The following is a 112734-nucleotide window of genomic DNA, read 5'->3' on the forward strand; positions in this document are numbered from 1 at the left end:
GGGGAATGGGTAGGGGCCTGATAGACGCCGGCCTCGGCGGGTCGATCCGCCGCGCAACGAACCCTATCGATCCCACGGAGGATCGTAATTCCGCGATCGCGCCACTTTCCAATTACCTGCCTCGCCGGAACCGGACATGGCGGATACGCTTCGCCGACGAGGCTGCAACCGGTTGGTCAGGGTCGGTTCGAGGCCGGCTTTCCCGCCGGCATCGCGGCCAGGCACTCCTCCAGCAGCCGAAGTCGCGCTTTTTGCCAGCGCAGCGTATGCGCAACCTCGTGCAGGTTACATCTTGCGTTCGAATTGGCTGTCTCGATCAGCCCCCGCTCGAGCCGATCGATCTCGCTGCGCAACTGATGCGCCTCCGCCTCCCGCAGCCCTCTGATCCAACCTGCCCCACGCATGGTTCCGGCACCAAAGCCGGCCCGATGCTCGCAGACAAAGGCTAATGAGATCGGTTTGCGGAATCTGGCATTTTAAACATCGCTAATATTACATCTTCGAAATGATGGTCTGCGGCGGCGCACTCCGCCTTGGCGCCATGCTCAACGGGATTTCTGGCTGGCCGGCGGCGTAATGTTGGTCGGGCTTGAGAATGCGAATGCCGCACTGCTCGGCGACCCCGGTGGACATCGCAGGGATGTGGAGCAGCGCGAATCAGCATGCTGGTTTTAGCGCGCCATCGGGTTCCAAACTATCAGGGCGTCATCGGCCGCCCATGGGCAGGGCGTCCAGCCCTTCCGCTGCTCTGGCGTCGTCGCATGGCTCGTGAACTGGAGGTTCCGACCGTCACGGTAGGCAGCACAGATCCAGCAGGCCATCCGACCGTCGCCCCCTGCGAATTCTTTCGACAGTCGCATGTCATGTGGCACAAAGGTCCGTAAGACCCTCTTGCTAAGGTCCAAAATATAAGCTTATCCTAAAATTGCGAGGAATGTCAGCGGCACAGGGGCAAGGGGGTGGCTGCGATGTTTCGGGGGATTCGTGCGTTTTGGAAGGATCAACGCGGCGTCGCGCTGATCTTGTTATCCGTGATGCTGCCAGCAATCATCGGCTTTTCCTTGCTGGCGATTGACGCGAGCAGGGTCAACAACCTGCACAACGATCTGCAGAAAGGCACCGACGCGCTCGCCTTGGCGGCCGCTGCAGAGCTGAACGGTAGATCGGATGCATGGACGCGAGCGGAGAACGCTCTGACAAACCTCGTGGCCAACAGCACGCGTTTCTCCGATGGCGGAACGGTGCCGCTGACCACCGGAAACGGAAGCGTCACCGTAGACCCCACTTATGCCGCGTGCCGATCGAAAGGGCAGGTATCGTGGTGCTTCCTTGGGAGTATCCCGGCGAACGACTCCTCGCCGATTACATCGGCCAACTACGCGGCGTCGGCCGTCGTAACACGCTTCATCCAGGTTAAGGCGCAACCCGAAAGCTTCACCGCGCTCTTCCCCATATCGATCGTCTCGGGCAACTCAGCTAACAACAGTTTGACGGTCGGCGGCGTGTCTGTTGCTGGCTTCACCTCGGGCGTCTGCAACTACACGCCGGTCTTCATGTGCAATCCCTACGAGATGGTGAACGGCACCAATAGCGCGGGCGGCGCGACCCTCGAACAGGCCGTATCGGATCCGGCTGTCCATCGCCGCCTGATCGAACTGCGCATGGTGGGGAACAACGCCGCATACGGCCCGGGCAATTTCGGTTTCCTGGCGCCGCCCGATGGCGTTGGCAATGGCGCCCAGGCATTGGCGCAGACGATCGCGACATCAAGGCCGATCGGCTGCTATTCGGCACAAGGCGTCGACACAAAGACCGGCCAGAACAATGGCCCGGTGCAAGATGCCTTCAATGTTCGCTTCGGCATCAGCCCCAACGGCAATCACTTCAACAGCGCCGAGTATGGGCCGGCCACCAACGTCCGCATGGGCGCATCGACTAGCGGCAAAGGCAACCAGTGCCCCGCCTACAATAAGCTCACGTTCAACGCGACGGGCAACATGGGCCTGCCCAACGACGCAACCACGCCGTATATGGGCGGGCGCATGGGCGATGGAAACTGGAATCTGTCCGGCTACTGGAGCACCAATTTCCAAAGCATTACCTACCCATCTTCCTGGAATACGACAAAGCCGACCCGATACCAGGTCTACAAATACGAGATTGCAAACAACCTCGTTGGACACGCTTCCAATGGGGGCGAGGTCGGAACTCCGCCAAATGCCTGCCTTGCACCGGTTACGACCGTTGATCGACGGCTGCTCTACGGAGCAATCCTCAACTGCAACGCACTGCAGGCGGCAGGCAACAATCTCAATGGCAACAGCACCAACCTTCCTGTCGAAGCCTTTGCCAGCTTCTTCATCACCCAGCCTGTCTCGGGCGCCAACAACGGAGGGTCTGTCTTCGTCGAACTCGTCGACATTACCGGCCGCGGGGGATCAGGAACGCTGGACAATTTCCTGCGCGACGAAGCTCAGCTCTATCGCTAGGGGCGAACGCAGAACTGTTGGGAACCGGGATATCTCGGTTGCGGTGGTCGTCCCCGTCCACGCCAGCCTAATATTAGCAGTTTCTTGTATTATGGCGCCGACGGGAGCATAATTCCATCAGCGTACGAGGAGCTTTGAGGGAGAGTTCCATGCGACCGATCCTTCTGATCGTCGCCGCTGTCGCTGCGTTCTTCGTCTGGGACCGGCTTGCCAATGACGGGCGCTTGTTGGCCGGAATAGAATCTAGCTGGACGCAAGCGACTGACTTCGCGAGCGGCAACGGTATCCAGATCACGCTCCACGACTTTACCGAACGGTGATGAACTAGGTCACCGACAAAACCAACCTGAAGAGGAATTCATCATGGAGTCTTGCTATCTGCCAAGTGCCATATGCGGCCTGTCGGTTTTCGCCTATCTCGCGTTCTCGTTCGCCGTCCTGGCTCCCCTGGCCATCGCACGCTTGAGGCAGCTGAATAAGCACCGCCGCGATAGGAGTGAAGGTTCCATGGTAATTGGACTGCTACAGCCCGCCTGAGTGATCCTGCAACACGTTTCCGGGCTTCATCCCAGCAGCGCCATTGCCGCGATGGTCAAGGCGCCTTCACCCTCGGGACGATGGTCAACCGGGTGTAGCGCTTGCCGCCGATGTATTCGACCTTGCCGGACCGCGCGGTCGTGGTGATGAAAGGGATCGTGATCAATGAAGTCGTCCAAATCGACCTGGTTGAAATTCGCTTCCGGCTCGTTGCTCTCTTCGAGCGTGAAGCCGTAGAGCGACGCGTCGGCGTCGGCGCGACAGATGCAGGCGATGGTGTATGTCGAAGCCGTCCAAATCGATGATGGCGCCGACGATGTCTCGGTCGGGGCTCGGCAAAGGTGGAATAACCACTCGGATATCCATCGCGGGATCCTCTCTCTCAAGCACGCGGATAGATGACCCGCCCATGTTCGCTCACCCTCGTCCCGGTCGGGCTGCCCGCCAAGCCGTATCGATCCCTCACCGGGCGGACCAACGGCGGAAGATCAGCCCGTTGCTGAACTGGGCCGGCGAGAAGCGCTTGGCGCGCTGGTGGCCTCGACGTGGTTGCAATTAGCCGCCGGCTAGGGCATGCCTCGCCCATGGTCACGCTGTCGGTCTACGCCCATTTGTTCAAGAAGTCGGACGAAGGCGCAGCAGCGGCGATTGAAGCTGCGATGAGAACGGGCGTGGAACAGCAATGAAGGGCATTCGGTGCCAAAACGGTGCCAAATCCACCCAAAGGGCTAGACCGGAATCGCCTTAAGTGCTTGAAATTGCGGCGCGCGGACGTGGCGGAATTGGTAGACGCAAGGGACTTAAAATCCCTCGATCTCTGATCGTACGGGTTCGATTCCCGTCGTCCGCACCATGTTGAAATTGTTCATTTATTCGAATTATACCGTTACGGCAGGCTACCCCGGAAAATCTGGATGTGGGTAGCCGTACGGGTAGCCAAAGATATGAAGAACCCTTCCGGAGGGCGGCGCCGCAGAGCCAATTTGAGAGACCCGGCGTCCTCTCTACCTCAACATCAGCCCGAGATATTTGCTTTTCAGCGGACTGTGCTGAATACTGTTGCCAGGGGAAGGCAATGGGCACAAATCCAAAGTATAGCGAGGCAATGGCCGAACTTGCGGCCATGAGAGCACGGGGCGATGTCGACCAGAGCGAATTTGAGGCTGCGCGTGACAAGCTGCGGGATCGCTATGGGGTAGCAGATCAGCCTTCGCCCGATCGTCCGCGAGTTGCAGCTTCGAACAAGGCCGACGGTGGGAAGGCCCAAAAGCTAATTGCTTGGATCATCACGGGGTTGATAGCGTATGCGCTCCTGAAGGCTTGTTCGACGTCCGATCATCGTCAGGCCGTCGACGACGTGGCTGTGAAAAAGCCGGATAATGGCCTGCAGTGCTTTAGTGCCTGGGACGGATCGAGCCGTGAGCTTGTTCGTATGGTCACTGAGCGGCTTCGTGATCCAGACTCCTTCAAGCACGTCGAGACAAAGACCTCCGAGCCCAAGAACGGACGCCGGACCGTGCTCATGGAGTATCGAGCGAAGAATGGCTTTGGCGGCTACAATGTGGGCTACGCAACAGGCGAGATGAATATCTCCACCTGCGCAATCACGGACTTTAGTTTGGTGGGGCAATAGAAAAGGCCCGGAAGCCGCAGCGTCCTAGTCAATTGCGGAGCAAACTCACCTACTTCCAATGGATGTGCCGGTGCCCCCAAACCTCCAAATTGATCGAACGGGCCCTGTCCTCTTAGGCTGCCAAAAACAGCGCTCGTAGCTCAAGTCAGGACAGAGCGGGACCCTCCCGGGCAGATGAAGGTTCGAGCCCTGCCGAGTGCACCAAATCTTCTTTGGCAAGAAAAAGCCCGGCCACCTGAGCAGCCGGGCCAAATACCCCTGGGAAGTTTTCAGAACCCCTTCGCCTCCCAATAGCGCGTGCGACCGTCCGCCCTGCCGACATCGGCCTGTGATAACGGCCCGGTATAGCCCGGCACCGTGACCACCGGCCCTACGATGGTCAGGGACGGCTCTGGACGCCTGCAACGGCCGTTGCGGAGCATTTGCCTCGCCATGTCGACACCTTCGCCAGTGAAGCCGCCGCAGCCGTAATCCGGGCTGTCCTCGACGTCGACCATTGCCGCCGTGCCGGCTCCGGAATCGGGATTGCTCCAGCCCAGCCACGGCTCGTCGTCGTCCCGCCCGTCATGCGGCTCGTCGAGGATATCCCCGCCGTGCTCGTTCTCTTCCTCAACGTCCTCGCACCAATGCCCGCCCTTTGCCCAGCTAGGGGTCGCAGAGGCGTCGCGCTCGTCGCCGTTGGGTTCGGTGTCACTGTCGGGCTCTAGATCGTCCCGCGGGCCTTCCAGATCGTCGCATGAGCCCATCACACCGTCCGCAGACCAACCGAGCGAAGGTTCAAGGTCGGCGCCGTCCTCGATGTCTGGATCCGGCGACAAGTCGTCGAGCATATCGATAAGCGCGGCGATCGAGAGTGACAGCGCCTTCCGGCTGCTGCGGTCTATCTGGAGCGTCAAGAGGTCGGTTTCGGCTGAACGCTCAGGCTGAGCGATTTGCGCAGCGACGTAGGCCTCGCCCTTCTTGGTGAGTTGGAGGTCATCCATTGAGGTCGGCCTCCAGATTGTCGATTGCACGGGCACCAGCGGCGTGCAGGGCGTTGGAGGCCTTCAGGAGCCACAAGGCGAGGCTTGCGCGTCCTAGGCGCGTACGGAGGCTCGCTGCGGCCAGCAGAAGCGCAATGGCGGCGTAGGTCATGACAACCTCCGCTGCACAAGCAGGACGCGGCCAGAAAAGCGGCCGAGGATCAACTATCCGGTCAGCGGGCATAGCTCCGCCGGCTGCCGGAACATGGGTGTTCGGCATCGTGTTGCTCCAAGTTGTAAGAACGTTGCACTAATGGTATAAGACTACACGATAATAACAGTCAACATTTTTGATATAAGGTTGCATCAAATTGTCAGTTTCGCCTGCGCAGTGCCGGGCTGGTCGAGCGCTTATCGGCTGGTCTCAAGATCAGCTCGCCGCGGCGTCCAAAGTCGCGAAGGCCACCATTGCTAACTTCGAGGCTGGCAAGCGCGCTCCCTATGATCGAACGCTTGAAGACATGCGCCGAGCCCTGGAAGCAGCCGGTGTCGAATTCATTCCCGAGAACGGCGGCGGCGCCGGCGTGAGGCTGAGGAAGGTGTGAGCTGCCGCAGCTTCCGAAAGTAATAGCCACATATATCTGCCTGGATATTCCACTGTGCAAAGCTGGCCGGGTTTACCGAAAGTAGCGCTTCCTCTTGCAGAAATATTCGCTTTAAGAGATGTTTAACCCTAAGCCGTGGGAGGGCTGGGGGTATGAGAGTAAAGGGGTTGATGGCACTTTGTGCTACTGCCGCGCTGTGCGGCTGTCAGACAAGCAATCAAGCCGATTACGTACAGATTGGATATGGGCCGAGTTTCGACGTCGCCCATGCTCAATGCGAGATGCAAAAGGGCTCTGTAGACCAGGGCTATCTTGCTATCGGATCGCCGGGCTTTGTTGCGGGAACCGGAATAGGCAATGCCCTCGGCAACTTGGCTCGCGAAGATCAATACATGAAAAACTGCCTCATCCTAAACGGATGGAAACGGGCGCCGCATGGCCAGGGAGCCGCCGCTGCCGCTGCGGAAGCCGCCGGCAAATCGCCGACGCCATACGGGATCGCGCGTGCACCCGGGAGCTGGATCAACACGGGTATGTTGGACTGGTCTGACGCCAACAAAAAATGCGTGGCAGGTGACAAAGCAGCGTGCGCCACTCGCGCCAGTCTTGGTGCGAAGCTCAGAGCGTCTGGCATCAACCCGTCTTAGGGAACGGGATTATCTGACCTGTTAAGAAAGGGGGCGACGTCATGGGGTGGCGTTTTCGTAAGTCAATCCGGCTTGTGCCGGGTGTCCGGCTGAATGTTGGCAAGAGGGGTGTCAGCGTCACAGCCGGGCCGCGCGGATTCAAAACAACAGTCGGAACGTCGGGGCGCACGACAACGGTCGGCATCCCCGGCACGGGGATCTCGCATACGTCACGCAAGAGCAGAAGCCGCAAGGCCGAAGCGGCATCGCCGCAGGTCGCGGCGCTCGCCAGTGTCGAGACGGTGTCCGAAACGGCGCCGAGGTCGCCAGGAAGACGCTGGGTAGGATGGGCGATCTTGCTGTTCATCAGCTACTGCCTGTGGGCGCGGTATTCCGGATAGACGTGAGGGCGCCCGTGAAAATCGAAATTCACTTATGAGGCCGCGTAGGTGCCTTCATGTTCATCTGCGGGCCAATCGTCAGTGGACTCGGCTATTTTTGGCTGATGAATGAACTATCGCGCGGATACCCTCAGATCGGCGGCCCGCTCCTCGTCCAAGCGGCCGGCGCGATCGTGTTCCTGTTGGGTTGCGTCATGATGTTGGTCGGTCGGACATATCGACATATGGCCGCTCTGTGTGCTTATGCGTTGATGCTTTCCCCAGCCCACTCAGAGCCGGCCAAGACCCCTATAGCCCGCTGCACAAGCTTCCTGCGCGTGTTCGTGCTCCCCCGTCATTATGGAGCGCTGAAATACCGCCTCATCAAGTCGACACAGCATGGAGATCCGCCGAGTGTGACGATCGAGTTCGAGACGCGTAACAAACTGCGTGCTCCAGGGCGATCAATCGGCACCTGCGAGTTCGACCGAGATCGGCGTCATATCAGTTTCTATACCTTCGACGGACAGCGCAGCCAGATCATCTACGATTAGCGAGCCCGCCAGCGCGCGTTCCCTCTCGCCGCTGTCCTACACCGGCTCGGCGTCCTGCGCGCTGTGGCGCTTCCCTGTGGCCTGGATTTGGGCAAGCATTCGCGCCTGCGCAGCAATGCGGACCCGATCGAGCGCTTCCTGCTGCGCCCGCTCTCGCTCGAGCCGGTAGACCTCGGGCAAAGGTTCCCAGTCGGCCGGCTTCTGCCGCATGCACCATTTCTCACGACGAAAGCCCCAATGCTCGATCCCGACCATCGTGCTGCCGTCCCCACCAAATCTTGTCGATCTCGACCTCGCCTTGGCCATCCTTCCAGGGCGTCCAGCCGCGGCCCGGCCGTTCGATCAAGTCGTCGTCGCGCATGCGGCGGATGATGCATAAGCCGCGACTTATTCGCAAGGCCAAGGAACGCCCTTAGCCATCCTCCATTCGCAGGTCGAGTACTTTAGCTGCCGCTGATATGCCAACCTCAGGCCGACTCCCCTACCCCGGGAGTGGGCTAGGCCCGGCGGTTCAATCAAACGCTACCCCAACACAGCGGAACTGTCGGGCCGCTACCTACCTGGCGCTCGTAAGCTCTCCATCGCGCAATTGAGCATCCTCCGAAATAGTTACTTTAGCAGACGCTGATATGTTGATACCCCTACCTGCTGCCGGGGCTGACCCGGCTAGGCCCGGCAGTCACATGGCCGCACACCCAAACGGCGGCTGTCGGGCCGCCTATGGGCACGGCGTCCAGCCCTTCCGCCGCTCCGGCGTGACGGCATGATTCGTGAACTGCAGGTTCCGATCGTCGCGGCCGGCGCCGCGGCACTCATGGCAGTAGATGATTTTCAGCAAATCCCAATGCAGGCCAGGGGCTGGTCCGGCCCGAACCTCCTGACAGGGCGTCAGGCCTTTTATCATCAGAACAGATGGCGACCCCGATCACGCGTAATGAAATTCTTGGATTATGAAGAGCACAGCGCCGAAGTGGGTTGGCATTTATCGATGCCGGGCGTCCCGCCATTTATCTGTGTGATTGACGGATCAAAGGGCGATTACATTTCGCGCGACGAATACATTGCTTCGGGTTTTAAGCCTGACGTCGATGTTCTCCCATGGGAATCCGAATATAGGACCTCCAAGAAGCCTTAGTCTGCAGTTCAGCCTTCCTTGGAGAGACGATAAGAGCTGATAGGGGAGTGAGACTGCGCACCACCTCATCAGGGACTTCCGCTACGGAGACCCGTTAGCTCCGGCGCGCCTGTCCTGTTTGAGGCAAATTTGTAGACGGCTTTGGAGAAGTGGGCGGGCGGGAGAAAGGTTCAATCTAAGCGCGTGCCCGTCGCCGCCTCAGCATGACAAGGCCGTTAAGCGGTTGTTAACATAGAATTCGGACTGCGCGATAACACCATATTCTGCGGAGCTACTTTAGCTAGGTTGAATGTTGCGGCGGAACTCCCCAGGACCGCCGGGCCGGCGTCCTTTGCCCACTCTACCCCAATGAGGGACGCATGTGGGTCAGTCCCCCTCTTGGGTAGCCGCGCGGGTGTAGGAGGAGCTTCGGGTGGCAGGCCACCAACGCTGAAGCATCGAAGCCGAAGACAGGCTCAAGCCTTGATCGGGTTGAGCTTCAGGTGCTGGAGCAGGATGATCGTCTTGGCGTCGACGATGCGGCCGTCGGCGATGCCGGCCAGCGCCTCGTCCAGTGGTATTTCCAGAACCTCGATGTCCTCGCCCTCCTCCGGCGCGCCGCCGCCGTCGGAAATGCGGTCGGCCGGCGAATAGCGCGCGGTGAAGAACCACAGCCGCTCCGTCACGCTGCCCGGGCTCATGAACGGCGCGAACAGCCGCTCGACATCCTTCAGATGGTAGCCCAGCTCCTCTTCCGCTTCCTTGCGGATGGCGGTTTCGGGATCGTTTTCGTCGAGCAGGCCGGCGCAGGCCTCGATCAGCGGCTCGCGGTGACCCACGGCGTAAGCCGGGAAGCGGAACTGCCGCACCAGGAGCACGGTCGAGCGCCGAGGATCGAACGGCAGGATCACCGCGCCGTCGCCGCGATCGTAGGTCTGCCGGATCTGCGTCTCCCATTGCCCGTCGCGGCGGCGATAGTCGAGCACAGTCTTTTTCAGCACAGCCCAGTCGTCCGAAAGGACCTCTTCCGAACGGATGCGAACGCGATCTTCCATGACGACCTCCCGATTGGCCGCAAAGGGATAGAGCAATTTCAGGAAAAGTGTGAAGCGGTTTTCCGTCCGAAATTGCGTCAAAAAAATAGAGCGGCGAAAGATGACCCGCGCAATCCTGGAAACCGAGTGGTCCAGCGGCGGTTTCACCGGCTCGTGTCTGGCGCGACGCGCCGCGACTGCCTAGATAGCGGTATCTTCCCAGGAGAGCCCGCTTCATGACGTCATCGCTTTTCCAGCCGATCACCCTCGGCGACCTCACCTTCCCCAATCGCATTGCGGTCGCCCCCATGTGCCAGTATTCGGCCGAGGACGGCTCGGCCAGCGACTGGCATCTCTATCACTGGATGAACTTGGCCATGTCGGGCGCCGGTATGGTCACCGTCGAGATGACCGATGTCGAGCGGCGCGGGCGCATCACGCATGGCTGCCTCGGTCTCTATTCGGACGACAATGAGGCGGCCGCCAAGCGCACGCTCGACGCCGCCAGGCGCGTCGCCGCGCCCGGCACGAAGTTCGGCGTCCAGCTTGCCCATGCCGGCCGCAAGGCCTCCAACCGCAGACCCTGGGAAGGCGGCGGCCCGCTGCAGCCCGGTGAAGATCCCTGGCAGACGGTTTCTGCCTCGGCCATCGCCTACGACACGGGCTGGAATGTGCCGCACTCGTTGGAGGATGAGGAGATTCTTGAGCTCATCGCGCGTTTTGCGCAGTCGGCCGTGCGCGCCGAACGCGCCGGCTTCGACTTTGCCGAACTGCACGCCGCGCATGGCTATCTGATCTTCCAGTTCCTCTCGCCGCTCTCCAACCAGCGGACAGACCGCTGGGGCGGGTCGCTCGAAAACCGCATGCGCTTCGCGGTCGAAATCGCCAGGGCGGTCAAGAAGGCCGCTCCGTCCATGATGCTGGGCGCGCGCCTTTCGGTGAAGGAATGGGTCGACGGCGGTTTCGACATCCAGGACGCGATCGAGGTGGCCAAGGCGCTGAAGGCCGAGGGCATCGCCTATATCTGCTGCTCCAGCGGCGGCAATTCGCCCCTGCAGCAGGTGCCGCCCGGCCCCGGCTACCAGGTGCATCTGGCGGAAGCCGTGCGCAACGGCGCCGGCATTCCGACGCGCGCCGTGGGGCTGATCGACGATCCGAGCCAGGCCGAGGCGATCGTCGCCGGCGGTCGGGCCGACATGGTGGCGCTGGCGCGCGCCTTCCTCGCCGACCCGCGCTGGGGCTGGCGCGCGGCGGCTGCCTTCGGCGAGGAGATCCATCCCGCGCCCCAGCTGGCACGTTCGGTGACGACGATGCGGCATTGGATGAAGGCCGCCGGCTAGAGCAATTGCGGGGAAAAGTGCTAGGCGGTTAGGCTCGGCGACTTCGCCGTAGCCTTCCGTCCGGAATTGCGTCAAAACGAAACCGGAAATCAGCGGGACCTGAGACGTTTGGGCGCAGGATCCTCGCCACAACTGCAACCAATTTGGCCGCTTTACGTTGGCGGCCATGATAGACAGCAAACCTTTTGAGAAGCCGGTGGTGGTCGAGCTCGGCCATGTCGGCAAATATCGCCATATAAGTAGCACCCGCGAGGCGGCCGAGTGCCTGATGACCGTTTGGCCGCTCAATCGCGGCGAGCGGCATCGTGATGCTCTCGACACTTGCCTCAAAGCGCTGGAAGGGTATCGTTCACCAGCGGACGCACGTCGCGCCCTTATCGAGGCGGCCAGGGAATCGGAAGTGCTGGTTCCCGAAGACAGGCTGCTCGACGGAAAGCTGCACTGAGCACGCTTCTTAACCGGAGGATTTCATGGCGAAGCTGACTTACAAGATCGTCGAGCATGATGGCGGCTGGGCCTACAAGGTCGGCTCGACGTTTTCCGAGACTTTCCGTACCCACCAGGAGGCGCTGCGCGCCGCCGAAATCGCCTCGTCCGAGCAGCAGGTCGCCGGAACCACGGACGGCATCCAGTATGAGGATGCCGAAGGAAAGTGGCACGATGAGCTTGCCGACGGCCGCGACCGGCCGCAGACCGAAGTATCGGACTGATTTTTACCCGCGCCCGCGGCCGACGATGCCCGAGCCTTCATGCCGGCCGCTGGGGGGTGCCAGAGCAATTCCAGGAAAAGCGCGTAGCGGTTTTCCGTCCAAATTGCGTAAAAACAAAGAGTTGGGGCGGACCAGCGATTCCATCAAACGCTGAACCGCTCAAGGCTTACTTGCCGCAGTACTGGTCGTTGACGTTACCGCCGGCATTGGCGTCCGGTCCGGGCGTGCTCGACGCGCACGGTCCCACGGGGCCGGTATTGCCGAGCGTATTGAGGCCGGAAGCGTCGCCGCCCGCGATGCTGCCGGTGGTGGTGCGATCGATCGGCCGCTCGCTCGACGCTGAGTGGCCGTGCCACCACGACCAGTCGTCGGATGACTGCGCCATCGCCGCGCCACTCATGGCCAGCACGAGCGCTGAAGCTGCTATGATTTTCCTAAGCATTGGAGTCTCCATTCTTTAAATCGCCGAGGCCTGCCCGGCGACCCGCGTGAAACCCGGGGTTGCGGCAAAGGTTCCGCCAGGAAAATCACGAAAAACCAACGCATTCGACACGTTTGTGTGACGGCTCCGTGAGCTGGCGGAATGCCAAACACCCAGATCCCCGACAGCGGAAACTCAGTTCACGTTTGCGAAGGCGCGGGCAGCGATACGTCGGATGAAGGCGACGGCCCGTTCGGGGTCAACGAACTGCGGCATATGGCCGAGGCCTTCGACCCGCTCGAAGTCGAGCCCCTGGATCCTGTCCAGCATCGGCTCGCCATGGACGGCTTCGCCGATGACGCGGTCGGCGCTGCCGAACAGAATGCCTGCCGGCATCGCTATTTCGCCATATCGCTTTTCGATGCGATCAAGATCCTGCTCGACCGCCACGAAGTCGGTGGACGTGGCGAAATAATGGGACGGGCGCAAGCCGAGCCATCCCCCGCCGGCGACCATGTAGTCCGCGGGAACCGCTTGCGGCGCGAAGATGAACCTCAGCGTCGGCTGCGCGTAGCGCAGGCTGAGTGGTATCGCCGTCGTATAGGCCAGGATCCGGCGCAGCAGCGCTGATGGAACATAGAGCAGGTCGAACCGCTGACGTATCCTCGCTTCCAGATGCGTCAGCGGCGACAGCAGCGCGATACCGGAAATCGCCGTCGGATGCTCGGTCGCCAGCGCAAGCGCGACAGCGCCGCCCAGCGAATGGCCGACGACCAAAGGTCGTTCCAGGCGCAGTTCCTCGATGAAGCGCCGCACGATCTCGGCCTGCTCGGGCAATCGGCCGGTCGCGCCGCTCGCCCGAACCGAATAGCCCGAGCCCGGCCGGTCGAGCGCGATCAGCCGGTAGCCGGCGCCGAAGCGTCCGAACAGCGTGTGGCGGAAATGGTGGAGTTGGGCGCCCAACCCATGCAGGAAAACGATCGGCCTACCCTCGCCTTCTTCCACGAAATGGATGCGGTTGCCGTCGATCTCGACGAATTTTCCGCACGCCGGCACCAGCCTTTCAGCCCTCACCGCGATCCGCCATGTTGCGAGCATCAGGACGAGCAGGACAAGGCCGGCCGCGGCGAGCAAGCCCGCGAGCAGCCACAGGACAATCGATATCAGCATGGTTTCATCTGCTCCCGACCGACCGCACCATATCCGCAGCAGCCGCCGCCACAAGCGCGCATCCGGCTTTCGCATTGCGGCGGGCCTCAGGCCGCGTTATCTCAGGCGAGCTTTTGCGCCGGAGTCCGCCATGCCTGAAATCGTCACCGCCGCCATGCTCGTCATCGGCGACGAAATCCTCTCCGGCCGCACCAAGGACAAGAATATCGGCCATCTCGCCGACATCATGACGGCGATCGGCATCGACCTGAAGGAAGTGCGCATCGTCCCCGACGAGGAAGACGAGATCGTTGCGGCGGTGAATGCCGTGCGCGCCCGTTATACCTACGTCTTCACCACCGGCGGCATCGGCCCCACGCATGACGACATCACCGCCGACTCGATCGCCAAGGCTTTCGGCGTGCCCTGCGAGTATGACGCCAAGGCTTACGCCCTGCTCGAGGCGAGCTATGCCGGGCGCGGCATCGAATTCACCGAAGCGCGCAAGCGCATGGCGCGCATGCCGCGCGGCGCCGACCTTATCGACAATCCCGTCTCCGTCGCGCCGGGCTTCCGCATCGGCAATGTCCATGTCATGGCCGGCGTACCGTCGATCTTCCAGGCCATGCTCGACAATGTCGTGCCGATGCTCAAGGCCGGCACGAAAATGCTGTCGGCCACGGTGCATTGCCCCTTTGGCGAAGGCCTGATCGGCGGGCCGCTGGCCGAGATCCAGAAGGCGCATCCCGACACCATCATCGGCTCCTATCCCAAATATGGCGACGGCAAGTTCTGGACCGAGCTCGTCGTCCGCGCCCGCAGCGAGGAAGCGCTCGAGGCCGCGCGCAAGGATGTCGAGGCGATGGTGGCGGGCTTCGCCAAGGCGGGCTGACCGGCGTTAGGCGGGAACCAGTCAACCCGTTGAGGCGTTCCCTTTGCCGCGCACGCACGTAGCGCAAGCAATTGAGGGACCTGTCATGCGCTTCAAGACAATCGTCGCCATTTTGCAGAACGAGCAGGACGCCGAGCGCGTTCTCGATTGCGCCCTTCCGCTTGCCGAAAGGTTCGAGAGCCATCTCGTCGGCATCCATGCCGAGGCGTTGCCCGTTCCCTACACGTCGGCCACCGGCTTCCCGGACACCGAATTCCTGCAGGTCTCGGCCGAGATGAACAAGGAGCGCGCCGACAAGCTGCAGGCCTATTTCCTGAAGCGGGTCGAGGAATCCGGCCTGTCCTTCGAATGGCGAAGCCTGGAAAGCTTCTCCGGCGACAGCGCGCTGACCGGCATAACGAGCGTGCGCGCCGCCGATCTGATCATCGCCGCGCAGCGTGACACCGGTGGCGACCCGAGCGCCGACGTCGACACACTGGTCTATGATGCCGGCCGGCCGGTGCTGGTCGTGCCCCATGCCGGGCCTCTGATCACCACCTTCAGACGCGTGCTGCTCGCCTGGAATGGCAGCAAGGAGGCCGCTCGCGCAGCCTTCGATGCCCTGCCCTTCATCGCCGAGGCCGACAAGACGGACATTCTCGTCATCGATCCCCCGGAGACGCTGGATGAATCTCCGGAAGCGGCCGGCGCCGAGATTGCAGCGGCCTTGTCGCGTCACGGCGCCAATGTCAGCGTCTGCGTGCAGAAATCCGGCGGCACTTCGGTCGATGACATGATTCAGGCCAGGATCGCCGAATCCGGCGCCGACCTTCTGGTGCTCGGCGCCTACAGTCACTCCTGGCTGCGCCAGCTTCTGTTCGGCGGCGTTACCCGCACGATGCTGCGCACGACGAATGTGGCAGCTTTCCTATCGCGTTGAGCATCCCTCGAAAGCGGGAGCCAGATTCAGGGCGATACCTTTGCAAGTCTGACGGGCGTCGCTTGAATTCCGTTTGAGCGCGGTGCCTGAAGCCGTCACCGGCCCCTGCTCTTGCCAAGCCTGGCGCTTTCCGGCTAATTCCGGCTGCATTCCAGTGTTTCTGCGCGCCACGGCGCGCCTTGCGGAGTGCGCGAACCATGTCCCTTCCCGAAAAAGCCTTTCCCGTCTCATGGGACCAGTTCCACCGCGACGCCCGCGCGCTTTCCTGGCGGCTTTCCGGCGCCAGCAAGGGACAATGGAAGGCGATCGTCTGCATTACCCGCGGCGGCCTGGTGCCGGCGGCCATCATTGCGCGCGAGCTCGGCATCCGCGTCATCGAGACGGTGTGCGTGGCTTCCTATCATGACTACACCAGCCAGGGTCAGATGCAGGTCCTGAAGGAGATTTCGCCTTCGCTGCTTGCCGACGAGGGTGCCGGCGTGCTGATCATCGACGACCTGACCGACACCGGCAAGACGGCCGGTATCGTGCGCGCCATGATGCCGAAGGCGCATTTCGCGACCGTCTATGCCAAGCCGAAGGGCCGTCCGCTGGTCGATACATTCGTCACTGAGGTCAGCCAGGACACCTGGATCTACTTTCCGTGGGACATGGGCTTCACTTACCAGAAGCCGATCGCGGACGATCATGTCGGCTGAACGGCCGTCATATTTTCCAGAGAATCCGCCTCAAAGGAGCGGCGTGTAGTCGAACCAATGAGCGCGTCTACTTTGTGAGATTGACCTTTTCTGGTGGTATTTTCCCGCGGAGTGAAGTTTTTTACTTTTAAAGCCCATAATTCGCCGTAAGATTCGTAAGGTGGCAAACGATTCTGGAGGCTGAGGGCAGCTTTCTTCCGATGTTGACGAGGCCGACAACGCACAACCAGATGGCCGAAAGGGTCCGGCGGCTCTTCGGCAAGGCGCCCTGTCGCCTGCAGGTTGCCGCCCTGCCCTGGCGTGACGGCAAAGACGGCGTCGAGATCATGCTGATCACCAGCCGCGACACCGGGCGCTGGGTTCTGCCGAAGGGCTGGCCGGAGGCCAGGGAACCGCTTTGCAAGGCCGCCGCCCGTGAAGCAGGCGAAGAGGCCGGCTTGCGCGGCACCATCTCGCATCTTGAAGCCGGCCGCTATTTCTATGCCAAGGTCCTCGCCTCCGGCGAGGAAGTGCCCTGCGAAGTCCTGGTCTTTCCGCTGCATGTCGACCGCATCGCGGACCGCTGGAAAGAAAAGCGCGCACGCACGCGCAAATGGGTTGGCGCGACCGAAGCCGCCCAAATGGTCAACGAACCGGACCTTTGCCAGATCATTGCCGGTTTTTGCGCCGCACCGCACACCTTCGTCTGATCGTCAGACGCGACCGAAATCATCGGAACTCAGCCGGGTCCAGCGATCGCCCATCAATCCGCCGATAAAGATGTCGCCGGCGCGGACCGCTTCTGCGACCTGGGCGATGCGTGAGCGCACCATCGTGCCGCCGGCATAGCGGAAGAAGAGACGGTTGTAGCCGAAGAGTTGCGGCAGGAACCTGCTTTGTGTCTGGCCGGTTATGCCCACGCAGCCCATCTCCCGAGCAGCCGCGATAAGGCCGTCCAGCGTCGTGCCCCAGTGGGGTCCGGGCGCCTGGATCTGCAACAGGTTCGCGATGCCGCCAGCCTGCCCGTAGAAGGCATGACAACCGACCATCTTGCCTGCTTCGTCGTAAGTCCCGCCGAAATGAAGTGGCCCGTCGGCCTGCTTTTCGGCCGCCAGTGCGAGCAGCCGCGGCAATTCGCTATCCTTCCAGCTCGGTCGAAGAGCAAAATCGGACATCAGTGCCGGCAGCCGGTCCGCAAACTGCGCGGCATCGATCCGCTCATGGTGGATCCGTCGCGACGATGAAGGCTGGACCGGGGGCTCGAGCCGTCTTCCCGCGAGAGCATCGAACGCTCGCGCGCAGGGGCCGAGCGCCAGCCGAGCCAGCCCGGGCCATTTACGCTGCAGCAAGGCGGCGGCCATGGCGCCCGGCTGAAAAACACAGGTCCATTCCAGACAGTGCACCGGCAAGAGCTGATACTTCATCGGACGCGCGAAGGCCAAGGATGTCCGGTTGGCCGAATCGGTCAGATATAGATCGAACTCGCCCTGATGCAGGGTACGCAGCAATTGTGGCCCGGCCCAACCGTGATCGGTGCTGGAATCGGTCATGAAGGGACCGATGATGGCCGCATTCAATGCCGATCCATTGAGCTCATAGCGGGCCTTCAGAACGCCCATGAACCCGCCGAGGCCGCCCTGCGGGTTTATCTGGACAAGGGCCTTGTTCTCACCGCGGTCAAGATAAAGCTTTCTCATATAGTCCGCCGTCTGCGCGACGGCGTGATCGCGAAGGCGGCGACGGCGGAACTTCGTCAGGAAGAGCGCGGCGACGCGCTCGAGATCCTCGGCGGCAAGCGGCCGTACCGAGCCATGGTGAGTGTCCGGCACCGACGGCGCCGGCATCTTTCCCGAACCCGCATTTGCGGAGACCAAATCCATCATGAATGCCTATGCATGGTCCTCTGTCGGCGGGCAAAATCCTGCAATATCCAAAGAAATCTCCTTCCGATCAGCATGCCTGTAGAAATCTCCAGGAGACCTGCGCATGCCAGATCCGATTTGCTTTCTGAAGGTATACGCCAACAACTGTTTAAAACAATGTATCTCCTGCGGAGTTGCTGATGAAATGACTCAAACTTTAAGTATATGGAAATGAATTTAAACGCCGCGTTACATCACTCAAGCCGCATGACGAGAGTGCGGTTGCAGACCTTACGGATTGATTTGCACTGCCGAAGCGGAGCCGGACAACCGGCGGCCCGGCCGGAGCCGGGCCGTCCTTTTCTCAGGCGACGAGGCCTTTGGTCAATTCGAGCGCCTGCCGCTCGAACAGCCGCCGGTAGATGCCGCCATTGAGGCGGATCAGGTCGTCATGCGAACCCTCTTCGGCGATACGGCCTCGATCGAAGACCAGCAGGCGGTCGAGCGCCCGCACCGTCGAGAGCCGGTGCGCGATGACAAGGGTCGTGCGTCCCACCATCAGCCGCTCCATCGCCCTCTGGATCAACACTTCCGATTCCGAATCCAGGCTCGATGTCGCCTCGTCCAGGATCAGGATGCGCGCGTCGGCCAGGAAGGCGCGGGCGATCGCCACGCGCTGGCGCTCGCCGCCCGACAATTTCACGCCACGCTCACCGACCAGGGTTCCGTAGCCCTTGGGCAGGTTGGTGATGAAATCATGGGCGCTGGCCAGCCTGGCGGCATGCTCGATCTCGGCCTGGCTGGCGCCGGGCCTGGCATAGGCGATGTTCTCGGCCAGCGAGCGGTGGAACAGGATCGGCTCCTGCTGGACGATGGCGATCTGGCTGCGCAGCGACGCCTGCTCGACCTGCGAGATGTCCTGCCCGTCGATCAGGATCCGCCCGGCGTTCACGTCATAGAGCCGCTGGATCAGCTTGACGAAGGTCGTCTTGCCCGAGCCTGAATGCCCGACCAGTCCGATGCGCTCGCCAGCCGCGATGTCGACCGAGAAATCGTGGTAGAGCGGCAGAAGATGATTGCCGTAGTGGAACGTCACCTTGTCGAAGGCGATACGCCCATCGGTGATCCGGATCGGCCGAGCGCCGGGCCGGTCCTCGATGCCGAGCGGCTCGGACTGGAAGTCGACCAGTTCCTCCATGTCGTTGATCGAGCGCTGCAGGTTGCGGATATGCGTTCCGATGTCGCGCAGATAGCCCTGCAGCACGAAGAACGAGGTGAGCACGAAAGCGACGTCGCCGGCGCTCGCCTGGCCCCAGGCCCACAGCATGAGGGCAAGACCGATGACCGCCGCCCGTATAACCAGCAGCAGCACCCCTTGCGTGGTGCCGTTGGCGGTGCCGCGCATCCAGGTGCGACCTGTGCGCAGGCGCCATTTGGCGGTCACGCGCGCCAGCCGAGCCTCCTCGCGAGCTTCCGCGCCGAAACCTTTGACGACGGCGTTGCAGCTCACCGCGTCGGCCAGCGCGCCGCCCAGCCGCGTGTCCCAGCTGTTGGCGAGCCGAGCCGCGGGGGCGACATAACCAAGCGAGAGCATTGCCGTGACCGCGATGAACAGCACCGAGCCGGCCGCCACCACCACCCCCATCAGCGGCCAGAACCAGCCGAGCAGCAGCGTCGAGCCGACAAGCATGACGACCGACGGCAAAAGCGCGATCAGGATCGTGTCGTTGAGCAGGTCCAGCGCCCACATGCCGCGCGTGATCTTGCGCACCGTCGATCCGGCGAAACTGTTGGCGTGCCAGTCTGTCGAGAAGCGCTGCACGCGGTGGAAGGCATCGGCGGCAATGTCCGACATCATCTTCAGCGTCAGCTCGACGATCCACAGGAAGGCGGCGTTGCGCAGCACGACGCCGGCCAGCGCCAGCGCCATCAGGATCGAGAACGCCGCCATCGCCGCATTCCAGGCGACTTCGTCGGTTCCGGCGCCGCTTGCGACCGCATCGACCAGCCGGCCGGAATAGAAGGGTGTCAGCACGTCGGCCAGCGTCGAGAGCAGGAAGGCGCCCATGATGAGCGAAAGCCGCCACGGCTGGCGCCGCCAGTGGCTGAACGTGAAGCCGAGCACGCTGCGAAAGGCGCCGGCGCGCAGGTCGATCTTGAAACGAGCCATAATGTCATCCGGGCGCGAACGAGCCCGGTCCCGGTAAAATCAAATTGGAAAACCCGCATCCGCGCCCTGCGGCGCCCCAAAATGGCGGGAGGTTCAGTATGGTAGGCCGCCTGCCCTGAGGCGGCGACCGGCAGCGGCAAATGCCTGACCTGCGTCCGGCTCTCCGAAAAACCTTCGGAAAGCCCGGGCAGACCTAGGCTTCGCGGCCTCGCATAACGATGTCAAATCCTGCCATACGGTCCTCCCGGAAGGGAATCGCGGAGAGCCCGTTATAGGGAGGCATCGGCCGATCGCCAAGTCGGCCCGTCGCCAAAACTGCATCTGGTCCAAGCACTGAGACGAATTTGCAACAACGGCAGGTTGCGCAGATCAGGCCGCGCAGAAACGGCTGAACCGTTTCAGTGCGACGAGCTTCAAGCCGTCAGCTCGCCCGCTGGCGGTCCAGTCGCATGTAGCGTCCGTCTGTCGACGCCTTGAATCCGAACTTCTCGTAGAGGCTGTGGGCGTCGTCGGTCGAAAGGCTCCAATGCGTCACAGTGCCGACCTCGGGGTGATCGATCAGCGCCTGGACGAGCCGCTTGCCGATCCCCCGCCCGCGATGCTGAGGCCAGATGATGACATCGGCGATATAGGCAAAGACTGTGTAGTCGGTGATCGCACGGGCGAAGCCGACCTGCTCGCCATCGAGATAGGCGCCGGCGCAGAGCGAGTTGTCGAAGGCGCGGCGATGGGCCTCGTCGGTCCGCGACGCACCCCAATAGCTTTGCATGAGCTGATCGGACGTTGCCCGGAAATCGATCCGCGACAGGTCGAAACTGATTTCAATGTCTTGCATGCGAAGGTTAACCGCGATCCCGGAACCGGTTGGTGATCGGATAGCGGCGGTCGCGGCCGAAATTCTTGCGCGTGATCTTCACGCCGGGCGCCGCCTGCCGGCGCTTGTATTCGGCGATGTAGAGCAGGTGCTCGACGCGGGTCACTGTCGCCCGGTCGTGGCCGCGCGCGACGATGTCGTCGACGCTCATCTCGTTCTCGACCAGGCATTCCAGAATGTCGTCCAGCACCGGATAGGGCGGCAGCGAATCCTGGTCGGTCTGGTTCTCGCGCAGCTCCGCTGAGGGCGCCTTGTCGATGATGTTCTTCGGAATGACCTCGCCGGAAGGACCGAGCGCGCCCGGCGGCACATGGGAATTGCGCCAGCGCGACAGCGCGTAAACCTGCATCTTGTAGAGATCCTTGATCGGGTTGAAGCCGCCATTCATGTCGCCGTAAAGCGTGGCGTAGCCGACCGACATCTCGCTCTTGTTGCCGGTGGTGACCACCATCGAGCCGAACTTGTTCGAGATCGCCATCAGGATGGTGCCGCGCGCGCGGCTCTGCAGGTTTTCCTCGGTGATGCCTTCCTGGGTGCCCTCGAAGAGCTGCGTCAGCGCATGCTTGAAGCCTTCGACCGGCTCGGAGATCGGCACGATATCATAGCGACAGCCGAGCGCGCGCGCGCAGTCTTCAGCGTCCTTCAGCGAACCTTTCGACGTATAGCGATAGGGCATCATGACGGTGCGCAGCCGCTCCTCGCCCAGCGCATCGACGGCCAAAGCCGCGCAGATCGCCGAGTCGATACCGCCGGAGAGGCCGAGCACGACATTCTTGAAGCCGTTCTTGTTGACGTAGTCGCGCAGGCCGAGCATGCAGGCCCGGTAGTCTGCCTCTTCGCGGTCGGGAATCTTCGACATCGGGCCTTCCGCACAGACCCAAGTATCTCCCTTTCTTTTCCAGGTGGTGACGTCGACCGCGTCCTCGAACTGGCTCATCTGGAAGGCCAGCGTCTTGTCGGCGCCGATGGCGAACGACGCACCGTCGAAGATCAGCTCGTCCTGGCCGCCGAGCTGGTTGGCATAGATCATCGGCAAGCCGGTTTCGATGACCTGGCGGATGACGACCTGGTGGCGCACGTCGATCTTGGCGCGGTAATAGGGCGAGCCGTTCGGCACCAGCAGGATCTCGGCGCCGCTTTCTGCCAGCGTCTCGCAGACAGCGATATCGCCCCAGATGTCCTCGCAGATCGGGACGCCGATGCGCACGCCGCGGAAATTGACCGGCCCCTGCAATTCCGGTCCGGCTTGGAAGACGCGCTTCTCGTCGAACTCGCCGTAATTCGGCAGATCGAGCTTGTAGCGTTCGGCGATGATCTTGCCGCCGTCGGCGAAGACGATGGAATTATGCGTGCCGCTTTTGCGCTTCAGCGGCGTGCCGATGATGACACCGGGCCCGCCATCGGCCGTATCCTTGGCGAAATCCTCGGCCGCCTTCTCGCAAGCTTTCAGGAAGGAAGGCTTCAACACGAGGTCTTCCGGCGGATACCCGGCGAGGAAGAGCTCGGTATAAAGCACCAGATCGGCGCCCTGTCGCGCCGCGTCCGCCCTCGCCTCTCGCGCTTTTGCCAGGTTGCCGGCGACGTCGCCGACAGTCGGGTTGAGCTGGGCGACGGCGATGCGCAGGATATCGGGAGCGGTCTTGGTCATGCAACGGATGTAGCGTGGCAGAAATCGCCCCGCAATGGCCATTGCTTATGCCAATCCAAGGTGCGCACGAACGCGCTCGGGCCTAGTCGCTCATATATTCGCGCAGCGCCTCCGCCGAACGGTTCTCGCCGATCGACATCGCCAGGATGCGCGAGATGTGACGGCGCGGCAGGCCGGTTTCGGCCGACCAGTGGTTGATCTGCGCCTGGATCTTTTCGAGGTCCCGCTTCGAGGTTGGATTCTCGGCTATGTCGAGGCCGGCGTCACGCAGGGCCGCCGCCATATCGGCCGAGACGACGAACGTGTCCCATTCCAGCCAGCGCAGGAAATACTGACCCGTGTTGCCACCCAGCCGACTGCCATGCTTGGCGAGATAAGCGGTCAGGCCGACCTGATCGTCCGCCGGCCAGGCGGCGATGAATTTGCCGAAACTGCCATGCTCCTTCGAGACGCGACCGACGAAGGCGGCGTTGTCGCGCACCGACTTGATCTTCTGCGGGTTGCGCACGATGCGGCTGTCGGATGCCAGCTCGTGCCAGAAATCGTCGGGCTGGAACAAAAGCCGCTTCGGCTCGAAGCCGAGGAACGCCTCCTCGAAACCCGGCCATTTCTGCTCGATGACGCGCCACACGAAGCCGGCGGCAAAGATCCGTTCGGCCATGGTGGAGAGAATGCGGTCATCGGGGACTTTCGCCACCGCCTTGTTATCAGGCGCAGGACCAAGCAGCGGCGCCAGCACCGCCTCCCCGCCCTTGCGCTTTGCCGCCCGCGCGTGGATTTTCTGGAAATCGAGCATCTTTGTCCTCGCCTGTTCGCCGCAATCTAGCACTTCACCTCGGGCCCGGCAGCCTCTACGTCTATCGATGCCCTGCCTAAGGAGAGGACCAATGAACAAGATCGTCGAGGATATGGCGAACCGCCTGCTCAAGCGCAAGCCGGAAGGCCTCGGCCCGCTCGAAAGCCGCGTGCTGCAGTCGACGCTCGAGCGCACCACGATCGCGCGCGACACCAACAAGGCCTTCGCTTTCCACGAGACCTATGGCGATCGCGTCGCCGACACGATCGCCAGGATCGGCGGTTCCTGGTCCTTCATCCTCAGCTTCCTGGGCTTTCTGGTTCTTTGGACTGCCGGCAACGCCTGGCTGCTCACGCGCGACGCCTTCGACCCCTACCCTTTCATCTTCCTCAACCTCGTGCTGTCGATGCTCGCGGCGATCCAGGCGCCGGTGATCATGATGTCGCAGAACCGCCAGACCGAGCGCGACCGCATCGACGCGGCGCATGACTATGAAGTCAATCTGAAGGCCGAGATCGAGATCATGGCGCTGCATGAAAAGCTCGACGAACTGCGCCACAGCGAGATCATTAGCATGCGGGACGAGATCTTGCGCATGGCCGAACAAATCAGGCGCATCGACGAGAAACTGTCGGCGCGGCCCGCAACAGAATGAACGAAACCATCCACCATCTCATCGAGCAATACGGGCTGATCGCGGTCTTCTTGGGCTGCGTCGCCGAAGGCGAAAGCGCCGCCATCTTGGGCGGCTTCTTCGCCCATCAGCATGTTTTCGTGCTGTGGCAGACTTTCCTTGCCGCCTTTCTCGGGGCCTTCGGCGGCGACACGTTCTTCTTCACCCTCGGCCGCAGCTTCGCCGAGCATCGCTATGTGAGAAGGCTGCGCCAGCGTCCGGGCTTCAGCCGTGCCTATAGCCTGCTCAACACCCATCCCAACATTTTCGTGCTGACCAACCGCTACATCTACGGCATGCGGCTGGTCGGCGGTATCGCCGCCGGCCTGTCGACGGTGCCAATGCCCCGTTTCGTTGTCCTGAACGCTATCTCTTCCGCCGTCTGGGCGGCCCTGTTCAGCGGCATCGGCTATGTCTTCGGCCTCGGCGCGGAGGAGATGGTGGGTCAGGCGTTCGAGCGGCATGAGCGTCTGCTCATTGCCCTTGGCGTCGGCGTGGTGGTGGCGGTTGTCGCCTGGCTGGTCGGCCATCACTTCGCCAGGCGCGAACGCGCCAGGGAAGATCAGACCGGCTCCTGATCCGCGAGGATCAGATCGGCGCGCCGGTGAGGCGCTCGATCAAGGCGATCGCCCAGACGCCGCCGGCGATCACGATCGAAATGAGCACCGCCAGCGAGCCGCAATCCTTGGCGAGCTGGATTTCGATGTGGAATTCGCGCGAGATCGCGTCGCAGGCCGCCTCGATGCCGGTGTTGAGCACTTCGACCATGATCAGGAGCAGCACAGCGCCGATTAGCAGGGCATAACCGCGCCAGGAGACCGAGATAAACCAGCCGGCCGGCAGGGCAAGCGCAAGCAACAGCAGCTCCTGCTGAAATGCCTTTTCATGCGCGGCCAACTTGCGGAAGGCCCGCACCGAATTGATGAAAGCGTCGATCAGCCGCTGCATGCCCAGCCCCGTTTCGAGTCACCGTGAGGGGATATCGCAACGGCCGGATCAAGGGAATAAGGCAGCCGCCGCAAATTCACCCGTCGGCGACCTTTATCGACGGCGTGGATTTTTCGAACTGCGGCAGCCCGTCCTCGATCGAATAGTAGTCGCCTTTGTCGCCCACGAAGATGTGGCTTTCCGCCGTGAGGCCACTCGGCCTCTCAAAGGATCCGGCCATGATGGAAATCGTGTCCAGTTCATTGTGCTTCCAGAAGAGCAGCGAGCCGCAGGTTCGGCAGAAGCCGCGTTTCGCCACGTCGGAGGCGCCGTACCAGCTGAGCGCGTCGGCCCCTTCTATGACGATATCGGCATCCCTGGAGGCGGTAGCCGCGACGAAATGGCCGGTCTGCCGGCGACATTGCGAGCAATGGCAGTAGACGACGCCGCGCAACGGGCCACTCGTCCTGAAGCGCACCGCCCCGCACAGGCATGATCCGCTGTGGTTGTCGTCCATTCCGGCCTCCTTCGATCATTGGCCCGATCCATTGCCGGACAGAATTTCAGCTTTGAAATGGCTGGGCGCAGGCAAATGCGACACCGAAGAGATGTGTTTCAAAAGCTGCGCCACACACGGCGCTACATCCTGCGGTAGCAGAGACATCGAGGAAAGGCAGGCCATTAAGGAAACTTTAGCGCAACTGCATCTATGTTTCCTGCAAGCGAAGGTCGTGTTGGGGACGCGCCGTCGCATTTAGGGTTCCGATACAAATCCCCGCGTGCGCGACACCCGGTGGTGGCAGGTCTCCGGTCGCACTGAAGGGGAATGAACAGAACATGCAGCCGGCAGCCATTGCGACCGACAGGAATACCGACATCGCCAGCACCGTCGTGGCGACGATGCGGCAGCTTGGCGTGCTCGGCCTGCCGCGCAACTACGAAATTTTCTATGAGGCGCTGAGCGGCAGCAATCACGAACTCAGCCTTGCCGTCGTCTCGTTGAGCAACCGACCGACCCAGGAGGACCTCGACGGCATCGGGCGCACCTTCTTCCCCCAGCATCACGGTCCGGCAATTGTCGAGCATGCCCGCGAGATGGTCGCCAAGGAGCTCGAGGACATCGCCGCGCTGTTGCGCAGCGAGCGCTCGCATATCGAGAAATACGGCCGTCTCCTCGACGAGACCTCGAGCGGCCTGAGCAATCGCAGCCTGCTTTCGCAGGAACTTCTGCAGAAGATCGCCGGCGCGATGTCGGCCGCCACCAGCTCGACGATCGACCATGGCCGCCAGATCGCCAGCACGCTCAGCGAAAAGACGGCCGAGCTGGAAAGCGTCAAGTCGAAGCTCGAGGAATACAAGCGGCTTGCCGACACCGACCCGCTGACGCAGTTGCGGAACCGACGCGCCTTCGACAAGGAGATCACCCGGATCTACAACAGCAATCGCGGCATCCTGTTCAATGCCTTGATCCTTGCCGATATCGATCATTTCAAGGACATAAACGATCGTTACGGCCATCCGGTCGGCGACAGGATCCTGCAGATCATTGCCGAGATCTTCCAGTCCAGCGTCCGTTCCGACATGTTCGTCGCGCGCACCGGAGGCGAGGAGTTCGCGCTCATCGTTGAAGGCGCCAGCGAGGACGCCACATACGAGATCGCCGAGCGGATCCGCGCGCTGATCGAGCGGACCCCGTTCACCAGCAGCCAGACCGGCATGAACTACGGCACCGTTACCGTGTCGCTGGGCATCTGCATGGCTTCGGAAGCGGAAAACCCCGAGGACCTCTACACCAAGGCGGACCGGGCGCTTTACCGCTCCAAGGTCGGCGGCCGCAACCGTGTGACAAGGCATTCGTCCACGGCCGGCCGGGCCGGCAAGGGCTGGCTGCTTTACAAGAAAGACTGACAAGCACCCTTTCCAGAAGAATTTTTGTGGACTATATTTTCCACAGAAATGAAAGGGTGCGCTATGCAACGTCCAGTCGCGGCCGCGACGGCGGCCGAAAACGCCGTCATCACCAAGGCCACGCTGCGCGCGGCCGACCTGCTCGACATCACCGCCAGGACGCTCGCTTTGGTCATCGGCGTGTCGGAGGCAACGGTCTCGCGCATGCGCAAGCAGGAATTCCTGCTTGAACGCGGCACCAAGCCCTTCGAGCTGGCGGTGCTGTTCGTCCGCCTGTTCCGCTCGCTCGACGCCATTGTTGGCGGCGACGAGACTGTTGCGCGGGCGTGGCTGAGGAACCCCAACGTCACGCTCGACGGCACGCCGCTCGAGAAAATCCTGACCATTGCCGGACTTGTCGATGTCATTGCCTACCTGGACTCCCGGCGCGCTCTCGTCTGAGGCCGTCAGGCTCGAAGGCAAACACTGGCGCATGGTCGAAGCGCAGCATCGCGTTTCGACCCTCAAGCTGGTCGACACGCTCGACGAGCAGTCGCTGCTCGAGGATCTCGTCGAGGACACCAAGCCCCGTATCCCGCTGGAATGCCGCCACTTCCACTATCTGCTGGCGACGCCTTTCCGCTACGGTTCGGTCTATCCGTACGGCTCGCGCTTCCGTCGCGCCGGCAAGACCAAAGGCGTCTACTACGCGGCCGAGACGGTGCTGACGGCGGTAGCGGAAATGGCCTTCTACCGCTTGCTGTTCTTTGCCGAATCGCCGGCGACGCCATGGCCGAACGACGCGGCGGAATACACTGCCTTCGCCGCCGCGATCAAATGCGAGCGCGCGATCGACCTGACGCGGCTACCGCTCGATCGCGACGAGAAGGCCTGGACGCAACCCACTGATTACAACGCCTGCCAGGCGATCGCCGATATCGCGCGCGAAGCCGACATCCAGGCGATCCGCTATCGCTCGGTGCGCGACCCCAAGGGCGCCAACATCGCCTTGTTGACCTGCAAGGGCTTTGCCAAGGCCAGGCCGCTGGAGCCGCAGACCTGGCGCATCCGGATCGGCTCCTTCGGCCTGCAGGCGATCTGCGAATTCCCCGACAAGCGGCTGGAATTCTCACGCACGGCCTTTTCGGATCCGCGGCTGACCGGCATGCGTTGGGAACGCGGCCACTGAACGCGGAAAACTCTCTCGAGATCCAGGACGAGCCGGCCGATAGCTACGCCAGGATGTTGACCGCCCGCGCCGCCACCAGCGCGATCGTCAGCAGCGAGATCATCGCTTCGGCCATCATCAGGAGCTTTGCGCGCTGCGTAAGCGGCAGAGTGTCGGTCGGCGAGAACGCGGTGGCATTGGTGAAAGCCAGGAAGAAATAGTCCACAAAACCCGGAAGCCAACCTTGTGTCTCGCGGTCGGGCAGCGTCATTTGCGGAAACAGGAAGTCGGCCTGCGCGCGCTTGACCAGCCCGCAGGTCGGCGGCCCGCCCCTGTCGGTGCTCCAGAACCATAGCGCAAAGACGATCACATTGGTGACCCAGATGTTGAGCGCATCGATGAGCAGCGTCGTGCCGGCGCCGGCATGCCCTTCCAGCAGCGCCCGCACCAGGAAAACCAGCGATCCGCAATTCATGATGCTGATGACGCCGGTCATCACCAATGCCGTGCGGCGAATGTAGAGGCGCAATCGGCCGATCGCGTACCAATGCTCGTGGTCGACTGCCTTCTGCGTCCGCATCTGCGTCCAGGCCGTCGCCACCGACAAGGGCGCCAGCAGCGCCGCCTCGACGGTCGGGGCCACCCAGCGCGGACCGAAGGACAGGTTGTTGATGACCAAAAGCTGCAGGCAGATGATGACGAGAACCGCCGCGCGCGCCGACCAGAAGTCGAGCGCGCGATGATGGATGACGGCATGCCGGTGGCGCATGGAGGAACCTGTTTGGGCTAAGACCGCGGCGCCTTGGGAGGCGACCCGCTCAACCAACATTCGCCGGCCACGGTTCTGCCCGAAGCACCGGCGACGGGTTCCATCGCAATCTTGGTTTTACAATGTTGCGGCAGCATACATTTTCGTAAGCTTTTGCTATCGGACTATTCGGAAGTCCACCGGTGTGATTTTAGGCCCGCATGTCGAGAACCAGCGAATCCGTTCATCTTTGGCCGGCGGCAGCCACCGCGCAAGGCAATCCGCCTTCGATCTGGAACGGCCTCGTCCGGCACCCATGGCGATTGCTAGCACTTTTGTGCCTCACCCAGGTCGCTTGCTGGACCGTCATGCCGGCGCTCGTCAACGTTGGGCCGCCATATGATGTCGTCGAGGGATTCATGTGGGGCCGCGAATGGGTTCTGCTGACCTATAAGCATCCGCAGTTGCCCTGCTGGCTGCTCGAGATCAGCCATCTCCTGACCGGCTCGTTCCGCTGGCCGCAATATATGCTTTCGCAACTGCTGATCTCGACGACATTCGTCCTGGTCTATCTTCTGGCGCGCGACATCATGGGTTCGACCCGCGCTCTCGCCGCGGTGTTGCTGATGCCCGCGATCTATTTCTTTGGCTGGCCGACCCCGCAATTCAACCACGACTATGCGCAGATGCCCTTCTGGGCCGGCATCTCATGGCTATTGTGGCGCGCGACGCGCGACGGACGGCCTGGCTGGTGGCTCGCCCTCGGCATCGTCTCCGGCCTGGGACTCTACGCCAAGTTCTCGACGGCCTTGCTGCTGGCTTTCGGCGGCATCTGGCTCTTATACGATAGCCGTGCCCGGAGCCGGCTCGCCACCCCGTGGCCGTGGCTTGGCCTTGCGGTTTTCCTTGGCATCGCGGCGCCGCTGGCGGTCGAGCTTTTCCGATTCGATTTCCTGCCGCTGACCTACGCCGCGCACCGCAACGAGTGGGTTCTCGCCCACCGCGCCCGGCTTTACTATATCGGCGTTCAGCTTGCCGGGCTTTCCGCTGTTCCCGTCGTTCTTGCTCTTTCCGGCCTGCTGCGGCGGCGAGCAGGCCCCGCGCGGGAACCCTTGCAGCCCCACCCGGCTCCCGAGCGACGCGCGGTCATCTACCTGGCATGGATGGGCCTGGGGCCAGCGCTCCTCATCATGATCGCCTCGCTGTTCACAGGCACCGGCGAATCCTGGGGCGCGACGATGTACAATCTCGTGGGCGCCCTGGCGATCGCGCTCCTGGGCCACCGGCTGGGAGCGACGGAATTGCGCCGGCTGACGGTGCTGGCGCTGCTATGCGTGGTCGCCGTATCGAGCGCCTACGCCGTCACCCGCTGGACCGGCTGCAACGTCCGCGGTCGCCTGCAGCCGATGTGCTGGCCGGCGCAGTCGATTTCACGGACGGCCGAGGCTATATGGCATGAAGCGGTGCCCGGGCCGTTGGGCATCGTCGGCGGCGAAGACGGCGTGGCCAGGCTCGGCGGACTGGAAGCCGCGGACCAGCCTTCCATCTTCACGATGCTCGACAGGCGCCTCGCTCCGTGGATCACCGACCAGCGCCTGCGGGATCAGGGAATGCTGCTGGTATGGCCGAAAGGCTGGCCACTCAGTCCGCAGCAATTGGCCTGGATCGGCGGCTTGCCGGTCAAGACGGTGTCTTTCGACTGGTCGCTCAGGGCGCCGCCCCTGGAGATCAACTTTGCCGTCATTCCGCCCGGCAGGGCCAGTTTCCCGGGAGACCCGCCCGGGCCGCCCGACCCGGAATGATCGGCCAAGCTTGATCCATCCGCCTGAATTGAAAAGGCGCCGGTTTCGCCGGCGCCTCCAATGATCAAGCACCAAGCGCTGCTCAGGCGTTGGCGACCTGCTTGTGCTGGATCGGATGGCTCTTCTTGAGCAGGTCCGAGACCAGGAAGGCGAGCTCGATCGCCTGATCCGCGTTAAGGCGCGGATCGCAATGGGTATGATAGCGGTCCTGCAGGTCTTCGGCCGTGATGGCGCGGGCGCCCCCCGTGCATTCGGTGACGTTCTTGCCGGTCATCTCGACATGGATGCCACCCGGATGCGTGCCTTCGGCGCGGTGCACCTCGAAGAAGGTCTGCACCTCCTTGAGAATCCGGTCGAACGGCCGCGTCTTGTAGCCGGCCGCCTCGATGGTGTTGCCATGCATTGGATCGGACGACCACACGACGCTGCGGCCTTCCTTCTTTACTGCCCGCACCAGCTTCGGCAGGTGCTCGGCCACCTTGTCGGAGCCGAAGCGCGCAATCAGCGTCAGCCGGCCAGGCTCATTCTCGGGATTGAGCAGGTCGATCAGTTCCAGCAAACCATCCGGCGTCAGCGAAGGTCCGCATTTCAGGCCAAGCGGGTTCTTGATGCCGCGGCAATATTCGACATGGGCATGGTCGGGCTGGCGGGTGCGGTCGCCGATCCAGATCATGTGGCCCGAGGTCGCGTACCAATCGCCGGAGGTGGAATCGACACGGGTCAGCGCTTCCTCGTAGCCGAGCAGCAATGCCTCGTGACTGGTGTAGAAATCCGTCTCGCGCAGCGCGAAATTAGTTTCCGACGTGATGCCCACAGCGCGCATGAATTCCATCGTCTCGGTGATGCGGTTGGCAAGCGCACCGTATTTCTCGCCCTGGGGGCTGTCGGCAACGAAGCCCAGCATCCAGCGATGCACGTTCTCCAGGCTGGCATAGCCGCCCTGCGCGAAGGCGCGCAGAAGGTTGAGCGTCGCGGCCGACTGGCGGTAGGCCATCTCCTGCCGCGCGGGATCCGGAATGCGCGACCTGGCGTCGAACTCGATGCCGTTGATGATGTCGCCGCGATAGCTCGGCAGCGTCACGCCGGCCTTGGTCTCGTTGTCGGACGAGCGCGGCTTGGCGAACTGGCCGGCGACGCGGCCGACCTTCACCACCGGCTGCGCGCCGGCGAAGGTCAGCACCACCGACATCTGCAGGAAGACGCGGAAGAAGTCGCGGATATTGTCGGCGCCATGCTCCGCGAAGCTTTCCGCGCAATCACCGCCCTGGAGCAGGAAGGCCTCCCCGGCGGCGACCGCCGCCAGTTGCTTCTTCAGCTTGCGCGCCTCACCGGCAAAAACCAGCGGCGGGAAAGTAGCGAGCTGGGCTTCCGTCGCCTTGAGCACGGCAGGATCCGGATAGGCCGGGACCTGCTTGATCGGCTTTGTTCTCCACGAATTCGGCGACCATTTCGTCATCGCTGCACCCAAACGCCCTTTAGGAGCAAGTCCGGGAAAGTCTCAAATTTCCATCGGAATTGCGTCAAAACAAACCGGCGAACGTTCCTTGCCCGCCATTTCAGCCTCGATACGAGGTCGCGGCTCCTTACACGAAGCCGACTGCCTATTCTAGCCGGGTTTTTCAGTGGTGGCGAATGCTTCCGCCGCCTCGCTATGCTGTGTCCCTCAGCGCGAGCAGGAACAAGCCCAGTCCCAGCAAAAGACATGATGGGCTATAGAGCAGACTGTCATACTTGGCGAAACGCGTGTTTTTTACGCGCTTGAACAGCCCGAAATATCTCGACCAGCTCAGTGCCCGCAGGGTGAATATCGCCGACCACAGGATAATTGCTGTCTTCAATAGCCAGTGCGCCACCGGCAGTTGAATCAGGCCTGCGAAGCCAAGAACGAGCAGAAAGACCAGCGCCAGAACCAGACCGACCAGCAGGGCGCCGGCGGCCGTCTCCTTCACCGCCGGGCTGCCGTCCTCGCGTTGGGGCAGCGAAACGCCGGCGCCGAGGCGGCCGCCCAAACCCCAATAGACATGAAATCCGGCCCCAAGCAAAAGCACAGCCGAACAAGCAGCGACAACCGCCGTTTCCATGCCTATCTGCCGGCTTCGTTCAGTCGTCTCAACTGGCGGCCGAGACCGCCCGTCAAATCGAGCGCGAGCATGCGAAGCAGTGCAATGGCACTCCACAAAGGCCGTTCCGCGAAAGGCTTGTTGCTGTTGTGCTCAAGCAATGGATGGGTGAACAGAGCCGCAAGGTAGAAGACCGGGATGATGACCAGAAAAGCCCACCAGACCACTAGAAAAGATGCCGCGACCCCGACGATCGGCGCAAAGAACAGGCCGAGGTAATGGATAAAGCGGGTTGATGGTTTCGAATGACCGGCAAGGTAGCCGAGCCAGTATTCATCGAAGGTTTGCGGGTTCATGGATTTCCCCTGCAGCGACGATTTGCAGGACCAATTCAAACATCGCGTGAAAATACTGCAATAGACCCAATCGTCGCAGGTCTTGCAAATGCATCCGATCTTTGCAGGTAGGTTACTATTTCCTTGCAAGGGCCTCGACGGCTGCGACCGGCGCCCAACGCAGTACTTACGCGGCCTTGTCGACCAGCCGGGCCAGTTGCGTCATCACCACGGCCGATCCCGCCAGGCGCTTTTCGGCGTTCGGCCAGTCGCGCATGAAGACGACGCTGTGGTCGGCCCTGATCTTGGCCAGCGAGCCCTGCTCGCCGATGAACTTGACCAGCCCGACCGGATTGGGGAACTCGCGCTTGCGGAAGTGGATGACGATGCCCTTGGGGCCGGCGTCGAGCTTCTCGACATTGGCCTTGCGGCAGAGCGCCTTGATGAAGACGATCTTCAACAGATGCGTCACCTCTTCCGGCAGCGGCCCGAACCGGTCGACAAGCTCCGCGCCGAAGCCATCGATCTCCTCGGTGGTTTCGAGGTCGCCGAGGCGCCGGTAGAGCGCCATGCGGAGCTGCAGGTCGGGCACATAGCTCTCCGGGATCATGACGGCGGTGCCGACCGCGATCTGCGGCGACCAGCCGCCGTCCTGAACCTCGCCGGTGTCCTTCACCTCCGCCACCGCCTCCTCCAGCATCTGCTGGTAGAGCTCGAAACCGACCTCCTTGATATGGCCCGACTGCTCTTCGCCGAGCAGATTGCCGGCGCCGCGGATATCGAGGTCGTGGCTGGCGAGCTGGAAGCCGGCGCCCAGCGTGTCGAGCGACTGCAGCACCTTGAGCCGGCGCTCGGCGGTGTCGGTGAGCTTGCGGTTGGCCGGCAGCGTGAACAGCGCATAGGCGCGCACCTTCGAGCGGCCGACGCGGCCACGCAGCTGGTAAAGCTGGGCGAGGCCGAACATGTCGGCGCGATGGATGATCAGCGTGTTTGCCGTCGGGATATCGAGGCCGGATTCGACGATGGTGGTCGACAGGAGCACGTCGTACTGGCCGTCATAGAAGGCGTTCATGATGTCGTCGAGCTCGCCCGGCGGCATCTGGCCATGCGCTACCGCCACCTTCAGCTCCGGCACCGATTCCCTCAGGAAATCATGGATTTCGGCCAAATCGCTGATGCGCGGCACGACATAGAAGGAATGGCCGCCTCTATAGCGCTCGCGCAGCAGCGTCTCGCGGATGACCAGTGGATCGAAGGGCGAGATGAAGGTGCGCACCGCCATGCGGTCGACCGGCGGCGTGGCGATCAGCGACAGCTCGCGCACGCCGGTCAGCGCCAGCTGCAGCGTGCGCGGGATCGGCGTCGCCGACAGCGTCAATACGTGCACGTCGGACTTGAGATCCTTCAGCCGCTCCTTGTGCTTGACGCCGAAATGCTGCTCCTCGTCGATGATCAGCAGGCCGAGATTCTTGAACGAAATCGAGCTGCCGAGCAGCGCATGCGTGCCGACGACGATATCGACCGTACCCTCGGCAATGCCTTTCTTCGTTTCGGCCAGCTCCTTGGAACCGACCAGGCGTGACGCCTGCGCGATGCGGATCGGCAGGCCGGAAAAACGCTGCGAGAAGGTCTTGAAATGCTGGCGCGACAGAAGCGTCGTCGGCACCACGATCGCGACCTGAAAACCCTCCATCGCCGAGATGAAGGCGGCGCGCAGCGCCACTTCCGTCTTGCCGAAGCCGACGTCGCCGCAGACCAGCCGGTCCATCGGCTTGCCGGCGCTGAGATCGTCCATCACGGCATCGATCGCGGTCTGCTGATCGTCGGTCTCCTCATAGGGGAAGCGCGCGGCGAACTCGCCATAGAGCCCTTCGGTGGGGATCATGGTTGGCGCTGAGCGCATCTGCCGCTCGGCCGCGATGCGGATCAGCTGCCCGGCCATGTCGAGCAGGCGCCGCTTCAGCCGCGCCTTGCGCGCCTGCCAGGCGCCGCCGCCGAGCTTGTCGAGCGTCGCTTCGGCCGAATCCGAGCCGTAGCGCGACAGAAGCTCGATGTTTTCAACCGGCAGGAACAGGCGGTCGTCGCCCGCATAGTGGATTTCGAGACAGTCATGCGGCGCGCCGACCGCCTCGATGGTGCGCAGGCCGATGAAGCGGCCGATGCCGTGGTCGGTATGGACGACGATGTCGCCGGAAGACAGCGACGAAGCTTCGGCAATGAAATCGGAAGCCTTCTTCTTGCGCTTCGAACGCCGGATCAGCCTGTCGCCGAGAATGTCCTGCTCGGCGACGACCACCATGTCGTCGGTCTCGAAGCCGGACTCGAGCGGCAGCACGGCAAGGCCTGCCTGCCCGGGTTCGAGCTTTTCGACCTCGGCAAGCGTCGCGACCGTTTTCAGATTGCCGAGATGATGTTCAGCCAGGATCTGGCCGAGCCGGTCGAGCGAGCCCTCCGTCCAGCCGGCGACGATGACGCGGCGACGCGCGGCGCGCTCATCGGCAATGTGCTTCACCACCACGTCAAACACGTTGATGTTCGGGTCGGCGCGCTCCTCGGCAAAGCTGCGGCCGTGCCGCGAGCCGGCATGGAAGACCTTTTTGCCTCCGACATCCGGGGCATCGAAGACTGTAAAGTCGATGTCCTCGCGGGGCCCGAGCGAGGCTTTGAGGTTCTCCGGCGACAGATAAAGCAGGTCCGGCGCCACCGGCTTGTAGGGCACGGCGTCCTTCAGCGCGCTGTCGGCCTGCTTCCGCCGCGCCTCGTAATGGTCGAGGATCAGGGTGTGACGTTCGGCTAGCGCCTCATGCGCCAGATGGTCGAAGACGACAGGCGCATCCGGCAGATAGTCGAACACCGTCTCCAGCCGCTCATAGAAGAAGGGCAGCCAGTGCTCCATGCCGGCGAAGCGCCGGCCTTCGCTCACCGCCGCATAGAGCGCGTCGTCGCGCGAGGGCGCGCCGAAAGCCTCGATATAGGAACGGCGGAAGCGGCTGATCGTTTCGGGCGTCAGCGCCACCTCGCTCATCGCCTGCAGCGACATCGACTTGCGTTGCCCGGTGGTGCGCTGTGTCGCCACGTCGAAGACACGGATCGATTCCAGCGTGTCGCCGAAGAAGTCGAGCCTGAGCGCCTCGCTCCAGCCGGGCGCGAAGAGGTCGAGAATGCCGCCCCGCACCGCGAACTCGCCAAGCCCGCGCACGGTCGGCACGCGTTCGAAGCCGGAAGTCTCCAGCCGCGCGATCAGCGCGTTCATGTCGATCTGGTTGCCGGGCCTGGCATGGAAGGTCTGCGCTTCGATCAACTCCGCCGGCGGGATACGCTGCAACAGCGCATTGGCGGTGGTGAGGATCACGGCGCGATGCGGCTTCTTCGCCAGTGCGATCATGGCGGAAAGCGCGTCGAGCCGTCGCGCCGCGGCGTCCGCTCCTGGCGAAACGCGATCGTAAGGCAGGCAGTCCCAGGCCGGCAGTTCCAGCACCGGCAGGCCCGGCGCGGCAAAAGCAAGCGCTTCGATGATTGCCGGCAACCGCTGGCCGTCGCGCGCAACGAACAGCACCGGCTTGTCGGGCGCGATTTCCTGCGCCGTCTGGACCAGGGCGAAGGCTTCGTAGCCGTCGGCGACGCCGTCGACGATGAACTGGCCGGCGCGGCCCTTGGGCAGGCCGATGGAAGGAATGAGGCTCATGGATATGCGTTTTTCAAAATGTCATGGTCCGGCGCGACGCCATGATTTTCCGCAGCACCGCGCACTCGATATCGGGCGGAACCGGGCGCTCACCGGTGACCATCGGGAAAAATTCGGTGTCTGGAATTTCGAGAAGTCTCTCATATTGGTCGATTTCATCGCCGGTCAAGGCGCCGATCTCGGCGTCGGCGAAGGAACCGAGGATCAGGTCCATCTCGCGCATGCCGCGATGCCAGGAGCGGAACAGGAGCTTGCGGCGGCGGGCATCCAACCCCTCGCTTGATCGCTGTGTTCCGGTCATGGCACGCTATCCTTGTTCGAAGCGGCGCATATAGCGTGGATAGAGACCGGTGTCAGCCTTTGCGCTGCAGCCGTCGCGACATAAGCTGACACGATGCGTCCCACCATCCTTGACCCGTTGTTCGTTCCGATCACCTCGCTCGCCGGCGTCGGCCCGAAGGTCGGCTTGCTGATCGAGCGTGTCGTGCCGGCCGACCTTGGCGATCGCGCTGCGCGCGCCGCCGATCTTCTGTTCTTGCTGCCCAATACCGTGATCGACCGCCGCAATCGGCCCGGCATCGCGCTGTCGGCCGAGGGCCAGATCGTCACGCTGGAAGTGCGGGTCGATCGCCATCAGCCGCCGCCGCGCGGCAACAGGTCGGTGCCGTACCGCGTATACGCCCATGACGACACTGGCGAGGTTGCGCTGACCTTCTTCCATGCCCATGCCGCCTATCTCCAGAAGATGCTTCCCGAAGGCGAGCGTGTGGTGATCTCCGGCCGCATGGAGTGGTTCAACGGCCGCCCGACCATGGTCCATCCCGACCACATCGCGCCGATCGACGAGGCCGAGGGGCTGCCGCTGGTCGAGCCGGTCTATCCGCTCACCGCCGGCCTGTCGGCCAAGGTGCTGCGCCGCGCCATCGGCCAGGCGCTCGGACGCCTGCCGGAACTGCCGGAATGGCAGGATGACGCCTTCATGCGCCGCCACACCTTCCCATTCTTCGGCGATGCGCTTGCCCGCATCCACTATCCGAAGGACCCGATCGACGTTGCGGTCGAAGGCTCGGCCTGGCGTCGCCTCGCCTATGACGAGTTGCTGGCCGGCCAGGTTTCGTTGGCGCTGGTGCGGGCCAGAATTCGCCGCCTCTCGGGCCGGCCGCTCATCGGCGACGACCGCATCGTCGAAAAGCTGCGCGCGGCCCTGCCCTACAAGCTGACACCCAGCCAGGAATTCGCGCTCGGCGAGATCAACGCCGACCTTGCCGATCCCGAACGCATGCTGCGCCTGCTGCAGGGCGATGTCGGCTCCGGCAAGACGGTGGTGGCGCTGCTTGCCATGGCGCGCGCGGTCGAGGCCGGCGGCCAGGCGGCGCTGATGGCGCCGACCGAAATCCTGGCGCGCCAGCATCTGGCGACCATCGCGCCGCTGGCCGAGAAAGTCGGCTTGCGCCTCGCCATCCTCACCGGGCGCGAGAAGGGCCGCGAGCGCACTGAGACGCTTGCAGGTCTTGCCAGCGGCGCGATCGACATCGTCGTCGGCACGCATGCGCTGTTCCAGGAGACGGTGACATTCCACGACCTTGTGCTCGCCGTCATCGACGAGCAGCATCGCTTCGGCGTCCACCAGCGCCTCGCGATTACCGCCAAGGGCGACGCGCCCGACATGCTGGTGATGACGGCGACGCCGATCCCGCGCACGCTCGTGCTGACCGCCTTCGGCGACATGGACGTCTCGAAGCTCACCGAGAAGCCCGCCGGCCGCCAGCCGATACGCACCGTGACCCTGCCGATGGAGCGGCTGGACGAATTGGTGGGTCGCATGCGCGATGCGGTTGCGGAGGGGCAAAAAATCTACTGGATCTGCCCGCTGGTCGAGGAATCCGAGGAAATAAAACTGATGTCGGCGGAGGATCGCTTTGCTTCGCTGAAACCGCTGTTCGGCGACCGGATAGGCCTCGTGCACGGCCGTATGAAGGGCGCGGAGAAGGATGAAGCGATGCGCGCCTTCAAGGACGGCGAGACGCGCATCCTGATCGCCACCACCGTCATCGAAGTCGGTGTCGACGTGCCTGACGCCACCATCATGGTGATTGAGCATGCGGAGCGCTTCGGCCTTGCCCAGTTGCACCAGTTGCGCGGCCGCGTCGGGCGCGGCGACAAGCCGTCCTCCTGCGTGCTGCTTTACAAGGACCCGCTCGGCGAAACGGCCAAACGCCGGCTTTCGGTGATGCGCGAGACCGAGGACGGCTTCAAGATCGCCGAGGAAGACCTGAAACTGCGCGGCGAAGGCGAATTGCTCGGCACCCGTCAGTCCGGCACGCCCGGCTTCCAGGTCGCGCGGATCGAATTCCATGCCGACCTGCTGGAGGCAGCACGCGACGATGCGCGTCTGATCCTGTCGCGCGACCCGGAACTGCAGTCCGAACGCGGCGAGGCGTTGCGCTTGTTGCTCTACCTGTTCGGCCGCGACGAAGCAGTACGGCTGCTGCGCGCGGGCTGAGCGCCAAGCGGCGGATTGGCAAGGCCGCCCTCGACCGGCTCACCATTCAGCGTCACCAGCTTGGCCTTGACTTCAGGCGCCACCATGCCGGCCGAGACGATCAGCTTGGCGCCGTCCTCGATCGACATGTCGAGCAGCACGATCTCGGATTTGTGCACATACATCAGGAAACCGGTGGTCGGGTTCGGCGTGCAGGGCATGAACACAGCGATCAGCGGATCGCCTTCCTGGTCGAGCTTCTGGTTGATCTCGGTTTCCTTCTCGCTGGCGACGAAGACCAGCGACCAGACTCCCTTGCGCGGATATTCGACCAAGCCGACCTGGCGGAACATGTCGCCCTTGTTCGACAGCACGGTCTCGAAAATCTGCTTCAGCGAGCCATAGATGCCGCGCACCAGCGGCATGCGGCCAAGCAGCCGCTCGCCGAAATTGACGATGGCGCGGCCGACGATGTTGGCCGTCAGAAAGCCGATCAGCGTGATCAGCACCAGCGCCACGATCAGCCCGAAGCCCGGAACCGGGAACGGCAGATAGGTGTCGGGATTGTAGCGGGCCGGAATGTAGGGCTTCACCCAGGAATCGACCCAGCCGATCAGCGACCAGGCGATATAGGCGGTGATCGCCAGCGGCGCGCAGACGACGAAGCCGGTCAGGAAATAGTTCCTCAGCCGGGTCATGCCAGAAGTCTTCAGGGCGTCGGACATGGGTTCACCGCGGCGCATGTTGCGCTGCAAGATTAATGAACCGCGAGCCGCTTTGGAACTGCGAAGTTTTTAAAGAATGCCCTTGTTAAGAAGGCCGCATACCCCGCTGCTCCAGGGGCCATCGCATATGGCTCTGGGAGTTCGGATAGCCTGCAGGCCTCGACGCCGTCATCCTCGGGCTTGTCCCGAGGATCTACTGGCCTCTCCGAACTGATCGCGCTCTATCCGCGTGCGACGGCGGATCCTCGGGACAAGCCCGAGGATGACGGCGTCGTGTTGGCATTCGCAATAAGCCCATATGCTATTGCCCTGACCGTTACTCCACCGTCACAGACTTCGCCAAATTGCGCGGCTGGTCGACGTCGGTACCCATGAACACGGCGGTGAAATAGGCGAGCATCTGGATCGGCAGCGCGTAGATGATCGGCGAGATGATCTCCGGGACGTCGGGCAGGATGATCGTCTCCATCGTCTTGATGCCGGCCTGCGCGGCGCCTTTGGCGTCGGTGATCAGGATGATCTTGCCGCCGCGCGCCGCCACTTCCTGCATATTCGACACCGTCTTTTCGAAGATGCGGTCATGCGGGGCGATCACGATCACCGGCATGTTCTCATCGATCAGCGCGATCGGCCCGTGCTTCAGCTCGCCGCCGGCATAGCCCTCGGCGTGGATGTAGGAGATTTCCTTGAGCTTCAGCGCCCCTTCCATGGCCAGCGGGAAATTGGTGTCGCGGCCGAGATAGAGCACGTCCTTGTAGCGCGACAGCTCGCGCGAGATGCGTTCGATCTGCTCCTCGAGCTTCAGCACCTGGGTGGCGAAACGCGGCGCTTCGGAAAGCTCGCGCACCAGCCGCTTTTCCTCATCGGGCGAGATGGTGCCGCGCGCCACGCCCGCGCGCACCGCCAGCGCCGCCAGCACCGACAGCTGGCAGGTGAAAGCCTTGGTCGAGGCGACGCCGATTTCCGGGCCGGCAAGCGTCGGCAGCACGACGTCGGATTCGCGCGCCATGGTCGATTCGCGCACATTGACCACGGCGCCGATCTTCATGCCGGCCTGGCGGCAATAGCGCAACGAGGCGAGCGTGTCGGCGGTCTCACCCGACTGCGAGATGAAGAAGGCCGCGTCGTTGGCTGACAGCGGCATTTCGCGGTAGCGGAACTCCGAGGCGACATCGATATCGACGGGAAGCCGCGCATAGCGCTCGAACCAGTATTTCGAGATCAGTCCGGCAAGATAGGCGGTGCCGCAGGCCGAAAGCGCCAGCCGGCCGATCCTGGCGAAGTCGAACGGCAGGTCGAGCGGCTTCGACTTGCCGGAGACGAAGTCGACATAATGCGCCAGCGTGTGCGAGATCACCTCCGGCTGCTCATGGATTTCCTTTTCCATGAAATGCCGGCGATTGCCCTTGTCGACCATGAAGCTGGTCGACAGCGACTGCTGGCGCTTGCGATCGACCTTGTTGCCGTCGATGTCGTAGATCGCGACCCCGTTGCGGCGCACCACCGCCCAGTCGCCATCCTCGAGATAGGTGATCGAGTTGGTGAAGGGCGCCAGCGCGATCGCGTCCGAGCCCAAAAACATCTCGCCATCGCCATGGCCGACGGCCAGAGGCGGACCGTTGCGGGCGCCGACGATCAGATCCTCGTCGCCCTGGAACATGATCGCCAGCGCGAACGCGCCAGACAGCCGCTTAAGCGCCGCATGCGCGGCCTCCACCGGCTTCAGCCCCCTGGCAAGCTCGCGCGCCACCAAATGCGCCACGACCTCGGTGTCGGTCTGCGAAGCGAATTTGTAGCCGTCGCGGGTGAGTTCGTCGCGCAGCTCGGCGAAATTCTCGATGATGCCGTTGTGGACGATGGCGACGCCCTTGGAAAAATGCGGATGCGCATTGGTCTCGTTGGGCACGCCATGGGTGGCCCAGCGCGTGTGGCCGATGCCGATCGTGCCGTCGAGCGGCTCGTCCTTCAGTCGGCGTTCGAGATTGATGAGCTTGCCTTCGGCGCGGCGGCGGCCAAGCTCGCCCTTCTCGATGGTGGCGACGCCGGCCGAGTCGTACCCGCGATATTCGAGCCGCTTCAGCGCGTCGACGATGAGTGGCGCGACCTGTGAATGGCCGACGATTCCAACGATACCGCACATGCGATAACCCCCGATTCCCAGCGGAAAACCCGGCGTTATCTAGGGGTTGCCGGCCTGCCGCGAAAGTCACTTTGCGTTTCGTTCCGTGTCAGCGGGACGGTCTTTTGCTCCATGCACCATGCCAGACGGCGCTTGCAATCCAGTTACTGCGATTGTTCGCCTTTTCAGGCATTTGGTTCTCTTTTCAGCAAGATCTAGCTAAATGTCCGGCCATGAGCGAAGCCACCACGACACTCTGGCGTCCGGTTGGACCGAAGGAACTGGAACTGATCAAGGCTTCGGGCATGCGCGAATTTCCGCCGCGCCTGCCCGACCAGCCGATTTTCTATCCAGTGCTGACCGAAGCCTATGCGGTCCAGATCGCCCGCGACTGGAATGTTCCGGCGAGCGGCTCCGGCTTCGTCACCCGCTTTGAGGTCCTGAAGAGCTTTCTCAACGGCTACCGGGTCGAGCACGCTGGCAGCAAGGCGCATCTCGAATATTGGATACCCGCCGAGGACCTGCCTCAATTCAACAAGGCGATCGTCGGCAGGATCGAGGTGACAGCCAGTTTCGGCAAGGCTACCGAAGGCGCCGCCTGAAACGCTATTCCGCCGCAGCTTTCTTCCTCGCCGCCGCGGCCGAGGCGAAGCGCTCGCGCAATTCCTTGCCCTTGCCGGGGATCGTCTTCTGGCGGGCGCGGCCGAAGGCCAGCGCGTCGTCCGGCACGTTTTCGGTGATCACGCTGCCGGACGCAATGTAGCCGCCCTTGCCGATCGTGACCGGCGCCACCAGCGAGGAATTCGAGCCGACAAAGGCGCCCTCGCCGATATCGGTGAAGAATTTGGAGTAGCCGTCGTAATTACACGTGATGGTGCCGGCGCCGATATTCGCGCTCGCACCCACCCGCGCGTCGCCGATATAGGTCAGGTGGTTGACCTTGGCGCCCTCCTCGATCGTCGCCTGCTTGACCTCGCAGAAATTGCCGACCTTTGCCTTGTTGCGAAGGTCTGCGCCCGGCCGCAGCCGCGCGAACGGCCCGACATCGCAATTGGACGCAATCGAAGCGCCCTCGATATGGCTGAAAGCGTGGATCTTGACGCCCGAGGCTATTCTGACGCCCGGCCCGAACCAGACATTCGGCTCGACGATCGTGTCGGCGCCGATCTCGGTATCGTGCGAGAAATAGACGGTTTCGGGCGCGATCAGCGTCACGCCCGACAGCATCGCCTCGCGCCGCCGGCGCGCCTGCCAGATCGATTCCGCCTCGGCAAGCTCGGCCCGGTTGTTGATGCCGAGAGCATTTTCGAAGCTCGCTTCCGTAGCCACCACGTCGAGCCCCTCAGCGCCGGCGATCTCGACAATGTCGGTGAGGTAGTATTCGCCCTTGGCGTTCTTGTTGCCGACCTTGTCGAGCAGCCGCAACGCATGCTTGCCCGCCACAGCCATCATGCCTGCATTGCAGAAGCCGATCTTCTTCTCCTCGTCGGAGCAGTCTTTTTCCTCGCGGATGGCGATGAGATGGCCGCCCTTTTCGATCAGCCGGCCATAGCCGGTCGGGCTCGGCGGTCGAAAGCCGATGACGACGACGGCGGCACCCGCCGCCAGCTTCTGCCGCGCGGCGGCCAGCGCTCCGGCATCGATCAGAGGCGTATCACCGAACATGACGAGGATGTCGTCGTAACCCTTTGATATCGCTTCGCGAGCAGCCAGAACGGCATGCGCGGTGCCGAGCCGCTTCTCCTGCACGAAAGTCTCCGCCTTGGGCGCGAATTTCTGTGCTGCCTTGCGCATTTCCTCCGCGCCGTGGCCAATCACCAGCGCCAGGCCGGTGGCCCCAGCCGCCTCGGCGGCCTTCACGACATGCGCCACCATGGGCAGGCCGGCAATGGCATGCAGCACCTTGGGCATCGCGCTTTTCATGCGCGTGCCCTCGCCGGCTGCGAGGATAACGGACAGGCAGGATCTCTGGCTCATGGGTGGCAACCGTATGAAATGGTTTGAATCAATGCATGCTAGCAGCGGCGTGATGCTGCACCAATGCGGTTAAATTCCGGTGAGACGGCGGAGCGAAGTCTCCAAGCGCGGATGTCCGGTGAGGTTCCAGATACAAAAGCACCGCCGCGGTGGCGTCAGCCGGTTACATAGGTCAGGAAATATCCCCGGCCTGCTGGGAGTGCTGTGTCAGCATCGGCGGAGGCCGCGAGCGTGTCGTCGGTTCTCTGTTGGCGGGGGCGACTCGAACGCTCCACGCCTCGAAAGCGGGATAGCGAATTCTCGTGAAGGCAAGGGTAAGCTGCGTTTCCGTTCCATATCGGCGGAGACTGGGAGAGGTGGATACCATGCGCGCGGCGCGTCTGGAAGTTGGCAGGACATGGACGCGGGGCGGCCCGCGTGCAGGCGTATGGCCGAGCACGCAGCGCCACCTCGCAGCGATCCTGGCTTGCGACGTGGTCGGCTACTCGCGCCTGATGGAGCGCGACGAACGTGGCACGCTCGAGCGGCTCAAGACCTACCGCAAGGATCTCCTCGAACCGCTGGTCTCCGAGCACCACGGTCGGGTCGTCAAGCTCACCGGCGACGGCATGCTGTGTGAGTTCGCGAGCGTCGTTAACGCGGTGACCTCGGCGATGGCAATCCAGCAGGCCTTGGCGGAGCACGAGTCGGAGACGCCCGAGGAAGAGCGGATTCGCTTCCGCATCGGCGTCAATCTCGGGGACGTGGTCTGCGAGGAGGACGGTGACATCTACGGCGACGGGGTCAATATCGCCGCCCGCCTCGAAAGCGTCGCCGATCCAGGCACAGTGGTCGTCTCGGGTACCGCTTACGACCACCTTCAGGGCAAGCTCGACTGCGGCTTCACGCCGCTTGGCGACCTGCGCCTCAAGAACATCGAGCGGCCGGTGCGCGCTTACCGCGTCGAGGCCGACGCCAGTGCCGCACCGCCTCCCCTGCCCGAGAAACCTTCGATCGCGGTTCTGCCCTTCACCAACATGAGCGGTGACCCCGACCAGGAATACTTCGCCGACGGGCTGGTGGAGGACATCATCACGGGATTGAGCCGGGTGGACTCCTTCTTCGTGATCGCCCGCAACTCGTCCTTCACCTACAAGGGCCGCGCCGTAGACCTGCGCCAGGTCGGGCGCGAGCTGGGCGTCCGCTACGTGCTCGAAGGCAGCATCCGCAGAGCAGGTTCGCGGGTCCGCATCAGTGGGCAGTTGGTTGACGCGATCAGCGGGCACCATGTCTGGGCCGACCGCTTCGAGGGCGACATGTGTGACATCTTCGACCTGCAGGACAAGGTGACCGAGAGCGTCGTCGGCGCTGTCGAGCCAAGCATCCGGCTGGAGGAGATCAAGCAGGCGCGCATGAAGCCGACCGACTACATGAGCGCCTACGACCTCTACCTTCGCGCGCTGCCGCGCTTCTACAGCATGACCCGCGAAGGCTTTGCCGACGTGCGTCGGCTCACCAACGAGGCGCTCAGCATTGACCCTGGCTTCAACTTGGCGAAGGCACTCGGCGCCTATATCCGCAGCATCTCCGTGAGCCAGTGCTGGCACGAGCCCGACGATACCAGAGTCGCCACGCGCATGGCGCGCGAGGTATTGGCGGAAGCGCGCGACGACCCCACGAGCCTGCGCTTCGCCGCGCAGGTGATTGCCTACAGCGCGAAGGACTACGAGATGGCGCTGGCCACTATCGAACGATCCCTGCGGCTCAATCCCAATTCGGCGCAGGGCCATACGAGCTGCGGCTGGGTCAACGCACATTCCGGCCGCCCGCTCGTCGCAATCGAGCATTTTCACAGGGCAATGCGGCTGAGCCCGGTCGATCCCGAGAAGGGCATCGCGCTCTCGGGCATCGGCATGAGCTACCTGATGCTCGAGCGCTACGAGGAAGCGCTGGCATGGGGAGAACGCGCGCTGCACGAGATGCCGAATTACGGGTCCTCGCACCGGGTGGTGATCATGGCGCTGGTCAAACTCAACCGGCTGGAGGAGGCGCGGGCGGCGGCGCGGCGGCTGATGGAGGCGTTCCCGACCTTCACGCTCACCCTGCAGAGACAGATCAACCCATGGCAGGACAAGGTGTTCGGCGAGCGTTACGTCGAGGCCTTGGGCATCGCCGGCGTGCCGGAGTGATCGTCGCGCATAAAATGGCAGCCTACCCCAACCGCCCCAGCGCCGGGAAATTCTCGAGCAGCCAGTAGGAGACGCTCTGCACGCCGCCGGTGAGGAAAAACACGCCGGCAACGACCAGCAGCGCGCCGATCCCCTTCTCGACGCGGCCGAGATGGACGCGGAACTTGCCGAGGAAGCGCATGAAAGCGCCAGAGAACAGCGCCGCGATCAGGAACGGAATGCCGAGCCCGAGCGAATAGGCGGCGAGCAGCAGCGCGCCCTCACCCACCGTTTCGCGCCCGCCGGCCAAGGTCAGGATCGGCCCCAGCACCGGGCCGATGCAGGGCGTCCAGCCGAAAGCGAAGGCCAATCCCATGACATAGGCGGCGACCATGTTTGCGGGCTTGCCCTGCGACTGGAAACGCGCCTCGCGCGAAAGCAGCGGGATGCGCAATATGCCAAGGAAGTTCAGCCCCATGATGATGATCAGCGCGCCCGCCGCCATCGCCAGCGGTTCCTGCCACACGCGCAGCAGCCTACCGATGGTCGAGGCACCGGCGCCGAGCGCGACGAACACCGTGGAGAAGCCGAGCACGAAAGCAAGCGATGCATAAAGCAGCGCGCCGCGCGTGCCCTCGCGCGCCGTGATGCCGGCATTGCCGCGGAAATCGTCGACCGAGACACCGGCCATGTAGCAGAGATAGGGCGGCACCAGCGGCAGCACGCAAGGTGACAGGAACGAGATCGCTCCCGCCCCGACCGCGCTGACATAGCCGATGTCCAATGCCATCCAATGAGTCTCGATTGTGCTGGGGTCGATATAGCGATGCGGGCACGCCCCTGCCAATCACCATTGTGTGGTGCGTCGCCGCTTCGCCGCAGGAAGAAACATGCTTCCCAACACGTTGACCAAATGAGCGCGCGATCGCCGCGCGCTTGTTCTCAGGGAGATTCAGCATGAAAACGATCGCACTCGGGTTTGCCGCCCTTCTGCTCGGCACCGCCGCGTCCCAGGCCGCGGAAGCCTGGAAGGAAGCCGAGGTTGGCGGCACGAAGATCTACACCGACGCCAAGGGCATGACGCTCTATACTTTCGACAAGGACGAGAAGGGCAAGTCCAACTGCTATGACAAATGCGCCGCCAACTGGCCGCCGCTGAAAGCCAAGGCGAGCGCGAAGACCGAAGGCGAATGGTCTGTCGTCAAGCGCACCGACGGCACCCATATGTGGGCCTATGACGGCAAGCCGGTCTACACCTTCGTCAAGGACAAGAAGGCCGGCGACATGACCGGCGAAGGCGTTGCCGGAGCCTGGCACGTCGTCAAGGCAGATTGAGCTCGCCTCATCGAGCGATCCGGCTGCCGGGTTCCTTGATCCGGCAGCCAGTCATCTTTCCGCCGGTCACCACCGGTTCGGCGCGCCCACGCCTCCTTCGCCAAAAATGTGATCCTTGCCATACACTCTAAGAGTGTATCGTCGGCGGCCGCTTCCCAAATTGGCCGCTTCCCCTTGACCGATTGCAAAAGCACGGCCATGTGAGCGACGAAAAGAGTGGGATTTCGTCGTGCGTCGCGGAGTTCTTCCGCCACCTCACAGCTGATTAAAGAGACCTCATGGACGTCGTCGTCGTCGAATCGCCGGCCAAGGCGAAGACAATCAACAAATATCTGGGCAAGAACTATAAGGTTCTGGCCTCGTTCGGCCATGTCCGCGATCTGCCGGCCAAGGACGGCTCGGTGCGCCCTGACGAGGACTTCGCCATGTCCTGGTCGGTCGACACGGCGTCCGGCAAGCGCCTCGCCGACATCGCCAAGGCGGTCAAGGACGCTGACGGCCTGATCCTCGCCACCGACCCGGATCGTGAGGGCGAGGCGATTTCATGGCATGTGCTGGAAGTCCTGAAGCAGAAGCGCGCGCTGAAGGACAAGCCGGTCAGCCGCGTCGTCTTCAACGCCATCACCAAGGCCTCGGTGCTCGACGCGATGGCCAACCCGCGCCAGATCGACGCGCCGCTGGTCGACGCCTATCTCGCCCGCCGCGCGCTCGACTATCTCGTCGGCTTCACGCTGTCGCCCGTGCTGTGGCGCAAGCTGCCGGGTGCCCGTTCCGCCGGCCGCGTCCAGTCGGTGGCGCTGCGCCTCGTCTGCGACCGCGAATCCGAGATCGAGCGCTTCATCCGCGAGGAATACTGGCAGATCGCGGCCATCCTCAACACGCCGCGTAACGACAGTTTCGAAGCGCGGCTGACCGCCTTTGCCGGCAAGAAGCTGCAAAAACTCGATATCGCCAACAAGGCGCAGGCTGACGACATCAAGGCGATGCTGGAAGGCGCGACCTTCAAGGCATTGTCGGTCGAGGCCAAGCCGACAAAGCGCAATCCCGGCCCGCCCTTCACCACCTCGACGCTGCAGCAGGCTGCCTCCTCCGGGCTCGGCTTCTCGGCGACGCGCACCATGCAGGTAGCGCAAAAGCTCTATGAAGGCATGGATGTCGGCGGCGAGACCGCCGGCCTCATCACCTATATGCGAACCGACGGCGTGCAGATGGCGCCGGAGGCGATCGAGGCCGCCCGTAACGCCATCGTCAGCGAATTCGGCGCGAAATACCTGCCGGAAAAGCCGCGTTTCTACACCACCAAGGCCAAGAACGCCCAGGAAGCGCACGAGGCGATTCGCCCGACCGATTTCCGGCGCACGCCGGCTTCCGTCCGGCAATATCTCGACGCCGACCAGGCCCGTCTCTACGAGCTGATCTGGAAGCGCGCCATCGCCAGCCAGATGCAGCCGGCCGAGATCGAGCGCACCACGGTCGAGATCGAGGCGGTCAACGGCGCCCGTACCGCGGAGCTGCGCGCGATCGGTTCGGTCGTCCGCTTCGATGGCTTCATCGCCGCCTATACCGACCAGAAGGACGAGGACGCGGAGGACGAGGAGAGCCGCCGCCTGCCCGAGATCCGCTCCGGCGAGCAGCTCGCCCGCCAGGCGATCAACGCCACCCAGCACACGACCGAGCCGCCGCCGCGCTATTCCGAAGCGTCGCTGATCAAGAAGCTGGAAGAGCTCGGCATCGGCCGGCCGTCGACCTACACCGCGATCCTGAAGACGCTCGAGGATCGCGACTATGTCACCATCGACCGGCGCAAGCTGGTGCCGCAGGCCAAGGGCCGGCTGCTCTCGGCCTTCCTCGAGAGTTTCTTCGAGCGTTACGTCGAATATGACTTCACCGCATCGCTCGAGGAGAAGCTCGACGAGATTTCCGACGGCAAGCTCGCCTGGAAGGACGTTCTGCGCGATTTCTGGAAGGATTTCTCCGGCGCCGTCGACGACATCAAGGAGCTGCGTGTCACCGACGTGCTCGATGCGCTCAACGAAGAGCTCGCGCCGCTTGTCTTCCCGGAGCGCGAGGACGGCTCCAACCCGCGCATCTGCCCGAAATGCGGCACCGGAAACCTGTCACTGAAACTTGGAAAGTTCGGCGCCTTCGTCGGCTGCTCGAACTATCCGGAGTGCTCCTACACCCGCCAGCTCGGCGACGCCGCCAACCCCAATGGCGAGAACGGCAATGGCGAGGACGGCGTCAAGCTGCTCGGCAAGGACCCCTACACCGCTGAGGAAATCACGCTGAGGAGCGGCCGTTTCGGCCCCTATATCCAGCGCGGCGAAGGCAAGGAAGCCAAGCGCTCCAGCCTGCCCAAGGGCTGGACGCCCGAGTCGATCGACCATGAGAAGGCGCTGGCGCTTCTGTCGCTGCCGCGCGATGTCGGAAAACATCCTGAAACCGGCAAGATGATCTCTGCCGGCCTCGGGCGCTACGGCCCGTTCGTGCTGCACGACGGCACCTACGCCAATCTGGAGAGCATCGACGACGTGTTCTCGATCGGCTTGAACCGCGCCGTCTCGGTGATCGCCGAGAAGCAGCAGAAGGGCAGGGGCGGCCGCAACGGCGCCACGCCGGCGGCGCTGAAGGAGCTTGGCGACCATCCCGACGGCGGCGGTAAGATCGTCGTGCGCGACGGCCGCTACGGGCCCTATGTCAATTACGGCAAGGTCAATGCGACGCTGCCCAAGGGCAAGGACCCGCAATCGGTGACGATGGAAGAGGCGCTCGCCCTGATCGCCGAAAAGGAAGCCAAGGGCGGGGGCGGCAAGAAGCCCTTCCGCAGGGCGGCGAAGAAGGGGTAGCAGGACGTGGCGCGCAGGATCTCCGGAAGAAGCCACGGCGATCCGCGCCACGCCGACACCAGAGCCAAGGTCAAGGACGACTATCGGCCCTCGCGCGACGAGATCCTGCGCTACATCGCCGAAAATCCCGACCGTTCCGGCAAGCGCGAAATCGCCAAGGCCTTTGCCCTGCGCGGCGAGGATCGCGTCTGGCTGAAAGACATGCTGCGCGACCTGCAGGATGAGGGTCTGCTCAACAAGGAGCGCAAGCGCCTCACCCGCGCCGGCGCCGTGCCGCACGTCGCCGTGCTCGACATTTTCGGCCGCGATGACGACGGCGTGCTCCTGGCCAATCCGAGCGAATATACCGGCGCCGGTTCGCCGCCTGTCATTGCCATCCGCATTTCGCGCGGTGCCAGCGGCCCCGCGCCCGGCATTGGCGACCGCGTGCTTGCAAAGACCTTCCCGACCGACGATCCGTCAGGCCCTGCCTATACCGGCCGGGTGATGAAGATCTTCGAGAAGCGCAGCGACGCGGTGCTCGGCGTCTTCCGCGTGCTGAAGGACGGCACGTTCCGCATCGAGCCTGTCGAACGGCGTCAGCCGGAACTGATCGTCGACAAGGAATTCCAGAACGGCGCCCGCAACGGCGACCTTGTCGAGGTCGAGCCGGCGCGCGCTTCGCGCTTCGGCCTGCCGCGCGCCAAGGTGCTGGCGGTGCTGGGGTCGCTCACCAGCGAGAAGGCGGTCTCGATGATCGCCATCCACGCCCATGACATTCCCCATGTCTTTCCGGCGGACGTGACTGCCGAGGCCGAGGCGGTGAAGCCGGCCACGCTTGCTCACCGCGAGGACTGGCGCGACCTGCCGCTGGTGACCATCGACCCCGCCGACGCCAAGGACCATGACGACGCTGTCTTCGCCGCGCCCGATACGGACGAGAAGAATCCCGGCGGCGTCGTCGTCACCGTGGCGATCGCCGATGTCGCCGCCTATATCCGCTACGGCACGCCGCTCGATCGCGAAGCGTTGAAGCGTGGCAATTCCGTCTATTTCCCGGACCGCGTCGTGCCGATGCTGCCCGAACGCATCTCGAACGATCTGTGCTCGCTGCGCGAAGGCGAGGACCGGCCGGCGATCGCCGTGCGCATGACTTTCTCCTCGGAAGGCCGCAAGCTCAAGCATTCCTTCCACCGCGTCATGATGAAATCGGCGGCCAAGCTCGCCTATCCGCAGGCGCAGGCGGCGATCGATGGCGTCCCCGACGACAAGACGCGGCCGATCCTCGACAGCGTCCTGAAGCCGCTTTGGGATGCTTACTCGGTGCTGAAGCGCGGCCGCGACGCCCGGCAGCCGCTTGAACTCGACCTGCCGGAACGCAAGATCCTGCTGAAGCCCGACGGCACCGTCGACCGGGTCGTGGTGCCGGAGCGTCTCGATGCGCATAAGCTCATCGAGGAGTTCATGATCCAGGCCAATGTCGCGGCCGCCGAGACATTGGAGGGCAAGAAAGAGCCCCTCGTCTACCGCATCCATGACGCGCCGTCGCTTGCCAAGCAGGAATCGCTGCGCGACTTCCTGCAGACGCTCAGCCTGTCCCTGGCGCGCGGCGCGCAGATGCGGCCCAGCCAGTTCAACGGCATTCTGGAACGGGTGCGCGGCGCCGACAACGAGGCGCTGGTCAATGAAGTCGTGCTGCGCTCGCAGAGCCAGGCCGAGTACTCGCCGAAGAACATCGGCCATTTCGGGCTCAACCTCCGGCGCTATGCGCATTTCACCTCGCCGATCCGCCGCTATGCCGATCTGATCGTGCACCGGGGGCTGATCTCGGCGCTTGGTCTGGGGCAAGGCGGCCTGACGCAGCAGGAGGCGGACCGGCTGGAAGAAGTCGCCGCGCTGATCTCCGCCACGGAACGCCGCGCCATGGCCGCCGAGCGCGACACAGTCGACCGGCTGATCGCCGCCTATCTCGCCGAGCGCGTCAACGACACATTCGACGCCCGCATTTCCGGCGTCACCAAGGCGGGGCTCTTTGTCCAATTGCCGCAGTATGGCGCCGACGGCTTTATTCCGGTGTCAACTCTGGGCGGCGACTACTATATCTACGACGAAACCGCCCGATCGCTCTTCGGAGAACGCACCGGCAAAGGCTACCAGCTTGCCGACCGCGTCGAGGTCCGGTTGGTCGAGGTCGCGCCGATGGCCGGCGCGATGCGCTTCGAGATGCTGACCGACCCGAAGCCCCTGCCCGGCTCGAGGCGGTCGTTCCACAAGGCCAAGGGTCGCGCCCGAGCGTCGCAATCGCGCGTCGGACCGCGCGGCAGGAGACGGTAATGCCAGGCAACTTCCAGGTGGAAGAACAGGTTTTCGGTGGCGAGCATCATTCGGGCCGCGTCGCCCGCCCGCTGTGGACAGCTATCAAGCGCGGCTTGCTCGGTCGCTGCCCGCATTGCGGCAAGGGAAAGTTGTTCCGCGCGTTCGTGAAATCCGTGGACAAATGCGAGGTCTGCGGCGAGGAACTGCATCACCATCGCGCGGACGACCTGCCTGCCTATCTGGTCATTGTCATCGTCGGCCACATCGTGGTTGGCTCCTTCATGGCAGTGGAGGCGACCACCACGCTGTCGAACTTACAGCACGCGCTGATCTGGGTGCCGCTGACCATCATTCTGGCCGTCGCGCTGCTGCAGCCGGTCAAGGGCGCTGTCATCGGCCTGCAATGGGCGCTTTATATGCACGGCTTCGGCGACGAGAAGGACGAATTCGAGAGCCATTCGTAAGCCAGGTCGCACCGCTGTCCGCCCTGGTTCAAAAGCCGCGACGCGCAAGCCACTTTCACATCAGGCAAGTTTCCGCTAGGTCGGGCGCATGGAAGGAATGACCAAGGCGGATGTCGACAAGCTCGATAAAGGCCTGGCCGTGCGCAGCGGCCGGGCGCTGCGTCCGCGTGATGCCGCGACCCTCATTCTGCTCGATCGCCGGGGCAAGGATGTCCTGGTGCTGATGGGCAGGCGCCATGCCCGGCACGCCTTCATGCCCGGAAAATTTGTCTTCCCGGGCGGTCGCACCGATCCCGCGGACAGCCGCATTGCCGTCGCCGCCCCTTTGCGCGGCGAAGAAGAGAAAAAGCTGGCCGCGGGCCCGGGGCGCGCCAGCGCGGCGCGGGCGCGCGCAATCGCCCTGTCGGCGATTCGCGAGACCTATGAGGAAGCCGGCCTGCTGATCGGCCGCAAGGGCGCCTTCTCGACCGCGAAGCGCGACTGGCAGGGTTTCGCCGAGCATGGCGTGATCCCGTCGCTGGACGTGCTCCGCTTCATCGCCCGCGCCATCACCCCGCCCAATCGCGTGCGCCGTTTCGATACGCGTTTCTTCAGCGCCTGGCGCCACGACGTTGCCGTGGAATTGCCCGGCGGCGGCCCGACCAACGAGCTGGAGGAACTCGTCTGGCTGCCGCTTGCCGACGCCCGCAAGGCCGACATCCCCGACATAACCGGCATGATCCTGGAAGAACTCGAAAGGCGGCTTGCCGATGATCCCTTGCTGCGGCCGGGGGGCGCCGTGCCGTTCTTCCGGCTCGTCCGCAACCGCTTTGTCCGCGAAGTCCTTTAGAAGCAGAGCATTTTGATCCCATGACGGTCGATACCCAAGAACAGGGCGACGAACGCGTACACTGGTTGCCGATGATCGCGGCGATCTCCTCGATCAGCGTCGTCGGCATCGCCATCGGCCTCGGCATGCCGCTGCTCAGTGTCATCCTGGAGACACGCGGCCACTCGGCCTCGATGATAGGCCTCAACACGGCCGTTGCCGGTCTTGCCTCGATCGCCGGCGCGCCTTTAGCCACCCCGCTTGCCATGCGGCTCGGCGTCGCCTGGACCATGCTGTTGATGATTGCCATAGGCGCGCTTGCCTTTGTCGGCTTCCATTTCGCGCCCGATTTCTGGATGTGGTTCCCGCTCCGCGTCGCCCTGCATATCTCGCTGACGGTGCTGTTCATCCTGTCGGAATTCTGGATCAGCACCTCCGCCCCGCCCAGCCGCCGCGGCCTTGTGCTCGGCATCTACGCCACCGTGCTGTCGCTCGGCTTCGCCGCCGGACCGTGGCTGTTCGCGCATCTCGGCAGTTCGGGCTTCCTGCCGTTCGGCGTCACCATAGCGCTGGTCACGCTTGCCGCGATTCCGGTGTTGGCGGCCCGCAACGAGAGCCCGACCATCGTCGCCGACAGCGAAACCAGCCATTTCCTGCGCTATGTCTGGCTGGTGCCGACCGCGACCTTCGCCGTGCTTGTCTTCGGCGCGGTCGAGACCGGCGGCTTCTCGCTCTTCCCCGTCTATGGCAGCCGCATCGGCTATTCGGAGGCCGACGCAGCACTGCTTTTGACCATGATCGGGCTCGGCAACGTGCTTCTGCAGATCCCGATCGGCATGATCAGCGACCGTGTCTCGGACCGCCGCCATCTGCTTCTGGGCTGCGCCACCGTCGGCTTGATCGGCACCGTATTCATGCCCTTCTTCGCGCAGAACTGGCATCTTATGGCCGCCCTTCTGTTTGTCTGGGGCGGCGGCGTCGCGGCCATGTACACGATCGGCCTTGCCCATCTCGGCTCCCAGCTTTCCGGCCATGAGCTGGCATCCGCCAATGCGGCCTTCGTGCTGTGCTATGGCGTCGGCATGGTGATCGGCCCGCAGGCGATCGGCATCGGCATGGACGCCTTCGGCCCCTCGGGCTTCGGCTGGTCGCTGGCCGTCTTCTTCGCCGCCTACATGCTTCTGGTCCTGGTCAGGCTGGTGCGCAAGATTCTCTAATGCATGTCGCCCAGAAGTGTGCAGCGGTTCTGGGGCAACGACATGCATGAAAATAAAGGCCTAAAGCGCGTCGCCTGAATCCGTTTCAGCGCGACGCGCTTTAGGCAAATGTCGCCGAAGCGCCGGGCATCCTGACATCACCGTGTCAGCAGCACCCCTGCTATACCCTGCCTCCAACGCCAGGCAGGAGAATTGCGATGATCGACAGCGGCTTTGAAACCAAATCCCTCAGGATGGAATTGCTTCTGCTCGTCACATTCCAGGCGCCGGCAGCCGATGTCGAGCGCATCATGGAGGCGGTGGTGGCGATCACGCCGCTGCGCATGGGCAAATATGACAGCAACGCCTATCAGTCGGCGCAGGGCATCGAGCGCTATCGGCCGCTCGACGGCGGCGCCGCCGGCGCCGAGACGGAATTGCGCCGGCGGCCCGGCACCGTCGAAGTGTCGTTCGAGATCGCCGACGACCAGCCGCTCGCCGCCCGAGTCGTCGAGGCGATATTTCAGGCCCATTCCTACCAGGAGCCCGTCATCCGCATCCAGCCGCTGCTCGCCAGTCGCTCCAAGGGCCTTGACGACCGCGCCAATCCCAACCGCTGGAACACCACGGGCGACTGGAAAAAGAAGGGACAGTTGGTCGAGCAGAACGCCTGAAGCAGTGAACCCCAACGATGCCGAAATGAGCCAAGGACGGCGCCCGGGCTTGACTTTCCGGGCGCGTTCTTTATGTGTCGCGCCAAGTTTCCCGCGTCCGGGTGTTTTCCCCGTGCTCCAGCGGCCAAAACTCCACGAACATTAACGGACGAACATCATGGCCAAAGCCGCAAACATCAAGATCAAGCTTCTGTCGACCGCCGACACCGGGTTCTTCTACGTGACCAGCAAGAACAGCCGTACCAAGACGGACAAGCTCTCGTTCCGCAAGTACGATCCGGTCGCCAAGAAGCACGTCGAGTTCAAGGAAACCAAGATCAAGTAATCTGGTTACCCCGAGAAATCGAACGCCGCCCTCCGGGCGGCGTTTTTGTTTTGGAGCAATTTTCAGGAAGCACGGTTTTCCGACGGGAACAAAGACCGCGACGCAGAGCCCCGTGCGGCTGTCAGCGCAAGGTCAGTCGGCACTTTGTAGGAAAAGGGGGCCGGTCGGCGTTTGGCAGCGGTACGAGGAGGCCACTATGTGCCAGCGCCGGCCGGCCGACCCCACGGACCCAGGAGATGCGGCGGACCTGAGCATCATGGGGTATTTTTCGGATCGGGCCGGCTTGTCTACCCTCGTGCCGGCCTCGTCATCTGTCTATGGGCCGCAGATTTGCGCAAGACCTTATAAAAATCAACCATTTCTTAACCACCGCTCGCGAATCGCTCGGGTTAAGGTAAATTCGTAACCCTGTGGGGACAGTCGCTAATCGGCGCCCTTTGCAGGCACGCCGCCGAAGCGCGAACATGCGCAAAATCTAAATCTAGAGCATAAACAGCGGGTCTGGAAGATCGCGAAGGCGCCTTAGGCCGCCTTGGCGACCACCCGGTTCCGGCCGCCGCTTTTGGCTTCGTAAAGCGCGAGGTCGGCGCGCTTCATCAACGCGGCGACGCTGTCGGTCCCCTTAAGCAGCGAGGACACGCCGACGCTGACCGTCACCTCGATCGTCTTGCCGTCGCTCCCGATGGCAAAAGGCGCCTGCGCGATCTCGGCGCGGATGCGCTCGGCCACCTTCTCGGCGACCGCGCCGTCGGTGTCAGGCATCACCACGACGAACTCCTCGCCGCCGAAGCGGCAGGCCAAATCGATGCCGCGCACATTCTTGCGCAGCCGCCTGGCGAATTCGCGCAGCACATCGTCGCCGCCGTCGTGGCCGTACGTGTCGTTGATCGACTTGAAGCGGTCGAGGTCGGTGATCATCACCGACAACGGCCGCCGCCGCGCTGCGGCGCGATCGAACAGCGTCTGCAGGTGGCTGTCGAGATAGCGCCGGTTGTGAAGCCCGGTCAGTCCGTCGATCACCGCCATTTCGATCGTCTGGGCGACGCTGGCGCGCAATTGGTCGTTGTAGCGCTTGCGCCGCACCTGCGTGCGCAGCCGTGCCGTCAGCTCATGCGGGTCGATCGGCCGGATCAGGTAGTCGTTGATGCCGAGCTCCAGACCGCGGAGGATGCGGCCCTCCTCGCCCTCGTCGGCGAGCAGCATGATCGGCAGGAAGCGGGTGCGGTCGAGAGAACGCAGCTGTGAGCAGAGCCTCAGCGCATCGAAGCCGGAGAAGGCTGTCGAGATCAGCACGCATTCATACGGCGTCTCGGCCGCCTGGAAAAACCCCGCGTTGGGATCGGTCGCGATATCGAGATCGGCGCTGTGGCGCAGCATCTTCTGGATGCGTTCGACCGAGGATCTGCGCTCGTCGATGAGAAGCACCTTCGGCTTGACGTCCTCAGTCGCGAAATCGCGGCTCAGAAGTTCCTCGATGCCGATATTGCGCGTGGTCGAGGCGCGCAGCCTGAGCTCGTCGGTCAGCGACTTCAGCCTGACGAGGCTCTTCACGCGCGTCATCAGCTGCAGGTCGTTGACCGGCTTGGTCAGGAAATCGTCCGCGCCGGCCTCGAGGCCGCGCACCCGATCTGAGACCTGGTCGAGCGCGGTGATCATGACCACCGGGATATGCGAGGTCGCCGGATCGCCCTTCAGGCGCTTGCAGACTTCGAACCCGTCCATGCCCGGCATCATCACGTCGAGCAGCACGACGTCGACCTTGCCGTTTTCGCAGGTCTCGATCGCATCCGGCCCGTTATTGGCCGTCAGCACCTCGAAATACTCGGCAAGCAGCCGAACCTCCAGCAGCCGCACATTGGCGGGGATATCGTCGACGACGAGGATCCGCGCGGTCATCTCAAAGGGCTCCGGTTCTGCTGGTCACGGGCATCAGGCATCGCCCAGATAGGATTTGATCGTCTCGATGAAGCGCGGCACCGAGATCGGCTTGGAGATATAGGCTTCGCAGCCGCCCTGGCGGATGCGCTCCTCATCGCCCTTCATGGCGAAGGCGGTGACGGCGATGACGGGGATCGAATGCAATTCGTCGTCTTCCTTCAGCCATTTTGTCACTTCCAGGCCGGAGACTTCGGGCAGCTGGATGTCCATCAGGATGAGGTCAGGCCGGTGCTGGCGCGCCAGATCCAGCGCCTCCAGCCCATTGCGCGTGCGGACCGTCTCGTAACCGCTGGCTTCGATGAGGTCCCGAAAGAGCTTCATATTGAGCTCATTGTCCTCGACGATCATGACCTTCTTAGCCATCAATTTCCCGTCCCGACCGCCCTCGAAGTCGAAGACCGTCGTAATGCGTCCCCTTCGGACCGCACCCAACCCTTGTCCACCCTAGCCCAATATAATTGACGAAACGGAAACCGGAGGTTGGAAAGCTGCATCAATTCCACCTTCGGACGCTGTACAGGAAAGAGCGAAGGCTTGCCGCAAGCGACGCTTGCCGTTACTGCGGTAGGAGACTCAAAAATCCACCATTCCAAAGGTAATTATGGCGAACGCAGCGTCAATGCGCGAGGAAGCGGAAACCATTGCCGTCAAGGCGCTGGGCTTCGTCGCCGCCGATCCGGAACTTCTGCCCCGCTTCCTGGCGATCACCGGCATCGAGGCCAACTCGATCCGCGAGGCCGCCGCGGAGCCCGGCTTCCTTGCCGGTGTCCTGCAATTCATCCTCGCTCATGAGCCGACGCTGCTGCGCTTCGCCGAGGAGACCGGCACGCCGCCAGCCGCTGTGGGCAAGGCATTGCGCGCGCTTCCGCTCGGCAACGACGATCACGAGCGTTCGACATGAGCGACGATCCCGAGACGGCGCGGCAGATCGAGGAGCTTGCCGCCGACGAACGGCCGCTGCTGGTGCTTGACGTCGACGACGTCGTGCTCGAATTCGTCCGACCGTTTCCGCATTTCCTCAAAACACGCGGCTTCGGACTGACGCTCTCGTCCTTCCGATTGACCGGCAACATCGCCGAAACGACGACCGGCCGGCTGATCGAGCAGCCCGAAGTGACGGCGCTGCTGGGCGATTTCTTCGACACCCAGGCGGATTGGCAAAGCATCACCGAGGGTGCGGCGGACGCCCTGATGATGCTTGGACAAGGTGCCGAGATCGTCTTGTTGACCGCGATGCCGCACAGGCATCGCGCCGTGCGACGCGCGCACCTCGATGCGCTGGGGCTCGACTACCCGCTGCTGACGACGGAGATGGCCAAGGGGCCGGCCATCGCGAAACTGCGCGGCGTTAAAGGCCGGCCGGTCGCATTCGTCGACGACCAGCCCTCCAACCTGCTTTCGGCCCGCAATTCCGTGGCCGACGCCCACCTCTTCCATCTGATGGCCGACAACTCGCTACGCGCCTTCCTGCCGCCAACGCCGGAAGACATCGTCTCGGTCGAGGATTGGCGCGAGGCCGCGCCCAAGATCGCGGCCGCGCTCGGGCTTTAGGGCACCTGTCCCGAAAAAGAACCAGTTTCGGGACAAAAACATGTTTGAAATCTGAGGCCTAATGCTCAGGGCTGCAGCTTCGCGCCTGCCCCGCCATTGTCGCCGCCGTCCGAATCGCCGCCTCCGGTGGAATCGTCCGTTCCGTTCGCGCCGTCATCGCCGCTCGAATTGTCGTCCTGTCCCGCGCTGTTGTCCTGGACCTCGTCCGGCCCCTTCAGCATGGCGCCATTGACGGCGACGGACCCATCGGCCTTGGTGTTGATCACCCACTCCAGGCGGCCGTCCGGCAGCGTCTTGCCGAAGCCCTTGACGGCCAACGCAAACGGGAAGGCCTGCGCCATCTGCTCGTCGCTCTTGGCGCCTTCCTTCAGGGCATCGACGATCTTGTCATAGCCGGCGACGTCGATGGTCACGGTCGCATCAGGCTTCTCGCCGGGAAATGTCATCTCGCCTTCCAGCGCGACCTCGATGTCGCCGTTCCTCACCGTGCTGTGCCCGATGACGACCTTGGGATTCTTGGCCTTGAAATCGGCGACCAAAGCCTTGCCGAATTCATCCGAAAGCGGTGGTTCCTTATTGAGATCAAAGGCTTCGATCGCCTTTTTCGCCATCGTATCGAGATCGATATTGGCGCCGCCGAAATTCAGGTCGATCTCCGTTGGCAGCAGCGGCACCGTCCATTCGGGCAGGGTCTGATGCGGGATCGTCAGCCCGGTTGCCTTGATCGTGTAATCGACCTTGCCGTTCTGGGAAACGCCGTCCATGCCGAATGCGGTGCTGAATTGCTTCGCCCCGAATTCGCCGACAGGGCTTTCCACGATGAAATCCTTGAAGCCGTAATTGCCGTCGACCCTTTGCCAAATCGGCAGCGCGGCCAGCATCAGCGATTTGAGCTCTGCCTGGTTCGCCTTGAGCTTGGCTTCGTCATCATTCGCCACGGCAAAGGCAAGCAGGTCGAGCAGCGGCTTCGTCCGCACGCCCTTGCCGGTTGCGTCGACGGAAAGTTCCGGCGTTTTCAAGGTGAGCGGAAAATTCATCCCGTTGTCGGGATCGTTGACCTTGATAGTCTCGACGAAGTCCGAGACTTTTTGCGTCGCCGTGAAGTCGACGCCGCCATTGGCGGATTTGGTCGCGACAACGGTGGCGGTGCCGGCCCCGGTCGAGGCCTCGGCCTGCTGCTTGGCGTCCCGGGACGTCATGGTCATTCCGGCCAAGGAACTGGTTGCATTGGTGAAGGCCGCAAGGGCCGGATCGTAGACGCTGGTCAGCTTGCCGTCCTTGATCGTGAATTCCATGCTCTGACGGCCTTCCGGCCCATCGAACTCAAACGACGCGCCCTGCGAGAAATTCGACGAGACGTCCCATGACCCGTCGCTGCGCGGCTTCACCATCAGCGCGTAGGGCGCCATGTCGAATTTCAGGAGCTTCTGCTCCGGCACCGCATTGACGAGCGCTTTGATGTCGAGCGCGATCTTGTAGGCGTCACCCTCCACCGAAACCTTGAGCACGCCCTTGTCGAACGCCTGCTTGCCGAAATAGCGCGCCAGATCGTCGGAAAGCTGCTTGGCGCCCTGGCTGTCGACAGTCTGGGCAAAGGCTGGCGCGCTGAGCGCGAGGGCAAAGGCGAGTGGCAAGATACGCTTCACGTCGGTTCTCCGTGCTGTCGGAAGACGAAACAATGGCTTCTGGTAGGCAAGAAGCGTTACAGCCGCAAGACGCGGACTGTAGGCCAAAAGCGCATCCGGCTAAAGCACCAGGCGCATCAGCGGCCGGCCGGGCTTGCGCTCCACGAGCCTTTCGAAGCCGGCCTTCTCGAACACCCGCGACGAGCCGACGAAAAGCCCGATCGAGCGCGAATCGCGCGACAGGTCGATCGGGCAGGCTTCGAGCAGCCTCGCGCCATTCTCGCGGGCGAAGGCGATGCCGCCTTCGACGAGGCGGTGCGTGATGCCGCGACCCCTCGCCTTGACGCGGATGAAGAAGCAGGAGATCGCCCAGACATCCGGGTCGCCGGCATCGGCCGGATCAATCGGGGCCGAGCCCCTGCCCTGATTGTTCCACTCGGGCACGTCGGCGCGCGGGCCGACCTGCATCCAGCCGACGGCCTTGCCGTCCTCGAACGCCAGGAGTCCCGGCGGCGGACCTGCCTCTATACGCGCCTTGATCAGATCCTTGTTGCGCTCTTTGTCGCTGGCGCGGCGCTCCGCCGGCGCCAGCCGGAAATGCGTGCACCAGCAGCCGTAACAGGCGCCCTGCTTGCCGAAGAGGTCCTCGAAATCGGCCCACCGCTCGGGGGTCAGCGGTGCTATGGTCGTGCTCATGCGTTCTCCCCAGGCCAAGCTTGTTGCCAGCCTTGCGCTGTCGTACCATTGCATTTGTTCTCTTTATGTTCGCAGCGATGGCGGCTCCTGTCAACAATCCCGAACACGGTTTTTGCCGTGACTGCCTGGCGTTCCAGCGCTCGGAGACGCGCCGTTGCGATCGCTGCGGCAGCCCGCGTCTTGTCCGGCACACGGAACTCTACCGGCTCAAGATCGCCCATATCGATTGCGACGCCTTCTACGCGGCGATCGAAAAGCGCGACAACCCTGCCCTGAAGGACAAGCCGGTCATCGTCGGCGGCGGCCGGCGCGGCGTCGTCTCCACCGCCTGCTACATCGCCCGCATCCAGGGCGTTCGCTCGGCCATGCCGATGTTCAAGGCGCTGGAACTCTGCCCGGAAGCGGTGGTGATCCCGCCCAACATGGAAAAATATGTCGGCGTCGGCCGCCAGGTGCGGGCGCTGATGCTGGCGCTGACGCCGCAGGTCGAGCCGCTGTCGATCGACGAGGCGTTTCTCGACCTCGCCGGCACCGAGCGGCTCCACGGGATGCCGCCGGCGCTGGTGCTGGCGCGCTTCGCGCAGACGGTGGAAAAGGAACTCGGCATCACCGTCTCGGCCGGCCTTTCCTACTGCAAGTTCCTGGCCAAGATCGCCTCGGATTTCCGCAAGCCGCGCGGCTTTTCGGTGATCGGCGAAGCGGAGGCCACGAGCTTCCTCGCCGCGCAGCCGGTGACGATGATCTGGGGCGTGGGCAAGGCGCTGGCCGCGACACTGGAGCGCGACGGCATCCGCATGATCGCGCAGTTGCAGCGCATGGAGCGCGGCGACCTGATGCGCCGCTATGGCGTCATGGGCGACCGGCTGTACAGACTTTCACGCGGCGAGGACGACCGCCCGGTCGACCCGGACGGCGATGCCAAGAGCGTCTCGGCCGAGACCACTTTCGACACCGATATCGGAGCCCTGGCGGATCTGGTGCCGGTTCTGCGCGGCCTCTCGGAAAAGGTCTCGGCGCGGCTGAAGAAATCCGGCATTGCGGGGCGCACCGTGGTGCTGAAGCTGAAGACCCAGGATTTCAAGACCCGCACCCGCAACCGCCAGCTCGGCGATCCGACCCGGCTGGCCGACCGCATTTTCCAGACCGGCCTCGACCTGTTGCGCCGCGAGGCCGACGGCACGAAGTTCCGCCTGCTCGGCATCGGCGTCAGCGACCTCTCCGACGACGACAAGGCCGATCCGCCCGATCTGGTCGACCTGCAGTCGCGCAAGCGCGCGCTGGCCGAAGGCGCGATGGACACGTTGCGCGACAAGTTCGGCAGGAAAGCCGTCGAGACCGGCTATACATTCGGCAAGGGCCGCGCCGCCAATCCGCCCGAGCCACTCGAGGATTGAGGGGTCAGAGCAATTCCAGGAAAAGTGTAAGCGGTTTTCCGTCCGGAATTGCGTCAAAGCAAGGTCAGTTGCGCTTCAGGTCGATCCGGCTGGTCACCACCATCTTGCCGGTGGCCGGATCCATGTCGGTCACCGTCATGCGCATATTGTCCGGCCCGATCTTTTCGACCGTCAGCTCGGCGTCGCGGTCGCCATTGACGATTTTCGCCCAGTGGATGTCGAGGTCGATCGCATCGCCCTTGCGGCTTCCGTTGAGCCCGGCGGGTCCGCTGCGCGAGCCGATATAGGTGCCTGTGTAGCTCTCCCCATCGACCTTCAGATCGGCGCGGATTTCCCGCGACATGATCAATAGCGCGCGGCAGGTGCCGTCGAGCGACAACGAGTTCGCCGTCGCGTCCGAGGTGAAGGTGCAGTTGATGTTCATCACCGGCGTGTTTGTCCTGATCCTGACCGTTCCCTTGCCGGAGAACTTTCCCTGCAGCGAGCGCAGGAAGCCCGCCTCATCGGCATGTGCGCCCGTCGAGCACAAAAGACAGGCGGCGGCCAGCAAGGCAGCGGTCGATTTCATCAAGATGTTCCCCTCTCGCGATCACTAGTAGAATTCCAGGAAAAGTATGAAACTGTTCGGCCGGCTCCTGCCGACGGAAGGTGTGGGGCTTAACGGATGCCCGGGCGTCAGGTTCCGCCGTGGCGATGACTGTTTTTTGACACGAATCCCCTGGCCCAGTCGAATGGCGCCGCTAACGGTTGCAGCCCAGAACCGGGCTTGCGAGATAGAGTCCCGAATGGCACCCGCTCCCTCGATCCCCAAAGCCGCATTCTGGATGGCGCTGTCAATCGCCTCCTTCCTGGCGATGACCGTCGCCGGCCGCGCCACGACCAGCGACCTCAACGTCTTCCAGGTGCTGGAACTGCGCTCGGTGATCGGTTTCTTCATCCTGCTGCCGCTGGTGATGACAAGCGGCGGCTTCCCGGCGATGCTCACGAAACGCCCGTTCACGCATATCGCCCGCAATGTCATCCACTATACCGGCCAGGCGGCGTGGCTCTATGCGCTGACGCTGATCCCAATCGCCGTGCTGATTTCGATTGAATTCACCACTCCGATCTGGACCGCGGTTTTCGCGGTCGGTTTTCTTGGCGAACGGCTCTCCAGGCCCAGGCTGACGGCTATCGTGCTCGGCCTGATCGGGGTGATCGTCATCGTGCGTCCAGGCTTCAGCTCGGTCAATCCTGGGCAGATCATCGTGCTGGGCGCCGCGGTCTGCTTTGGCACCTCGGTGGTCATGGTAAAGTCGCTGACGAGGACCGACAGCGTCGTGCGCATTATCTTCTGGATGCTGATCATCCAGTCGGTGCTCGGCCTGCTGCCCGCGCTTTACGAATGGCGCAACCCGCCGCTTGCGCTTTGGCCATGGATCGTGGTGATCGCTTTCACAGGCATGTCGTCACACTTCTGCATGGCGCGCGCACTGGCCTACGCGGACGCCACCCTCATCTCGCCGATGGATTTCCTGCGTGTGCCGCTGTCGGCACTGGTCGGCTGGCTGCTCTATCACGAGCAGATCGACATCTTCACCGCCGGCGGCGCGGCGCTGATTCTGGCCAGCAATTTGCTCAATTTGCAGAAGAAGACGCCGCAAGTGGCGGAGGCCGAGGCGGCAACGCCCTGAGCTAAACCAGCTCCACTTCCACCACGCCGGGCACTGCCCGCATCGCCGACGCAACCTGCGGCGAGATGCGGTAGCGATTGGGCAGCTCGATCTCCACCTCGCCCAGTCCTGCCTCCTTGATCAGCACGAAGCTCACCTGCCCTTCGCCCTTGACCGAAAGCTGGTTGGCGAGCGTGCCGAGGGGTGCTGCGTCGCGTACGAAGATGCGCAGCGCCTTCTGTATGCGGCTGGCCTCGTCTTCCAGCGACTGCACGGTCTGGATGCGCAGGTTGATGCCTTCCGGCCGGTCCTCCGCCGAAACGGTGATCACCACGGAGCGGCCGGGCTCCAGCATGTCGCGATACTGCGCCAGCCCCTCGGAGAACAGCACCGCCTCGTACTGGCCGGTCGTGTCGGAGAACTGCACCACGCCCATCTTGTTGCCGGTGCGGGTCTTGCGCTCCTGCTTGGTGGTGACGGTGCCGGCAAGCCGCCCGGCGGCCGCGCCGCGTTTGACCGCGGCCGAGAATTCCGCCCAGTTCTGTACCCGCATCTTCTGAAGTGCTGCCTTGTACTCGTCCAGCGGATGCGCCGAGAGATAGAAGCCGACCACCTGGAACTCACGGTGCAGCCGGTCGGCGGCAAGCCACGGATCGGTCGGCGGCAGGTTGAGCGCCTGCGACTGGCTGCCGAGCGACGCACCAAAGATGTCGGCCTGGCCGGAGATGGCGTTCTGCTGCGCCAGCGAGGCCAGTCCCATCATCCGCTCGACGCCGGCCATCATCTGGGCGCGGTCGTGGCCGAAGCAATCCAGCGCGCCGGCCATGATCAGGCTTTCGAAGACGCGCTTGCCGACGATCTTCGGATCGACGCGCTCGCAGAAATCGGCAAGATTCTTGAACGGCTTCTCGCCGCGCATCTCGACGATATGCTCGACCGCCGCGTCGCCGACGCCTTTCAGCGCCGCCAGCGAATAGAAGATCTTGTTCTCCCCGACCTCGAAGGGGCGGAAGCTCGACATCACCGACGGCGGCACCACCTCGATGCCGAGACGCATGGCGTCCTGGCGGAAGTCGGCCAGCTTGTCGGTGTTGCTCATGTCGAGCGTCATCGACGCCGCCAGGAACTCGACCGGGTAATGCGCCTTGAGATAGGCGGTCTGATAGGAGACGACAGCGTAGGCGGCCGCGTGCGACTTGTTGAAGCCGTAGTCGGCGAACTTCGCCAGGAGATCGAAGATGAAGTCGGCCTGTGGCTTGGAGACGCCGCGCTCGACCGCGCCGGAGACGAAGCGCTCGCGCTGCTTGTCCATTTCGGCGCGGATCTTCTTGCCCATGGCGCGGCGCAGAAGGTCGGCTTCGCCGAGCGAATAGCCGGACAGCTCCTGCGCGATCTGCATCACCTGTTCCTGATAGACGATGACGCCTTGCGTCTCCTTCACCAGATGGTCGATCTTGGGATGGATCGAGGCCATCTCCTCCTCGCCATGCTTTCTGGCGTTGTAGGTCGGGATGTTCTCCATCGGGCCCGGGCGGTAGAGCGCCACCAGCGCGATGATGTCCTCGATACAGTCCGGCCGCATCCCGATCAGCGCCTTGCGCATGCCGGCACTTTCAACCTGGAACACGCCGACCACCTCGCCGCGCGACAGCATGGCATAGGTGTCCTTGTCGTCCAGCGGGATCGTCGCGAGATCGATGTCGACGCCGCGCCGGCGGATGAGTTTCACCGCCGTTTCCAGCACTGTCAGCGTCTTCAGGCCGAGGAAGTCGAACTTCACCAGACCCGCCTGCTCGACATATTTCATGTTGAACTGGGTGACCGGCATGTCCGAGCGCGGATCGCGGTACATCGGCACCAGCTCGGACAGCGGCCGGTCGCCGATGACGATGCCGGCGGCATGCGTCGAGGCGTGGCGGTAGAGGCCTTCGAGCTTCTGCGCCGTATCGAGCAGCGTCTGCACGATCGGCTCCTTCTCCGCCTCCTCGGCGAAGCGCGGCTCGTTGGCGATGGCGTCCGCCAGCTTGACCGGATTGGCCGGATTCTGCGGCACCATCTTTGAGAGCTTGTCGACCTGGCCGTAAGGCATCTGCAGCACGCGGCCGACGTCGCGCAGCACCGCGCGCGCCTGCAGCGTACCGAAGGTGATGATCTGGCCAACCTGGTCGCGGCCGTATTTCTGCTGGACGTAGCGGATGACCTCTTCGCGGCGGTCCTGGCAGAAGTCGATGTCGAAGTCCGGCATCGAAACGCGGTCCGGATTGAGGAAGCGCTCGAACAGCAGCGAGAAGCGCAGCGGGTCGATGTCGGTGATGGTGGTCGAATAGGCGACCAGCGAACCCGCGCCCGAACCGCGCCCCGGCCCGACCGGGATGCCTTGCGATTTGGCCCATTTGATGAAGTCGGCAACGATCAGGAAGTAGCCGGGGAACTTCATCTTTTCGATGATGCCGAGCTCGAATTCGAGCCGCTCGCGATATTGCTCGACCGTGTAGCTGGGCGTCGGCCCGTGCGCGGCAAGCCGAGCCTCCAACCCCTCGCGCGCCTGGCGCGCAAGCTCGGCGGCCTCGGCTTTCTCGGCGGCGTCCTTGTCGGCTGCGTCGGCGCCGGTGAAGCGCGGCAGGATCGGGCTGCGGTTCTTCGGATAGTAGGAGCAGCGCATGGCGATCTCGACAGTGTTGTCGATCGCTTCCGGCAGATCGGAGAAGAGCCGCGCCATCTCGGCCTGGCTGCGCAGGAAATTGTCCGGCGAAAGCCGCCGGCGATTGTCCGCGGCGACCACCGATCCCTCGGCGATGGCGATCAGCGCGTCATGCGCCTCATAGTCTTCGCGCTTGGAGAAGAACGCCTCGTTGGTGGCGACTAGCGGCAGGTCGTGCGTGTAGGCCAGGTCGACCGTCGACTTCTCGACCATGCGGTCGTAGCCGGCGACCCGCTCCAGCTCGACATAAAGCCTGTCGCCGAACAGGCCCTTGAGGAACAGCAGCCGCTGTTCGGCGAGGTCGCGCCGGTCCGCTTTCAGCGCGCTGCCGATCGGACCGCGCGGGCCGCCGGTCAGACAGATCAGCCCGTCGCACCAGCCTTCCAGTGTGGCGCTGGTCAGGTGCACCGGCTCGCCGGGCGGCGTCTCCAGATAAACCTTGCTGATCAGCCGCACGAGATTGGCATAGCCAGCGTCGCTGGCGGCGATTAGCACGACCGGCGACATCTCCGGCCCATGGCGGCGGCGGTCGCGCTGGGCCTCGACCGCTTCGCCGGAAAAGGCGAGATCGATCTGGCAGCCGATGATCGGCTGGATACCGTCCTTGACCGCCTTCTGCGCGAATTCGAGCGCGCCGAAGAGGTTGTTGGTGTCGGTGACCGCTATCGCCGGCGCCTCGTCTTTGACCGCATGGCCGACGATCGCGCCGAGCTGAAGCGCGCCTTCGAGCAGCGAATAGGCCGAATGCACGCGCAGATGGATGAAGGTCCGCGCCGGCGTTTCCGGCCGCGCGGCCTTCACGGCTGCTTCGCGCTGCAACGGGTCGCGTGGAAGTCGTTCATCCGCCATGTTTTTTCGCGCTGTCCCAGAGACTCAAGATCTATGCAGATGTATTGTCCCGAACGGAGCCATGCCAGTCCAGCACAAATGACCCACAGGGCACAGGCTTACGGTTGGCTACCGCCTCTTCTCAGGCGAACTCCATGATCACGGCATCGACCGCCAGGCTGTCGCCGGGCTTGGCGTTGAGCTTGGCTATCGTGAGGTCGCGCTCGGCGCGCAGCACGTTTTCCATCTTCATGGCCTCGACCACGGCCAGCGTCTCGCCGGCCTTGACCTCTTGGCCCTCGGCGACCGCGATCGAGACGACGAGGCCTGGCATTGGGCACAGCAGCATCTTCGAGGTGTCCGGCGGCAGTTTTTCCGGCATCAGCCTTTCGAGTTCCGCGGTGCGCGGCAGCATGGCGCGCGCCATCACCGACATGCCTTTCCAGGCGATGCTCAAGCCGTTGAGCATCGGACGGATCTGTGCAACGACCTTGTCGCCGCCGACCGTACCCTGCCAGAGCGCGTCGCCCGGCCGCCAGTCGGAGGCCACGGTCAGCGGCTTGCCGCCGTCGATCGACAGATCGACCTCCATGGGAATGGAGACCATGCCGTCGACGATCTCGACCGGAAGATAGTCCGCGCCGATCTTCACCACCCAGTCGCGCTTGAGATGGCCGGAATGCGGCGCCAGCCGGCCGCTCAGACGGTCGAGCCGGTCGCGGCGCAAAAGTTCGATCGCGGTTGCGACGGCGGCGAATACCGCCCTCTCCTCGCCATCCGGCGCGGCCGGTGAAAAACCGTCCGGATATTCCTCGGCGATGAAGCCGGTCGACAGCCGTCCCTCGCGCCAGCGCGGATGCTGCATCAGCGCCGAAAGGAAAGGGATGTTGTGCTCGATACCGTCGACGACAAAACTGTCGAGCGCCTCTGACATGGCGTCGATCGCCTCCAGCCTTGTCGGCGCCCAGGTGCAGAGCTTCGCCACCATCGGGTCATAGAACATCGATATTTCCGAGCCTTCGGTGACGCCGGTATCGTTGCGGATGACTACGTCGCCGAACGTGCCCTCTTCCGGCGGCCTGTAGCGGGTCAGCCGCCCGATCGACGGCAGGAAGTTGCGGAAAGGATCCTCGGCATAGAGGCGGCTTTCCACCGCCCAGCCGTTGAGCTTCACGTCGCTCTGCTTGATGGCGAGCTTCTCGCCGGCGGCGACGCGGATCATCTGCTCGACCAGGTCGATGCCGGTGACCAGTTCGGTCACCGGGTGCTCGACCTGCAATCGCGTATTCATTTCAAGGAAATAGAAGTTCTTGTCCTTGTCGACGATGAACTCGACGGTGCCGGCGCTCTGGTAGTCGACGGCTCTCGCCAGCGCCACCGCCTGCTCGCCCATCGCCTTTCTGGTCTTGGCATCCAGGAATGGCGACGGCGCCTCCTCGACCACCTTCTGGTTGCGGCGCTGGATCGAGCATTCGCGCTCGCCGAGATAGAGCGCTGTGCCATGCGCGTCGGCCAGCACCTGGATCTCGATATGGCGCGGATCGACGACGAATTTCTCGATGAAGACACGGTCGTCGCCGAAGGAGCTTTTCGCCTCCGAACGCGCCCGGTCGAAACCGTCGCGCACCTCCGCCTTGCTCCAGGCGATGCGCATGCCCTTGCCGCCGCCGCCGGCCGAAGCCTTGATCATCACCGGATAGCCGATCTCGCCGGCGATCCGCTCGGCATGGTCGGCGTCTTCGATGACGCCGAGCCAACCCGGCACGGTCGAGACCTTGGCTTCGCTGGCGAACTTCTTCGATTCGATCTTGTCGCCCATCGCCTTGATAGCCTTGGGCTTCGGCCCGATGAAGACGATGCCTTGCTTCTCCAGCGCCTCGCAAAATGAGGCGCGCTCCGACAGGAAGCCGTAGCCCGGATGCACGGCCTCAGCACCGGTCTCCTTGCAGGCGGCGATGATCTTCTCCGGCAGCAAATAGCTCTGTGCCGCCGGCGAAGGCCCGATATGCACCGCTTCGTCGGCCATTTCGACATGCACGGCATCGCGATCGGCATCCGAATAGACCGCGACGGTGGCAATGCCCATCTTGCGCGCCGTCATGATGACGCGACAGGCGATCTCGCCGCGATTGGCGATCAGAATCTTCTTGAACATTCGGATGTCGTTCCTCCGGCGAAGCGGACCAGTTCTATGGACAATTCCAACGCGCCTCAAGTGCCAGCCGCTTAGCCCCTGCGGCTGGCACCAACTGCAGAAACAGCGCCGAAAAACGTCGCAAGAGACGTTGGCCGCCAGCGCGGAACTCGCTAAAGTTACGCCAACACCAAAGGGATGGCAGGCTGGCATTCGCCACGGGCAGCTTGCCGTTAGCTAAAACTTACAAATCGCTTGGGAGGAATGCCTCATGAAAACGCGTGCCGCCGTTGCCGTCGCCGCCGGAAAGCCGCTGGAGATCATGGAGGTGGACCTCGAAGGGCCGCGCGAGGGCGAGGTTCTGGTTGAGGTCAAGGCGACCGGCATCTGCCATACGGACGAATTCACGCTGTCGGGCGCCGATCCGGAAGGCATCTTTCCGGCGATCCTCGGCCATGAGGGCGCCGGCATCGTGGTCGATGTCGGCAAGGGCGTCACCTCGGTCAGGAAGGGCGACCATGTCATCCCGCTCTACACGCCCGAATGCCGCCAGTGCCCGTCCTGCCTGTCGCGCAAGACCAATCTGTGCACCGCCATCCGCGCCACGCAAGGGCAAGGCCTGATGCCGGACGGCACCTCGCGCTTCTCGGTCGGGGGCGAAAAACTCTTCCATTACATGGGCTGCTCGACCTTCTCCAACTTCACCGTGCTCCCGGAGATCGCGGTCGCCAAGGTCAATCCGGACGCGCCCTTCGATAAGATCTGCTACATCGGCTGCGGCGTCACTACCGGCATCGGCGCGGTCATCAACACCGCCAAGGTCGAGCAAGGCGCGACCGCTGTCGTCTTCGGCCTCGGCGGCATCGGCTTGAATGTCATCCAGGGGCTTCGCCTAGCCGGCGCCGACATGATCATCGGCGTCGACGTCAACAATGACAAGAAGGCCTGGGGCGAAAAGTTCGGCATGACGCATTTCGTCAATCCCAAGGAGATCGACGGCGATATCGTGCCCTACCTGGTCAACCTGACCAAGCGCGGCGCCGACCAGATCGGCGGCGCCGACTACACTTTCGACTGCACCGGCAACACCAAGGTGATGCGCCAGGCGCTGGAAGCCTCGCATCGCGGCTGGGGTAAGTCGGTCATTATCGGCGTTGCTGGCGCCGGCCAGGAGATCTCGACGCGCCCCTTCCAACTGGTCACCGGCCGCACCTGGATGGGCACCGCCTTCGGTGGCGCCCGCGGCCGCACCGATGTGCCGCGGATCGTCGACTGGTACATGGAAAAGAAGATTGAGATCGATCCGATGATCACCCACACGCTGAAGCTCGAGGACATCAACAAGGGTTTTGACCTCATGCATGAGGGTAAGTCGATCCGGAGCGTCGTGGTTTACTAGATGAAGGAGGTCCAAATTCGTGTTCGCATACGGTTCATCGACTGGGAAAAGTCGACGGTCCATCGAATACAGAATTTTGGCGAGGACCTGTGGCGCAGCTTTAGGGACAACAATCGCATTCAAATCGACTTGGGAGAAATCGATCGGGCAGTTGATGAAATCACTTTTGTCGTGCGCGACACTTTTTTGAAAAAGAGCCTGCCGGAGGTGCACCGCGTATTGCGGGCGCACCTTATGGAGACTGAAGCGATCGTCGACACCAAACCGGTGTGATAAAAAGGGAGGAAGTAGGAATGGCGGAAAAACTGCATCACTCGATCGACAACGGCCTGCCCAAGGAAAGCGCGAGCTTTGCCGGCGGCACGCTGGTCTGCCTCTGCACCAGCAAGCCGGTGAAGGTGAAGGTCAAGGGCCAGATCGCCCACAACCACGCCTGCGGCTGCACCAAGTGCTGGAAGCCGGAAGGCGCGGTGTTCTCGGTCGTGGCCGTTGCGGCCAGCGGCGACGTCACCGTCACCGAGAACGGCGACAAGCTGAAAGTGGTCGATCCGGCCGCGCTGATCCAGCGCCATGCCTGCACCGGCTGCGGCGTCCACATGCATGGCCCGGTCGAGCGCGACCATCCTTTCAAGGGCCTGTCCTTCATCCATCCGGAGCGCTTCGAGGAGGACGGCTGGTCGCCGCCGGGCTTCGCCGCCTTCGTCTCCTCGATCATCGAATCCGGCGTCGATCCGAACCGCATGGCCGGCATTCGCGGCCAGCTGAAGTCGATCGGGCTCGAGCCCTATGACTGTCTCAACCCCGGCCTGATGGACTATATGGCCACCTGGACGGCGAAGAAGTCCGGCGCGCTGCCGGCCTGACAAATCCTGCGATTTCTGCCATGGGGCTGGCCGACACGCCGGCCCCATATTTGTTTGGAGCAACGATGCCCGCACCCGTTGTCTACGTCGACGCCGACGCCTGCCCGGTGAAAGCCGAGGTCGAGAAGGTCGCAGAGCGCCATGGCGTCGTCGTTACCTATGTCTCCAACGGCGGGCTGCGGCCGTCGCGCGATCCGATGATCCGTAACGTCGTCGTCTCCAAGGGCGCCGATGCCGCCGACGACTGGATCGTCGAGAATGCAAGGGAGAACGACGTCGTGGTGACGGCCGATATCCCGCTTGCCGCGCGCACGGTGGCGCTCGGTGCGCATGTGCTGGGACCCACCGGCCGCCCCTTCACGCCGGAGACCATCGGCATGGCGGTGGCGATGCGCGATTTGAAGCAGCATCTGCGCGAGACAGGCGAAAGCCGCGGCTTCAATGCGTCGTTCACGCCGAAGGACAGGTCGCAGTTTCTCGGCGAGCTCGACCGCATCTTGCGACGCGCGCTCAAATCCGTCACACCGGACTGATCCGAACGCCTTTCAAGAGGCCGGCATGGGTGAGGACGTCAAGACGCCGATGCATCGGCATATGCAGTTCGCTTTGGCCTTTGCCATCGGGGTCGTCGCACTGCTGCTAGCCCTTCTGTTGCGCGCGCCGCTCCCCTATTCCATTGGCGCCAATGTCTTCTTTGCAAGCTATATCGTCCTGGTCCTGACGCTGATGCCACGGCTTACCGGCCGCTATCTCAGCAAGAACGCCCGTGCCACCGACATGCCCGTGCTGCTTATCTTCGCCGTCACGCTCTTCGTCGTCGTTGCGGCGATCGTCTCGCTGTTTCTTTTGATCAATCAGAAAAACGCAGCGCACCCTTGGCAGCTTGCCTTCGCCATGCTGTCGATCCCGCTCGGCTGGTTCACCATCCACGCCATGGCCTCGCTGCACTACGCCCATGTTTACTGGAAAGACGGCGACGAGATCGACCTAAAAACCCAGAGAAAAATGCCCGCCGGCGGGCTCGATTTTCCCGGAGGCAAGCGCCCGGAAGGCTGGGATTTCCTCTATTTCGCGACCGTCATCGGCATGACGGCGCAGACAGCCGACACTGCCATCACCACGTCGCAAATGCGCATGGTCGTGCTCGTCCATTCAATCCTGACCTTTTTCTTCAACACGGTGATCGTTGCAGCGGCGGTCAATCTCGCGGTCACCCTTGGCTCTCCTGTAATAAATCCGTGATCGCATGAAACATTGCCTTGTGCGGCGACGTATTGAGGGGAAGACAATGACCTGAGAAGCCGCTTCCCCATGGCGGCCGGAGGCAAGATGGACACTGTTGCCAACAACCGATCCGCCGCCGAGGCGGACGGCAAGGACACGACCCTTATCTATCGCCAGTCGCGCTGGACGCGGCTAACCCATTGGATCTGGGCTTTCTCGCTGTTCTTCATGCTGCTTTCCGGCCTGCAGATCTTCAACGCGCGGCCGCAGCTCTATATCGGCAAGCAATCCGGCTTCGAATTCAACAACACGATCCTCCAGATCGGCGCCGAGAACACCGCCAACGGTCCGCGCGGTTTTACCGAAATCTTCGGCCATCGCTTCGACACCACCGGCGTGCTCGGCTGGTCGGGTCTGCCGGGACAAGAGACGCCCCGCGCCTTTCCGGCTTGGGCGACGATCCCCTCTTATTACGACCTCGGCACCGCCCGCGTCGTGCATTTCTTCTTCGCCTGGATCCTGACCACCACGCTGCTCGTCTGGCTGATCGCCAGCCTGGTCAACGGCCATATCCGCCGTGACCTCGCCCCTCGCGTGTCGGACCTGCGCAAGCTGCCGCGCGACATCGTCGATCATGCGAAGCTGAAGTTCCATCACACGCGCGAATACAACACGCTGCAGAAAATGGCCTATGGCGGCGTGCTCTTCGTGCTCTTGCCGCTGATGATCGTCACCGGACTGGCCATGTCGCCGAGCATGGATTCGGTGCTGCCCTGGCTCAATGAAATCCTCGGCGGCCGGCAGACTGCGCGCACCATCCATTTCACCGTAATGGTGCTGCTCGTCCTCTTCTTCATCGTCCACATCCTGATGATCCTCGCCGCCGGTCCGATCAACGAGCTGCGCTCGATCATCACCGGCTGGTACCGCACCGACCCGCCTGCGAAGCACGACCAGTCGACCGAGAGGAGCGCCTGACATGGCAAAATTCCAGATCAGCCGCCGAAAATTCCTGACCGCCAGCAGCCTTGGCCTGTCCAGCATCGCGCTGTCGGGTTGCGATGCCTTCGACAGCGGTCTGGGCATCGGCGGCGGACTGCGCAGCTTCCTCGAAAACGCCAATGGCCTGACCTGGCGCGCGCAGCGCCTGCTTGCCGGCCGAGACGCGCTGGCGCCGGAATTCACCGAGGCCGACATCCGCCAGCCGCAGCGGCCGAACGGCGTCACGGCGCCTGACGACGACACCTACAAGGGCCTGCTCGCCAACAATTTTGCCGACTGGCGCCTGGAGGTAACCGGCCTTGTCGAGAAGCCGCTGTCACTGACCCGCGAGCAGCTCCAGAACATGCCGAGCCGTACCCAGATCACCCGCCACGACTGTGTGGAAGGCTGGAGCTGCATCGCCAAATGGACTGGCACGCCGCTGTCGCTGGTGCTCGACCAGGCGATGGTCAAGCCGCAGGCGCGCTACGTCATGTTCCACTGCCTCGACACGATCGAGCAGAGCCTGTCCGGCGACATCAAATATTACGGCACCATCGATCTGATCGATGCCCGCCATCCGCAGACCATTTTGGCCTACGGTCTCAACGGCAAGCCGCTGCCGGTCGAGAACGGCGCGCCTCTCAGAGTACGCGTTGAGCGCCAGCTCGGCTACAAGATGCCGAAATACATCTACAAGATCGAACTGGTCGACAGTTTCGCCAATGTCGGCGGCGGCCGCGGCGGCTACTGGGAGGACAATGGCTACGACTGGTATGGCGGGATTTGATGGCCCCTCGCCTGCGGGCCGAGCACGATCTGCCGTCCGCCGAGCTTGATGCCGTCGAGGAGCGTCTGAATGACGACAATCGGAGGCTGACCGGTCGTGACGACGACCGTGCCCTCATCTTTGCCTTGCGGGATGAGCAAGGGCGCGGCGTCGGGATCGCCGCCGGTTATTCCTGGGCCGGCATTGCCGAGCTCACGCTGATGTGGGTCGACGAAACCTATCGCGGCCTTGGCCATGGCAGGAAGCTGCTCGATGCCTTCATCGCCGAGGCTGCCGCGCGTGGCTCCCTGCGGATATGGGTTTCGACCCACGACTTCCAGGCACCTGGCTTGTACGAAAAGGCCGGCTTCGAGCGCATGGCCGAACTGACCGGGTGGCCGGAAGGCCATTCCAACATCATCCTTTGCAAGACAATTCAGAGGGCGCCTAAGCGACCTTATCCAGCAGCGTCTTCAGCGTCGGATGGATTTCCGGCGAAGCGTGCCTGATCAGCGCCAGCAGCGCGCGCTCGTTGTCGCGCAGCGGCCGCCGACCGCCACCGATGCGCTCGGCCAGCCATTGGGCTTCGTCGGCGTCGATGGTCTCGGCGCGGCGGGCTAGCGCCTCGCTAGCCCGGTTCCTGGCTTCCCATTCGGCCTCGATGTTGTCAGGGGAATCATAGGCTTCGAGGATTGCGGAAAACCCGCCCGAGACCATGCTGCTGAAGAATCCGCCGAGCGTCGGCGCCGCCTCGTCGAGGAAATTTTCATGGCGTAGCGCCATCTCGCGCGTCGGCGGCTCGTAGCCGGCCGAGCACATGACATAGTTGGCGATCGCCTTGACGAAGAGTTCGTTCCAGGACGGATCATTGTCGGCGGCCGCCGTTCGGTCGTTGATCCTGAACAGCACCTCTGCCTCGGCCTTGGTGATGGCGATATTGCCGTCGCCGCCAAAGGCATGGAGGATGCGGCGCAGGAGATCGACCTCGGCCTTGGCGATCAAGCCCGGAACCAGCTCGCCGCCGAGCATCAACGGCCCCTTGCCGTCGATCACCGCATGCGCGACCTGCTCCAGCGCATAGGCCGAGAGCTGGCCGGGCGAGGATTTCGCTTCCTCCAGCACATGCACCAGCAGCTCGAGCTCCGTGCGGCTGTCGACCATGCCGTCACGCGAGACGGTGCGGACCAGCCAGTCGGCATTCTGCTCCGAGATATAGCCTTCCGGCTTTTCCTGGTGGACGATGTAGTCGGTCACCGCCTCGACGAAGAACGGTGCCCATTCGCCGCATTTGTCGCGCGCCGTCTGGTCGAGCGCGAACAGCGCCTCCGCCTCGCCGCGACTCACCACGCCGTCGGCGAATACCTCGCGCCGCAGCATTGCCACGTCCTCGGCCGTAATCTTGTTTTTCGAGGTCAGCCCCGCCACCGGAGCGCTCATGATCAATTCGCCCATCTGCCGTCCCTGCCCATCGCCTTTGCCGGCGTTATCCCGTCAGGTTTATCAGCGTTGTCTTGAGAAACCGGCAAATGGCGTGGTTAGCGAAGCCTTGCCGGCGTTGCGCGCTTTAGGTGCGTTGAGATTCAGGTCAGGCCGAGTCGAAAATGATGGATTCCGAGAACCGGAGCGGAGCGTACTTAAGTACGTGAGCACCGGAAGCGCAGGAAGCCAGCATCTGCAGGCCGGCCTCACCTGAATATCAACGCACCTTAGATGTCGCAGGGAGGTGACAACGTGTCGCCGACGGGCTATGGATGACGAGTCGGGGGCTCGGTTTGTGAGTCCCACCTGTTTGCGGGAGAGAGCAGCGAGAGCTGTCGCCGAAGGGGAAATCGCCCGAAATCTCTCAGGCAAAAGAACCGTGGACGGGAAAGACAACTCTGGAAAGTCGGGGCCTGGCCCCGCGCCGAAGGTGTAAGCGCTGCCGACAGAGTTACGGGGCGCGAGTCTCTCAGGCTTCAGACAGAGGGGCACGGACTAGGCCGCCAATGGCGGTCGATTGCGTGCGACTCTGGAGAAGACATGACAGGCGAAGACACCAGGCACCTACCCCTCGAGGATTTGCATCAGGCCGCGGGCGCGCGCTTCGGCGCTTTCGCCGGCTGGTCGATGCCGCTCACCTATCCGCCGGGCGTGATGAAGGAGCACCTGCACACGCGCGAGCACGCCGGGCTGTTCGACATCTCGCATATGAAGCTGTTCGAGGTCGGCGGTCCAGGCGCCGCGGCGCTGTTGGACCGGGCCTGCCCGCTCGATGCCGGCGCGCTGGAGATCTCGCAGTCCAAATACACCTTCTTCCTCAACGAGGCAGCGGGCATTATCGACGACCTGATCGTCACGCGCCTGGGCGAAAACCGGTTCATGGTCGTGGCCAATGCCGGCAACGCCATCGAGGACGAGAAGCATCTGCGCGCTCTGGCAACGGATTTCGACGCCAAAGTCGAGCCGCTCGACCGCGTCTTCCTGGCGATCCAGGGACCCGAGGCGTGGGCCGCCCTGTCCCGCGCGGGCATCGAGACCGGCTCGCTGCTCTTCATGCATGGCATCGAGCCGCGCCAGAACTGGTTCATGAGCCGTTCCGGCTATACCGGCGAGGACGGTTTCGAGATCGGCCTGCCGGAAAAGGAGGCGCGCGATCTCATCGCCAAACTCCTGGAGGACGAGCGCGTGCAATGGATCGGCCTCGCCGCCCGCGACAGCCTGCGGCTCGAGGCCGGACTTTGCCTGCATGGCCAGGACCTGACGCCGGAAGTCGACCCGGCGAGCGCGGGCCTGATGTGGGCGATCCCCAAGGAAGTCCGCGCCGGCCATTTCATCGGCGCCGATGCGCTGCGCTCGATCATCGAACGAGGGCCGTCGCAGAAGCGCGCTGGCCTGAAGCCCGACGGGCGCCAGCCGGTGCGCGCCGGCGCGGCGCTGGTCGATGCCGGCGGCAACCCGGCCGGCCATGTCACCTCCGGCGGCTTCGGCCCCTCCACCGGCCACCCGGTCGCCATGGGTTATGTCGACACCGCGCTGGCCAAGCCCGGCACAAAACTCTTCGCCGATGTCCGCGGGACGAAAATCCCGGTCGACGTCACGTCCCTGCCCTTCACCCCACACCGCTATCGCAAAGGATGATCTCCAGATGGCAAAGACCTATTTCACTGAAGACCATGAATGGCTCCGCGTCGAAGGCGGCGTCGCCACTGTCGGCATCACCGACTATGCCCAGGAACAGCTCGGCGATCTCGTTTTCGTCGAGCTGCCGGAAATCGGCCGCAAGCTCGCCAAGGGCGATACCGCCGTCGTCGTCGAATCCGTCAAGGCAGCGTCGGACGTCTACGCGCCGGTCGACGGCGAGATCACCGAGGCCAACGGCTCACTGTCGGCCGACCCTTCGCTGGTCAATTCGGCGGCGACTGGCGACGGTTGGCTCTGGAAGATGAAGCTCTCCAACGAAAGCCAGCTCGACGGCCTCATGGATGAAGCCGCCTACAAAGCCCATATCGGCTGATATCAGGACATAAAGACATGACCGCAGCGCTTACTCCCTTCTCGGCCCGCCATATCGGCCCGGGCGTCAACGATGTCAGAGCCATGCTTGCCGTGCTCGGCGTTCCGTCCGTCGAAACGCTCATCAGCCAGGCCGTGCCGAGATCGATCCGCCTCGATCGACCGCTCGACCTGCCTGCTCCGGCGAGTGAAGCCGAAGCGCTGGCCGAACTGTCCGCGATCATGGCGAAGAACACGGTGCTGAAGAGCTTCATCGGCGCCGGCTATCATGGCGTCTTCGTGCCGCCCGTTATCCAGCGCAACCTGTTCGAGAATCCGGCCTGGTACACGGCCTACACGCCCTACCAGGCCGAGATCAGCCAGGGCCGGCTGGAAATGCTGTTCAACTTCCAGACTTTGGTGACGGAACTGACAGGCCTGCCGGTGGCGTCCGCCTCGCTGCTCGATGAGGCCACCGCCGTCGCCGAAGCCGTCGGCATTGCGCTGCGCCACCATCGCGACAAGCGCAGCAAGGTGGCGCTCGCAGGCACGCCGCATCCGCAGACGCTGGATGTCGTTCGCACCAGAGCCGAGCCGCTCGGCATCGAGGTCGACGGCGAGACGATCGACGACAACACCGCCGCGCTGCTCGTCTCCTGGCCGGATACGTTCGGCGTCTATGGCGACCACAAAGCGGCGATCGAAAAGGCCCGCGCTACCGGCGCGCTGGTGGTCTTCATCGCCGATCCGCTGGCGCTCGCCCTGACGGATGCGCCGGCGAAGCTTGGCGCCGATATCGCCGTCGGTCCGATGCAGCGCTTCGGCGTGCCGATGGGCTTCGGCGGTCCGCATGCCGCCTATTGCGCCGTTTCCGACAAGCTGACCCGTCTGATGCCCGGCCGTCTCGTCGGCCAGTCGACCGATACCAAGGGCCGCCCCGGCTACCGGCTGGCGCTGCAGACACGTGAGCAGCACATCCGCCGCGACAAGGCCACCTCCAACATCTGCACCGCGCAGGCGCTGCTGGCCAATATGGCCACGGCCTATGCGATCTGGCACGGCCCTGCCGGCCTCCGGGCGATTGCCGGTCGTATCCACAGCCTTGCCGACCGCCTCGCCTCAGGTCTCAAAGCCGCCGGCGTATCGGTGCTCGGCGCAAGCCGCTTCGACACGGTGACGGCCGAAATGAAGGGCAGGGCCGGCGCGATCGCCGCCGCCGCGGAGAAGACAGGCCGGCTGCTGCGCGTCATCGATGCGGACAAGATCAGCATCGCCTTCGACGAGACCTCGACGGAAGCTGATCTCGAGACGATCGCCGGCCTCTTCGGCGCCAAGCCAGGCGCTGAGGGCAGCTCGATGCCCGGCAAGCCGCGCGGCAAGGAGTTCCTGACGCAGCCGGTCTTCCACGAGAACCGCTCCGAAACCGAGATGATGCGCTTCCTGCGCCGGCTGGCCGACAAGGACCTGGCGCTCGACCGGGCGATGATCCCGCTCGGCTCCTGCACCATGAAGCTCAACGCCGCCGCCGAGATGATGCCGGTGAGTTGGCCGAGTGTCGCCAACCTGCATCCCTTCGCCCCTGCCGGCCATTCGGCCGGCTATCGTAAGATGGCCGGCGACCTGGAGTCCTGGCTGTCGGAAATCACCGGCTTCGATGCCGTCAGCCTGCAGCCCAATGCCGGCAGCCAAGGCGAATATGCCGGCCTGCTCGCCATCCGCGCCTATCACCGCGCGCGCGGCGAAGGCCATCGCACGATCTGCCTGATCCCGTCTTCCGCGCACGGCACCAATCCGGCGAGCGCCGCCATGGCCGGCATGAGTGTCGTCGTCGTGCGCTGCCTGGACGACGGCAACATTGACATGGACGACCTGCGCGCCAAGGCGAACGAGCATTCCAAGAACCTCGCGGCGCTGATGTTCACTTATCCTTCGACGCATGGCGTCTACGAGGAGGGTGCGCGCCATCTTTGCGCGCTGATCCACGAGCATGGCGGCCAAGTCTATTTCGACGGCGCCAACCTCAACGCCCTGGTGGGCCTTGCGCGGCCCGGCGATATCGGTGCCGACGTCTGCCACATGAACCTGCACAAGACCTTCTGCATCCCGCATGGCGGTGGCGGTCCCGGCGTCGGCCCGATCGGTGTCAGGGCGCATCTGAAACCCTATCTGCCGGGCCACGTCACAGAGGGTTCGGCGCATGCCGTGGCGGCGGCACCTTTCGGCAGCGCTTCTATCCTGCCGATCACCTGGATGTATATCCGCATGATGGGCGGTTCCGGCCTGAAGCAGGCGACCGAGACGGCGATCGTTTCGGCCAACTACGTGGCAACGCGGCTCGCGCCGCATTTCCCGCTCCTCTACAAAGGCCGGAGCGATCGCATCGCGCATGAGTGCATCCTCGACACCCGCGTGCTCAAGGAGAGCGCCGGCATCAGCGTCAACGACATCGCCAAGCGCCTGATCGACTACGGTTTCCACGCGCCGACCATGTCGTTCCCGGTCGCCGGCACGCTGATGGTCGAGCCGACCGAGTCCGAGCCCAAGCGCGAGCTCGACCGCTTCTGCGAGGCGATGATTGCGATCGCCGGCGAGGCGGCAAAAGTGGCAAAAGGCGAATGGCCGCCCAACGATAATCCGCTGGTCAACGCTCCGCACACCGCGGCGGAAGCGCTCGCAGCTGAGTGGAAGCATCCCTACTCGCGGCTCGATGCGGCCTATCCAGCGGGCGACGCCGACCTGGCGGCGAAATACTGGCCGCCGGTCTCGCGCATCGACAATGTCGCCGGCGACCGCAACCTGGTCTGCTCCTGCCCGCCGTTGTCGGAATATCTCGGCGCCGCGGAGTAGTCGTTCAGGCGGTTTTCTGGGCCGGCCCGCTATCGGGCTGACCCTCCTGGCGTTGGGCGATAACGCGGTTCCGCCCGGCGCGTTTGGCGGCATAGAGCGCGGCGTCCGCTTCGGCCAGCATCTCGTCCAGGGTCCGGCCGCTAGCTGCGCCAAATCCCATGCCGCCGCTTACGCTGCTGCGCAGCGGGCCGCGGTGTGTCGCGACTACCTCGGTGCCGAAGGCGACGCCGATGCGGCTTGCCATGTCATGCGCCTTTTCAGGCGTGATCCGCGACATGACGAGCGCGAATTCCTCGCCGCCGAGCCGGAAGGCGTCGACCCCTGTCCTGCCGTATTTCTTGATCACCGCCGCGAAGCGGCAAAGGACCTGGTCGCCGACGGGATGGCCGAAGACGTCATTGGTCGTCTTGAAATGATCGAGATCGAACATGGCGATCGCCATGAACGGACCGAAGCTGCGATCACCGTAGAGTTCGTTGAGCGCCCTGCGGTTCATCAGCCCGGTCAACGGATCGGTCATGGTCTCGGCCTTGAGCTCGATCTGCGCCTGCAGATGATGCAGCGAAAGCGTCAGCGCGCCGAGGCCGGTCATGCAGGCAACCGCGACGACGGTGTTCAACCGCTCTGCCCAATTGTCGGGCGCAGCACCGAGAACCCATTGCCCTTGCACCAGCAACACCAGGCCGCACAGCGCGAAGGACAAGCCGCAGGCTCCGCTCAGGAACGAGACGACGAGCAGGATCCTGCGGTCGTGATCGCCCTTCATCCAGAACATCGTTCCGATCGCCGCGAGCAGCGCCGTGACGGCCGAATAGGTGATGAGGAAGCCGATGCCATCGAATCCGAGATAGGTGAAGACGGCGCAGGCGGCCATGGCTGCCAGTGTCGGCAGAACAACGCTGCCATGGTTGCCGACGCCCAGATATTGCATCGCCGACATGCAGATGATGAGGAAACCCAGGCTGAGTAGCACCAGCACTGCCTGGCAGAGCCAGGGGTTGGGTTCCTTGGTGTATTGCCAGAACAGAACGACATGCGCGACAAGCACAAGGATGCCGCACGCCACCGTCAGCACGAAGCGCGCCCGCGGAGCGGTGAGCCAGATCGCAAGCATGGTGATGCTGAGGCACGTGCCCGACAACGCCGCCGCGAGCAGGAGCGAACTAAAATCCAACATTGTTGAGCCGCCGCCTCTTGGGAGTGGTCAGTGACGCTGCATTCTAGGTTAACGGCGGCCCGCTGATACCGTTTTCAGCTAACCTTTCGACCCAACCTTCCGACAAGGTTTACAAAGCATCCACTACTGCATCCAGCAGACGCGAAGACTAGAAATTGTTGGTTTATATTGAAACAGTTCTTTTTCACGAGCGCGAGGCGATCCACGCGAAAAAACGATAATCGCCCGACGTTGTACATCTGGTAAGCCGGTTGATAGGCGTGCGTCCGCCAGCCGGAAATTCAACCCTGTCGCTTTGATTTCGCCAATCGACAAACGAAAATTGTACCGGCTGGAACTTGTCCCGTTTCGCTGAAACGGCGTTCGGCCGGCGGCCGAGGAATTCGGGCGGAACGATTCAACCCAAGCCCGATAGGCTCTAGCTCTTGTTCAGAAGTGCCAGATTGGCGTCGACCACGGTCGGATCAGCCATGTGGGCCTTGGCCTCGAGCAGCAGCGCGCGCGCCTTCTTCTTGTTGCCGCGCAGGAGCTGCGAATAACCCATATTGTTGACGATCTGCGGCTTGCGGCCGGCAACCTTCAGCAACTGCGCATAGGCGCGGTCGGCGAAGTCGAAACGGCCGAGCTCGTCATAGGAAGCGGCAAGCCCCATCCAGGCTTCGGCATTGTCTGATCTGAGCTCGACCGCCTTGCGGAAATGCTGTTCGGCAAGGCCGAAATTCGCCTCGCGGAACTGTGCCTTGCCTTCGACAAGGTCGTTGGCGCTGACATCCTTGGCCACCGGCTGGATCGCCGTGGTCTTGGTCGTGTCGACGTTGTTGTTCGTCGTGCAGCCCGTGATCATCAAAATGGCTGCCAACGCCGCTGCTGCCTTGGGAAGTCTCTGACGCATGCCCCTGCCCCATCGCCCGATTTGCCGGGTCGTTCTTCAGGAAAAGACGATACAGCAGAGCGATTAAGCTTCGGTGCCGAAATGCAGCTAAATTTTGGTTGTCCGCCAAGGATGTATTAACCAGCGCCCCTTGAGGTGCTGCTGGATTCAGGTCAGGCCGAGTTGAAAACGGTGACTTCCGAGAACCGGAGCGGAGCGTACTTAAAGTACGTGAGCACCGGAAGCGCAGGAAGCCGCCGTTTGCAGACCGGCCTCACCTGAATCCTCAGTGGTGGGTGGTCAGCTTCACAATGATCGGAATAATGGCGATCATCAGCACCACCGGCAGGATGCAGACCGTCACCGGCACCGACATCTTGGCCGGCAAGGCATGCGCCTTCTCCTCCGCCAGCGACATGCGCTTGTGCCGCATTTCGTCGGAGAAGACGCGCAGCGAGCCCGACAGGCTGGTGCCGAGTTCCTTGGATTGCTGCAGCAGCGTCGCGAAGGAGCGCACCTCGTCGAGGCTGAGACGGTCGGCGAGCGCCTTGAGCGCGTCGTCGAGGCTGCGCCCGGCCCGCAGTTCCAGCGACACCAGGATCAGGTTCTGGCTGAGCGACGGATAGGTCCTGGAAAGCTCCCTTGAGACCCGCTCGATGCCGGCCTCCATGCTCATGCCGGCATCGGAGCAGACGATCATCAGATCCATGAAATCGGGAAAGCCGTTGCGGTATTCGCGCATCTTCTCCCGAACCTTCTGCGTCAGCACCAGGCCCGGCAGGAAGTAACCGCCGGCGCCCGACAGGATGATGAACGTCCAGCGGCTGGTCATGGTCGACTCGGCGCTTGCCGCCCAATGGTTGATCAGGAACGCGCCCAACGCGGCGCCGATCAGGGTGGCGAAGCGGATCAGGAAGAACATGCCGACGGCGCGGGGCTCCATATAGCCGGCCTGGATAAGCTTCATGCGCAGTCGCGCGACATTTTCCGGGTCGCTCTTGGCATAGAACTCCTGCGCCCGTTTCACCGCCTTCTCGCGCACGGCGCTGGTGCTCTTCTTGGGCGCGGCTTCCGCCTGCTCGACCTGCTGCACCACCTCGACCTTCAGCCGGCGCTTGACCTCGCCGCGATCGCCCTTGGCGAGCACAAGCGGCCAGGCGACGGCGCCGCCGCCCAGCACCAGCAGCAGCACGGCAACCGGCATCAGCGATGTCGGCGCGAGCGAAGCGAGGAAGCGGATGACGTCTTCCATTTCAGAACCTGAAATTCGACATCTTGAACATGATGGCGTTGCCGAGCAGCAGCCACAGGATGGTTCCGCTCAGCATGTACCAGGTCTTCGGCTCGTCCCAGACGTCCTGGTAGAACTGCGGCATCAGCACCATGATGGCGGTGAACAGAAGCACCGGCACCGCGGTCAGGATGTAGGCAGACATGCGCCCTTCGGTCGAAATGGCGCGCACCTTGCGGCGCAGCTTGCCGCGTTCGCGGATCGTCGCGGACAGACCGTCGAGGATCTCGCGCAGATTGCCGCCCGAACTGCTCTGGATCGACACCGCCGTGACGAACAGCGGCAGGTCCTCATGCCCCACCCGGTCGAACAGATTGTTCAGCGCCGATACCAGATCCGAGCCATAAGTCACCTCGTCGGCGACAACGCCGAATTCGGTGCCGATCGGGTCGGCCATTTCGCGCGCCACCATGGCGACCGCCACCGGCACCGGATGGCCGGCCTTCAAGCCGCGCGTGATCAGTTCCAGCGCCTCGGGCAACTGTATCCCGAACCGCTTGTGCCGGCGCTTGCGCATGAAGCGCATCGCCATCACCGGCAGCACCGGCAGCAGTATGAGAAACAGGATCAGGCCGAACAGAAGCGGCAAGCCCTTCCAGATCGTGAGAAGCGCCAGCGCGAAAGCGACCCCCGATGTGATCATCAGGAACTTCGGCAACGGCGTGGTCATGCCGGACTGCGTGCGCAGGGCGCGGAAACGGTCGAGGGAGAAGACGGAGCTGTGGCCATCGATCCCGCGCTCCTTGCGCAGTTGGATCAGCACCTGCTCCTGGCTGATCTTGTTCTCGGCGAGCTTCATGCGGCGGTTGATCGCCATGCGCTTGTCGCTGCGCCCGGCATAGAGCAGGTAAAGACCCTCGGCGATCATGATGCCAGTAAGCGCCGCCGCAGCGTACACGACGTAGATCGGGCTGAATCCCTCGAACACCGGCCTAGTCCTGCGGCCGGCCGGGTTCGAAATACTTGCCCGGGAATTCGATGCCCATGTTGCGCAGGTCCTCGAGGAAGCGAGGGCGGATGCCGGTCGCCTCGAAGTGGCCGAGGATCTTGCCGTCCGCCTCCATGCCGGTGCGCACGAAGCGGAATATTTCCTGCATCTGGATGACATCGCCTTCCATGCCGGTCACCTCGGCGACGCTGGTCACCTTGCGCTTGCCGTCGGAAAGGCGCGTCAGTTGGACGATGATTTCGATGGCGCTTGCTATCTGGCTGCGGATCGACTGCACCGTCATCGGCATGCCGGTCATGCCGAGCATCTGTTCCAGACGCGAGATCGCGTCGCGCGGCGTGTTGGCATGGATGGTCGCCATCGAGCCTTCATGGCCAGTGTTCATCGCCTGCAGCATGTCGAAGGCTTCCTCGCCGCGGCACTCGCCGAGGATGACGCGGTCGGGCCGCATGCGCAGCGCGTTCTTGACCAGGTCGCGCTGCTTCAATTCGCCATGGCCCTCGATGTTGGCCGGGCGCGTCTCCATGCGCGCCACATGCGGCTGCTGCAGTTGCAGCTCGGCCGCGTCCTCGATGGTGATCAGGCGCTCGTCTTCCGGGATAAAGGCCGACAGCGCATTGAGCATTGTCGTCTTGCCGGTGCCGGTGCCGCCGGAGATGATCGTGGTCTTGCGGGCGTGCACCGCCGCCGCCAGCACCTCGGCCATGTTCTGGGTGATGGCGCCGAACTCGACCAGCTTGTGCAGGCCGAGCTTGTTCTTGGAGAATTTGCGGATCGACACCAACGGCCCGTCGACGCCGACCGGACGGATCGCCGCGTTGAAGCGTGACCCGTCGAGCATGCGGGCGTCCACCATCGGCTGCGATTCATCGACGCGTCGGCCGACAGCCGCGACGATTTTATTAATGATTCGAAGCAGATGCGCTTCATCCTTGAACGGGATGTGGACCTGCTGCAGCTTGCCGCGCTTTTCGACGAAGCAGTTCTCGTGGCCGTTGATCAGGATGTCGTTGATCTCGGGGTCCTTGAGCAACGGCTCGAGCGGGCCGAGGCCGACCATCTCGTCGACAATGTCGTCGACCAGCGCATCGAGCTCGGCGATGTTGATCGCCATCCGCTCCTCGCGCGTCTTTTCCGAGACGAATTCATGCACCTGCCTGCGCATTTCATCCTTGGGCAGCCGCTCCAGCGCCACGAGGTTGATCTCCTCGAGCAGCATGCGGTGGATGCGCACGCGCGCGTCGAGCACCTTGTTGGCGCTTTTTGCGGGCGCCGCTTCCGGCTTCGGCGGCACCGGCTTGCGGGTCGTCGGGATGATCACCGCATTGTGCACCAGAGGAGCGGGCTCCGGTGCCCGCTGCGGGCGAAGGTCACGGTTCTGCAAGTTGGAAAAGCGACTGTTCATCCCGCCTTCCTCCTCAGCATGCCCTTGCCGAGGCCGAACAGCGATTTCGACTTGACCGTGGTCTGGACGGCCTCCTCCGGCAGGATGATCTTCTTCAGGTCGTTGACGACATTGGCGTTGGGGTCGATGGCGTGCAACGGCACGCCGCGGTCGACGGCCTCGCGCACCAGCCGGTAGTTGTTGGAGATGCCCCCGACGAAATGTTCGCCGAGTATCTCCTGGACATCGGCCTGCTTGATGCCGCTGTCGAACATCTTCTGCTCGAAGCGATTGACGATGACGTTGGGCTTCACTTCCTTGCCCGCGGTCTCATAGACGGCCTGGATGAGGCGCTGCGTATGGCGCAGGCACGGCACCGTCATCTCGGCGACGATATAGAGCTTGTTGGAACCCAAGAGCACGGTCTCGGTCCACGGGAACCAGGTGCGCGGCATATCGATGACGACATTGTCGAAATAAGCCGCGACGAGGTCGAGCATGCGCACCACCACATCGGTCTTGAACGAGCGCATGTCCGAGGGACGCGTCGGCGCCGCGAGCACGCATAGCCCGCTTGCATGCTTCGACAGCATCACATCGAGCAGTTGCCGGTCGAGGCGCTCCGGCTGGTTCTCGATTTCGGTGATGTCGAAGCGCGGTTCGAGGTCGAGATATTCGGCGCAGGCGCCCTGCTGAAAGTTGAGGTCGACGACACATGTCGAAGCGCCGCGCGTCACCGAATGATGCAGCTGGAAGGCCGTCTGCAGGGCGAGCGTGGTGGTGCCGACGCCGCCGGCGGCCGGCATGAAGGTATAGATGTGCGATTCGGTGTTCTCTTCCCGCCCCGGCCCCTGCAACGCCCGGATGACCGAACGCACCAGGTCTGCCGTCGTGATCGGCTTGACCAGGAAGTCGGCGACCTTGAGCTGCACCAGGATGCGCACCGCCGCCGCGTTGAATTCCTGGGTGACGACGACCACGGGGACGCTGCCTTCCAGCCGGCGCATGACGCGCTGCAGCGACTCGATCTCCTCGAGCTTGGCCGCGTCCATATCGACGATGACGGTGCCGAAATCGATCTCGAGGGCCTCGCCGCGGAGCTCGTTGATGCTCTTTTCCACCGTCAGGAGCTCGATCACCTCGGAGGTCGCAAACGCCGTCCGCGTGTCCTGCACAAACGCCCTGTCGGTGGAAACGAGCAGGATCTTCTTGGTCTTGGTAGCAGATGCCATCGTACGGCCGATCAATTCGATGTCGTTGATGATGTTATCGGCCCGGACGCGGCGCCGGCCTTCGCGCCGACGGCGCCAGTCTCGGAACCCGGACGTTGAGCCGGCACGAGAAGCCTTGTGTTCTGGACGCCGTACTTCCACGGATCGAACATCTGCATGGCGGTATTGGATGCCTGCGCGTTGCCGACTCCCGTCGTCACCCCTTCGGTGCGCACAAAGTCGTCGCTGGTGCAGCCGGCGACGACAGCGCCGGCCAGGAGCAGAACGATGCAAGAGAGGCTGCGCATGGCCTTAGTCCTTCGGCAGGTCGAGGAAGTGGCCGGAGGTGGCCGATGCGGAACGGGCGGCGGCGCCGTCGGCGAACGCCAGCGGACGCTTTGGCGCCGAGGCGTCCACTTCCTCGGTGTTGTTGAGGAAATAGTCGGCGGCGCTTGCAGGCCGGGTGCCGTCGGTCGGCTCGACCATCTTCTTCGAGGGGTCGACCGGCTTGACCAGGTAAGGCGTAACGATGATCACCAGATCGGTCTCGCGCCGCTGATAGGATTTCGAGGAGAACAGCGGACCGAGCACCGGCAGCTTGCCGATTCCCGGCACCCGCGACGTCGTGATGTCGTTCTGCGACTGCAGGAGGCCGGCGATCATGAAGCTCTGGCCGTTCTTGAGGTCGACCGACGTTCTGGCGCGGCGCACGATGAAGGCCGGAATGGAAATGCCGCTGCTGACCTGGATGGAAGCAGACGGATCGATCGAGGACACTTCCGGAGCGATGTCGAGGCTCACCAGCCCGTCCTTCAGCACCGTCGGTGTGAAATCCAGGCCGACGCCGTACTTCTTGTAGGTAACGCTGATCTTGCCGTTTTCTTCCGAGACCGGGATCGGGAACTCGCCGCCGGCAAGGAAGCTCGCCGTCTGGCCCGAACGCGCAATCAGGTTCGGCTCGGCCAGCCGCCGGGCAAGGCCTCGCTCTTCCAACGCCTTGATGGCGATGTCGATCGAGACGCCGTTGGAGAGCAGCCGGCCGATGATCTCGCCGGTGCCAGCCGATGGCACCGTGCCCGGATCGAGGATGACGTCGCGGCCGCCCATGCCGAAGGCAAAGTTGGCGCCGTATTTGGCGCCCAGATCCTGGCCGGCCTGGCGGTTGATCTCGACGAAGCGGACATTGAGCTGCACCTGCTGCGAGGACGAGATGTTGACCGAGTTGATGACTTCCTCATTGCCGGAAAAGCGCGAGGCGATCTTGCTGGCCTTGTCGGCGGCGACCGCATCCTCGGCCTCGCCCGACAACACGACGCGGCCGTTTGCCGAACCGACCTTGATCTTGGCGTCGGGCACGCTGGCGCGGATGGTGCTGGCCAGTTGGTCGGTGTCCAGCGTCACCTCGATGTCGATGGTGCCGACAAGCTGCTTGTTCTGATCGAACAGGGCGATACCGGTGGTGCCGAGATTGTTGCCCAGCACATAGAAGGACTTGTCGGTCAGCGGATTGACGTTGGCGATCTCCGGATCGCCGATGACGATTTGGTAGAAGGCCGCGCTCGTCATGATCGTCTTCGGCTTGCCCTTGGCGACCTTGATCGAGGCGTTCTTGTTCGCCGAGACATAGACGACGTCATTGTCCGCCCTTGCCGGCGCGGCGAAGCCAACCACAGCCAGCGACACCGCCAGCGCGATCGCGCCAGAAAGGCGCCATCCGCTGGCCGTCCGAAATGCATTAAACCCGAACATGTTGTCCCCGTCCCCGCCGGTCCCCACCGGCTATTCCTGCAGTTCCTGCGGCGCTTCCCGTGAAGGAACCTTGTATTCTTCGACCTTCTCGCCGCGCGTCACGATCACTGTCTTGAATTTCGGCTCGTCGGATTCCTTCGTCGCGGCGCTGAAGAGCGAAGCGGCGCTCGCCTGCACCTTTTCGGCGGCCGAACCGCCGAAGGACGAGATGGTCGTAAGCCCGCCATTGCCGGCAGTTGCGTCGGCGGCGGACCGCAGCGATAACGACAGCGTGCCGACGGTGCGGGCCAGCGCCACCTTCTGCGCTCCCTCGTTGGTCACCTCGATGGTCACGGAGTTGGCGACCTGCGGCTCGGTCTTGCGCTCGTCGGCGCCCTGGCCGACCGAAAGCACCTTGGCGTCGGAGACGACGACCTCGGACGTGACCGTCGAGCCGGCAGCGCCCTGCGCGTTCTTGGACACTTCCTGGATGTCTCCCGCATCGCGCGTCAGCACGACGTCGACCCGGTCTCCCGGCGTGATGAAGCCGCCGACACCGGCGATTTCGTCGGTGCGGATGGTGACGGCCCGCATCCCGGGCGACAGCATGTTGGAAAGCGTGGCGCGACCGTTCGGTCCCGACAGCTTGGTGAGCAGCACCGGTTCGTTGACCTCGATCGGCGACAGCACGACCCGGCTGCCGTCGGCAAGCAGCTTGTCGATCGTCGGGAAAGCGCCTTGCGGCAGGGAATCCTGCGGCCACGGGATCTCGGCGAGCTGCGGCCGTCCGAGTTCCATGCCGTAACGCAGCGGCGCCTGAGCCACCACGATGGTCTTGAATTCGACCTTGGGCTGTTGCGGAGCTTCGACCGTGACGACCTTGACTTCGGGCTGAGCCTTTGCCTGGCTCTTGACCCAGAAATCCGCCGCAAAGATCGAGATCGCGCCGAAGACGGCTGCGATACCGATCATGGTTATGACCCTGCCCCTCACAACGAAACCCCTGACGCCCGTGGTCTTTTGTTGGTTGGGCCTCACGCTAGGCGTTAATGTTAAAGAATAAGGAACAGCGGGCCGCGCGGGCCGCCCTATTTCGGCCGGCTTGGTTATCGAATGGTTTTGGAATAAGAGACAGTTTTATCCCTGAACGGAACAGGAACTCGTTCGCCCGCCAAAAGCGTGGCAGTATCGAGACGTGATTCGCATTACCGGACGCTAGACCTCGCATGGACGACAGCAACGATCTCTTCGGCAAGATGGAAAAGCCCGCACAGCCGGTGCGCGCGACCTCGCGCCCCGCCGATCCGCTCGTGCAGGCCGCGAAGCGCTCGACCGCAGCGCGCGACGGCAGCGAGAGCTATAGCGCCGCCGATATCGAGGTGCTGGAAGGGCTCGAGCCGGTGCGACGCCGTCCGGGCATGTATATCGGCGGCACCGACGACAAGGCGATGCACCACCTGTTCGCCGAGGTCATCGACAATTCGATGGACGAAGCCGTGGCCGGTCACGCCACCTTCATCGATGTCGAGCTTTCCGCCGACGGCTTCCTGACCGTCACCGACAATGGCCGCGGCATTCCGATCGACCCGCACCCGAAATTCAAGAAGCCGGCGCTCGAAGTCATCATGACTACGCTGCATTCGGGCGGCAAGTTCGACTCCAAGGTCTATGAGACCTCCGGCGGCCTGCACGGCGTCGGTGTTTCGGTCGTCAACGCGCTGTCCGACCACCTCGAGGTCGAGGTCGCGCGCGGCCGCCAGCTCTACCGCCAGCGTTTTTCCCGCGGCGTCCCGGTCAGCGGCCTCGAGCACCTGGGCGAGGTTCATAACCGCCGCGGCACGAGGACCCGCTTCCACCCCGACGAGCAGATTTTCGGCAAGGGCGCTGCCTTCGAGCCGGCGCGGCTTTATCGCATGGCGCGCTCGAAGGCCTATCTGTTCGGCGGCGTCGAGATCCGCTGGACCTGCGATCCGTCGCTGATCAAGGAGAAGGACCAGACGCCGGCCAAGGCCGAGTTTCATTTCCCCGGCGGCCTGAAGGACTATCTCAAGGCAACGCTGGGCGACGAGTTCCAGGTCACGCGCGAGGTTTTTGCCGGCAAGAGCGACAAGCAGGGTGGCCACGGTTCGCTGGAATGGGCCGTCACCTGGTTCGGCGGCGACGGGTTCCTCAACTCCTACTGCAACACCATCCCGACCCCCGAAGGCGGCACGCATGAGGCCGGTTTCCGCAACGTGCTGGCGCGCGGACTGCGCGCCTATGCCGACCTGATCGGCAATAAGCGCGCCTCGATCATCACCACCGAGGATGTGATGATCTCGGCCGCCGGCATGCTGTCGGTGTTCATCCGCGAGCCGGAATTCGTCGGCCAGACCAAGGACAGGCTGGCGACCATCGAGGCGATGCGCATCGTTGAAAACGCCATCCGCGACCCGTTCGACCATTGGCTCGCCGACAATCCGCAGGAAGCCTCTAAGCTTCTCGAATGGGTCATCGCGCGCGCCGACGAGCGCGTGCGCCGACGCCAGGAAAAAGAAGTCTCGCGCAAGACCGCCGTGCGCAAGCTGCGCCTTCCGGGCAAGCTCGCCGATTGCACGCAGAATGCGGCCGCTGGCGCCGAGATCTTCATCGTCGAGGGCGACTCGGCCGGCGGCTCGGCCAAGCAGGCGCGCGACCGCGCCAGCCAGGCGGTGCTGCCGTTGCGCGGCAAGATCCTCAACGTCGCCAGCGCCGGCAACGACAAGCTGGCCGGCAACCAGCAGATCTCCGACCTCATCCAGGCGCTCGGCTGCGGCACGCGCTCGAAGTATCGCGACGAGGACCTGCGCTACGACCGCGTGATCATCATGACCGACGCCGATGTCGACGGCGCGCACATCGCCTCGCTGTTGATCACCTTCTTCTATCAGGAGATGCCAAACCTGATCCGCGGCGGCCATCTCTACATGGCCGTGCCGCCGCTCTACTCGATCCGGCAGGGCGGCAAGGTCGACTACGCCCGCGACGACGCGCATAAGGACGAGTTGCTGCGCACCGAATTCACCGGACGCGGCAAGGTCGAGATCGGCCGCTTCAAGGGCTTGGGCGAGATGATGGCCTCGCAGCTCAAGGAGACCACGATGGATCCGAAGAAGCGCACGCTTCTGCGGGTCGATGTGATCGAAGCCGAGCAGGCCACCAAGGATGCAGTCGACGCGCTGATGGGCACCAAGCCCGAGGCCCGCTTCCGCTTCATCCAGGAGCACGCCGAATTCGCCGAGACGGACGTGCTGGATATCTGATCGCCGACTGGTCCATAAAGGCTCCGGTACGGAGACGAATGTGACCTGGACGCGGCTGAAAGGGCTTGTCGAGACATCGTTAAGCGGTCTGACGCAGCCGACCCGTTCCGACTGGATTTTTGCCTTGCGCACGGTTTCGGCCGGGCTGATTGCGCTGCTTGTTACCTACGCGTTGCAGCTCGACCATCCGCAATGGGCGATGATGACGGTGTTCATCGTAGCGCAGCCGGTGGCCGGAATGGTGCTGGCAAAGGGTTTTTACCGGCTGATCGGCACGCTGGCGGGCGGCCTTGCCGCGGTCGGCATCACCTCGCTGTTCGGCGCCAACCCTTGGCTGCTGGTCACTGTCCTGGCGCTCTGGATCGGCGTATGCACGCTCGTTTCGTCGCTGCTGCGCAACCCGGAAGCCTATGGCGCCGCCCTTGCCGGTTATACGGCCATGATCATCAGCCTGCCGGCGCTTGGACAGCCGCATGTCGTCGTCGACCTGGCGATCGCCCGGTGCGCCGAGATCGTGATTGGGATCGTCTGCGCCGGCGTCACGAGCCGGTTGATCCTGCCCAAGCTCGCGGCCGACGCCATCATCTCGCGGTTGAGGCGCAGCATCCTCGACCTCGCGGAATATGCGTCCGGAGCTTTTTCCGGCGGCGATCCGGCAAGCCTTGCCGCGCTCCAGCGCAAGCTGATCACCGACGCCCAGACGCTCGCTGAAATGCGCACCTATGCGCGGCTGGAAGCGCCGAGTTTCGCCCCCCGCGCCCACCCGGTGCGGCGCACCATCGGTCAGCTTCTATGGGCGCTGTCGGCGGCGCGTGCGCTGCACAGCCACCGCGCGCCAAAGAATGCGGCGCTCATCCCCATGCGACGCGACTTGAAAGCCTTTGTCGGCGAGCTGGCTGCGACACCCGGCGCGCTCGACGACACGGGCCCCTGGGTGGCGCGGCTCGACGCGATCGCGAGCAAGGCCAGAGAGGTGCCGGCGCTGCCCAACGATGCCGGTACAATCGATGGCGCCGAGGACAAGGTGGGCACCATCACTCGCCTCACCATCGCCGGCGATTTTGCCGAAGCGCTGAAGCAGGTGTTGGACGGCCTCGACGCGCTTCGCTCGCCTGTCTCCCGGAAATCGAATGAGCGAAGCCAGCCGGCGCTGGTCGTCCACCGCGACTATCAGGCCGCATGGCGCAACGCCGTGCGCGCCGCGCTCGCGACGCTGCTCGTCGCAGTCTTCTGGCTGACGACCAAATGGTCGGAAGCAGCCGGCACCGTTATCCTCGTCGCCGTCGTCTCCAGCCTGTTCGCGGCGCGCCCCAACCCCGTGCAGTCGGCCTGGGGTTTCTTCACCGGCACCCTGATCGCGTTGCCGTTTGCCTTTCTGGTCGGCCAGGTCGCGCTGCCGGCGCTGCCCGGCTTCGGCTGGTTCACGCTCTTCGTGGTGCCGATCCTGGTGCCTGCGGCGCTCGGCATGGCCAATCCACGCCATGTCGGCGTCGCCACCGCTTTCGCCATCAACTTCCTCGCCTTCCTCAGCCCGCATCAGCAGATGATCTATGATCCCGGGCCGTTCTTCGCGGGCTCGGCCTCGATCCTGGTCGGCATCCTGATTGCCATCGGCGTCTTCATCGTCGTGCTGCCCGCCGATCCTTGGGTCACCGTGGAGCGTATCTCGCAGGCGATGCGCGAGGATCTGGCACGGCTTTGCCTGCATGAGCGGATACCTCGGCGTTCGGCCTTCGAAAGCCTCGCCTATGACCGGATCAACCAACTGATGCCGCAGGTGCAGCGAACGGGCCGCAGGGGCGACCCCATTCTTGGCGGCAGCATCGCCGCCGTCACCGTCGGGCTGGAGGTGCTGCGGCTGCGCCATGCGCAACTGAATTCCGCAGTGCCGCGCGAGACAGTCGAATCTATCGGCAATTTTCTGCGCGGCCTGGCGCGTGAATTGTTGTTCCGGCGGCCGGGCGAGCCGCAGACCGCGACCATCGCGGTGGCAAGGCAATATGCGGCCAGCATCGGCGAACGCAGCGATCGGCTCGAAATGCTGCGGATCGCCGCCTCGCTGCGCATCATTGCCGCGGCAATGGAAGACTATCCGGATTTCTTTGCCAAGGGCCGCGCTTGAACAATTCGGGGGGTGTCGCGTTTCAGGTCGGACCGGTTTGGAAATGGTTCCTTGTTGGATTGGTCGACACTTTTAGGTTGGACACATGGCGCTCAAACGGATGGACAACGTCGGAATCGTCGTCGAAGACCTGAACGGGGCGATTGATTTCTTTCGCGAGCTCGGCCTTGAACTCGAAGGACGGGCCTCGATCGAAGGAGAATGGGCCGGACGCGTCACCGGACTGGGCGACCAGCATGTCGAGATTGCCATGATGCGCATGCCGGACGGCCACGGCCGGCTCGAGCTGTCCCGCTTCCTCAGGCCACCGGTCGTGGCGGATCACCGCAAGTCCCCGGTGAACGCCCTGGGCTACCTCCGTGTCATGTTCGCCGTGGACGACATCGACGACACGCTGGAGAGGCTCCGCAAGCGCGGCGCTGAGCTCGTCGGCGAAGTGGTCCGGTATAGGGACGTCTATCGGCTCTGCTACATCCGCGGGCCCGAAGGGGTTCTCATCGGACTTGCCGAGGAACTCAGCTGAGACCTGATATGTGTCCTAGGCGGCGGCAATCGCCAGCGCGTGTCCGCGCGCGTTTTCGCGCAGGGCGTCGAGATGGATCGACTTCACCAGCCCGGCAAGATCGCCCTCGGCTGATTGGCCGCCGAGTTCCTTCAGCATCAGCCAGCTGACTTCCTGCACGCCGGCGACACGCCGGCCATTGGCCACCTCGCGCCAGATCTTGAGCGCGCGCAGGATGATGGCATGCGTGGCCGGCGCAAGCCCGGCGCTGCGGAACAGCGCCTGCAGCGCCACGTCGTGCCCGCCGGCCAGAAGCGCCGTTACCCTCTGCTCGGACTGTCGGGCCAGCGCCACCAGCGTCGAACCGAAGAAGTCGACCTTGCCATGGGCAATGGTGCGGATGATGAAGCTGGCGGTGAGGTCGCCGCGCAGCCTTAGATGCTCGATCAGGGCGGCGTGCTCTTCCATGCGCGTTCCCTCGATCAGCGTCACCGAGGCCTTCACGCAGGCATCGCGCATGACGCGATCGGCGCGCGCCGCACCCATCATCGCCAGCACCAGCGGCGACCCCTTCAGCGACTCGCCGAGCTTGACCAGCAGCATATGCCGGCAGTCGGCCGGCAGGCGCCGATCGGCGATCAGCGCCTCGCGCACCAGCGGCAGATGGCCATGTCGCTCGGCCATGCGGCGGAAGCTGAGTGAAGCGATGTCCGCGCCGCTGTTTCCGACCAGCACGGCGCAGGCTTCCGGTTCGCCGATCTCGGCGATTGCCGCCGCCAGCGACATCGAGACGACCGGACGGTTGGCGATCAGCGTCCGCGTCGCCTTCTGGCCGCAGGCGACGCGCTCGACCAGATCGGCATCGGTAAGCAGCGGCGAACGCGCCAACACCAGCGCCGCCACTTCCGGCTGATCGGCGGCCAGCGCGCTGATCACCTGCGGCGGCGCGTGATGGCTCATCGACAGTGCCTCGGCGAGCGCCAGGCGCACCTTGGCGGAAGCGTCATCCAGGAGCAGCGTCAGCGCCGCCTCGGCGGCGCAGCGATCCTCGAACGGCAGATCGGAATTGATGTAGGCTCGCGCCAGCGCGCTCGCGGCGGCGGCGCGCTCGGAAACCCTTGCCGTATCAATCCATTTTAGAAAGTGCGAAACAACCATGCCGACCAGCTACGCCCTTGCCGGAATGTCCCCGGCCCCGCTGTGAACGGTAGGCTGGAAATGGTTTACGAACGGTTCACCATATTTCTTAACCGGCTTGATGGAGGCGCGGCCAACGCCTATCAAGCGGTGGAATTGGAGGAGATCGAGCATGGCCGGGCTTTATCTGGAAGAGTTTGTCGTCGGTCATGTCTTCCACCACACGCTGCGCAAGACTGTGACCGAGAGCGACAACATGCTGTTTTCGGTCATGACGCTGAACCCGCAGCCCCTGCACATCGATTTCGACTTCGCCTCAAAAACCGAATGGGGCAGGCCCCTGGTCAACTCCCTGTTCACGCTGGGCCTGATGATCGGCATTTCGGTGAACGACATCACGGTCGGCACAACGGTCGCCAATCTGGGCATGAAGGAAACGGTGTTCCCGCACCCCGTCTTCCACGGCGACACCATCCGGGTCGAGACGACGGTTGTCTCCGTGCGCGAGTCCAAATCGAAACCCGATCGCGGCATCGTCGAGTTCGAGCACCGCGCCTACAATCAAAACGACGTTCTTGTCGCCAAATGCACAAGGCAGGCGATGATGCTGAAGAAGGCTGGCTGATGCGCTCTTTGCTCTTCGTGCCCGGCGATTCCGAGCGCAAGCTGGAAAAGGGATTCGGAGCCGGCGCCGACGTGGTCATCGTCGATCTCGAGGATTCCGTCGCCGGCGCGAACAAGGTTGCGGCGCGCGCGGTTGCGGCCGGTTTCATCTCCGACAAAAGACACCGGACAGGTCCCACCGCCTATGTCCGGGTCAACGACCTGTCCACCGGCCTCACCGACGACGACCTCGCGGCCCTTGTACCGGCGAAGCCCGACGGCATCATGCTGCCCAAGTCGAACAGCGGGCAGGATGTCCAGCAATTGGCGGCGAAGCTTCGGGTCCATGAGGCCGAGAACGGGCTGCCGGACGGAGCCATAAAAATCCTGCCAATCATCACCGAGACCGCGGCGGGCGTGCTTGCGGCGGCGAGTTATGCCGGGACAAGCGCGCGGCTGGCCGGCCTAACCTGGGGCGCGGAGGATTTGTCGGCCGCGATCGGCGCGCGGGCGGCTCGCGACGGGAACGGTCGCTATACCGACATGTTCCGCCTGGCGCGTACCATGACCATCCTGGCCGCGGGCGCGGCGGAAGTCGCTGCTATCGACACCGTCTTCCCCGATTTCCGCGACATGGCCAGCTTCGAGACGGAATGCCGCGAGGCCGAGCGCGACGGCTTCACCGGCAAGATGGCGATCCATCCGGCGCAGGTGCCGGTCATCAACGTCGCCTTCACGCCATCCGCCGAAGCGGTCGAGCGGTCTCGGGCGATCGTCGATGCCTTCGCGGCGGCGGGAAATCCGGGCGTCGTCGGCATCGACGGCAAGATGTACGACCGCCCGCATCTGCGCCTGGCGGAGCGATTGCTGGCCCGCGCCAAGGCGTCGGGCACATCTGCCTGAACGGCCTCTACCAGACCATCGGGATCAGCTTGTAGCGGACGCGCGCGGCGTAATCGTCATAGCCCCGCAGGCCGGTCCGAAGCGCCTGCTCCTCGATAAAGGTACGGATCGCCAGTAGCGCGATGAAGAAAGGCACTGACGCCAGTCCCCACCAGGAGCCGAGCAATAGCGCCGTGCCGGCAAAGAAAAGGATGGCGCCGCTGTACATCGGGTGGCGAACATAGGCGTAGGGACCCGTGGTGATCACCTTCTGTCCGCGCTCGTCCTGGATCTTCACGACAGGTGCGGCGAAGCTGTTCTCGATCATCGTCAGGTAGCAAACCCAAATGCTGATCAGCAGCACCGCCGCGCCGACTGCCTGTACCCAAGCAGGTACCGCCGACCAGCCGAAGCGAAAATCGAGGCCCATCAGGGCAAGCCAGGCGAAGATTGCGAGAAGCAGTATCGAAAGCAGGATCTTGTCCGCCGCTGCCTGGTCCTTCTGGATCGGCGGGCTCAACCGCTCATTCATCAGGCCTGGATCACGCCGGGCGAGCGCAACGCCCAGCGTCAGGCTGAGCCCGACCATCAGCACCAGATAGACCCAGGCACCCCACCAGTGCATCGTGCCGGCAGACACGAACATCAGCGCGCCCATCACACCGAACCACACGAATGTCTGGAGAATCAGTTTCGCAATCATGAACCGTCTCTGCAGTATGTTCCCTGCGCTATTTCCTTCCCCAGCGCAGTCTTCTCATCGAGAAGATATCGCTGACGTTGCCATAGTCCATACGGCTCTAACCGGCCCAGGGACCGGTGTAGTCGGCATAAAGCTTTGCCGGATCCGGCCGCGGCCGGTCCGGCGCCGGCCCCTGATATGAGCCGATATGAACGAAACCAATGACCCGCTCCTGCGGCGAGAGCCCGAGGATCGCCCTACCCTCCGGCACATCGGAGTACCAGTTGCTGATCATGTTGGTGCCGTAGCCCAACGCGTTGGCCGCGATCATCAGGTTCATGGCCGCCATGCCGCCCGACAGGAACATCTCCCATTGCGGGATCTTCGGGCTCTCCTTCGGCACCGACACGACGCCGATCACCAGCGGCGCGCGCGAGAAGCGCGCCAGTTCCTGATTGCGCCTGCCCTCCGGCAACGGCCCCTCGCGCTGCTCGGCAAGTGCTGCCAGCTTCTTGCCGATCTCGACCCGCGCCTCACCGCGATAGAGGATGAAGCGCCAGGGCTCGAGCCGGCCATGGTCGGGGACGCGCGAGGCAGCCGCGATCATCGTCGCGATCTCGGCATCGCTCGGCGCCGGTTCCTTGAGGTCCGGGATCGGCGCGGAATTGCGGGTGAGCAGGAAGTCGATGATCGGCGACGCCATGGGCGCAAGTCTCCTCAGCATTCTATAGTATTCAATTTTGAGCTGAAGCACGCCATCGGGATGTCGGGCGGCTCGGGCGGTGGCGTTTTGCGCCGGATAAGAAGCCGCCGCGCAGGCCGACGCGCTTCTAGGCCTTGAAATTGCCACCGCCTTGGGCTTCAACGCAAGGCATGTTTGAGGGGACCCTGCGCCTTTTCGTGATCGCACTCGTCGCTGCGTTGTTCGCGGTGCCGGTTTCCTTCGCGCTGGCCCAGAACGCCAACGATGTCGGCGACATCAAGCTTCCAGGCATTTCGAGCTACGCGACGCCGAAGACAGGAGCACCGCTGGCGCTCGGCAATGGCGGCGCCATCACCCTGTCGGCGCAACTGACCGACAAGGGCGCCGACATCACCCGCGGCATTGTCTGGCGAGTGTTCAAACCTCAGCCGTCCAGCGACGGCAAGCTTCCGATGGTGGCGTCCGCGCATGGCGGCACGGCCGTATTCCAGCTCGCCCCCGGCAGCTATCTCGTCCACGCCTCTTATGGACGCGCCGGCGCCACCAAGCGCATCACCGTCGGCAAGGACGCCAGGCGCGAAAGCCTCGTCCTCGACGCCGGCGGCCTCAAGCTCGACGCGGTGACATCGGGCGGCGCGCCCATCCAGTCGAAGAAGCTGCGCTTCTCGATCTATGAAGACCATCCCGCCGCCAATGGCGACCGGGCGCTAATCGCCCCCGACGTGGCGCCGAACACCGTGGTGCGGCTGAACGCCGGCACCTACCACGTCGTCTCCACCTATGGCGCGGTCAACGCCGTGATCCGCTCCGATATCCGCGTCGAGGCCGGAAAGCTGACCGAGGCGACCGTCGAGCACCGGGCGGCCGAGATGACGATGAAGCTGGTGCGCGAGCCTGGCGGCGAAGCCATCGCCGACACATCCTGGTCGCTGCTCAACGAGAGCGGCGATCCGATCAAGGAAGCGGTCGGCGCCTTCGCCTCTATGGTGCTGGCCGAAGGCCAGTACACCATCATCGCCAAGAACCGCGACCGCATCTATCAGAAGGATTTCGCGGTCGTTGCCGGGCAGAACCAGGAAATCGAGGTTCTGGCCAATGAACAGTCCGCCATCGATCCCGAGGAAGGCGCGGACTAAAACAAGCTCACGCCTTCAGGCCGCCTTGCGCATCCGCTTCGGCAGGAACGGCACGCGGCCGCGTTGCACAGAAGGCGCAGCCAGGTCGAACACCGCGCGATAGAGCCGATCGAGCAGCGCCTTGCGGTCGCGCAGCGGCTCGAGGTCGGTCCATGTCAGCACATCGCCGATGCGCACCTCGATCGCCTTGCCCGACAAACGGGCGAACTCGCGGATAAGCAAGGAAAGGCGCAGCGTCAGCGATGTCCTGCCGATAAATTTGGCCACGCGGTTATCGCGCTCGGCCATGTTCATCGGGCCGCTGACGAGGTGGAACAGGCGGCCGTTCTGGCCGGAAAAGTGCATCGGGATGACAGAGGCCTGGGCCTCCTGCACCAGCTTTGCCGGGAACATCTTCCATGGCAGGTCGATGGCATGACCAAAGACCTTGGGCGCGGTGGCGACACCACCTGCGGGGAAGATCACTATGGTGACGCCTTCCTTCAGCAGCCGCACCGCTTCATGGCGCATCGCCATGTTGTTCTTCAGCGCTTCCTTCGTCTCGGAGAAATCGACAGGCAGCGAATAAGGCTCCATCTCGCGGATCCTGAGCAGGTCCTTGTGGATCATGACGCGGAACGGGCGGCCCAGTTGCTCGACAAGCGACAGCACCGCAATGCCGTCGCCGATGCCGAAGGGATGGTTGGCAATGATGACCAGCGGCGTCTCCGGCAGGGCTGCCGGCGGCCACTGAACGGCGTTGTGGACCTTAACGTCGATCAATTCCAACATGCGGCTGAACACGCGATCGCCGGTCGGCACCACCTGGCGGCGCCAAAATTCATAGAGCACCGCAAAGCGGTCGCGGCCCGACAGGCCTTCGACGGAATGGATGAACCACCGCGTCAGCCTCGGCTGGTCCGGGTTGGCGTAGGAAAGCTCGGGAAAACGTCGTTCCCGCAGTTTCAGCTTGAGCATGGCGGCTGGTTACAAGGCTGGCGTGACAGGCGTGTGAAAATGGCGGTGGACCACGCCACCGCCATTTTAGAAAGTGCTGGTATGTCAGGCCGCCGCGCGACGCTTGCGATCCGGCGAGACAGCCTCGTCGGCGAGTACCTTCACCGCGTCGTCGAGCTTTAGCGATTCCTGGTCGCGGGAGCCCAGCCGGCGGACATTGACGGTTTCCTCCTCGGCCTCGCGCTTGCCGCAGACGAGGATGACCGGAACCTTGGCGAGCGAATGCTCGCGCACCTTGTAGTTGATCTTCTCGTTGCGAAGGTCGGGTTCGGCGAGCAGCCCCGCGGCCTTCAACCGGTCGACGACTTTCAAGGCGTATTCATCCGCATCCGAGGTGATGGTCGCCACCACCACCTGCAGCGGCGCGAACCACAGCGGGAAATGGCCGGAATAGTTCTCGATCAGGATGCCGAGGAAGCGCTCCATCGAGCCGCAGACGGCGCGATGCACCATGACCGGCTGCTTCTTTTCCGAATCCGAGCCGATATAGAAGGCGCCGAAGCGTTCCGGCAGGTTGAAGTCGACCTGCGTGGTGCCGCACTGCCATTCGCGGCCGATGGCGTCCTTCAGCACATATTCGAATTTCGGTCCGTAAAAGGCGCCCTCGCCCGGATTGATCGAGGTCTTGATGCGGTTGCCGGAGCGTGTGCGGATCGTATCCAACACATTGCTCATGATCGCCTCGGCATGGTCCCAGGCCTCGTCGGTGCCGACGCGCTTGTCCGGCCGCGTCGACAGCTTCACGCTGACCTCGTCGAAGCCGAAATCGGCATAGGTCGACAGGATCAGATCGTTGATGCGCAGACACTCGGCGGCGAGCTGCTCCTCGGTGCAGAAGATATGCGCGTCGTCCTGCGTGAAGCCGCGCACGCGCATCAGCCCGTGCAGCGCGCCGGATGGCTCGTAGCGATGCACATTGCCGAACTCTGCAAGTTTCACGGGCAGTTCCCGGTAAGACTTCAACCCATGCTTGAAGATCTGCACGTGCCCGGGACAGTTCATCGGCTTCAGCGCGAAGACGCGGTCGTCGTCGGTATCGTCGCCAGCAACCGTAACCTTGAACATCGCGTCACGATACCAGCCCCAGTGCCCCGACGTCTCCCACAGGCTCTTGTCCAGAACCTGCGGCGCGTTGACTTCCTGGTAGCCATGCTCGTCCAGGCGGCGGCGCATGTAGTTGATCAGGTTCTGCACCATCTTCCAGCCCTTGGCGTGCCAGAAGACGACGCCCGGGCCCTCTTCCTGGAAATGGAACAGGTCCATCTCGCGGCCGAGCTTGCGGTGGTCGCGCTTCTCGGCCTCCTCCAACAGCGTCTGATAGGCGTCGAGCTGCGCCTGGTCAGCCCAGGCGGTACCGTAGATGCGCGTCAGCATCGGGTTGTTCGAGTCGCCGCGCCAATAGGCGCCGGCCACCTTCATCAGCTTGAAGGCGTTACCGATCTGCCCCGTCGAAGCCATATGCGGACCGCGGCAGAGGTCGAACCAGTCGCCCTGCGCGTAGATCTTGAGGTCCTGATCTTCCGGAATGGCGTCGATCAGCTCGAGCTTGTAGCGCTCGCCCTTGTCGGCGAACACCTTCTTCGCCTTCTCGCGCGACCAGACCTCCTTGGTGAACGGCTTGTTGCGCTGGATGATCTCGCGCATCTTCTTCTCGATCACCGGAAAATCGTCCGGCGTGAACGGCTCGTTGCGCGCAAAGTCGTAGTAGAACCCGTTCTCGATCACCGGCCCGATGGTCACCTGCGTTCCCGGCCAAAGCTCCTGCACGGCCTCGGCCAGCACATGCGCCGCATCATGGCGGATGAGCTCCAGCGCGCGCGGATCCTCGCGGGTGATAATCTCGACCTTGCCGGACGTGCCGAGCGGATCGGAGAGGTCGCGGACGGTGCCGTCGAGGCTGTAGGCGACAGCCTTCTTGGCCAGCGACTTTGAGATCGATTCGGCAAGGCCGGCACCGGTCAGCGCCGCATCGTAGTCGCGGATCGAACCATCGGGAAATGTCAGGGAAACGGAATTCGGCATCAGAGTTCTCCTATCCAGTCCCGCAAACGAGCGCGGGTGGTGAAAATGCGGGCCACAGGATGCGTTGCGGCATGCAGAGGGTTTAGCCGGAGGCGTCCGGCAAGCGGCGCGGTTTTAGAGGCAGTGCCGCGTCAGGTAAAGAGCGGCCGTCAGGAAATGTCGCCAGCGATGTCGCAGGCGCTTCGCGCGGGCTTGTGAACGCCGCGCGACGCGGTTTGTATATAGGTATGGAAGACGCATCGCCCAGCCGAACCGCCCTGCGCGTCGCGCGCTTGAGGGCCCTTCATCAGTTTTCACCGCAGGCGGCGCTGTTTCGCGATCCCTACGCGCTCGCGATTCTGGGCGAGGCCGCGCCGAACGCCGGGGAACTCTCGCAGGAAGACGAGCATGGCCGTCGCATGCGCCTGTTCGTTGCCTCACGCGCTCGCCTTGCCGAAGACTGGCTGGCGGCGGCGGTGCGGCGCGGCGTGCGCCAGGTCGTGGTGCTTGGCGCCGGCCTCGACACCTTCTCGCTGCGCAATCCGTATGCGGACGTCACAGTGTTCGAGGTCGATCATCCGGCCACACAGGCCTGGAAACGCCAACGCATCGCCGAGGCCGGTCTTGCCGAACCGGCCGGCGCCGCCTTCGTGCCGGTCAATTTCGAACGCCAGAGTCTGGCAGGCGAATTGGCGGCGGCTGGTCTGAAAACGACCGAGCCGAGCTTCTTCATCTGGCTGGGAGTCGTGCCCTACCTGACGCGCGAAGCGATTTTTGCCACGCTTGGCTACATTGCCGGCGTCGCCGGCTCAGAAGTCGTCTTCGACTACAGCGAGCCGGCCGGGAATCGTGACGCCGCGGGCCGGGAGACGCATGCCTTCTATGCCGCGCGCGTCGCGACCATCGGCGAGCCCTGGATCAGCTTCTTCGTTCCCGATGAATTGGCAAAGGCCCTCGCCGATCTCGGCTTCGACGGCATCGAAGACCTCGACAACCGCGAAATTGCCGCGCGCTTTGCCAGGTCTCCTAGCACCAAAAGCAATTCCGGCGAGCACATCCTGCGCTCCCGCCGCAGCGTCTGAGAAAAACTACTTCACCAGTTGCGGCAGATCCTTCAGGAAAGCCGCCCGCGTCGCGAGCCCCTTCGGCGTGTTGGTGCGTTTCGTGTCCACGACCAGCCTGGCAAAGACGATCTTTCGGCCGTCCTTCTCGGCCCAGCCGACGAACCAGCCGAGCGAGCGCTTGCCGTCCTGGCCGAGCCTGGTGCTGCCAGTCTTGCCTTGCACCGTCCAGTCCCCTGCCGTGAAGGTCGGGAGGATCGCCCTGGTCATCTCATGCGCCTTCATCGACACCGGCATCTTGCCGGCGAGCAGCTGGCGCAGGAATTCCGTCTGCTCGACAGGCGATATCTCCAGCGAGGAATTGACCCAGGATTGCGTCAGTCCATTGTCCTTGCCGGCATCGCCCGAGACGTCCTTGTTGCCATAGCCGAATTTCGAAACGTAGCCGGCGAACTTCTCGGCGCCGAGCCGCCGCGTGATCTCGCGCGAGTACCAGACGATGGAATCGCGTTCCCAGATCGTCGGATCGACAGTCTTCTGGTCGCGCTTCGCCGCCTTGAATTCCGGCTTGTAGTCCCAGCTCGGCGTATGCGCGTCGCTCAGGATACCGGCATCGTAGCCGATCAGCGCCAGGGGTACCTTGAACGTCGAGGCCGGACTGACGCGCTGGTCGCAGACGCCGTCCGGGTAAAGCGTTGCGCCGCTTTGCGCATCCTGGATCAGCGTGCAGCGGATGTCGTTGAGCGGCGCCGATTGCGCCCGCACCGGCAAGCCGAGCATCCAGGCCAGAAGAAAAAGGACGATGGCAAAAATGAAGGGATAGCGGTCCATCTGGCGCATGGCGAAGTCACTCCGGTCTGAGATTGCGGGAGCGGCTTAGCGAGGCGACTTGTCTCGATTTTGTCTCAAATGGGCAGTGTTTGTGCAGCTTCGCGTTAACCTTACCGGACCGTTACAGTCCGGGCGTAACGGCGAAGCAATCAGATTTCGGGGTTGCCTCGCTTCTTGCCGATTTGTAAATAGCGCCAGGGCATGAACCAGACATAGCGCGCCGCAAGCACCTCCGGCACGCGGTCGATGCCATGCGTTCCAAATGGCCCACAGCGCAACACCCGGAACAGGCCCATCCAGCCGCCGGCCCACAGGCCGTGGCGAGCGATCGCCTCATGCGCATATTCGGAACAGGTCGGCAGGTGCCGGCAGCTGTTGCCGACGAAGCCTGAGAGCGTCAGCTGATAGAGGCGCACGAGCGACGTGCCCAGGATGCGCCCGGGCGTCTTGCGCCATGGCCCCGGCCAATTGCGTCCCCGCTGGATCGGCCGGTGCGTATGTCCGTGATGGTCGCTCATCGCTCCGCAGCCTGTTTCACTGCGCGATAGATGTGGGCTTCGACGTTGAAACGCAATGCCCTCAAGGCCTGGAGCGCCGGATGGCATGGCTGCCGCTCCATGGGCGGTGGTGAGGAGGAAGATCACGGCAGTCATGGTGGCCTCCGCGCACGACTCCACCATGCCATTGGAAGGTCGCGATCCGTATCACGTCGCTGAAAATGGCCAGGAACTCGTTCATGGCAGATCTCCTTTCACGCGGATTAGACTGCCGCTGGCCTTCCTCCTCAAACGAGTATAATTTCCGTCTCGGATAACTTGAGGTTATGCGAATGAAGCGCGGCCGCCTGCCGCTGACGGCATTGAGAAGCTTCGAGACGGCCGGCCGGCATTTGAGCTTCAGCCGGGCGGCAGAGGAGCTTTATGTCTCGCAGGCCGCCATCAGCCGGCAGATACGCGAGCTCGAGATCTTTCTGGGAAGACCGCTGTTCCTGCGCCTCCATCGCCGCGTCGAACTGACGGATGCGGGACATCGGCTGCTTGGCCGACTGATCAGAAGCTTCGACGATATCGATCGCGTGCTTTCGGAGCTCGCGGCCTCGCCGGCGCAAGCCGTCGTGCGCGTCAGCGTCGAACCGTCGCTCGCCGCGGTGTGGCTGGTGCCACGGCTCAATCGCTTTCGCCAACTTCGGCCCGATATCGACGTTTCCCTTGAAGTCGATCCACGGCCGATCGAGTTCCGCAGCGACCAGCCTGAGCTCGCCTTGCGTTTCAGCGCTCATGCCACCTCATGGCCGCGCAGCGAGGCCGAGCACTTGGCCTCTACCGTCGATTCACCGGTCCTGTCGCCGGCGCTGCTTGCCGCCGGCCCTCCCCTGGAAAAGCCGATCGACCTTCGCCATTACACGCTGCTGCATGAGGAAAATCGCCAGGGTTGGGCGCGCTGGTTCCAGGCGGCCGGCGTGCCCGCCGAGGCGGTCCCCGCGCGCGGCCCGATGCTGACCGACGTCTCGCTTTCCAAACAGGCCGCGCTGCTCGGCCATGGGGTGGCGCTCGGCGATCTCCTGCAGGTCGGCGAAGAGCTCGCGTCAGGCACCTTGATCAAGCCGTTCGCTATCGATGTCGCTTCCGGCGCCTACTGGCTGGTGGCCAGGAGTCTGAAGAACCTGCCGGAACCGGCCAAAGCTTTTGCCGACTGGGTGAGAAGTGAATTCGCTGTAACCAGGGGAGCGGCCTAAGCTCTGTCCTCAAGCCGCCTGTCCGGCGCGCTTCTTCTCGATCTGGCCGATCGCGTCGACCACCGCGTCGAAGGTCAGCATGGTGGAGGCGTGGCGCGCCTTGTAGTCGCGCACCGGTTCCAGATATTTGAGGTCGGCGAAGCGGCCTTCCGGCGGCGCGCCGTTTTCCTTCAGCATCTTCAGCATGGTCTCGCGCACGGCACGCAATTCGTCGGCCCTGGCGCCTACCACATGCTGGGCCATGATCGAGGAGGACGCCTGGCCGAGCGCGCAGGCCTTCACATCATGCGCGAAATCGGTGACCACGTCGCCGTCCATCTTGAGGTCGACGGTGACGGTCGAGCCGCACAATTTGGAATGCGCCCTGGCCGTCGCGTCGGCGTCGTCGAGGCGGCCGATCCGCCCGATGTTTCCGGCGAAGCCGAGAATTTTCGCATTGTAGACGTCGTCGATCATATTTTTCCAATCCGTCGCCGCCCAGCGAACAGGCTTTGCCGCTCTCGCGTCTTCCTTTCGCTCCGCCAGAACCATATATAATGGTGGCAGTCGGGCATCGACAAGGCGACGACAAGCCATTGTCCGTGCCCACATGTTCACGCCGCTTGCGGGATGGAAATGGGCGATTTTCACCCAAAAGGTCGTGGTCCGTTCAACTCGTTCCACCTTTGAGTGGGACTACGGGAGACGCCTTTATGGATGCCGTCATCAAGAAAATCATGCCCCCGTCCGAATATATGGAAAAGCCGGTCACCGACCGGCCGAGCGAGGCCGAGGTCGAGGCCGCCGTGCGCACGCTGTTGCGCTGGACCGGCGACAATCCGGACCGCGAAGGGCTGGTTGACACGCCCAAGCGTGTCACCAAGGCCTTCCGCGAAATGTTCAACGGCTATGATATGTGCGCGGCCGACGAGCTCGGCCGCACCTTCGAGGAAGTTGCTGGCTATGACGATCTCGTCATCGTCAGGAACATAAAATTCCATTCGCATTGCGAGCACCATATGGTGCCGATCATCGGCAAGGCGCATGTCGGCTATTTGCCCGACGGCAAGGTCGTCGGCTTGTCCAAGATCGCACGCGTCGTCGACATCTTTGCGCATCGCCTGCAGACGCAGGAGGCAATGACCGCGCAGATTGCCGGCGTCATCCAGGACGTGCTCAACCCGCGCGGCGTCGCCGTCATGCTCGAGGCCGAGCATATGTGCATGGCCATGCGCGGCATCCGCAAGCAGGATTCGACGACGCTGACCTCCACTTTCACAGGCGTCTTCAAGGACACGCCCGAGGAGCAGGTCCGCTTCGTCACCATGGTGCGCGCCGGCGGCTGATGACCGGCCGGCGGACCATCATCCCGAACCGAAGGACCGCGTCAGCGAAAGTGGAGACCGGTTTTCGGATAAGATCATGGTCCAAAACAAAGAACTACCGGCACTGCAGTTCCCGAAAGCTCCGTCAGACAAGAAAGCGCTGGAGGAAGGTTCTGTTCTTTCTCCGCGCTTCGATGCCGCGGGCCTCGTCACCGTCGTCGTGACGGACGCTGCTGACGGCATGCTGTTGATGGTCGCCCATATGAACGCCGACGCGCTGGCGCTGACGCTCGAAACCGGCATTGCCCATTACTGGTCGCGCTCGCGCAGCACGCTTTGGAAGAAGGGCGAGACCTCCGGCAATTTCCAGCACGTCGTCGAGATGCGCACGGATTGTGACCAGGACGCGATATGGTTGCGCGTCAAAGTTTTGGGCCACGACGCAACTTGTCACACCGGTCGGCGTTCCTGCTTTTATCGGACGGTGGGGTTCAACGACGGCAAGGCGACGCTTGCCGACGATGGCAGCAAGCCGCTGTTCGATACGGACCAGACGTATCGGAAGCCGGTGTGAACCATTCAATATTCACAAACCACGCAGATTCACTATTCTCAAATATCCTTTTGGTAGAAGGGATATGGGACAAGGGAGATCGTGATGCTCGAATGGGCGTCATTGCGCAGCAAACCTGACGTTCGGGAGGCCAACGGTCCCGCATCGTCCGGCGGCTTGCCCGATCCTAACCCCGGCAGGAAGACCGGCATCTCCTTGGCGCTCGGCGGCGGCTGCGCGCGCGGCTGGGCTCATATCGGCGTGCTGCGCGCGCTCGACGAAGCCGGCATCGAAGTGTCGATGATCGCCGGCACCTCGGTCGGTGCCCTGGTCGGTGGCTGCTACCTGGCCGGCAAGCTCGACGAGCTGGAAGAGTTCGCCAGGAGCCTGACCAAGCGGCGCATCTTCGGCCTGCTCGATTTCAATCTGCGCGGCAGTGGTCTGTTCGGCGGCATGAAGCTCGATCAGCGTCTGCGCGAGCATCTCGAAGGCGCCCGCTTTGACGACCTGTCGAAACCCTTTGTCGCCGTTGCTTCCGAAATCCGCACCGGCCACGAGATCTGGCTGTCGAGCGGCTCGCTCGTCACCGCCATGCGCGCTTCCTATGCGCTGCCCGGCGTCTTCGAGCCGGTGGCCTGCAACGGCCGCATGCTGGTTGACGGCGCGCTGGTCAATCCGGTGCCGGTCTCGGTCTGCCGCGCCTACGAGCAGCCGCTCGTCGTGGCAGTCAACCTGCATTACGATTTGTTCGGACGCGCCGCAGTCATCAAGCACAGCGCTGGCGAGCTGGTCGTCGAGAAAGACGCGCCGCGCCCCGGCCAGGTCAATCCCCAGTCGCACCAGAGCCGCCTTGGCATCACCGGCGTCATGGTCGAGGCCTTCAACATCATCCAGGACCGGATTTCGCGCGCCAGGCTGGCCGGCGATCCGCCCGACATGTCGCTGCAGCCGAAACTCAGCCATATCGGCCTCACGGAATTCCACCGCGCCGACGAGGCGATCAGCCTCGGCTACCAGGCGACGATGTCCCAGATCAGCGAACTGACCCGCCTGCAGTCCGTCCTGGTGTGACCATTCCTGGCCGGCGTCTCATTGTGCGGCGAGAGAGACGGCAATCCGAAACCCCATCACGTTGAAACGCTCGTCGGAGCCGTCTGCCCGCGTCCACATGCCGTCATCGTGGCCTTCGACATAGCCAAAGAGCAGCCGCTCTGAGGCGCGCATCGAAAATTGTGTCAGCTCGAAGTCGCCGCTGCGCGCGACAAAGAGCGCGCAATCGCCTTCCATCCAGGCCGAGCCGTCGTTTGGCGCGCCGTTGTAGCTGTCGTGGAAGCAATCCTCGACCGCCTCCTGCGCGTTACCGGCCATGTCATAAAGGCCCCAGGGGTTGGGCTTGTAGCTACCGACTTCAGCTGTCCAGCCTGGCTGGATCTTCTCCGAGCACGTCGCGGCCATGCCGGCCTGATACCCGGACTTGCGGTCCCCGAAATTGGCGTATTCGCAGGCCCTCTTCAGATCGTCGCCCCAATGGGCGATCGTATCGACCCCCGCCCGATAGGCATATTCCCACTCGGCTTCGGTCGGCAGCCGATAGTGGCGCCCGGTCTTTTTGCTTAGCCAGTCGAGATATCCCTTGATTTCGTTGCGCGAAACGCAGGTTGCGGGCCGCTTTGATGTGACAGGCAGGCCGGGCTGAGCGTACGACCCATCGGCAATGTAGATCACATATGGGGCATCGCTTCCCTTGTCGCCGCCCGGGGAAAGCGTGCCGCTGTATTTGAAGGCAAACTCTCCGCTCTCCATCACGCGGACACCGCATTTGCCGCCGACTTTTACTCCGCTCTCCTTCACATAGGCGTCGAACTCTCCAACGCTGACTTCGTAGCGGCCGATGGCAAAAGGATGCGCGATCGTCACTTGGTGCTGCGGCAGCGACCAATTGACATATTTGAGCTGGCGGACTTCCTTCTTGCTGGCGCCCATCATGAAGGTGCCGGGCGACAAAGGCATCATCTCCGGACAATTCTCGCAATCGCGGAAAGCTTGGCCGGCGCCGGTAGACGGAGTGGTCGCGCTGCCAGACGTTGAGCCTTCGCCTGCTGTCTTGTCGGGCGGAGATTCACTTGCCGCGGCAACCTGCAGATTCCCAGGGCCGCATGTCTCGTGGACCGCGCGCTCGAAGCCCGCCACGCCTTTCAGGTCGAACTCGGCAATTTTTTCGCCGCGACCGTTTTCAAGCGTCAGGAGTGAACCCGCGCCCAGGGCTTCGACAAAGCCCGACGGAGCGTCGCCCGACAGGACCCAGGCCCTGTCCGGTTCGAAATAATGCATGCTGACATCGAAGCTGCTGCCGTCACTCTGGTGAGCAACAACCAGCTTGACGGGATATTCCTGTTCATCCGTCCGACCGAGCGCTTTGCCGGTATAGTCATAAAGCGACATACCCAAGCC

General features: G+C 63.4%; 107 protein-coding genes, 1 tRNA gene and 1 riboswitch (1 of these 109 only partly in view). Of the genes, 57 read left to right on the top strand and 51 right to left on the bottom strand.

Annotation, left to right across the window (positions count from 1 at the left end):
- Nucleotides 1-176 precede the first annotated feature (176 nt).
- Nucleotides 177-353 carry a hypothetical protein gene (locus tag CK230_RS00005; RefSeq protein WP_245429769.1) on the bottom strand — a complete coding sequence of 59 codons (177 nt, stop codon included), beginning with the start codon at nt 351-353 and terminating at the stop codon, nt 177-179.
- Between the two features lie 615 nt (nt 354-968).
- Here CK230_RS00005 and CK230_RS00015 point away from each other — a divergent pair.
- From CK230_RS00015 to CK230_RS00025, 4 genes are all read left to right on the top strand, one after another.
- Nucleotides 969-2489 (top strand): pilus assembly protein TadG-related protein, encoded by a 1521-nt coding sequence (locus CK230_RS00015; RefSeq protein ID WP_095815789.1) that lies wholly within the window; start codon nt 969-971, stop codon nt 2487-2489.
- Nucleotides 2490-2638: 149 nt separating this feature from the next.
- Nucleotides 2639-2809 (top strand): hypothetical protein, encoded by a 171-nt coding sequence (locus tag CK230_RS32965; protein ID WP_176479969.1) that lies wholly within the window; start codon nt 2639-2641, stop codon nt 2807-2809.
- 984 nt (nt 2810-3793) lie between these two features.
- A tRNA-Leu gene (locus CK230_RS00020) sits at nt 3794-3879 on the top strand.
- 222 nt (nt 3880-4101) lie between these two features.
- The gene (locus CK230_RS00025; RefSeq protein WP_141245963.1) at nt 4102-4659 is read left to right on the top strand and encodes an SHOCT domain-containing protein; all 558 of its coding nucleotides are present in this window, start codon (nt 4102-4104) and stop codon (nt 4657-4659) included.
- Nucleotides 4660-4928: 269 nt separating this feature from the next.
- Here CK230_RS00025 and CK230_RS00035 read toward each other — a convergent pair whose 3' ends face one another.
- A complete protein-coding gene (locus CK230_RS00035) occupies nt 4929-5642 on the bottom strand; it encodes a hypothetical protein (RefSeq protein ID WP_095815186.1) in 714 nt (237 codons plus the stop codon).
- Nucleotides 5635-5793, bottom strand: coding sequence for a hypothetical protein (locus tag CK230_RS32970; protein WP_176479970.1), 159 nt, complete (start codon nt 5791-5793; stop codon nt 5635-5637). Before CK230_RS32970 ends, CK230_RS00035 begins: the two co-directional genes overlap by 8 nt.
- A gap of 199 nt (nt 5794-5992) precedes the next feature.
- Between CK230_RS32970 and CK230_RS00040 the strand changes: the two genes are divergently transcribed.
- Nucleotides 5993-6226 carry a helix-turn-helix transcriptional regulator gene (locus CK230_RS00040; protein ID WP_095815187.1) on the top strand — a complete coding sequence of 78 codons (234 nt, stop codon included), beginning with the start codon at nt 5993-5995 and terminating at the stop codon, nt 6224-6226.
- A gap of 633 nt (nt 6227-6859) precedes the next feature.
- Here CK230_RS00040 and CK230_RS33470 read toward each other — a convergent pair.
- Complete coding sequence (locus CK230_RS33470) at nt 6860-7219, bottom strand: hypothetical protein (RefSeq protein ID WP_245429770.1); 360 nt, start codon at nt 7217-7219, stop codon at nt 6860-6862.
- Nucleotides 7220-7309: 90 nt separating this feature from the next.
- On the opposite strand from CK230_RS33470, the gene CK230_RS00050 reads away from it, so the two are divergent.
- Nucleotides 7310-7786, top strand: a complete 477-nt coding sequence (locus CK230_RS00050) for a hypothetical protein (RefSeq protein WP_095815189.1) — start codon at nt 7310-7312, stop codon at nt 7784-7786.
- Nucleotides 7787-7822: 36 nt separating this feature from the next.
- Here CK230_RS00050 and CK230_RS32235 read toward each other — a convergent pair whose 3' ends face one another.
- Nucleotides 7823-8041: a hypothetical protein gene (locus tag CK230_RS32235; RefSeq protein WP_141245964.1), complete on the bottom strand. Its 219-nt coding sequence runs from the start codon at nt 8039-8041 to the stop codon at nt 7823-7825.
- A 508-nt stretch (nt 8042-8549) separates the two neighbouring features.
- Here CK230_RS32235 and CK230_RS00055 point away from each other — a divergent pair.
- Nucleotides 8550-8921 (top strand): hypothetical protein, encoded by a 372-nt coding sequence (locus CK230_RS00055; protein ID WP_095815190.1) that lies wholly within the window; start codon nt 8550-8552, stop codon nt 8919-8921.
- Nucleotides 8922-9376: 455 nt separating this feature from the next.
- On the opposite strand, the gene CK230_RS00060 is transcribed toward CK230_RS00055, so the two are convergent.
- Nucleotides 9377-9955, bottom strand: coding sequence for an NUDIX domain-containing protein (locus tag CK230_RS00060; RefSeq protein WP_095815790.1), 579 nt, complete (start codon nt 9953-9955; stop codon nt 9377-9379).
- 215 nt (nt 9956-10170) lie between these two features.
- Here CK230_RS00060 and CK230_RS00065 point away from each other — a divergent pair, with 215 nt between their 5' ends.
- From CK230_RS00065 to CK230_RS00075, 3 genes are all read left to right on the top strand, one after another.
- Nucleotides 10171-11274 (top strand): NADH:flavin oxidoreductase/NADH oxidase, encoded by a 1104-nt coding sequence (locus CK230_RS00065; protein WP_095815191.1) that lies wholly within the window; start codon nt 10171-10173, stop codon nt 11272-11274.
- A 166-nt stretch (nt 11275-11440) separates the two neighbouring features.
- Complete coding sequence (locus CK230_RS00070; RefSeq protein WP_095815192.1) at nt 11441-11719, top strand: DUF982 domain-containing protein; 279 nt, start codon at nt 11441-11443, stop codon at nt 11717-11719.
- Between the two features lie 25 nt (nt 11720-11744).
- Nucleotides 11745-11984, top strand: coding sequence for a DUF2188 domain-containing protein (locus CK230_RS00075; RefSeq protein ID WP_042644408.1), 240 nt, complete (start codon nt 11745-11747; stop codon nt 11982-11984).
- Between the two features lie 166 nt (nt 11985-12150).
- Here the strand turns inward: CK230_RS00075 and CK230_RS00080 are convergent, their stop codons facing one another.
- Together CK230_RS00080 and CK230_RS00085 are read right to left on the bottom strand one after the other, a co-directional pair.
- The gene (locus CK230_RS00080) at nt 12151-12426 is read right to left on the bottom strand and encodes a hypothetical protein (RefSeq protein ID WP_095815193.1); all 276 of its coding nucleotides are present in this window, start codon (nt 12424-12426) and stop codon (nt 12151-12153) included.
- Nucleotides 12427-12600: 174 nt separating this feature from the next.
- Entirely contained in the window at nt 12601-13575 is a 975-nt protein-coding gene (locus CK230_RS00085; protein WP_095815194.1) for an alpha/beta hydrolase, read from the bottom strand.
- Nucleotides 13576-13705: 130 nt separating this feature from the next.
- Between CK230_RS00085 and CK230_RS00090 the strand changes: the two genes are divergently transcribed.
- The 4 genes from CK230_RS00090 (at nt 13706) to CK230_RS00105 (ending at nt 16752) form a co-directional block, all read left to right on the top strand.
- Nucleotides 13706-14446 (top strand): competence/damage-inducible protein A, encoded by a 741-nt coding sequence (locus CK230_RS00090; RefSeq protein WP_095815195.1) that lies wholly within the window; start codon nt 13706-13708, stop codon nt 14444-14446.
- 85 nt (nt 14447-14531) lie between these two features.
- Nucleotides 14532-15365 carry a universal stress protein gene (locus tag CK230_RS00095; protein WP_095815196.1) on the top strand — a complete coding sequence of 278 codons (834 nt, stop codon included), beginning with the start codon at nt 14532-14534 and terminating at the stop codon, nt 15363-15365.
- A gap of 197 nt (nt 15366-15562) precedes the next feature.
- A complete protein-coding gene (gene gpt, locus CK230_RS00100) occupies nt 15563-16063 on the top strand; it encodes a xanthine phosphoribosyltransferase (protein ID WP_095815197.1) in 501 nt (166 codons plus the stop codon).
- A 200-nt stretch (nt 16064-16263) separates the two neighbouring features.
- The gene (locus CK230_RS00105) at nt 16264-16752 is read left to right on the top strand and encodes an NUDIX hydrolase (RefSeq protein ID WP_095815198.1); all 489 of its coding nucleotides are present in this window, start codon (nt 16264-16266) and stop codon (nt 16750-16752) included.
- 3 nt (nt 16753-16755) lie between these two features.
- Here the strand turns inward: CK230_RS00105 and CK230_RS00110 are convergent, their stop codons facing one another.
- The 5 genes from CK230_RS00110 to CK230_RS00130 form a co-directional block, all read right to left on the bottom strand.
- Nucleotides 16756-17925: a hypothetical protein gene (locus tag CK230_RS00110; protein ID WP_245429771.1), complete on the bottom strand. Its 1170-nt coding sequence runs from the start codon at nt 17923-17925 to the stop codon at nt 16756-16758.
- 343 nt (nt 17926-18268) lie between these two features.
- Nucleotides 18269-20074, bottom strand: a complete 1806-nt coding sequence (locus CK230_RS00115) for an ABC transporter ATP-binding protein (RefSeq protein WP_095815199.1) — start codon at nt 20072-20074, stop codon at nt 18269-18271.
- Between the two features lie 421 nt (nt 20075-20495).
- Nucleotides 20496-20909 carry a GNAT family N-acetyltransferase gene (locus CK230_RS00120; RefSeq protein ID WP_095815200.1) on the bottom strand — a complete coding sequence of 138 codons (414 nt, stop codon included), beginning with the start codon at nt 20907-20909 and terminating at the stop codon, nt 20496-20498.
- 7 nt (nt 20910-20916) lie between these two features.
- The gene (locus tag CK230_RS00125; RefSeq protein WP_095815201.1) at nt 20917-22596 is read right to left on the bottom strand and encodes an NAD+ synthase; all 1680 of its coding nucleotides are present in this window, start codon (nt 22594-22596) and stop codon (nt 20917-20919) included.
- A gap of 82 nt (nt 22597-22678) precedes the next feature.
- Entirely contained in the window at nt 22679-23392 is a 714-nt protein-coding gene (locus CK230_RS00130; RefSeq protein ID WP_095815202.1) for a DNA-3-methyladenine glycosylase I, read from the bottom strand.
- A gap of 91 nt (nt 23393-23483) precedes the next feature.
- Here CK230_RS00130 and CK230_RS00135 point away from each other — a divergent pair, with 91 nt between their 5' ends.
- Complete coding sequence (locus CK230_RS00135) at nt 23484-24047, top strand: DUF1003 domain-containing protein (protein ID WP_095815203.1); 564 nt, start codon at nt 23484-23486, stop codon at nt 24045-24047.
- Nucleotides 24044-24643, top strand: coding sequence for a DedA family protein (locus tag CK230_RS00140; RefSeq protein WP_095815204.1), 600 nt, complete (start codon nt 24044-24046; stop codon nt 24641-24643). The genes CK230_RS00135 and CK230_RS00140 overlap by 4 nt, the downstream gene beginning before the upstream one ends.
- A gap of 10 nt (nt 24644-24653) precedes the next feature.
- Here CK230_RS00140 and CK230_RS00145 read toward each other — a convergent pair whose 3' ends face one another.
- Both CK230_RS00145 and CK230_RS00150 read right to left on the bottom strand, forming a co-directional pair.
- Nucleotides 24654-25013 carry a diacylglycerol kinase gene (locus CK230_RS00145; protein ID WP_095815205.1) on the bottom strand — a complete coding sequence of 120 codons (360 nt, stop codon included), beginning with the start codon at nt 25011-25013 and terminating at the stop codon, nt 24654-24656.
- A gap of 76 nt (nt 25014-25089) precedes the next feature.
- Nucleotides 25090-25509 (bottom strand): GFA family protein, encoded by a 420-nt coding sequence (locus tag CK230_RS00150; RefSeq protein WP_095815206.1) that lies wholly within the window; start codon nt 25507-25509, stop codon nt 25090-25092.
- 320 nt (nt 25510-25829) lie between these two features.
- Here CK230_RS00150 and CK230_RS00155 point away from each other — a divergent pair, with 320 nt between their 5' ends.
- From CK230_RS00155 to CK230_RS00165, 3 genes are all read left to right on the top strand, one after another.
- Complete coding sequence (locus CK230_RS00155) at nt 25830-26900, top strand: diguanylate cyclase (RefSeq protein WP_095815207.1); 1071 nt, start codon at nt 25830-25832, stop codon at nt 26898-26900.
- A gap of 63 nt (nt 26901-26963) precedes the next feature.
- On the top strand, nt 26964-27341 hold the full coding sequence (locus CK230_RS00160) for an antitoxin Xre/MbcA/ParS toxin-binding domain-containing protein (RefSeq protein WP_095815208.1): 378 nt from the start codon (nt 26964-26966) through the stop codon (nt 27339-27341).
- Complete coding sequence (locus CK230_RS00165; protein ID WP_095815209.1) at nt 27301-28068, top strand: RES family NAD+ phosphorylase; 768 nt, start codon at nt 27301-27303, stop codon at nt 28066-28068. Before CK230_RS00160 ends, CK230_RS00165 begins: the two co-directional genes overlap by 41 nt.
- Nucleotides 28069-28111: 43 nt before the next feature.
- On the opposite strand, the gene CK230_RS00170 is transcribed toward CK230_RS00165, so the two are convergent.
- Entirely contained in the window at nt 28112-28816 is a 705-nt protein-coding gene (locus CK230_RS00170) for a hypothetical protein (RefSeq protein ID WP_095815210.1), read from the bottom strand.
- 200 nt (nt 28817-29016) lie between these two features.
- Between CK230_RS00170 and CK230_RS00175 the strand changes: the two genes are divergently transcribed.
- On the top strand, nt 29017-30597 hold the full coding sequence (locus CK230_RS00175; RefSeq protein WP_095815211.1) for a glycosyltransferase family 39 protein: 1581 nt from the start codon (nt 29017-29019) through the stop codon (nt 30595-30597).
- A gap of 82 nt (nt 30598-30679) precedes the next feature.
- Here CK230_RS00175 and CK230_RS00180 read toward each other — a convergent pair whose 3' ends face one another.
- The 5 genes from CK230_RS00180 to CK230_RS00200 form a co-directional block, all read right to left on the bottom strand.
- A complete protein-coding gene (locus tag CK230_RS00180; RefSeq protein WP_095815212.1) occupies nt 30680-32053 on the bottom strand; it encodes a 3-deoxy-7-phosphoheptulonate synthase class II in 1374 nt (457 codons plus the stop codon).
- A 193-nt stretch (nt 32054-32246) separates the two neighbouring features.
- The gene (locus CK230_RS00185) at nt 32247-32678 is read right to left on the bottom strand and encodes a DUF3995 domain-containing protein (RefSeq protein ID WP_095815213.1); all 432 of its coding nucleotides are present in this window, start codon (nt 32676-32678) and stop codon (nt 32247-32249) included.
- Between the two features lie 2 nt (nt 32679-32680).
- Nucleotides 32681-33013 (bottom strand): Mpo1-like protein, encoded by a 333-nt coding sequence (locus CK230_RS00190; protein WP_095815214.1) that lies wholly within the window; start codon nt 33011-33013, stop codon nt 32681-32683.
- A 166-nt stretch (nt 33014-33179) separates the two neighbouring features.
- Nucleotides 33180-36677 (bottom strand): transcription-repair coupling factor, encoded by a 3498-nt coding sequence (gene mfd / locus CK230_RS00195; protein WP_095815215.1) that lies wholly within the window; start codon nt 36675-36677, stop codon nt 33180-33182.
- A gap of 13 nt (nt 36678-36690) precedes the next feature.
- Complete coding sequence (locus CK230_RS00200; RefSeq protein ID WP_095815216.1) at nt 36691-36978, bottom strand: succinate dehydrogenase assembly factor 2; 288 nt, start codon at nt 36976-36978, stop codon at nt 36691-36693.
- A gap of 93 nt (nt 36979-37071) precedes the next feature.
- On the opposite strand from CK230_RS00200, the gene recG reads away from it, so the two are divergent.
- A complete protein-coding gene (gene recG, locus CK230_RS00205) occupies nt 37072-39180 on the top strand; it encodes an ATP-dependent DNA helicase RecG (RefSeq protein WP_095815217.1) in 2109 nt (702 codons plus the stop codon).
- On the opposite strand, the gene CK230_RS00210 is transcribed toward recG, so the two are convergent.
- Together CK230_RS00210 and glmS are read right to left on the bottom strand one after the other, a co-directional pair.
- Complete coding sequence (locus tag CK230_RS00210; RefSeq protein WP_095815218.1) at nt 39132-39884, bottom strand: DUF502 domain-containing protein; 753 nt, start codon at nt 39882-39884, stop codon at nt 39132-39134. The two genes, recG and CK230_RS00210, sit on opposite strands and share 49 nt — an antisense overlap.
- 316 nt (nt 39885-40200) lie before the next feature.
- Entirely contained in the window at nt 40201-42024 is a 1824-nt protein-coding gene (glmS, locus tag CK230_RS00215) for a glutamine--fructose-6-phosphate transaminase (isomerizing) (protein WP_095815219.1), read from the bottom strand.
- Between the two features lie 212 nt (nt 42025-42236).
- On the opposite strand from glmS, the gene CK230_RS00220 reads away from it, so the two are divergent.
- Nucleotides 42237-42605, top strand: a complete 369-nt coding sequence (locus CK230_RS00220; protein WP_095815220.1) for an ADP-ribosylation/crystallin J1 — start codon at nt 42237-42239, stop codon at nt 42603-42605.
- Nucleotides 42606-42609: 4 nt separating this feature from the next.
- Here the strand turns inward: CK230_RS00220 and glmU are convergent, their stop codons facing one another.
- Nucleotides 42610-43980 (bottom strand): bifunctional UDP-N-acetylglucosamine diphosphorylase/glucosamine-1-phosphate N-acetyltransferase GlmU, encoded by a 1371-nt coding sequence (glmU, locus tag CK230_RS00225; RefSeq protein ID WP_095815221.1) that lies wholly within the window; start codon nt 43978-43980, stop codon nt 42610-42612.
- A gap of 365 nt (nt 43981-44345) precedes the next feature.
- Here glmU and CK230_RS00230 point away from each other — a divergent pair, with 365 nt between their 5' ends.
- On the top strand, nt 44346-46148 hold the full coding sequence (locus CK230_RS00230; protein WP_095815222.1) for an adenylate/guanylate cyclase domain-containing protein: 1803 nt from the start codon (nt 44346-44348) through the stop codon (nt 46146-46148).
- 22 nt (nt 46149-46170) lie between these two features.
- Here CK230_RS00230 and CK230_RS00235 read toward each other — a convergent pair whose 3' ends face one another.
- Complete coding sequence (locus CK230_RS00235; RefSeq protein ID WP_095815223.1) at nt 46171-46917, bottom strand: cytochrome c biogenesis CcdA family protein; 747 nt, start codon at nt 46915-46917, stop codon at nt 46171-46173.
- 167 nt (nt 46918-47084) lie between these two features.
- On the opposite strand from CK230_RS00235, the gene CK230_RS00240 reads away from it, so the two are divergent.
- The 8 genes from CK230_RS00240 (at nt 47085) to rpmG (ending at nt 56070) form a co-directional block, all read left to right on the top strand.
- The gene (locus CK230_RS00240; protein WP_095815224.1) at nt 47085-47462 is read left to right on the top strand and encodes a hypothetical protein; all 378 of its coding nucleotides are present in this window, start codon (nt 47085-47087) and stop codon (nt 47460-47462) included.
- A 278-nt stretch (nt 47463-47740) separates the two neighbouring features.
- Complete coding sequence (topA, locus tag CK230_RS00245) at nt 47741-50308, top strand: type I DNA topoisomerase (protein WP_095815225.1); 2568 nt, start codon at nt 47741-47743, stop codon at nt 50306-50308.
- A gap of 6 nt (nt 50309-50314) precedes the next feature.
- Nucleotides 50315-52621 carry a ribonuclease R gene (gene rnr / locus CK230_RS00250; protein ID WP_095815226.1) on the top strand — a complete coding sequence of 769 codons (2307 nt, stop codon included), beginning with the start codon at nt 50315-50317 and terminating at the stop codon, nt 52619-52621.
- Complete coding sequence (locus CK230_RS00255; RefSeq protein ID WP_095815227.1) at nt 52621-53067, top strand: DUF983 domain-containing protein; 447 nt, start codon at nt 52621-52623, stop codon at nt 53065-53067. The genes rnr and CK230_RS00255 overlap by 1 nt, the downstream gene beginning before the upstream one ends.
- An 88-nt stretch (nt 53068-53155) precedes the next feature.
- Nucleotides 53156-53896 (top strand): NUDIX hydrolase, encoded by a 741-nt coding sequence (locus tag CK230_RS00260; protein ID WP_095815228.1) that lies wholly within the window; start codon nt 53156-53158, stop codon nt 53894-53896.
- 20 nt (nt 53897-53916) lie between these two features.
- Complete coding sequence (locus CK230_RS00265) at nt 53917-55092, top strand: MFS transporter (RefSeq protein ID WP_095815229.1); 1176 nt, start codon at nt 53917-53919, stop codon at nt 55090-55092.
- Between the two features lie 197 nt (nt 55093-55289).
- The gene (locus tag CK230_RS00270; protein ID WP_095815230.1) at nt 55290-55745 is read left to right on the top strand and encodes a hypothetical protein; all 456 of its coding nucleotides are present in this window, start codon (nt 55290-55292) and stop codon (nt 55743-55745) included.
- A 157-nt stretch (nt 55746-55902) separates the two neighbouring features.
- Nucleotides 55903-56070 (top strand): 50S ribosomal protein L33, encoded by a 168-nt coding sequence (gene rpmG / locus CK230_RS00275; protein WP_006201775.1) that lies wholly within the window; start codon nt 55903-55905, stop codon nt 56068-56070.
- Nucleotides 56071-56592: 522 nt separating this feature from the next.
- Here the strand turns inward: rpmG and CK230_RS00285 are convergent.
- Together CK230_RS00285 and CK230_RS00290 are read right to left on the bottom strand one after the other, a co-directional pair.
- Complete coding sequence (locus CK230_RS00285) at nt 56593-57966, bottom strand: PleD family two-component system response regulator (RefSeq protein WP_095815231.1); 1374 nt, start codon at nt 57964-57966, stop codon at nt 56593-56595.
- Between the two features lie 33 nt (nt 57967-57999).
- Nucleotides 58000-58371, bottom strand: coding sequence for a response regulator (locus tag CK230_RS00290; RefSeq protein ID WP_027166515.1), 372 nt, complete (start codon nt 58369-58371; stop codon nt 58000-58002).
- Between the two features lie 238 nt (nt 58372-58609).
- Here CK230_RS00290 and CK230_RS00295 point away from each other — a divergent pair, with 238 nt between their 5' ends.
- The gene (locus tag CK230_RS00295; RefSeq protein ID WP_095815232.1) at nt 58610-58909 is read left to right on the top strand and encodes a DUF3572 domain-containing protein; all 300 of its coding nucleotides are present in this window, start codon (nt 58610-58612) and stop codon (nt 58907-58909) included.
- Nucleotides 58906-59559: a hypothetical protein gene (locus CK230_RS00300; RefSeq protein WP_095815233.1), complete on the top strand. Its 654-nt coding sequence runs from the start codon at nt 58906-58908 to the stop codon at nt 59557-59559. The genes CK230_RS00295 and CK230_RS00300 overlap by 4 nt, the downstream gene beginning before the upstream one ends.
- 65 nt (nt 59560-59624) lie before the next feature.
- Here the strand turns inward: CK230_RS00300 and CK230_RS00305 are convergent, their stop codons facing one another.
- The gene (locus CK230_RS00305) at nt 59625-61205 is read right to left on the bottom strand and encodes a hypothetical protein (RefSeq protein WP_095815234.1); all 1581 of its coding nucleotides are present in this window, start codon (nt 61203-61205) and stop codon (nt 59625-59627) included.
- 99 nt (nt 61206-61304) lie between these two features.
- Nucleotides 61305-61880, bottom strand: coding sequence for a GNAT family N-acetyltransferase (locus CK230_RS00310; protein WP_095815235.1), 576 nt, complete (start codon nt 61878-61880; stop codon nt 61305-61307).
- Nucleotides 61881-61945: 65 nt separating this feature from the next.
- On the opposite strand from CK230_RS00310, the gene CK230_RS00315 reads away from it, so the two are divergent.
- The gene (locus tag CK230_RS00315) at nt 61946-63274 is read left to right on the top strand and encodes a DNA polymerase IV (protein WP_095815236.1); all 1329 of its coding nucleotides are present in this window, start codon (nt 61946-61948) and stop codon (nt 63272-63274) included.
- 64 nt (nt 63275-63338) lie between these two features.
- On the opposite strand, the gene CK230_RS00320 is transcribed toward CK230_RS00315, so the two are convergent.
- Nucleotides 63339-63842 carry a hypothetical protein gene (locus CK230_RS00320; protein ID WP_095815237.1) on the bottom strand — a complete coding sequence of 168 codons (504 nt, stop codon included), beginning with the start codon at nt 63840-63842 and terminating at the stop codon, nt 63339-63341.
- A gap of 217 nt (nt 63843-64059) precedes the next feature.
- Between CK230_RS00320 and CK230_RS00325 the strand changes: the two genes are divergently transcribed.
- A complete protein-coding gene (locus CK230_RS00325) occupies nt 64060-64947 on the top strand; it encodes a DMT family transporter (RefSeq protein WP_095815238.1) in 888 nt (295 codons plus the stop codon).
- Between the two features lies 1 nt (nt 64948).
- Here CK230_RS00325 and dnaE read toward each other — a convergent pair whose 3' ends face one another.
- Together dnaE and CK230_RS00335 are read right to left on the bottom strand one after the other, a co-directional pair.
- Nucleotides 64949-68476, bottom strand: coding sequence for a DNA polymerase III subunit alpha (gene dnaE / locus CK230_RS00330; protein WP_095815239.1), 3528 nt, complete (start codon nt 68474-68476; stop codon nt 64949-64951).
- A gap of 121 nt (nt 68477-68597) precedes the next feature.
- Entirely contained in the window at nt 68598-70610 is a 2013-nt protein-coding gene (locus CK230_RS00335) for an acetyl/propionyl/methylcrotonyl-CoA carboxylase subunit alpha (RefSeq protein ID WP_095815240.1), read from the bottom strand.
- Between the two features lie 250 nt (nt 70611-70860).
- On the opposite strand from CK230_RS00335, the gene CK230_RS00340 reads away from it, so the two are divergent.
- From CK230_RS00340 to CK230_RS00375, 8 genes are all read left to right on the top strand, one after another.
- Nucleotides 70861-71988: an S-(hydroxymethyl)glutathione dehydrogenase/class III alcohol dehydrogenase gene (locus CK230_RS00340; RefSeq protein WP_095815241.1), complete on the top strand. Its 1128-nt coding sequence runs from the start codon at nt 70861-70863 to the stop codon at nt 71986-71988.
- Nucleotides 71989-72261, top strand: a complete 273-nt coding sequence (locus CK230_RS00345) for a hypothetical protein (protein WP_095815242.1) — start codon at nt 71989-71991, stop codon at nt 72259-72261.
- Nucleotides 72262-72281: 20 nt separating this feature from the next.
- The gene (gene gfa / locus CK230_RS00350) at nt 72282-72851 is read left to right on the top strand and encodes an S-(hydroxymethyl)glutathione synthase (RefSeq protein WP_095815243.1); all 570 of its coding nucleotides are present in this window, start codon (nt 72282-72284) and stop codon (nt 72849-72851) included.
- A gap of 65 nt (nt 72852-72916) precedes the next feature.
- Entirely contained in the window at nt 72917-73384 is a 468-nt protein-coding gene (locus tag CK230_RS00355; RefSeq protein WP_095815792.1) for a YaiI/YqxD family protein, read from the top strand.
- Nucleotides 73385-73409: 25 nt separating this feature from the next.
- Nucleotides 73410-74093 carry a DUF1345 domain-containing protein gene (locus tag CK230_RS00360; protein ID WP_095815244.1) on the top strand — a complete coding sequence of 228 codons (684 nt, stop codon included), beginning with the start codon at nt 73410-73412 and terminating at the stop codon, nt 74091-74093.
- An 87-nt stretch (nt 74094-74180) separates the two neighbouring features.
- Entirely contained in the window at nt 74181-75053 is an 873-nt protein-coding gene (locus CK230_RS00365) for a cytochrome b/b6 domain-containing protein (protein WP_095815793.1), read from the top strand.
- 1 nt (nt 75054) lies between these two features.
- Complete coding sequence (locus CK230_RS00370) at nt 75055-75846, top strand: molybdopterin-binding protein (RefSeq protein ID WP_095815245.1); 792 nt, start codon at nt 75055-75057, stop codon at nt 75844-75846.
- Complete coding sequence (locus tag CK230_RS00375) at nt 75846-76334, top strand: GNAT family N-acetyltransferase (protein WP_095815246.1); 489 nt, start codon at nt 75846-75848, stop codon at nt 76332-76334. The genes CK230_RS00370 and CK230_RS00375 overlap by 1 nt, the downstream gene beginning before the upstream one ends.
- On the opposite strand, the gene CK230_RS00380 is transcribed toward CK230_RS00375, so the two are convergent.
- Entirely contained in the window at nt 76273-77277 is a 1005-nt protein-coding gene (locus CK230_RS00380; RefSeq protein WP_095815247.1) for a hypothetical protein, read from the bottom strand. The two genes, CK230_RS00375 and CK230_RS00380, sit on opposite strands and share 62 nt — an antisense overlap.
- A 330-nt stretch (nt 77278-77607) precedes the next feature.
- A riboswitch (glycine riboswitch) is annotated at nt 77608-77694 on the top strand.
- A 150-nt stretch (nt 77695-77844) separates the two neighbouring features.
- On the opposite strand from CK230_RS00380, the gene gcvT reads away from it, so the two are divergent.
- The 3 genes from gcvT to gcvP are packed head-to-tail and all read left to right on the top strand — an operon-like array spanning nt 77845 to nt 82143.
- Nucleotides 77845-78942, top strand: a complete 1098-nt coding sequence (gcvT, locus tag CK230_RS00385; RefSeq protein ID WP_095815248.1) for a glycine cleavage system aminomethyltransferase GcvT — start codon at nt 77845-77847, stop codon at nt 78940-78942.
- A gap of 7 nt (nt 78943-78949) precedes the next feature.
- Nucleotides 78950-79318 carry a glycine cleavage system protein GcvH gene (gcvH, locus tag CK230_RS00390; protein ID WP_095815249.1) on the top strand — a complete coding sequence of 123 codons (369 nt, stop codon included), beginning with the start codon at nt 78950-78952 and terminating at the stop codon, nt 79316-79318.
- Between the two features lie 17 nt (nt 79319-79335).
- The gene (gene gcvP / locus CK230_RS00395) at nt 79336-82143 is read left to right on the top strand and encodes an aminomethyl-transferring glycine dehydrogenase (RefSeq protein ID WP_095815250.1); all 2808 of its coding nucleotides are present in this window, start codon (nt 79336-79338) and stop codon (nt 82141-82143) included.
- Nucleotides 82144-82147: 4 nt separating this feature from the next.
- Here gcvP and CK230_RS00400 read toward each other — a convergent pair whose 3' ends face one another.
- From CK230_RS00400 to cpaB, 9 genes are all read right to left on the bottom strand, one after another.
- Nucleotides 82148-83320, bottom strand: coding sequence for a GGDEF domain-containing protein (locus CK230_RS00400; RefSeq protein ID WP_095815251.1), 1173 nt, complete (start codon nt 83318-83320; stop codon nt 82148-82150).
- Between the two features lie 418 nt (nt 83321-83738).
- The gene (locus CK230_RS00405; protein WP_095815252.1) at nt 83739-84212 is read right to left on the bottom strand and encodes a tetratricopeptide repeat protein; all 474 of its coding nucleotides are present in this window, start codon (nt 84210-84212) and stop codon (nt 83739-83741) included.
- A gap of 265 nt (nt 84213-84477) precedes the next feature.
- The gene (locus CK230_RS00410) at nt 84478-85443 is read right to left on the bottom strand and encodes a type II secretion system F family protein (RefSeq protein WP_095815253.1); all 966 of its coding nucleotides are present in this window, start codon (nt 85441-85443) and stop codon (nt 84478-84480) included.
- A 1-nt stretch (nt 85444) separates the two neighbouring features.
- Nucleotides 85445-86410, bottom strand: a complete 966-nt coding sequence (locus CK230_RS00415) for a type II secretion system F family protein (protein ID WP_095815254.1) — start codon at nt 86408-86410, stop codon at nt 85445-85447.
- A 4-nt stretch (nt 86411-86414) separates the two neighbouring features.
- Complete coding sequence (locus tag CK230_RS00420) at nt 86415-87836, bottom strand: CpaF family protein (RefSeq protein WP_095815255.1); 1422 nt, start codon at nt 87834-87836, stop codon at nt 86415-86417.
- The gene (locus tag CK230_RS00425) at nt 87833-89047 is read right to left on the bottom strand and encodes a response regulator/pilus assembly protein (protein ID WP_095815256.1); all 1215 of its coding nucleotides are present in this window, start codon (nt 89045-89047) and stop codon (nt 87833-87835) included. Before CK230_RS00425 ends, CK230_RS00420 begins: the two co-directional genes overlap by 4 nt.
- Before the next feature lie 11 nt (nt 89048-89058).
- On the bottom strand, nt 89059-89334 hold the full coding sequence (locus tag CK230_RS00430) for a hypothetical protein (RefSeq protein WP_245429772.1): 276 nt from the start codon (nt 89332-89334) through the stop codon (nt 89059-89061).
- 4 nt (nt 89335-89338) lie between these two features.
- A complete protein-coding gene (locus CK230_RS00435; RefSeq protein ID WP_095815794.1) occupies nt 89339-90775 on the bottom strand; it encodes a type II and III secretion system protein family protein in 1437 nt (478 codons plus the stop codon).
- 30 nt (nt 90776-90805) lie between these two features.
- Nucleotides 90806-91726, bottom strand: coding sequence for a Flp pilus assembly protein CpaB (gene cpaB, locus CK230_RS00440; RefSeq protein ID WP_095815257.1), 921 nt, complete (start codon nt 91724-91726; stop codon nt 90806-90808).
- Nucleotides 91727-91980: 254 nt separating this feature from the next.
- Here cpaB and parE point away from each other — a divergent pair, with 254 nt between their 5' ends.
- From parE to CK230_RS00455, 3 genes are all read left to right on the top strand, one after another.
- The gene (gene parE / locus CK230_RS00445; RefSeq protein WP_095815258.1) at nt 91981-94035 is read left to right on the top strand and encodes a DNA topoisomerase IV subunit B; all 2055 of its coding nucleotides are present in this window, start codon (nt 91981-91983) and stop codon (nt 94033-94035) included.
- A 40-nt stretch (nt 94036-94075) separates the two neighbouring features.
- Complete coding sequence (locus CK230_RS00450; protein WP_095815259.1) at nt 94076-96157, top strand: FUSC family protein; 2082 nt, start codon at nt 94076-94078, stop codon at nt 96155-96157.
- 85 nt (nt 96158-96242) lie between these two features.
- On the top strand, nt 96243-96680 hold the full coding sequence (locus CK230_RS00455; RefSeq protein ID WP_095815260.1) for a VOC family protein: 438 nt from the start codon (nt 96243-96245) through the stop codon (nt 96678-96680).
- A 15-nt stretch (nt 96681-96695) separates the two neighbouring features.
- Here the strand turns inward: CK230_RS00455 and CK230_RS00460 are convergent, their stop codons facing one another.
- Nucleotides 96696-97817 carry a DUF2336 domain-containing protein gene (locus CK230_RS00460; RefSeq protein ID WP_095815261.1) on the bottom strand — a complete coding sequence of 374 codons (1122 nt, stop codon included), beginning with the start codon at nt 97815-97817 and terminating at the stop codon, nt 96696-96698.
- Nucleotides 97818-97968: 151 nt separating this feature from the next.
- Here CK230_RS00460 and CK230_RS00465 point away from each other — a divergent pair, with 151 nt between their 5' ends.
- Together CK230_RS00465 and CK230_RS00470 are read left to right on the top strand one after the other, a co-directional pair.
- Nucleotides 97969-98421 carry a MaoC family dehydratase gene (locus CK230_RS00465; protein WP_095815262.1) on the top strand — a complete coding sequence of 151 codons (453 nt, stop codon included), beginning with the start codon at nt 97969-97971 and terminating at the stop codon, nt 98419-98421.
- On the top strand, nt 98421-99302 hold the full coding sequence (locus CK230_RS00470) for a CoA ester lyase (protein WP_095815263.1): 882 nt from the start codon (nt 98421-98423) through the stop codon (nt 99300-99302). The genes CK230_RS00465 and CK230_RS00470 overlap by 1 nt, the downstream gene beginning before the upstream one ends.
- A gap of 7 nt (nt 99303-99309) precedes the next feature.
- Here the strand turns inward: CK230_RS00470 and CK230_RS00475 are convergent, their stop codons facing one another.
- Nucleotides 99310-99984 carry an isoprenylcysteine carboxylmethyltransferase family protein gene (locus CK230_RS00475; RefSeq protein WP_095815264.1) on the bottom strand — a complete coding sequence of 225 codons (675 nt, stop codon included), beginning with the start codon at nt 99982-99984 and terminating at the stop codon, nt 99310-99312.
- A 97-nt stretch (nt 99985-100081) separates the two neighbouring features.
- The gene (locus CK230_RS00480) at nt 100082-100666 is read right to left on the bottom strand and encodes a nitroreductase (protein ID WP_095815265.1); all 585 of its coding nucleotides are present in this window, start codon (nt 100664-100666) and stop codon (nt 100082-100084) included.
- A 170-nt stretch (nt 100667-100836) separates the two neighbouring features.
- Between CK230_RS00480 and CK230_RS00485 the strand changes: the two genes are divergently transcribed.
- Entirely contained in the window at nt 100837-101802 is a 966-nt protein-coding gene (locus tag CK230_RS00485; RefSeq protein WP_095815266.1) for a hypothetical protein, read from the top strand.
- Between the two features lie 15 nt (nt 101803-101817).
- Here CK230_RS00485 and CK230_RS00490 read toward each other — a convergent pair whose 3' ends face one another.
- A complete protein-coding gene (locus CK230_RS00490; RefSeq protein ID WP_095815267.1) occupies nt 101818-102759 on the bottom strand; it encodes a 1-acyl-sn-glycerol-3-phosphate acyltransferase in 942 nt (313 codons plus the stop codon).
- Nucleotides 102760-102843: 84 nt separating this feature from the next.
- Nucleotides 102844-104820, bottom strand: coding sequence for a threonine--tRNA ligase (gene thrS / locus CK230_RS00495; protein ID WP_095815268.1), 1977 nt, complete (start codon nt 104818-104820; stop codon nt 102844-102846).
- 227 nt (nt 104821-105047) lie between these two features.
- Between thrS and CK230_RS00500 the strand changes: the two genes are divergently transcribed.
- Nucleotides 105048-105881, top strand: coding sequence for an SAM-dependent methyltransferase (locus tag CK230_RS00500; RefSeq protein ID WP_095815269.1), 834 nt, complete (start codon nt 105048-105050; stop codon nt 105879-105881).
- A gap of 6 nt (nt 105882-105887) precedes the next feature.
- Here the strand turns inward: CK230_RS00500 and blaOXA are convergent, their stop codons facing one another.
- Both blaOXA and yidD read right to left on the bottom strand, forming a co-directional pair.
- The gene (blaOXA, locus tag CK230_RS00505) at nt 105888-106700 is read right to left on the bottom strand and encodes a class D beta-lactamase (RefSeq protein WP_095815270.1); all 813 of its coding nucleotides are present in this window, start codon (nt 106698-106700) and stop codon (nt 105888-105890) included.
- Nucleotides 106701-106840: 140 nt separating this feature from the next.
- Nucleotides 106841-107209, bottom strand: a complete 369-nt coding sequence (yidD, locus tag CK230_RS00510) for a membrane protein insertion efficiency factor YidD (RefSeq protein ID WP_095815271.1) — start codon at nt 107207-107209, stop codon at nt 106841-106843.
- A 311-nt stretch (nt 107210-107520) separates the two neighbouring features.
- Between yidD and CK230_RS00515 the strand changes: the two genes are divergently transcribed.
- Nucleotides 107521-108426: a LysR substrate-binding domain-containing protein gene (locus tag CK230_RS00515; RefSeq protein ID WP_095815272.1), complete on the top strand. Its 906-nt coding sequence runs from the start codon at nt 107521-107523 to the stop codon at nt 108424-108426.
- A 9-nt stretch (nt 108427-108435) separates the two neighbouring features.
- On the opposite strand, the gene CK230_RS00520 is transcribed toward CK230_RS00515, so the two are convergent.
- Nucleotides 108436-108882, bottom strand: a complete 447-nt coding sequence (locus CK230_RS00520; RefSeq protein ID WP_095815273.1) for an iron-sulfur cluster assembly scaffold protein — start codon at nt 108880-108882, stop codon at nt 108436-108438.
- A gap of 236 nt (nt 108883-109118) precedes the next feature.
- Here CK230_RS00520 and folE point away from each other — a divergent pair, with 236 nt between their 5' ends.
- The 3 genes from folE to CK230_RS00535 all read left to right on the top strand — a co-directional run bounded on the left by folE (nt 109119) and on the right by CK230_RS00535 (nt 111354).
- Entirely contained in the window at nt 109119-109751 is a 633-nt protein-coding gene (gene folE / locus CK230_RS00525) for a GTP cyclohydrolase I FolE (RefSeq protein ID WP_095815274.1), read from the top strand.
- Nucleotides 109752-109827: 76 nt separating this feature from the next.
- Complete coding sequence (gene hisI, locus CK230_RS00530) at nt 109828-110304, top strand: phosphoribosyl-AMP cyclohydrolase (RefSeq protein WP_095815275.1); 477 nt, start codon at nt 109828-109830, stop codon at nt 110302-110304.
- An 84-nt stretch (nt 110305-110388) separates the two neighbouring features.
- Complete coding sequence (locus CK230_RS00535) at nt 110389-111354, top strand: patatin family protein (protein WP_095815276.1); 966 nt, start codon at nt 110389-110391, stop codon at nt 111352-111354.
- An 18-nt stretch (nt 111355-111372) separates the two neighbouring features.
- Here the strand turns inward: CK230_RS00535 and CK230_RS00540 are convergent, their stop codons facing one another.
- Nucleotides 111373-112734, bottom strand: the 3' portion of a protein-coding gene (locus tag CK230_RS00540; protein ID WP_095815277.1) for an SUMF1/EgtB/PvdO family nonheme iron enzyme. It continues 489 nt past the right edge of the window; only the last 1362 of its 1851 coding nucleotides appear in the window; its start codon lies beyond the right edge, outside the window; it ends in the stop codon at nt 111373-111375.

This window comes from Mesorhizobium sp. WSM3859 (assembly GCF_002295065.1).
In the GTDB taxonomy this organism is placed as follows: Bacteria; Pseudomonadota; Alphaproteobacteria; order Rhizobiales; family Rhizobiaceae; genus Mesorhizobium.

Bases quoted from the DNA above. Each gene is read 5' to 3' on its own strand.
- CK230_RS32970 (WP_176479970.1), bottom strand. From the start codon at position 5,793: ATGACCTACGCCGCCATTGCGCTTCTGCTGGCCGCAGCGAGCCTCCGT.
- CK230_RS00425 (WP_095815256.1), bottom strand. From the start codon at position 89,047: ATGGCATCTGCTACCAAGACCAAGAAGATCCTGCTCGTTTCCACCGAC.
- thrS (WP_095815268.1), bottom strand. From the start codon at position 104,820: ATGCCGAATTCCGTTTCCCTGACATTTCCCGATGGTTCGATCCGCGAC.
- blaOXA (WP_095815270.1), bottom strand. From the start codon at position 106,700: ATGCGCCAGATGGACCGCTATCCCTTCATTTTTGCCATCGTCCTTTTT.
- CK230_RS00370 (WP_095815245.1), top strand. From the start codon at position 75,055: ATGGCAAAATTCCAGATCAGCCGCCGAAAATTCCTGACCGCCAGCAGC.
- CK230_RS00270 (WP_095815230.1), top strand. From the start codon at position 55,290: ATGATCGACAGCGGCTTTGAAACCAAATCCCTCAGGATGGAATTGCTT.
- CK230_RS00085 (WP_095815194.1), bottom strand. From the start codon at position 13,575: ATGCTGATATCGATTGTCCTGTGGCTGCTCGCGGGCTTGCTCGCCGCG.
- CK230_RS00160 (WP_095815208.1), top strand. From the start codon at position 26,964: ATGCAACGTCCAGTCGCGGCCGCGACGGCGGCCGAAAACGCCGTCATC.
- CK230_RS00535 (WP_095815276.1), top strand. From the start codon at position 110,389: ATGCTCGAATGGGCGTCATTGCGCAGCAAACCTGACGTTCGGGAGGCC.
- CK230_RS00125 (WP_095815201.1), bottom strand. From the start codon at position 22,596: ATGACCAAGACCGCTCCCGATATCCTGCGCATCGCCGTCGCCCAGCTC.
- CK230_RS00435 (WP_095815794.1), bottom strand. From the start codon at position 90,775: ATGTTCGGGTTTAATGCATTTCGGACGGCCAGCGGATGGCGCCTTTCT.
- CK230_RS00065 (WP_095815191.1), top strand. From the start codon at position 10,171: ATGACGTCATCGCTTTTCCAGCCGATCACCCTCGGCGACCTCACCTTC.
- hisI (WP_095815275.1), top strand. From the start codon at position 109,828: ATGGTCCAAAACAAAGAACTACCGGCACTGCAGTTCCCGAAAGCTCCG.
- mfd (WP_095815215.1), bottom strand. From the start codon at position 36,677: ATGAGCCTCATTCCTTCCATCGGCCTGCCCAAGGGCCGCGCCGGCCAG.
- topA (WP_095815225.1), top strand. From the start codon at position 47,741: ATGGACGTCGTCGTCGTCGAATCGCCGGCCAAGGCGAAGACAATCAAC.
- CK230_RS00135 (WP_095815203.1), top strand. From the start codon at position 23,484: ATGAACAAGATCGTCGAGGATATGGCGAACCGCCTGCTCAAGCGCAAG.
- CK230_RS00115 (WP_095815199.1), bottom strand. From the start codon at position 20,074: ATGGCTCGTTTCAAGATCGACCTGCGCGCCGGCGCCTTTCGCAGCGTG.
- gcvP (WP_095815250.1), top strand. From the start codon at position 79,336: ATGACCGCAGCGCTTACTCCCTTCTCGGCCCGCCATATCGGCCCGGGC.
- CK230_RS00190 (WP_095815214.1), bottom strand. From the start codon at position 33,013: ATGAACCCGCAAACCTTCGATGAATACTGGCTCGGCTACCTTGCCGGT.
- CK230_RS00070 (WP_095815192.1), top strand. From the start codon at position 11,441: ATGATAGACAGCAAACCTTTTGAGAAGCCGGTGGTGGTCGAGCTCGGC.
- CK230_RS00265 (WP_095815229.1), top strand. From the start codon at position 53,917: ATGACGGTCGATACCCAAGAACAGGGCGACGAACGCGTACACTGGTTG.
- CK230_RS00175 (WP_095815211.1), top strand. From the start codon at position 29,017: ATGTCGAGAACCAGCGAATCCGTTCATCTTTGGCCGGCGGCAGCCACC.
- CK230_RS00340 (WP_095815241.1), top strand. From the start codon at position 70,861: ATGAAAACGCGTGCCGCCGTTGCCGTCGCCGCCGGAAAGCCGCTGGAG.
- CK230_RS00105 (WP_095815198.1), top strand. From the start codon at position 16,264: ATGTTGACGAGGCCGACAACGCACAACCAGATGGCCGAAAGGGTCCGG.
- CK230_RS00230 (WP_095815222.1), top strand. From the start codon at position 44,346: ATGCGCGCGGCGCGTCTGGAAGTTGGCAGGACATGGACGCGGGGCGGC.
- CK230_RS00310 (WP_095815235.1), bottom strand. From the start codon at position 61,880: ATGAGCACGACCATAGCACCGCTGACCCCCGAGCGGTGGGCCGATTTC.
- CK230_RS00295 (WP_095815232.1), top strand. From the start codon at position 58,610: ATGGCGAACGCAGCGTCAATGCGCGAGGAAGCGGAAACCATTGCCGTC.
- CK230_RS00345 (WP_095815242.1), top strand. From the start codon at position 71,989: ATGAAGGAGGTCCAAATTCGTGTTCGCATACGGTTCATCGACTGGGAA.
- gpt (WP_095815197.1), top strand. From the start codon at position 15,563: ATGTCCCTTCCCGAAAAAGCCTTTCCCGTCTCATGGGACCAGTTCCAC.
- CK230_RS00110 (WP_245429771.1), bottom strand. From the start codon at position 17,925: ATGATGGATTTGGTCTCCGCAAATGCGGGTTCGGGAAAGATGCCGGCG.
- CK230_RS00055 (WP_095815190.1), top strand. From the start codon at position 8,550: ATGATTCGTGAACTGCAGGTTCCGATCGTCGCGGCCGGCGCCGCGGCA.
- CK230_RS00170 (WP_095815210.1), bottom strand. From the start codon at position 28,816: ATGCGCCACCGGCATGCCGTCATCCATCATCGCGCGCTCGACTTCTGG.
- CK230_RS33470 (WP_245429770.1), bottom strand. From the start codon at position 7,219: ATGAACAGCAAGATCGCCCATCCTACCCAGCGTCTTCCTGGCGACCTC.
- CK230_RS00400 (WP_095815251.1), bottom strand. From the start codon at position 83,320: ATGTTGGATTTTAGTTCGCTCCTGCTCGCGGCGGCGTTGTCGGGCACG.
- CK230_RS00520 (WP_095815273.1), bottom strand. From the start codon at position 108,882: ATGATCGACGACGTCTACAATGCGAAAATTCTCGGCTTCGCCGGAAAC.
- CK230_RS00260 (WP_095815228.1), top strand. From the start codon at position 53,156: ATGGAAGGAATGACCAAGGCGGATGTCGACAAGCTCGATAAAGGCCTG.
- CK230_RS00075 (WP_042644408.1), top strand. From the start codon at position 11,745: ATGGCGAAGCTGACTTACAAGATCGTCGAGCATGATGGCGGCTGGGCC.
- CK230_RS32965 (WP_176479969.1), top strand. From the start codon at position 2,639: ATGCGACCGATCCTTCTGATCGTCGCCGCTGTCGCTGCGTTCTTCGTC.
- parE (WP_095815258.1), top strand. From the start codon at position 91,981: ATGGACGACAGCAACGATCTCTTCGGCAAGATGGAAAAGCCCGCACAG.
- CK230_RS00015 (WP_095815789.1), top strand. From the start codon at position 969: ATGTTTCGGGGGATTCGTGCGTTTTGGAAGGATCAACGCGGCGTCGCG.
- CK230_RS00375 (WP_095815246.1), top strand. From the start codon at position 75,846: ATGGCCCCTCGCCTGCGGGCCGAGCACGATCTGCCGTCCGCCGAGCTT.
- CK230_RS00335 (WP_095815240.1), bottom strand. From the start codon at position 70,610: ATGTTCAAGAAGATTCTGATCGCCAATCGCGGCGAGATCGCCTGTCGC.
- CK230_RS00490 (WP_095815267.1), bottom strand. From the start codon at position 102,759: ATGCTCAAGCTGAAACTGCGGGAACGACGTTTTCCCGAGCTTTCCTAC.
- CK230_RS32235 (WP_141245964.1), bottom strand. From the start codon at position 8,041: ATGGTCGGGATCGAGCATTGGGGCTTTCGTCGTGAGAAATGGTGCATG.
- CK230_RS00050 (WP_095815189.1), top strand. From the start codon at position 7,310: ATGTTCATCTGCGGGCCAATCGTCAGTGGACTCGGCTATTTTTGGCTG.
- CK230_RS00090 (WP_095815195.1), top strand. From the start codon at position 13,706: ATGCCTGAAATCGTCACCGCCGCCATGCTCGTCATCGGCGACGAAATC.
- CK230_RS00355 (WP_095815792.1), top strand. From the start codon at position 72,917: ATGCCCGCACCCGTTGTCTACGTCGACGCCGACGCCTGCCCGGTGAAA.
- CK230_RS00150 (WP_095815206.1), bottom strand. From the start codon at position 25,509: ATGGACGACAACCACAGCGGATCATGCCTGTGCGGGGCGGTGCGCTTC.
- CK230_RS00080 (WP_095815193.1), bottom strand. From the start codon at position 12,426: ATGCTTAGGAAAATCATAGCAGCTTCAGCGCTCGTGCTGGCCATGAGT.
- dnaE (WP_095815239.1), bottom strand. From the start codon at position 68,476: ATGGCGGATGAACGACTTCCACGCGACCCGTTGCAGCGCGAAGCAGCC.
- CK230_RS00140 (WP_095815204.1), top strand. From the start codon at position 24,044: ATGAACGAAACCATCCACCATCTCATCGAGCAATACGGGCTGATCGCG.
- CK230_RS00485 (WP_095815266.1), top strand. From the start codon at position 100,837: ATGTTTGAGGGGACCCTGCGCCTTTTCGTGATCGCACTCGTCGCTGCG.
- CK230_RS00405 (WP_095815252.1), bottom strand. From the start codon at position 84,212: ATGCGTCAGAGACTTCCCAAGGCAGCAGCGGCGTTGGCAGCCATTTTG.
- CK230_RS00220 (WP_095815220.1), top strand. From the start codon at position 42,237: ATGAGCGAAGCCACCACGACACTCTGGCGTCCGGTTGGACCGAAGGAA.
- CK230_RS00320 (WP_095815237.1), bottom strand. From the start codon at position 63,842: ATGAAATCGACCGCTGCCTTGCTGGCCGCCGCCTGTCTTTTGTGCTCG.
- CK230_RS00210 (WP_095815218.1), bottom strand. From the start codon at position 39,884: ATGTCCGACGCCCTGAAGACTTCTGGCATGACCCGGCTGAGGAACTAT.
- CK230_RS00035 (WP_095815186.1), bottom strand. From the start codon at position 5,642: ATGGATGACCTCCAACTCACCAAGAAGGGCGAGGCCTACGTCGCTGCG.
- CK230_RS00145 (WP_095815205.1), bottom strand. From the start codon at position 25,013: ATGCAGCGGCTGATCGACGCTTTCATCAATTCGGTGCGGGCCTTCCGC.
- CK230_RS00240 (WP_095815224.1), top strand. From the start codon at position 47,085: ATGAAAACGATCGCACTCGGGTTTGCCGCCCTTCTGCTCGGCACCGCC.
- CK230_RS00315 (WP_095815236.1), top strand. From the start codon at position 61,946: ATGTTCGCAGCGATGGCGGCTCCTGTCAACAATCCCGAACACGGTTTT.
- CK230_RS00475 (WP_095815264.1), bottom strand. From the start codon at position 99,984: ATGATTGCGAAACTGATTCTCCAGACATTCGTGTGGTTCGGTGTGATG.
- glmU (WP_095815221.1), bottom strand. From the start codon at position 43,980: ATGAGCCAGAGATCCTGCCTGTCCGTTATCCTCGCAGCCGGCGAGGGC.
- recG (WP_095815217.1), top strand. From the start codon at position 37,072: ATGCGTCCCACCATCCTTGACCCGTTGTTCGTTCCGATCACCTCGCTC.
- CK230_RS00200 (WP_095815216.1), bottom strand. From the start codon at position 36,978: ATGACCGGAACACAGCGATCAAGCGAGGGGTTGGATGCCCGCCGCCGC.
- CK230_RS00470 (WP_095815263.1), top strand. From the start codon at position 98,421: ATGCGCTCTTTGCTCTTCGTGCCCGGCGATTCCGAGCGCAAGCTGGAA.
- folE (WP_095815274.1), top strand. From the start codon at position 109,119: ATGGATGCCGTCATCAAGAAAATCATGCCCCCGTCCGAATATATGGAA.
- CK230_RS00095 (WP_095815196.1), top strand. From the start codon at position 14,532: ATGCGCTTCAAGACAATCGTCGCCATTTTGCAGAACGAGCAGGACGCC.
- CK230_RS00165 (WP_095815209.1), top strand. From the start codon at position 27,301: ATGTCATTGCCTACCTGGACTCCCGGCGCGCTCTCGTCTGAGGCCGTC.
- gcvT (WP_095815248.1), top strand. From the start codon at position 77,845: ATGACAGGCGAAGACACCAGGCACCTACCCCTCGAGGATTTGCATCAG.
- CK230_RS00325 (WP_095815238.1), top strand. From the start codon at position 64,060: ATGGCACCCGCTCCCTCGATCCCCAAAGCCGCATTCTGGATGGCGCTG.
- CK230_RS00255 (WP_095815227.1), top strand. From the start codon at position 52,621: ATGCCAGGCAACTTCCAGGTGGAAGAACAGGTTTTCGGTGGCGAGCAT.
- CK230_RS00480 (WP_095815265.1), bottom strand. From the start codon at position 100,666: ATGGCGTCGCCGATCATCGACTTCCTGCTCACCCGCAATTCCGCGCCG.
- CK230_RS00410 (WP_095815253.1), bottom strand. From the start codon at position 85,443: ATGGAAGACGTCATCCGCTTCCTCGCTTCGCTCGCGCCGACATCGCTG.
- CK230_RS00460 (WP_095815261.1), bottom strand. From the start codon at position 97,817: ATGGTTGTTTCGCACTTTCTAAAATGGATTGATACGGCAAGGGTTTCC.
- CK230_RS00360 (WP_095815244.1), top strand. From the start codon at position 73,410: ATGGGTGAGGACGTCAAGACGCCGATGCATCGGCATATGCAGTTCGCT.
- glmS (WP_095815219.1), bottom strand. From the start codon at position 42,024: ATGTGCGGTATCGTTGGAATCGTCGGCCATTCACAGGTCGCGCCACTC.
- rpmG (WP_006201775.1), top strand. From the start codon at position 55,903: ATGGCCAAAGCCGCAAACATCAAGATCAAGCTTCTGTCGACCGCCGAC.
- CK230_RS00285 (WP_095815231.1), bottom strand. From the start codon at position 57,966: ATGACCGCGCGGATCCTCGTCGTCGACGATATCCCCGCCAATGTGCGG.
- CK230_RS00455 (WP_095815260.1), top strand. From the start codon at position 96,243: ATGGCGCTCAAACGGATGGACAACGTCGGAATCGTCGTCGAAGACCTG.
- CK230_RS00120 (WP_095815200.1), bottom strand. From the start codon at position 20,909: ATGCAAGACATTGAAATCAGTTTCGACCTGTCGCGGATCGATTTCCGG.
- CK230_RS00025 (WP_141245963.1), top strand. From the start codon at position 4,102: ATGGGCACAAATCCAAAGTATAGCGAGGCAATGGCCGAACTTGCGGCC.
- gfa (WP_095815243.1), top strand. From the start codon at position 72,282: ATGGCGGAAAAACTGCATCACTCGATCGACAACGGCCTGCCCAAGGAA.
- CK230_RS00180 (WP_095815212.1), bottom strand. From the start codon at position 32,053: ATGACGAAATGGTCGCCGAATTCGTGGAGAACAAAGCCGATCAAGCAG.
- CK230_RS00365 (WP_095815793.1), top strand. From the start codon at position 74,181: ATGGACACTGTTGCCAACAACCGATCCGCCGCCGAGGCGGACGGCAAG.
- CK230_RS00290 (WP_027166515.1), bottom strand. From the start codon at position 58,371: ATGGCTAAGAAGGTCATGATCGTCGAGGACAATGAGCTCAATATGAAG.
- CK230_RS00235 (WP_095815223.1), bottom strand. From the start codon at position 46,917: ATGGCATTGGACATCGGCTATGTCAGCGCGGTCGGGGCGGGAGCGATC.
- CK230_RS00515 (WP_095815272.1), top strand. From the start codon at position 107,521: ATGAAGCGCGGCCGCCTGCCGCTGACGGCATTGAGAAGCTTCGAGACG.
- CK230_RS00500 (WP_095815269.1), top strand. From the start codon at position 105,048: ATGGAAGACGCATCGCCCAGCCGAACCGCCCTGCGCGTCGCGCGCTTG.
- CK230_RS00300 (WP_095815233.1), top strand. From the start codon at position 58,906: ATGAGCGACGATCCCGAGACGGCGCGGCAGATCGAGGAGCTTGCCGCC.
- CK230_RS00185 (WP_095815213.1), bottom strand. From the start codon at position 32,678: ATGGAAACGGCGGTTGTCGCTGCTTGTTCGGCTGTGCTTTTGCTTGGG.
- cpaB (WP_095815257.1), bottom strand. From the start codon at position 91,726: ATGATCGGTATCGCAGCCGTCTTCGGCGCGATCTCGATCTTTGCGGCG.
- CK230_RS00130 (WP_095815202.1), bottom strand. From the start codon at position 23,392: ATGCTCGATTTCCAGAAAATCCACGCGCGGGCGGCAAAGCGCAAGGGC.
- CK230_RS00380 (WP_095815247.1), bottom strand. From the start codon at position 77,277: ATGGGCGAATTGATCATGAGCGCTCCGGTGGCGGGGCTGACCTCGAAA.
- CK230_RS00060 (WP_095815790.1), bottom strand. From the start codon at position 9,955: ATGGAAGATCGCGTTCGCATCCGTTCGGAAGAGGTCCTTTCGGACGAC.
- CK230_RS00430 (WP_245429772.1), bottom strand. From the start codon at position 89,334: ATGCGCAGCCTCTCTTGCATCGTTCTGCTCCTGGCCGGCGCTGTCGTC.
- CK230_RS00465 (WP_095815262.1), top strand. From the start codon at position 97,969: ATGGCCGGGCTTTATCTGGAAGAGTTTGTCGTCGGTCATGTCTTCCAC.
- gcvH (WP_095815249.1), top strand. From the start codon at position 78,950: ATGGCAAAGACCTATTTCACTGAAGACCATGAATGGCTCCGCGTCGAA.
- CK230_RS00155 (WP_095815207.1), top strand. From the start codon at position 25,830: ATGCAGCCGGCAGCCATTGCGACCGACAGGAATACCGACATCGCCAGC.
- CK230_RS00420 (WP_095815255.1), bottom strand. From the start codon at position 87,836: ATGAACAGTCGCTTTTCCAACTTGCAGAACCGTGACCTTCGCCCGCAG.
- yidD (WP_095815271.1), bottom strand. From the start codon at position 107,209: ATGAGCGACCATCACGGACATACGCACCGGCCGATCCAGCGGGGACGC.